The organism is Pedobacter sp. GW822-FHT03F06 (assembly GCF_058801365.1).
In genome coordinates, this window is record NZ_JBXANE010000002.1 from 508698 (window position 1) to 624040 (window position 115343).

The 115343-nt window shown below is 38.4% G+C and carries 109 protein-coding genes and 1 pseudogene (1 of these 110 only partly in view); 61 read left to right on the forward strand and 49 right to left on the reverse strand.

Features of this window, described 5'->3' with window-relative positions; translation table 11 throughout:
• Positions 1 to 1223, reverse strand: the 5' portion of a protein-coding gene (locus AC1RJ8_RS04730) for a protein O-mannosyl-transferase family (protein WP_492952751.1). 1804 nt of this gene lie to the left of the window's left edge; the window shows 1223 of its 3027 coding nt (coding positions 1–1223); the start codon lies at positions 1221 to 1223; its stop codon lies off the left edge, out of view.
• A 370-nt stretch (positions 1224 to 1593) separates the two neighbouring features.
• On the opposite strand from AC1RJ8_RS04730, the gene AC1RJ8_RS04735 reads away from it, so the two are divergent.
• The 3 genes from AC1RJ8_RS04735 to pth all read left to right on the forward strand — a co-directional run bounded on the left by AC1RJ8_RS04735 (position 1594) and on the right by pth (position 4215).
• Positions 1594 to 2535 carry a ribose-phosphate pyrophosphokinase gene (locus AC1RJ8_RS04735; RefSeq protein WP_029278327.1) on the forward strand — a complete coding sequence of 314 codons (942 nt, stop codon included), beginning with the start codon at positions 1594 to 1596 and terminating at the stop codon, positions 2533 to 2535.
• A gap of 303 nt (positions 2536 to 2838) precedes the next feature.
• Entirely contained in the window at positions 2839 to 3423 is a 585-nt protein-coding gene (locus AC1RJ8_RS04740; RefSeq protein ID WP_057931231.1) for a 50S ribosomal protein L25/general stress protein Ctc, read from the forward strand.
• A gap of 231 nt (positions 3424 to 3654) precedes the next feature.
• Positions 3655 to 4215, forward strand: a complete 561-nt coding sequence (pth, locus tag AC1RJ8_RS04745; RefSeq protein ID WP_492952752.1) for an aminoacyl-tRNA hydrolase — start codon at positions 3655 to 3657, stop codon at positions 4213 to 4215.
• Between the two features lie 777 nt (positions 4216 to 4992).
• Here the strand turns inward: pth and AC1RJ8_RS04750 are convergent.
• Both AC1RJ8_RS04750 and AC1RJ8_RS04755 read right to left on the reverse strand, forming a co-directional pair.
• Positions 4993 to 5658 carry a tetratricopeptide repeat protein gene (locus AC1RJ8_RS04750; protein ID WP_492952753.1) on the reverse strand — a complete coding sequence of 222 codons (666 nt, stop codon included), beginning with the start codon at positions 5656 to 5658 and terminating at the stop codon, positions 4993 to 4995.
• A 123-nt stretch (positions 5659 to 5781) separates the two neighbouring features.
• A complete protein-coding gene (locus AC1RJ8_RS04755; protein ID WP_492952754.1) occupies positions 5782 to 6189 on the reverse strand; it encodes a hypothetical protein in 408 nt (135 codons plus the stop codon).
• 105 nt (positions 6190 to 6294) lie between these two features.
• Here AC1RJ8_RS04755 and recF point away from each other — a divergent pair, with 105 nt between their 5' ends.
• Both recF and AC1RJ8_RS04765 read left to right on the forward strand, forming a co-directional pair.
• On the forward strand, positions 6295 to 7398 hold the full coding sequence (gene recF / locus AC1RJ8_RS04760) for a DNA replication/repair protein RecF (protein ID WP_492952755.1): 1104 nt from the start codon (positions 6295 to 6297) through the stop codon (positions 7396 to 7398).
• Positions 7391 to 7681, forward strand: a complete 291-nt coding sequence (locus tag AC1RJ8_RS04765) for a DciA family protein (protein WP_108197628.1) — start codon at positions 7391 to 7393, stop codon at positions 7679 to 7681. The genes recF and AC1RJ8_RS04765 overlap by 8 nt, the downstream gene beginning before the upstream one ends.
• 93 nt (positions 7682 to 7774) lie before the next feature.
• On the opposite strand, the gene AC1RJ8_RS04770 is transcribed toward AC1RJ8_RS04765, so the two are convergent.
• The 3 genes from AC1RJ8_RS04770 to AC1RJ8_RS04780 form a co-directional block, all read right to left on the reverse strand.
• Positions 7775 to 7948: a hypothetical protein gene (locus AC1RJ8_RS04770; RefSeq protein WP_205945168.1), complete on the reverse strand. Its 174-nt coding sequence runs from the start codon at positions 7946 to 7948 to the stop codon at positions 7775 to 7777.
• A 312-nt stretch (positions 7949 to 8260) separates the two neighbouring features.
• Positions 8261 to 9031, reverse strand: a complete 771-nt coding sequence (gene bamJ / locus AC1RJ8_RS04775; protein WP_492952756.1) for a BamJ family beta-barrel-assembly machinery protein — start codon at positions 9029 to 9031, stop codon at positions 8261 to 8263.
• A 135-nt stretch (positions 9032 to 9166) separates the two neighbouring features.
• Complete coding sequence (locus AC1RJ8_RS04780; RefSeq protein WP_025144153.1) at positions 9167 to 9586, reverse strand: nucleoside-diphosphate kinase; 420 nt, start codon at positions 9584 to 9586, stop codon at positions 9167 to 9169.
• 207 nt (positions 9587 to 9793) lie between these two features.
• On the opposite strand from AC1RJ8_RS04780, the gene AC1RJ8_RS04785 reads away from it, so the two are divergent.
• From AC1RJ8_RS04785 to AC1RJ8_RS04800, 4 genes are all read left to right on the forward strand, one after another.
• Positions 9794 to 10804, forward strand: coding sequence for a DHH family phosphoesterase (locus AC1RJ8_RS04785; RefSeq protein WP_492952757.1), 1011 nt, complete (start codon positions 9794 to 9796; stop codon positions 10802 to 10804).
• A gap of 45 nt (positions 10805 to 10849) precedes the next feature.
• Positions 10850 to 11845, forward strand: a complete 996-nt coding sequence (locus tag AC1RJ8_RS04790; protein ID WP_492952758.1) for an FKBP-type peptidyl-prolyl cis-trans isomerase — start codon at positions 10850 to 10852, stop codon at positions 11843 to 11845.
• Positions 11846 to 12045: 200 nt separating this feature from the next.
• Positions 12046 to 13014, forward strand: a complete 969-nt coding sequence (locus tag AC1RJ8_RS04795; protein WP_492952759.1) for an FKBP-type peptidyl-prolyl cis-trans isomerase — start codon at positions 12046 to 12048, stop codon at positions 13012 to 13014.
• Between the two features lie 520 nt (positions 13015 to 13534).
• Positions 13535 to 14170 (forward strand): response regulator, encoded by a 636-nt coding sequence (locus AC1RJ8_RS04800; RefSeq protein ID WP_492952760.1) that lies wholly within the window; start codon positions 13535 to 13537, stop codon positions 14168 to 14170.
• 179 nt (positions 14171 to 14349) lie between these two features.
• On the opposite strand, the gene AC1RJ8_RS04805 is transcribed toward AC1RJ8_RS04800, so the two are convergent.
• From AC1RJ8_RS04805 to yiaA, 9 genes are all read right to left on the reverse strand, one after another.
• Positions 14350 to 14745 (reverse strand): CYTH domain-containing protein, encoded by a 396-nt coding sequence (locus AC1RJ8_RS04805; RefSeq protein WP_492952761.1) that lies wholly within the window; start codon positions 14743 to 14745, stop codon positions 14350 to 14352.
• A gap of 11 nt (positions 14746 to 14756) precedes the next feature.
• Positions 14757 to 16706: a beta-N-acetylhexosaminidase gene (locus tag AC1RJ8_RS04810; RefSeq protein ID WP_492952762.1), complete on the reverse strand. Its 1950-nt coding sequence runs from the start codon at positions 16704 to 16706 to the stop codon at positions 14757 to 14759.
• A gap of 561 nt (positions 16707 to 17267) precedes the next feature.
• On the reverse strand, positions 17268 to 17657 hold the full coding sequence (locus tag AC1RJ8_RS04815) for a SpoIIAA family protein (protein ID WP_492952763.1): 390 nt from the start codon (positions 17655 to 17657) through the stop codon (positions 17268 to 17270).
• A gap of 3 nt (positions 17658 to 17660) precedes the next feature.
• Entirely contained in the window at positions 17661 to 19025 is a 1365-nt protein-coding gene (locus AC1RJ8_RS04820) for an aldehyde dehydrogenase family protein (RefSeq protein WP_492952764.1), read from the reverse strand.
• A 73-nt stretch (positions 19026 to 19098) separates the two neighbouring features.
• A complete protein-coding gene (locus tag AC1RJ8_RS04825) occupies positions 19099 to 19806 on the reverse strand; it encodes a gamma-glutamyl-gamma-aminobutyrate hydrolase family protein (RefSeq protein WP_492952765.1) in 708 nt (235 codons plus the stop codon).
• A 116-nt stretch (positions 19807 to 19922) separates the two neighbouring features.
• Positions 19923 to 21071, reverse strand: a complete 1149-nt coding sequence (locus tag AC1RJ8_RS04830; protein ID WP_492952766.1) for an iron-containing alcohol dehydrogenase — start codon at positions 21069 to 21071, stop codon at positions 19923 to 19925.
• A gap of 121 nt (positions 21072 to 21192) precedes the next feature.
• Positions 21193 to 22554 (reverse strand): glutamine synthetase family protein, encoded by a 1362-nt coding sequence (locus tag AC1RJ8_RS04835; protein ID WP_492952767.1) that lies wholly within the window; start codon positions 22552 to 22554, stop codon positions 21193 to 21195.
• On the reverse strand, positions 22554 to 23867 hold the full coding sequence (eat, locus tag AC1RJ8_RS04840) for an ethanolamine permease (RefSeq protein WP_492952768.1): 1314 nt from the start codon (positions 23865 to 23867) through the stop codon (positions 22554 to 22556). Before eat ends, AC1RJ8_RS04835 begins: the two co-directional genes overlap by 1 nt.
• 195 nt (positions 23868 to 24062) lie before the next feature.
• The gene (gene yiaA / locus AC1RJ8_RS04845) at positions 24063 to 24470 is read right to left on the reverse strand and encodes an inner membrane protein YiaA (RefSeq protein WP_029278495.1); all 408 of its coding nucleotides are present in this window, start codon (positions 24468 to 24470) and stop codon (positions 24063 to 24065) included.
• 170 nt (positions 24471 to 24640) lie between these two features.
• Between yiaA and AC1RJ8_RS04850 the strand changes: the two genes are divergently transcribed.
• Entirely contained in the window at positions 24641 to 26137 is a 1497-nt protein-coding gene (locus AC1RJ8_RS04850; RefSeq protein ID WP_492952769.1) for an NAD(P)H-hydrate dehydratase, read from the forward strand.
• 132 nt (positions 26138 to 26269) lie between these two features.
• Positions 26270 to 26971 (forward strand): AIM24 family protein, encoded by a 702-nt coding sequence (locus AC1RJ8_RS04855; protein ID WP_492952770.1) that lies wholly within the window; start codon positions 26270 to 26272, stop codon positions 26969 to 26971.
• Between the two features lie 528 nt (positions 26972 to 27499).
• Here the strand turns inward: AC1RJ8_RS04855 and AC1RJ8_RS04860 are convergent.
• The 4 genes from AC1RJ8_RS04860 to AC1RJ8_RS04875 all read right to left on the reverse strand — a co-directional run bounded on the left by AC1RJ8_RS04860 (position 27500) and on the right by AC1RJ8_RS04875 (position 30572).
• A complete protein-coding gene (locus tag AC1RJ8_RS04860) occupies positions 27500 to 28357 on the reverse strand; it encodes an anti-sigma factor (protein ID WP_492952771.1) in 858 nt (285 codons plus the stop codon).
• A gap of 2 nt (positions 28358 to 28359) precedes the next feature.
• Entirely contained in the window at positions 28360 to 28911 is a 552-nt protein-coding gene (locus tag AC1RJ8_RS04865; RefSeq protein ID WP_190327446.1) for an RNA polymerase sigma factor, read from the reverse strand.
• A 113-nt stretch (positions 28912 to 29024) separates the two neighbouring features.
• Positions 29025 to 29918, reverse strand: a complete 894-nt coding sequence (gene lipA / locus AC1RJ8_RS04870) for a lipoyl synthase (RefSeq protein ID WP_029278501.1) — start codon at positions 29916 to 29918, stop codon at positions 29025 to 29027.
• 219 nt (positions 29919 to 30137) lie between these two features.
• Positions 30138 to 30572 (reverse strand): GNAT family N-acetyltransferase, encoded by a 435-nt coding sequence (locus AC1RJ8_RS04875; protein ID WP_492952772.1) that lies wholly within the window; start codon positions 30570 to 30572, stop codon positions 30138 to 30140.
• Positions 30573 to 31021: 449 nt separating this feature from the next.
• Here AC1RJ8_RS04875 and cysS point away from each other — a divergent pair, with 449 nt between their 5' ends.
• From cysS to AC1RJ8_RS04905, 6 genes are all read left to right on the forward strand, one after another.
• On the forward strand, positions 31022 to 32482 hold the full coding sequence (gene cysS, locus AC1RJ8_RS04880) for a cysteine--tRNA ligase (protein ID WP_492952773.1): 1461 nt from the start codon (positions 31022 to 31024) through the stop codon (positions 32480 to 32482).
• Between the two features lie 40 nt (positions 32483 to 32522).
• The gene (locus AC1RJ8_RS04885; RefSeq protein ID WP_492952774.1) at positions 32523 to 33203 is read left to right on the forward strand and encodes an aspartate/glutamate racemase family protein; all 681 of its coding nucleotides are present in this window, start codon (positions 32523 to 32525) and stop codon (positions 33201 to 33203) included.
• A 216-nt stretch (positions 33204 to 33419) separates the two neighbouring features.
• Positions 33420 to 33809, forward strand: coding sequence for an endonuclease domain-containing protein (locus tag AC1RJ8_RS04890; protein ID WP_492952775.1), 390 nt, complete (start codon positions 33420 to 33422; stop codon positions 33807 to 33809).
• 142 nt (positions 33810 to 33951) lie between these two features.
• Positions 33952 to 34932: a M28 family peptidase gene (locus AC1RJ8_RS04895; protein WP_492952776.1), complete on the forward strand. Its 981-nt coding sequence runs from the start codon at positions 33952 to 33954 to the stop codon at positions 34930 to 34932.
• Between the two features lie 89 nt (positions 34933 to 35021).
• A complete protein-coding gene (locus AC1RJ8_RS04900) occupies positions 35022 to 35879 on the forward strand; it encodes a nuclear transport factor 2 family protein (protein ID WP_492952777.1) in 858 nt (285 codons plus the stop codon).
• 196 nt (positions 35880 to 36075) lie between these two features.
• A complete protein-coding gene (locus tag AC1RJ8_RS04905; protein WP_492952778.1) occupies positions 36076 to 36960 on the forward strand; it encodes a glycerophosphodiester phosphodiesterase family protein in 885 nt (294 codons plus the stop codon).
• A gap of 79 nt (positions 36961 to 37039) precedes the next feature.
• Here the strand turns inward: AC1RJ8_RS04905 and AC1RJ8_RS04910 are convergent, their stop codons facing one another.
• The 9 genes from AC1RJ8_RS04910 to AC1RJ8_RS04950 form a co-directional block, all read right to left on the reverse strand.
• On the reverse strand, positions 37040 to 37228 hold the full coding sequence (locus AC1RJ8_RS04910; RefSeq protein ID WP_086549118.1) for a hypothetical protein: 189 nt from the start codon (positions 37226 to 37228) through the stop codon (positions 37040 to 37042).
• A gap of 140 nt (positions 37229 to 37368) precedes the next feature.
• Positions 37369 to 37890, reverse strand: a complete 522-nt coding sequence (locus AC1RJ8_RS04915; protein ID WP_492952779.1) for a hypothetical protein — start codon at positions 37888 to 37890, stop codon at positions 37369 to 37371.
• A 258-nt stretch (positions 37891 to 38148) separates the two neighbouring features.
• On the reverse strand, positions 38149 to 38652 hold the full coding sequence (locus AC1RJ8_RS04920) for a hypothetical protein (RefSeq protein ID WP_492952780.1): 504 nt from the start codon (positions 38650 to 38652) through the stop codon (positions 38149 to 38151).
• Positions 38649 to 39236, reverse strand: a complete 588-nt coding sequence (locus AC1RJ8_RS04925; RefSeq protein WP_492952781.1) for a class I SAM-dependent methyltransferase — start codon at positions 39234 to 39236, stop codon at positions 38649 to 38651. Before AC1RJ8_RS04925 ends, AC1RJ8_RS04920 begins: the two co-directional genes overlap by 4 nt.
• 50 nt (positions 39237 to 39286) lie before the next feature.
• A complete protein-coding gene (locus AC1RJ8_RS04930; RefSeq protein WP_492952782.1) occupies positions 39287 to 39730 on the reverse strand; it encodes a hypothetical protein in 444 nt (147 codons plus the stop codon).
• Positions 39717 to 40163 (reverse strand): DUF1801 domain-containing protein, encoded by a 447-nt coding sequence (locus tag AC1RJ8_RS04935; RefSeq protein ID WP_492952783.1) that lies wholly within the window; start codon positions 40161 to 40163, stop codon positions 39717 to 39719. The genes AC1RJ8_RS04930 and AC1RJ8_RS04935 overlap by 14 nt, the downstream gene beginning before the upstream one ends.
• Before the next feature lie 185 nt (positions 40164 to 40348).
• On the reverse strand, positions 40349 to 41311 hold the full coding sequence (locus tag AC1RJ8_RS04940) for an AAA family ATPase (RefSeq protein ID WP_029279992.1): 963 nt from the start codon (positions 41309 to 41311) through the stop codon (positions 40349 to 40351).
• 5 nt (positions 41312 to 41316) lie between these two features.
• A complete protein-coding gene (locus AC1RJ8_RS04945; protein WP_492952784.1) occupies positions 41317 to 42675 on the reverse strand; it encodes a peptidylprolyl isomerase in 1359 nt (452 codons plus the stop codon).
• Between the two features lie 54 nt (positions 42676 to 42729).
• Positions 42730 to 43254, reverse strand: a complete 525-nt coding sequence (locus AC1RJ8_RS04950; protein ID WP_492952785.1) for a hypothetical protein — start codon at positions 43252 to 43254, stop codon at positions 42730 to 42732.
• A 167-nt stretch (positions 43255 to 43421) separates the two neighbouring features.
• On the opposite strand from AC1RJ8_RS04950, the gene AC1RJ8_RS04955 reads away from it, so the two are divergent.
• Both AC1RJ8_RS04955 and AC1RJ8_RS04960 read left to right on the forward strand, forming a co-directional pair.
• Entirely contained in the window at positions 43422 to 44075 is a 654-nt protein-coding gene (locus tag AC1RJ8_RS04955) for a hypothetical protein (RefSeq protein ID WP_492952786.1), read from the forward strand.
• 102 nt (positions 44076 to 44177) lie between these two features.
• Positions 44178 to 44750, forward strand: a complete 573-nt coding sequence (locus AC1RJ8_RS04960; protein WP_492952787.1) for a non-canonical purine NTP diphosphatase — start codon at positions 44178 to 44180, stop codon at positions 44748 to 44750.
• Positions 44751 to 44902: 152 nt separating this feature from the next.
• Here AC1RJ8_RS04960 and AC1RJ8_RS04965 read toward each other — a convergent pair whose 3' ends face one another.
• On the reverse strand, positions 44903 to 47341 hold the full coding sequence (locus AC1RJ8_RS04965; protein ID WP_492952788.1) for an OstA-like protein: 2439 nt from the start codon (positions 47339 to 47341) through the stop codon (positions 44903 to 44905).
• Between the two features lie 65 nt (positions 47342 to 47406).
• Between AC1RJ8_RS04965 and tilS the strand changes: the two genes are divergently transcribed.
• The 5 genes and pseudogenes from tilS (at position 47407) to AC1RJ8_RS04990 (ending at position 51791) form a co-directional block, all read left to right on the forward strand.
• Entirely contained in the window at positions 47407 to 48738 is a 1332-nt protein-coding gene (gene tilS, locus AC1RJ8_RS04970; protein ID WP_492952789.1) for a tRNA lysidine(34) synthetase TilS, read from the forward strand.
• The gene (locus AC1RJ8_RS04975) at positions 48739 to 49227 is read left to right on the forward strand and encodes a hypothetical protein (RefSeq protein ID WP_029282618.1); all 489 of its coding nucleotides are present in this window, start codon (positions 48739 to 48741) and stop codon (positions 49225 to 49227) included.
• Between the two features lie 173 nt (positions 49228 to 49400).
• Positions 49401 to 49797: pseudogene (locus AC1RJ8_RS04980) on the forward strand (GxxExxY protein).
• A gap of 138 nt (positions 49798 to 49935) precedes the next feature.
• The gene (gene bshA, locus AC1RJ8_RS04985) at positions 49936 to 51078 is read left to right on the forward strand and encodes an N-acetyl-alpha-D-glucosaminyl L-malate synthase BshA (RefSeq protein ID WP_492952790.1); all 1143 of its coding nucleotides are present in this window, start codon (positions 49936 to 49938) and stop codon (positions 51076 to 51078) included.
• Positions 51079 to 51344: 266 nt separating this feature from the next.
• Positions 51345 to 51791 (forward strand): KTSC domain-containing protein, encoded by a 447-nt coding sequence (locus tag AC1RJ8_RS04990; protein WP_029279950.1) that lies wholly within the window; start codon positions 51345 to 51347, stop codon positions 51789 to 51791.
• Positions 51792 to 52136: 345 nt separating this feature from the next.
• Here AC1RJ8_RS04990 and AC1RJ8_RS04995 read toward each other — a convergent pair whose 3' ends face one another.
• From AC1RJ8_RS04995 to AC1RJ8_RS05015, 5 genes are all read right to left on the reverse strand, one after another.
• On the reverse strand, positions 52137 to 52430 hold the full coding sequence (locus tag AC1RJ8_RS04995; RefSeq protein WP_492952791.1) for a GIY-YIG nuclease family protein: 294 nt from the start codon (positions 52428 to 52430) through the stop codon (positions 52137 to 52139).
• Positions 52431 to 52644: 214 nt separating this feature from the next.
• Positions 52645 to 53364 carry a phytanoyl-CoA dioxygenase family protein gene (locus tag AC1RJ8_RS05000; RefSeq protein ID WP_492952792.1) on the reverse strand — a complete coding sequence of 240 codons (720 nt, stop codon included), beginning with the start codon at positions 53362 to 53364 and terminating at the stop codon, positions 52645 to 52647.
• 4 nt (positions 53365 to 53368) lie between these two features.
• On the reverse strand, positions 53369 to 53863 hold the full coding sequence (locus AC1RJ8_RS05005; protein ID WP_492952793.1) for an SRPBCC family protein: 495 nt from the start codon (positions 53861 to 53863) through the stop codon (positions 53369 to 53371).
• Positions 53864 to 53881: 18 nt separating this feature from the next.
• Entirely contained in the window at positions 53882 to 54991 is a 1110-nt protein-coding gene (locus tag AC1RJ8_RS05010; protein ID WP_492952794.1) for a lactonase family protein, read from the reverse strand.
• Positions 54992 to 55435: 444 nt separating this feature from the next.
• Positions 55436 to 57025, reverse strand: coding sequence for a pseudouridine synthase (locus AC1RJ8_RS05015; RefSeq protein ID WP_492952795.1), 1590 nt, complete (start codon positions 57023 to 57025; stop codon positions 55436 to 55438).
• A gap of 263 nt (positions 57026 to 57288) precedes the next feature.
• On the opposite strand from AC1RJ8_RS05015, the gene AC1RJ8_RS05020 reads away from it, so the two are divergent.
• Positions 57289 to 58071 carry a lytic transglycosylase domain-containing protein gene (locus AC1RJ8_RS05020; protein WP_492952796.1) on the forward strand — a complete coding sequence of 261 codons (783 nt, stop codon included), beginning with the start codon at positions 57289 to 57291 and terminating at the stop codon, positions 58069 to 58071.
• Between the two features lie 266 nt (positions 58072 to 58337).
• Entirely contained in the window at positions 58338 to 59384 is a 1047-nt protein-coding gene (locus AC1RJ8_RS05025; protein WP_492952797.1) for a 2Fe-2S iron-sulfur cluster-binding protein, read from the forward strand.
• A 162-nt stretch (positions 59385 to 59546) separates the two neighbouring features.
• Here AC1RJ8_RS05025 and AC1RJ8_RS05030 read toward each other — a convergent pair whose 3' ends face one another.
• Positions 59547 to 59945: a contact-dependent growth inhibition system immunity protein gene (locus tag AC1RJ8_RS05030; protein ID WP_492952798.1), complete on the reverse strand. Its 399-nt coding sequence runs from the start codon at positions 59943 to 59945 to the stop codon at positions 59547 to 59549.
• Between the two features lie 337 nt (positions 59946 to 60282).
• On the opposite strand from AC1RJ8_RS05030, the gene uvrA reads away from it, so the two are divergent.
• The 5 genes from uvrA to AC1RJ8_RS05055 all read left to right on the forward strand — a co-directional run bounded on the left by uvrA (position 60283) and on the right by AC1RJ8_RS05055 (position 68822).
• A complete protein-coding gene (gene uvrA, locus AC1RJ8_RS05035) occupies positions 60283 to 63180 on the forward strand; it encodes an excinuclease ABC subunit UvrA (protein WP_492952799.1) in 2898 nt (965 codons plus the stop codon).
• Positions 63181 to 63400: 220 nt separating this feature from the next.
• Positions 63401 to 64168, forward strand: a complete 768-nt coding sequence (locus AC1RJ8_RS05040; RefSeq protein ID WP_492952800.1) for a TatD family hydrolase — start codon at positions 63401 to 63403, stop codon at positions 64166 to 64168.
• A gap of 340 nt (positions 64169 to 64508) precedes the next feature.
• Positions 64509 to 65528 (forward strand): asparaginase, encoded by a 1020-nt coding sequence (locus tag AC1RJ8_RS05045; protein ID WP_492952801.1) that lies wholly within the window; start codon positions 64509 to 64511, stop codon positions 65526 to 65528.
• A gap of 749 nt (positions 65529 to 66277) precedes the next feature.
• Complete coding sequence (locus tag AC1RJ8_RS05050) at positions 66278 to 67690, forward strand: MBL fold metallo-hydrolase (RefSeq protein WP_492952802.1); 1413 nt, start codon at positions 66278 to 66280, stop codon at positions 67688 to 67690.
• A 163-nt stretch (positions 67691 to 67853) separates the two neighbouring features.
• Positions 67854 to 68822 (forward strand): YpdA family putative bacillithiol disulfide reductase, encoded by a 969-nt coding sequence (locus tag AC1RJ8_RS05055; RefSeq protein ID WP_492952803.1) that lies wholly within the window; start codon positions 67854 to 67856, stop codon positions 68820 to 68822.
• 171 nt (positions 68823 to 68993) lie between these two features.
• Here the strand turns inward: AC1RJ8_RS05055 and AC1RJ8_RS05060 are convergent, their stop codons facing one another.
• On the reverse strand, positions 68994 to 69986 hold the full coding sequence (locus AC1RJ8_RS05060; RefSeq protein ID WP_492952804.1) for an alpha/beta hydrolase: 993 nt from the start codon (positions 69984 to 69986) through the stop codon (positions 68994 to 68996).
• Between the two features lie 292 nt (positions 69987 to 70278).
• Here AC1RJ8_RS05060 and AC1RJ8_RS05065 point away from each other — a divergent pair, with 292 nt between their 5' ends.
• The 3 genes from AC1RJ8_RS05065 to AC1RJ8_RS05075 all read left to right on the forward strand — a co-directional run bounded on the left by AC1RJ8_RS05065 (position 70279) and on the right by AC1RJ8_RS05075 (position 74019).
• Positions 70279 to 71250: a polyprenyl synthetase family protein gene (locus tag AC1RJ8_RS05065; RefSeq protein ID WP_057931174.1), complete on the forward strand. Its 972-nt coding sequence runs from the start codon at positions 70279 to 70281 to the stop codon at positions 71248 to 71250.
• Positions 71250 to 72305, forward strand: a complete 1056-nt coding sequence (locus AC1RJ8_RS05070) for a TerC family protein (protein ID WP_492952805.1) — start codon at positions 71250 to 71252, stop codon at positions 72303 to 72305. Before AC1RJ8_RS05065 ends, AC1RJ8_RS05070 begins: the two co-directional genes overlap by 1 nt.
• A gap of 265 nt (positions 72306 to 72570) precedes the next feature.
• On the forward strand, positions 72571 to 74019 hold the full coding sequence (locus AC1RJ8_RS05075) for a M28 family peptidase (protein WP_492952806.1): 1449 nt from the start codon (positions 72571 to 72573) through the stop codon (positions 74017 to 74019).
• A gap of 273 nt (positions 74020 to 74292) precedes the next feature.
• Here AC1RJ8_RS05075 and AC1RJ8_RS05080 read toward each other — a convergent pair whose 3' ends face one another.
• A complete protein-coding gene (locus AC1RJ8_RS05080) occupies positions 74293 to 74721 on the reverse strand; it encodes a CBS domain-containing protein (protein ID WP_116252700.1) in 429 nt (142 codons plus the stop codon).
• 361 nt (positions 74722 to 75082) lie between these two features.
• Between AC1RJ8_RS05080 and ahcY the strand changes: the two genes are divergently transcribed.
• On the forward strand, positions 75083 to 76399 hold the full coding sequence (ahcY, locus tag AC1RJ8_RS05085) for an adenosylhomocysteinase (RefSeq protein ID WP_492952807.1): 1317 nt from the start codon (positions 75083 to 75085) through the stop codon (positions 76397 to 76399).
• Positions 76400 to 76697: 298 nt separating this feature from the next.
• Complete coding sequence (locus tag AC1RJ8_RS05090) at positions 76698 to 77039, forward strand: DUF6370 family protein (RefSeq protein ID WP_492952808.1); 342 nt, start codon at positions 76698 to 76700, stop codon at positions 77037 to 77039.
• A 222-nt stretch (positions 77040 to 77261) separates the two neighbouring features.
• Here the strand turns inward: AC1RJ8_RS05090 and AC1RJ8_RS05095 are convergent, their stop codons facing one another.
• Complete coding sequence (locus AC1RJ8_RS05095; RefSeq protein WP_492952809.1) at positions 77262 to 78317, reverse strand: polysaccharide deacetylase family protein; 1056 nt, start codon at positions 78315 to 78317, stop codon at positions 77262 to 77264.
• 60 nt (positions 78318 to 78377) lie between these two features.
• Between AC1RJ8_RS05095 and AC1RJ8_RS05100 the strand changes: the two genes are divergently transcribed.
• Positions 78378 to 78500 (forward strand): hypothetical protein, encoded by a 123-nt coding sequence (locus AC1RJ8_RS05100; RefSeq protein ID WP_262890336.1) that lies wholly within the window; start codon positions 78378 to 78380, stop codon positions 78498 to 78500.
• Between the two features lie 112 nt (positions 78501 to 78612).
• On the opposite strand, the gene AC1RJ8_RS05105 is transcribed toward AC1RJ8_RS05100, so the two are convergent.
• Both AC1RJ8_RS05105 and AC1RJ8_RS05110 read right to left on the reverse strand, forming a co-directional pair.
• A complete protein-coding gene (locus AC1RJ8_RS05105; RefSeq protein ID WP_057931162.1) occupies positions 78613 to 78993 on the reverse strand; it encodes a GtrA family protein in 381 nt (126 codons plus the stop codon).
• A gap of 1 nt (position 78994) precedes the next feature.
• Positions 78995 to 80635, reverse strand: coding sequence for an ArnT family glycosyltransferase (locus AC1RJ8_RS05110; RefSeq protein ID WP_492952810.1), 1641 nt, complete (start codon positions 80633 to 80635; stop codon positions 78995 to 78997).
• An 83-nt stretch (positions 80636 to 80718) separates the two neighbouring features.
• Between AC1RJ8_RS05110 and AC1RJ8_RS05115 the strand changes: the two genes are divergently transcribed.
• The 4 genes from AC1RJ8_RS05115 to AC1RJ8_RS05130 all read left to right on the forward strand — a co-directional run bounded on the left by AC1RJ8_RS05115 (position 80719) and on the right by AC1RJ8_RS05130 (position 86064).
• The gene (locus tag AC1RJ8_RS05115) at positions 80719 to 81435 is read left to right on the forward strand and encodes a pyridoxine 5'-phosphate synthase (RefSeq protein ID WP_492952811.1); all 717 of its coding nucleotides are present in this window, start codon (positions 80719 to 80721) and stop codon (positions 81433 to 81435) included.
• 126 nt (positions 81436 to 81561) lie between these two features.
• On the forward strand, positions 81562 to 82458 hold the full coding sequence (locus AC1RJ8_RS05120) for an EamA family transporter (RefSeq protein WP_492952812.1): 897 nt from the start codon (positions 81562 to 81564) through the stop codon (positions 82456 to 82458).
• Positions 82459 to 82573: 115 nt separating this feature from the next.
• Positions 82574 to 83137: a hypothetical protein gene (locus AC1RJ8_RS05125; protein WP_492952813.1), complete on the forward strand. Its 564-nt coding sequence runs from the start codon at positions 82574 to 82576 to the stop codon at positions 83135 to 83137.
• Positions 83138 to 83514: 377 nt separating this feature from the next.
• Complete coding sequence (locus AC1RJ8_RS05130; RefSeq protein ID WP_492952814.1) at positions 83515 to 86064, forward strand: thioredoxin-like domain-containing protein; 2550 nt, start codon at positions 83515 to 83517, stop codon at positions 86062 to 86064.
• A gap of 237 nt (positions 86065 to 86301) precedes the next feature.
• On the opposite strand, the gene AC1RJ8_RS05135 is transcribed toward AC1RJ8_RS05130, so the two are convergent.
• Positions 86302 to 87150, reverse strand: a complete 849-nt coding sequence (locus tag AC1RJ8_RS05135; RefSeq protein ID WP_492952815.1) for a hypothetical protein — start codon at positions 87148 to 87150, stop codon at positions 86302 to 86304.
• A gap of 347 nt (positions 87151 to 87497) precedes the next feature.
• On the opposite strand from AC1RJ8_RS05135, the gene gcvP reads away from it, so the two are divergent.
• Positions 87498 to 90374 (forward strand): aminomethyl-transferring glycine dehydrogenase, encoded by a 2877-nt coding sequence (gene gcvP / locus AC1RJ8_RS05140; RefSeq protein ID WP_492952816.1) that lies wholly within the window; start codon positions 87498 to 87500, stop codon positions 90372 to 90374.
• A gap of 439 nt (positions 90375 to 90813) precedes the next feature.
• On the opposite strand, the gene AC1RJ8_RS05145 is transcribed toward gcvP, so the two are convergent.
• Both AC1RJ8_RS05145 and AC1RJ8_RS05150 read right to left on the reverse strand, forming a co-directional pair.
• Positions 90814 to 91128, reverse strand: coding sequence for an eCIS core domain-containing protein (locus AC1RJ8_RS05145; protein WP_492952817.1), 315 nt, complete (start codon positions 91126 to 91128; stop codon positions 90814 to 90816).
• Between the two features lie 45 nt (positions 91129 to 91173).
• Positions 91174 to 91623, reverse strand: a complete 450-nt coding sequence (locus AC1RJ8_RS05150) for a hypothetical protein (protein WP_492952818.1) — start codon at positions 91621 to 91623, stop codon at positions 91174 to 91176.
• A 317-nt stretch (positions 91624 to 91940) separates the two neighbouring features.
• On the opposite strand from AC1RJ8_RS05150, the gene AC1RJ8_RS05155 reads away from it, so the two are divergent.
• The gene (locus AC1RJ8_RS05155) at positions 91941 to 92528 is read left to right on the forward strand and encodes a YceI family protein (protein WP_492952819.1); all 588 of its coding nucleotides are present in this window, start codon (positions 91941 to 91943) and stop codon (positions 92526 to 92528) included.
• Between the two features lie 245 nt (positions 92529 to 92773).
• On the opposite strand, the gene AC1RJ8_RS05160 is transcribed toward AC1RJ8_RS05155, so the two are convergent.
• Positions 92774 to 93541 carry an MBL fold metallo-hydrolase gene (locus AC1RJ8_RS05160; RefSeq protein WP_492952820.1) on the reverse strand — a complete coding sequence of 256 codons (768 nt, stop codon included), beginning with the start codon at positions 93539 to 93541 and terminating at the stop codon, positions 92774 to 92776.
• A gap of 112 nt (positions 93542 to 93653) precedes the next feature.
• On the opposite strand from AC1RJ8_RS05160, the gene AC1RJ8_RS05165 reads away from it, so the two are divergent.
• From AC1RJ8_RS05165 to AC1RJ8_RS05210, 10 genes are all read left to right on the forward strand, one after another.
• Positions 93654 to 94976 carry a sulfatase-like hydrolase/transferase gene (locus tag AC1RJ8_RS05165; protein WP_492952821.1) on the forward strand — a complete coding sequence of 441 codons (1323 nt, stop codon included), beginning with the start codon at positions 93654 to 93656 and terminating at the stop codon, positions 94974 to 94976.
• Between the two features lie 102 nt (positions 94977 to 95078).
• Positions 95079 to 96779 carry a single-stranded-DNA-specific exonuclease RecJ gene (gene recJ / locus AC1RJ8_RS05170; protein ID WP_492952822.1) on the forward strand — a complete coding sequence of 567 codons (1701 nt, stop codon included), beginning with the start codon at positions 95079 to 95081 and terminating at the stop codon, positions 96777 to 96779.
• 87 nt (positions 96780 to 96866) lie between these two features.
• On the forward strand, positions 96867 to 97607 hold the full coding sequence (gene lptB / locus AC1RJ8_RS05175) for an LPS export ABC transporter ATP-binding protein (protein ID WP_057931148.1): 741 nt from the start codon (positions 96867 to 96869) through the stop codon (positions 97605 to 97607).
• A gap of 173 nt (positions 97608 to 97780) precedes the next feature.
• Positions 97781 to 99304, forward strand: a complete 1524-nt coding sequence (locus AC1RJ8_RS05180; protein ID WP_492952823.1) for a GH3 auxin-responsive promoter family protein — start codon at positions 97781 to 97783, stop codon at positions 99302 to 99304.
• 358 nt (positions 99305 to 99662) lie between these two features.
• The gene (locus AC1RJ8_RS05185) at positions 99663 to 100289 is read left to right on the forward strand and encodes a DUF2306 domain-containing protein (protein ID WP_492952824.1); all 627 of its coding nucleotides are present in this window, start codon (positions 99663 to 99665) and stop codon (positions 100287 to 100289) included.
• Between the two features lie 17 nt (positions 100290 to 100306).
• Positions 100307 to 101191, forward strand: a complete 885-nt coding sequence (locus AC1RJ8_RS05190) for a YARHG domain-containing protein (RefSeq protein ID WP_492952825.1) — start codon at positions 100307 to 100309, stop codon at positions 101189 to 101191.
• 18 nt (positions 101192 to 101209) lie between these two features.
• Positions 101210 to 101644 carry a YkvA family protein gene (locus tag AC1RJ8_RS05195; protein ID WP_492952826.1) on the forward strand — a complete coding sequence of 145 codons (435 nt, stop codon included), beginning with the start codon at positions 101210 to 101212 and terminating at the stop codon, positions 101642 to 101644.
• The gene (locus tag AC1RJ8_RS05200; protein ID WP_492952827.1) at positions 101625 to 101945 is read left to right on the forward strand and encodes a DUF2752 domain-containing protein; all 321 of its coding nucleotides are present in this window, start codon (positions 101625 to 101627) and stop codon (positions 101943 to 101945) included. The genes AC1RJ8_RS05195 and AC1RJ8_RS05200 overlap by 20 nt, the downstream gene beginning before the upstream one ends.
• Before the next feature lie 8 nt (positions 101946 to 101953).
• Positions 101954 to 102433 carry a CCC motif membrane protein gene (locus AC1RJ8_RS05205; RefSeq protein WP_492952828.1) on the forward strand — a complete coding sequence of 160 codons (480 nt, stop codon included), beginning with the start codon at positions 101954 to 101956 and terminating at the stop codon, positions 102431 to 102433.
• Positions 102434 to 102533: 100 nt separating this feature from the next.
• Positions 102534 to 102944 (forward strand): BrxA/BrxB family bacilliredoxin, encoded by a 411-nt coding sequence (locus tag AC1RJ8_RS05210; RefSeq protein WP_492952829.1) that lies wholly within the window; start codon positions 102534 to 102536, stop codon positions 102942 to 102944.
• A 333-nt stretch (positions 102945 to 103277) separates the two neighbouring features.
• On the opposite strand, the gene cdaA is transcribed toward AC1RJ8_RS05210, so the two are convergent.
• Together cdaA and folP are read right to left on the reverse strand one after the other, a co-directional pair.
• Positions 103278 to 104069 carry a diadenylate cyclase CdaA gene (gene cdaA, locus AC1RJ8_RS05215; protein WP_086549174.1) on the reverse strand — a complete coding sequence of 264 codons (792 nt, stop codon included), beginning with the start codon at positions 104067 to 104069 and terminating at the stop codon, positions 103278 to 103280.
• A 278-nt stretch (positions 104070 to 104347) separates the two neighbouring features.
• The gene (folP, locus tag AC1RJ8_RS05220) at positions 104348 to 105199 is read right to left on the reverse strand and encodes a dihydropteroate synthase (RefSeq protein WP_492952830.1); all 852 of its coding nucleotides are present in this window, start codon (positions 105197 to 105199) and stop codon (positions 104348 to 104350) included.
• Positions 105200 to 105298: 99 nt separating this feature from the next.
• Between folP and AC1RJ8_RS05225 the strand changes: the two genes are divergently transcribed.
• The 5 genes from AC1RJ8_RS05225 to AC1RJ8_RS05245 are packed head-to-tail and all read left to right on the forward strand — an operon-like array spanning position 105299 to position 109066.
• Entirely contained in the window at positions 105299 to 105844 is a 546-nt protein-coding gene (locus AC1RJ8_RS05225; RefSeq protein ID WP_131032057.1) for a DUF1599 domain-containing protein, read from the forward strand.
• A gap of 35 nt (positions 105845 to 105879) precedes the next feature.
• The gene (locus AC1RJ8_RS05230) at positions 105880 to 107031 is read left to right on the forward strand and encodes a BT_3928 family protein (RefSeq protein ID WP_492952831.1); all 1152 of its coding nucleotides are present in this window, start codon (positions 105880 to 105882) and stop codon (positions 107029 to 107031) included.
• A gap of 2 nt (positions 107032 to 107033) precedes the next feature.
• Positions 107034 to 108089 (forward strand): ABC transporter permease, encoded by a 1056-nt coding sequence (locus AC1RJ8_RS05235; protein WP_492952832.1) that lies wholly within the window; start codon positions 107034 to 107036, stop codon positions 108087 to 108089.
• A 3-nt stretch (positions 108090 to 108092) separates the two neighbouring features.
• Positions 108093 to 108539, forward strand: a complete 447-nt coding sequence (locus AC1RJ8_RS05240; RefSeq protein ID WP_492952833.1) for a DinB family protein — start codon at positions 108093 to 108095, stop codon at positions 108537 to 108539.
• A gap of 23 nt (positions 108540 to 108562) precedes the next feature.
• Entirely contained in the window at positions 108563 to 109066 is a 504-nt protein-coding gene (locus AC1RJ8_RS05245) for a shikimate kinase (protein ID WP_492952834.1), read from the forward strand.
• Between the two features lie 71 nt (positions 109067 to 109137).
• Here AC1RJ8_RS05245 and crtD read toward each other — a convergent pair whose 3' ends face one another.
• Genes crtD through AC1RJ8_RS05260 form a run of 3 tightly spaced genes read right to left on the reverse strand, consistent with a single transcriptional unit; the run spans position 109138 to position 112836 of the window.
• The gene (gene crtD / locus AC1RJ8_RS05250; protein WP_492952835.1) at positions 109138 to 110625 is read right to left on the reverse strand and encodes a 1-hydroxycarotenoid 3,4-desaturase CrtD; all 1488 of its coding nucleotides are present in this window, start codon (positions 110623 to 110625) and stop codon (positions 109138 to 109140) included.
• 4 nt (positions 110626 to 110629) lie between these two features.
• The gene (locus AC1RJ8_RS05255) at positions 110630 to 112333 is read right to left on the reverse strand and encodes a M28 family peptidase (protein ID WP_492952836.1); all 1704 of its coding nucleotides are present in this window, start codon (positions 112331 to 112333) and stop codon (positions 110630 to 110632) included.
• A gap of 44 nt (positions 112334 to 112377) precedes the next feature.
• Positions 112378 to 112836 carry a DoxX family protein gene (locus tag AC1RJ8_RS05260; protein ID WP_492952837.1) on the reverse strand — a complete coding sequence of 153 codons (459 nt, stop codon included), beginning with the start codon at positions 112834 to 112836 and terminating at the stop codon, positions 112378 to 112380.
• A gap of 213 nt (positions 112837 to 113049) precedes the next feature.
• Here AC1RJ8_RS05260 and AC1RJ8_RS05265 point away from each other — a divergent pair, with 213 nt between their 5' ends.
• The 3 genes from AC1RJ8_RS05265 (at position 113050) to AC1RJ8_RS05275 (ending at position 115207) form a co-directional block, all read left to right on the forward strand.
• Positions 113050 to 113160, forward strand: a complete 111-nt coding sequence (locus AC1RJ8_RS05265) for a hypothetical protein (RefSeq protein ID WP_029275619.1) — start codon at positions 113050 to 113052, stop codon at positions 113158 to 113160.
• Positions 113161 to 113301: 141 nt separating this feature from the next.
• Complete coding sequence (rlmD, locus tag AC1RJ8_RS05270; protein WP_492952838.1) at positions 113302 to 114714, forward strand: 23S rRNA (uracil(1939)-C(5))-methyltransferase RlmD; 1413 nt, start codon at positions 113302 to 113304, stop codon at positions 114712 to 114714.
• Positions 114715 to 114799: 85 nt separating this feature from the next.
• Positions 114800 to 115207: a hypothetical protein gene (locus tag AC1RJ8_RS05275; RefSeq protein ID WP_492952839.1), complete on the forward strand. Its 408-nt coding sequence runs from the start codon at positions 114800 to 114802 to the stop codon at positions 115205 to 115207.
• Positions 115208 to 115343 lie beyond the last annotated feature (136 nt).

Genomic DNA, 115343 nt, shown 5'->3' on the forward strand with positions numbered 1-115343 from the left:
AAACCCATGTAACTTTTGTAAAACCTAATGTGCTCGGGTTTATCACTGTACATGCGTGGAGCTAAAGTTTTATCACCAAAAACATAATCAGACTTTGTTCCTGCTGATTCATATTTTGTTTCTCCTTTTCTGTAAAGTTTTCCGCTTTCTTTAATGTCGATCTTTTCCGAATTATAATTTTCGCCATATAACAAAGGCCTGTCTCCGTATTGCGAACGGTTTACATAACTCAGAAAATTAAAAGCATTCTCCGGATCGGTATTGTTTAAATTTGGTTTGGCCTGTGCCCTGATAATGAGTAAGGCGAAAGAACTGTATCCAAATAGCAATAAAACCGTAAATAGCATGGCCAGGTTTAATACCCTTTTGTTTTTGAGGATGGAATAGCGGATGCCGTAAACCAGGCCCCCAATCACTAAAACGGCAAAAAATAATACGCCCGTTCCAAAACCCAGGCCCATTGTATTCACAAAAAAGTAATCGAAATTTGCAGCAAAAGATACCACGTACTGGATAATGCCAAACTGTACCACTGCCAATACAGCGATTGAAATAAGAAATACTTTTAACACGCTTTGCCAATTGGGTGATGGGTTCTTTTTAAAATAATAAACGAATATTAAGGCAGGGATGGTAAGCAGGTTTAAGATGTGTACACCGATAGAAATACCCATAATGTAAGCCACAAAAAGTAACCATCGGTCTGATTTTGGTTCATTAGCCTGCGATTCCCATTTTAATATACCCCAAAATACAATAGCACTACAAAGCGACGACATGGCATAAACCTCTGCCTCTACAGCCGAAAACCAAAAGCTATCAGAAAAGGCATAAGCCAAAGCCCCAACAAAGCCTGCCCCCATAATCCCAATAATTTTTTGGTTGGAGATTTCCTCGCCTTTTTTAATTACCGTTTTCCTGGCCAGTGCAGTAATGGTCCAAAACAAAAAGAGGATGGTACCTGCACTTGCCAGAGCCGAAGCCACATTCATAAAATAAGCTACTTTGGTTTTATCGCCAAAAGCGAGTACCGAAAATAACCTTTGGATCATGGAAACTATTGGAGCGCCCGGTTGGTGAACGACCTCGATCCGGAAAGCCGAAGAAATAAATTCGCCACAATCCCAGAAACTTACAGATTGATCTAAAGTTAAGATATAGGTGAGCGCGGCAACGATAAAACAGAGCCAGCCTCCAATAGTGTTGATCCTTGAGTAATTCATAGTTTAATTTTAGTCTTTGATAATAAATGATTTAAGTGGTTCGTAGTAAAAAAAGTCGCATAAAAAAAGAAAATGTTGCACGCTATATGATGATTTTTTTATCTTTGCATCGCAAACAGGAATAGCGGGAAAGAAATTAAAAATATTTTAAAATCACTCTTGCATATTTAAAATAAGGTTCCTACATTTGCATTCCCTTTCGAGGAGAATATCCTTGATAAGTTTTTGTCCGATAGTATAAGGGTAGTACAACGGTTTTTGGTACCGTTTGTCTTGGTTCGAATCCAGGTCGGACAACTAAAATTTAATGTCGGATCATGTTTTAAATAGACATGATCCGATTTTTTTTAACCGTAAACTACACGAACCCATGCCATTGCAGTTTAACCCGGTAAAGCTTTTTTCCGGAACAGGTTCTAAGGGATTATCACTTAAGATTGCCGAACATTACGGCAAGCCACTTGGTAGCGTAACCATTCACAAATTCAGTGATGGGGAGTTCCAACCTTCTTTTGATGAGTCAATCCGTGGTAGTGATGTTTTTCTAATCCAATCTACTTATCAGCCCAGCGATAATTTAATGGAGCTTTTGTTAATGGTTGATGCTGCTAAAAGAGCATCGGCACATTATATTACAGCAGTTGTTCCTTATTATGGTCTGGCCCGTCAGGATAGAAAAGATAAACCACGTGTAGCAATCGGTGCCAAATTGGTGGCTAACTTATTAAAATCAGCAGGTATCCACCGCATCATGACGATGGATTTGCATGCTGCACAGATACAGGGTTTCTTCGATATTCCGGTTGATCACTTAGATGGATCGGTAATCTTTGTACCTTATATCAAAAGCTTAGGCTTAAAAAACTTAACTATCGCATCGCCAGATATGGGCGGTTCGTACAGGGCACGTACTTTTGCCAAGTTTTTTAATGCTGAAGTAATTATTTGCGATAAACGCCGTAAACGTGCCAACGAAATCGAATCGATGTCGATTATTGGTGATGTGACCGGACAGGATGTGGTATTGATCGATGATATTTGCGATACTGCCGGAACCCTATCAAAAGCTGCGGCTTTGATTATGGAAAACGGTGCCGCAAGTGTTAGAGCGGTTTGTACACACGCTGTATTATCAGGCAAAGCAATAGAAACGGTAGAAAATTCGGTATTAACTGAGTTAATCGTTACGGACACCATCCCATTAAAACAGGAAAGTCCGAAAATTAGGGTGCTAAGCACAGCCAGTTTATTTGCAAGGGCAATTGCCAATGTAAACGAGCACGGCTCAATTAGTGATCTGTTTAGAGTATAAATAAGGTTGAAGGTAGAGGGTTAAAGGCTTAAGGTCTTGATACTCGATACTTAATACTTGCTACTAATAAATAAGGTTGAAGGTAGAGGGTTGAAGGCTTAAGGCTTAAGGTCTTGATACTCGATACTTAATACTGACTACTAATAAATTAAGGTTGAAGGTAGAGGGTTAAAGGCTTAAGGTCTTAATACTCGATACTTAATACTTGCTACTAATAAATAAGGTTGAAGGTAGAGAGCTAAAGGCTTAAGGTCTTGATACTCGATACTTAATACTTGATACTAATAATTAAATAAAAATAAAATGAAAACAATCGCAATTAGCGGTTCTCCAAGAGAGAACGTAGGGAAACGCGATGCCAAGGAACTTCGTTACGAAGGTAAAGTTCCGGCGGTATTGTATGGTGGAAAAGAGCAACAACACTTCGCTGTAGTTATTGCTGACTTAAGAGATGTTATTTATACCCCGGATGTAAACTTTGTGGAAATTGATGTTAACGGTACTAAAACTAAAGCTATCGTAAAAGACACTCAGTTCCACCCACTTACCGACGTATTAATGCACATCGATTTTCTTCAGTTATTCGACGAGAAAGAAATCGTTATGGAGATCCCGGTTAAATTAACAGGAACTTCTCCAGGTGTTAAAATGGGGGGTAAATTAATCCAGAAATTACGTAAACTACGTGTTAAAGCATTACCAGCTAATATGCCACAAAACGTAGAAGTAAGCTTAGAGAAATTAGAAGTAGGTAGTTTATTCCGTGTTCGTGACCTTAAAGGTGATAAATACGTAATCACTAACACTCCTGAAGATACTATCGTTTCTGTTGCAATGTCTAGAGCATTAAAACAAGCAGAAACTGAAGCTGCTAAAGGTAAAAAATAATCAGGATTCTTAGAATCTCTTGATTTCAAGATGAAGCGTTTCGATTTAATTCGGAACGCTTTTTTTATTTACATCAAAGTTAATCCACTAAACGCCTCGCGCTATCCGCTACAACCTGTCTAGGAATGAATGAGTTAAATTTGTGGTATAGACTCCCGACTTCGGACTTTTTCATCTTCACCTTCAACCCGCTGCCTTCCCGCCCTCAACCTTTTTATTTATCTTTGCGCCATGAAATATCTTATAGTTGGCTTAGGAAATATCGGACCAGATTATGCACATACCAGACATAACATTGGCTTTGATATTGCCGATGAACTGGTTAAAAATTTAGATGGAAGTTTCGAGAATATCCGTTTGGCTTATTATTCGGAGGTAAGCTTTAAAGGGCGTAAACTCTATGTAATTAAACCAACTACCTTTATGAACCTAAGTGGTAAAGCCGTAAACTATTGGATGAAGGAGTTAAAAATAGCACCAGAAAATGTGCTGGTAATTGTTGACGATCTTGCATTGCCTCTCGGTAAGCTGAGGTTAAAGCTACAGGGCTCTAGCGCTGGCCATAATGGCTTAAAAAGCATTGAAGAGGTTTGTGGCGGACAAAACTACGCGCGCCTCCGTTTCGGTATTGGTAACGATTACCCCAAAGGTAGGCAAGTTGATTTTGTTTTGGGTTTGTTTGATAAGAATGAGCAATTAGAACTCCCTGCATTGATTGATAAAAGCGTAGAGCTGATTAAAAGTTATGTAACCGTTGGGCCTGCCCACACCATGACGGCTTTTAATAAGTAGATGTTTAATTGGTTATCTGTTCGTGCTGTCATCCTGAGTGCAGCGAAGGATCTTTTATGACGAAGGAATTCCCTGGAGAGATAAACAAATTTAACCTTATATGTTCCTCATTGCCTTATGTGGTAATAAATGGCAAGGTTCCGTTACAACTTCAATGATACTAATGGAATTTGACTATTGGAAAGCGATTGCAGAAGTTCTTTTTAATGTTCGTCCTGCTTTTCATTGCAAGTCCTCACCCGATAAAGGATCGGGTTCCGGGCTTTCCATTTCAATCAGGTTTAAAGCGTAGTGTCTTTGCCACTATTAAAGATCGAATTGCATAGTTTTATAGAGTTTCTTTTCGAGCCATGGTCTGTGTCCCCACAGACCATCTGATATGAAACAGGTCAATAAAGGCAATTTCCTTTTTCTGCACCGTGCAAGCCCAAATAGTATTGCTGGCTGCGCCACCTAAACCCGATCGCAGTGGTTCCGATGCTTTATCGATAAATTGGTTTTAAAACTAAATCAACATCGGAAGGAACGGAGAGCGGGGCTGTACCAACCTAAAGCCTCTGCACTGATTTCCAAAAAAAAGAAAATCAACAAGTCTTTTATGCGATTTGGTGAGCCACAGTATTAGATTGGTCGTCCTACGGCCGTAGTGGAGGAATCTAGCGACTGCTTTTCATAAATCTCTCCGTTGCGCTGCGCTTCAGCCGAGATGACGAAAAGTTACTAAACAAAAAAAGACCATCTTTCGATGATCTTTTCATAAATATGTTTAGTTAATGATTATTTAACTTTTTCTTGAGCTCTTGCAATGTAAGCATCAATTAATTGCGCTTCTGCACTTTCAGGGTATTGTGTTTTTACCTTAGTATAAGCTTCAACAGCACCTTTAAAATCATTTTGGCTTTCGTTAACCAATCCTAATTTCTTTAAAAACATTGGTGAAGTAAATTTACTTGCTTTATCAGCCGCTTTTTTATAGTAAGTAGCTGCTTGTTTAAAGTCTTTCAATTCGCTGTAAGCGTCACCTAATAAGCCTAAAGCCAATGGATCTGCAACCGGGCTACCAGTAGCGCTATATTTACTTAATGCCTCTATTGCTTGTTTGTATTCACCTTTACGTAAGTAGATACCGCCTAAATAAAGATTAGCTAAATTTGCCGATTTTGTGTTGTCGTATTCCTTGGCAATCTGCTCTAAGCCCGGGTAACCACCTTCGCCTTTAACAGCTTTGTTTGATAGTGAATCTACACCAACAAATTGCTCCGCTTTGTACATTTTGCTGGCGGCTTCTTCCGCACGACCTTTTAAATACACGCCTTGATACCAAAGATATATTAAAACTAATAAAACTACAGCCCCCGCAATAAACAGTAAGCTCTTATTATTCTCTTGTAAAAATGAACCTTTTTTAGTTGGTTGAATTGTCTGGTTATCTGTTGTAGACATGTTTGTTTAAAAAATTTAAGATTGCAAAAATACATTTTTCAATCAAAGTATCAATCTTTATTTTGAAGTATTTGATTAAACATTAGTTATTTAGGCATGCAGATTCTAAAATCGTCATGATAATTAGCGTAACAAGCTAATTAATGTGTTAAACCAGGTTTGGTTGTCGCTAAAAATACCTGTATGGTTAATCACCAGGTACACCGTTTGACTTTCGGAGCGGCTCACCGTAGATCTAATTCTGATGGGCTGCCAGAATGCGCCGAAGTTTTTTGCGGACGAAGCCGGGAATAAATCGTCGAAGCCCATGTAAACCTCTTCGATATGTGATAAAGGGAGTTCCAATTGTTCATCTCCTGTAATAAAAAGACCATTCGAGGCCAATAGGATATTGCCTTCGTGATTATGAATTGGCTTTAAAAACGAAAATAAACCTGCTATTTTTTTAATCCAGCCCGAGCTTTTCTCATTGGAGAGTTCATGATCGTAAGACCATAGAACATTCCCTTCTAACATTTTTTGTGCAACCATCTAATTTTCCTTGCTATGAAAGTACAATTATTTTAAGTGTTATTAACGTTTATTTTAAACAATGGGTGTTAAGAGGCTAAAAAACGGTAAATTTGTGACATATTTATGTGGTTAAAAAATATTACCCTTCTAAATTTCAAGAACTATACCGATGCAGATCTCCATTTCTCGGAAACGGTAAACGTTTTTACGGGTAATAATGGCTCAGGTAAAACGAATATGCTCGATGCTATTCACTATCTCTGCCTATGTAAAAGTTACTTTAATCCCATCGATAGCCAGCAGATTAAAACCAACGAAGAGGTCTTTATGATCCAGGGCGATTTTGACCGTAACGAAAAAAACGAAAAAATTTCCTGTGGGGTAAAACGCAACCAGAAAAAACAGTTCAAACGCAATAAAAAAGAATACGAGAAATTGGCTGATCATGTTGGCCTTTTTCCGGTAGTGATGGTTTCCCCCTATGATGTAAACCTGATTATGGAAGGCAGCGAGGAGCGGAGAAAATTTATTGATAATGTTATTTCGCAAACAGACGCACATTATCTGGATCAGCTGATTACCTATAACCGCATTCTGTTAAACCGGAATGCGCTGTTAAAACAAATTGCGATTACCAGAAAGTATGATCCTACACTGCTCGAAATTTTGGATGAGCAATTGATTATGGCCGGAAATAAAATATTCACTATCCGTAAAGCCTTTATGGATGAGTTTATTCCACTGTTTAACCAATATTATACCTACCTTACCGAAAACAGGGAAATTGTAGCGCTGAATTATCAATCGCAATTGAATGAGGCTACCTTCGAAGAACTGTTAAAGAAATCGGTAGAGAAAGACCGTGTGCTGGAGCGTACCACAACTGGTATCCATAAAGATGAACTGGCTTTTGTAATCAGTGGAATGCCTTTAAAAAAGTTTGGCTCCCAAGGTCAGCAAAAATCTTTCTTAATTGCTTTGAAGATTGCCCAATATGCTTACCTCGCCAAGAATAAAGGATTTAAGCCTTTGCTTTTGTTGGATGATATTTTTGATAAACTGGATGATAACCGTGTCCAAAAACTAATGCAAATGGTTTCCCATCATGATTTTGGGCAGATATTTATTACAGATACAGGAAGAGAAAGGGTGAAATCAATTTTTGAAAAAATAAAAGTTGATGTAACTTTGTTCGAAGTAGATAATGGAACTATACGAAATGCGTAAACCTAATGATGTTACAGTAAAAGATGCCATCAGCAAAATGCTCGATGTATACCGTTTGCGCCGTAAATTCGACGAAACTTCGATCTTATCTATCTGGCCGGAGATTATGGGCACCGCCATAGCCAACAGGACCAAACAGATCTACATCCACGATAAAAAACTATTTCTGCGCATCGAATCTTCGGTTATCAAAAATGAATTGGTTATGGTACGCCAGGGCATTATCCAGAAACTGAACGAACACGCCGGCACTGAAGTAATTACCGATATGATTTTTTTATAGGCATAATAAAAGGGCATAAGATTTTCACTTATACCCTTAATATTTTAATGAGGACTAAGACTCCCGACTAAGGACTATAGACTCAGGACTAAACTAACTCCTTCCTCCAAATATCTTCGATAAAATCCAGATCAGCAGCGCAACCACTACCACAACTACTATTACGCCCACCCAAACGCCGGCTTTAAATATACCTTCTACTAGTTCACAACTGCTTAAGGTAGTGCATAAAAATGCGATCAGTACTAAAGGAAATGCTTTTTTCATATTCATATTATTTGTAATAGCTAACATTGAATACTGAAGAAAGTTTTGGTAAATGACTCATTTGCCTGGAGTCGTCCTGGTCGTGGCGTTAGATGTTACCATCTTTTACTATAGCCAAAACTACTTTTTTGTGGTGTCAGATGTTACCATCTGACACGGTATTCAACATACTTTTTGAAGGAACTATATCAATGTCAGTTCAAAAAAAAACAGCCAGATGGTAACATCTGGCTGCACATTTATCTTTAAAAAATCGTTATTTAATTCCATTAACAGTCAGATGGTAACATCCGACTGCACGAATATAAATTTTTATTTCCCGTTTACTTTTAACAATTCAACCTCGAAGATTAAAGTGCTGTAAGGAGGGATATCCTGTCCGGCACCACGCGCTCCGTAAGCTAAATCATATGGAATGAAAAATTTGTATTTAGAACCAGCAGGCATTAATTGTACACCTTCTGTCCAGCCTTTAATTACCTGGTTTAAAGGGAATGAGATCGGTTCGCCTCTATCATAAGAGCTGTCAAATTGTTTTCCGTTCAATAATGTGCCTTTATAATGTACCAGTACCGAATCGGTAGCCAGTGGTTTAATGCCAGTACCGGCAGTTAAAACTTCGTATTGTAAACCACTTGCAGTTGTTTGTACACCCGCACGTTTTTTGTTCTGTTCTAAGAAATCTTGTCCTTCTTTCATAATTGGTGCATATTTAATTTTATTTGCTGCTTCTTCAGCTATGTTTTTTACTGATGATGCCTTGGCTAATGCCTCATTAATACATTGTTGTGCCTGCTGCTGAGTTAAAACAACCTTACCTCCGGTAAAAGCATCTTTTAGTCCTTTTAACAGTACTTCGTAATTTAAGGTAGAAAGACCGGTTGTTTTTAGGCCTGCACCGATAGAAGTACCAAAAGCGTAACTGGTAGAATCTAAAGTAGATTTTAACGCTGTAAAGGTTGATGTTTTACTTATGGCTGTAGTTGGTTTTTTGGCAACAGGTTTCTTTGCTGCTGTTTTGTTTTGTGCATAAGATGCAGCAGCGATACCAGATAGACATACCGCTAAAAAAATTCTCTTCATTGATTATTTTATGTGTAATTAATTCCAACAGGTTTAAGATGGTGGATTATATTTTAAGGCCGAAAGATACAAAATAGATAAAACAATAAAACCCCGAATGTTCGGGGTTTTATTGTAAATTTCTTGTGTTGCGAACTAGAAACGTTCGTCTGCTTTGAAGAAAAAGTTACCTTCAATTTCTGCATTCTCATCAGAATCTGAACCGTGAACCGCGTTAGCATCGATTGATTTTGCGTATTTCTGACGGATTGTACCTTCTGCAGCTTCAGCTGGGTTAGTAGCACCGATCAATTTTCTGAAATCTTCAATGGCGTTGTCTTTTTCTAAAATTGCAGCAACAATAGGTCCTGAAGACATAAAGCTAACTAAATCTTTGTAAAAAGGACGCTCAGCGTGAACAGCATAGAACTGACCGGCAGTTTCGTCTGTAAGTTTAGTATATTTTAATGCGATGATTTTGAAACCAGCATTTGTAATGTCGTTAATGATCGATCCGATATGGCCGTTTGCTACTGCATCAGGCTTGATCATGGTAAAAGTTCTGTTAGTGCTCATTGTGCTTTTAATATCAAATTTTTTGCAAAAATACGTTTTAATTGATGAATAATCAACAACCATTGCTTGAGATTATGATTGGCATCTAAATAGTGATATCGGGGCTTTAAATATTAAATAAAGCCTGTTTTTAATATAAGATCCGGCTAAGCTTAAAATCCTTTAATCCTAATCTAAATTTACTTAGCTTTGCAGCGCAAAAAATATATGCTTACACTAACTGAATTAAAAACATTATTGGCTACGCCACAACGAATTGTGATCACCACGCATCACAAACCCGATGGCGATGCAATGGGTTCATCTCTGGGGTTGTATGGATATTTAATTCAAAAAGGCCATCATGTTAAGGTAATTACACCAACAGATTATCCTACCTTTTTGCATTGGATGCCAAATAATGGCGACGTAATTATTTTTACAGAAGAGCAGGAAAAGGCGGCCAGCTTAGTGGATGAGGCTTCGCTGATATTTTGTCTTGATTTTAATACCCTAAGCCGGATTAATGAATTAGGCGAACTGGTTAGAGCAGCAGGAGCAAAAAAAATCATGATCGATCATCACCTCGAACCTGAGGATTTTGATGATTACCGCCACTGGGATATTAACGCCTGTGCTGCTGCGCAATTGGTTTACGATTTTATTGTTAACCAATTAGAAGATAAAGCTGGCATCAATAAAGATGTTGCCGCCTGTTTGTACACCGGTATCATGACCGATTCTGGATCCTTCCGTTTTCCGTCAGCTACAGCCGATGTATACCGTATTGCAGCTGATCTGATAGATCTTGGTGCAGAGCATTGGAAAATCCATCAACTGGTATACGATAACGCGAGCGAAAACCGTTTGCGCTTTTTAGGTTATTGCCTGTCAAACAAGTTAGAAGTTATAAGAGAATACAATACCGCCATTATTTCAGTTACAAAAGAAGAACTGGCACAATACCATAGCGCAACCGGTGATACGGAGGGTGTGGTAAATTACGCATTATCGATTAACGGTATCCGTTTAGCCGCATTAATTATCGAACGTCCGGATAAAGTTAAATTATCGGTGAGGTCTACAGGCGATTTTCCGGCCAACGAAATCTGTAAAAAATATTTTAATGGCGGTGGGCATAGAAATGCAGCTGGTGGTGCGGCAGAAAAGCCCTTAGCTGATGTAGTAAACGAATTTAAAGCGATATTAGCAGAATATAAAGAACAATTGATTGCTTAAACTCAAGAAATAAAACAATAAACTTAAAAAAGTCAAATTAAATAAATGAAAAAGGGAATTATTATTCTAGCAGCAGCCACCTTAGGTTTAGCGGCATGTAACAAAGAGAAAAAGGGAGCCGGTGGGTTATTGTATACCATTCACCACTCGGCTGGTAACGAGAAAATCAAAGAAGGCGATATCGTTAAAATGAACTTTATCCAGAAAAACGATAAAGATTCAGTTTTATCAAGCACTTTCGATAGCGAAACTCCTGCAGTATTTCCTGCACAGAAAAAAATGTATGCTGGTGATATGAACGATGTTTTAACATTGTTTGGAGAAGGCGATAGCGCTACTTTTAAAGTAAACTTAGATACTATGGCAGTTCATAGTAAACAACCTAAGCCAGAGCAGTTCAAAAATGATAAATACATCACTTTTACGGTGAAAATCGAAAAAGTGTTCAAGAAAAAAGCTGGCGAAGCTGATTCTACTTTTAACAAAAGAGCACAGGAGTTTTTCCAGGCCGATTACAAAGCTACTTCAGAGAAAAAGAAAGCTGCAGAACCTGCAAAACTTAAAGCGTATTTAGATGATACTAAATTAGAAACCAAAACTACTGCGAGTGGATTACACTACATCATAGAAAAACCAGGTAGTACTGAAAAACCAGCTTTAGGTGATACCGTATTGATTGATTATACTGGTAGAGTAACTAAAAAAGGTAAAGATGGTAAATACAAAATCTTCGATACAAGTGATGAGAAATTGGCTAAAGCAGAAAACGAATTTAAACCAGGAAAACCTTACGGTCCTCAAAAAATGCCAGTTGGCGGTACCATCCCAGGATTTACTGAAGCTTTACAGTTAATTGGTAAAGGTGGTAAAATTAAAGTGATTATCCCTTCTAACTTAGGTTATGGCGAGCAAGGTGCACCTCAGGTAGGCATCATGCCTTTCAGCCCAATTGCTTTCGATTTAGAAATCAAAGATATTATCAAAGGAAAACCAGCTGCAGCAGCTCCAGTTCAAATGCCTGCTCCGGTAGTTAAAAAATAATTTCTTGAAAATATTTTTAAATCCTGCTTATTATTTAAGCAGGATTTTTTTTGTTTATTATTTTTTAATACTGAGCCAAGAAATAAAACGTTTCAAAGATTTATAAAAACTTATTATAACCTATCTTTGTAGTGATCTAATAAAATAGTAGGCATTTTGAAAAAAAAGATACCTACTGTTTTTTAATAAATAAAATTTAAATGAGGAACGGAATTATTATTCTCTTGGCGGCGGCATTAGGCCTGTCTGCCTGTAACAAATTCGAAAAAGGTGAAGGAGATATGACTTACAAGATCTATAAAAGTGACGGTAAGCCGAAAATTCAGGATGGCGATTATGTAAAGTTAAATGGTGTTCAAACGGTAGAAACCAATACCAATCCGGATTCGGTAATGGTAAATACTTATGATAATGAGCGTCCTGCTTTCTTTGCCATTAGCAAATCGATGTTTAAAGGCGATCTAGCTTCTGGACTGAAACTGCTTGGTGAAGGAGACAGTGCTGTTTTTAAATTGAACCTGGATTCGATGGAGAAATATTCAGGCCAGCCTAAACCAAAAGGACTAAAATCAAACATTGCTTCTTTCACCATTAAAATTGAAAAAGTATTGCATAAAGGAAAAGATCCCGATTCTATTTTCGAAGCGAAGAAACGACTTTTCTTTGAATCAGAATACAAAGCGTTAAATGAAAAAAATAAAGTGGTAGAGCCTGCTAAAATTGCAAAATATGTAGCCGAGAATGATCTAAAGGTAACTACAGCGCCATCTGGACTGCAATATGTAATTTCTGCCCCAGGTAACTCAGAAAGAGCAGCTTTAACCGATACGGTATTAATGGACTACACAGGCCAGTTTACCAATAAAAAATCGAACGGAACATTAAATGTTTTTGATACTTCGAATGCTAAAATTGCAAAAGAAGCTGGGATTTTCTCTGAAAGCGTACAATATGTGCCGCGTAGCCTACCATTGGGGCAATTGCCGCAAGGCGTTATTCAGGGTATCCAACTTATTGGTGTTGGTGGTAAGATCAAAATGATTTTGCCATCGAGATTGGGTTTTGGTGAAAATGGTGGCGGACCAATTAATCCATTTACGCCATTGGTATTTGATGTAGAACTGAAAGGTATTATAAAGCCAAATGTGGCTGCACCACTAAGCAAGTAAAATACTTGCCATAATATAAAAGCGCAAGGATCAGTAAATTATAATACTGGGCTTGCGCTTTTTTGTGTTAAGAAATTAGTAATTATAGTAGCAAAATAAAATTTTTGTTTAAATTAGATTAACAAAACAATCTAACCATCCTTATTATCACTATGTGCTCAAGCAGTATTATTGTGTTTCTGGGCCTGAAATTGATGCTGTTTAGCATATTTTTCAATCTGTTTATAAAGAATGGATATTGCAGGCATGTAACGGCTTCTTATCGTTACCCAACATACAATAGAAATAAGCACAGTATTTCCGAATGGCTTCATGCAACCGTTATGCAAAAGCAGGGAGCTAATTTATTGGAATATGTCAAAAACATATTGCTACCTACCTTAGTTAAAAACATAAAATTTAAAGCTTTTGATAGAATATTGAATAGGTTTTGAATAGAGATTAACCTTTGTTTAAAAATCTCTTCAAAGTTTTTTGCCTGACGTTCTGGTGAAATGATTAACGTTTAAAACTAAATTTTATGGAGAAGATCAAGGTCTTTTTAATTCACGATTATGATGCATTAATGGATAGTATTGAATCTATTCTAAGTGATTCAGAAAGTATTGTTGTTGTTGGTAAGGCTAATTCTGCTGCACTTGCCGAACAATTGATCAGAACTAAAATGCCAGATATTGTGATTGCCGATGTTAGTGTTTGCGAAAAGGTTGGAGCTGATTTAACTAAATTGATTAAAAGAGAATTCCCAAAAATAAAAGTTATTGTGCTTTCTATGCAGGATGACTTTATCAATATTTCGAAAATGATTAAGTGTGGGGCAACGGGTTATCTTTTAAAAAATGTAAAGTTTCACGAACTGCATAAAGCCATTACTAAGGTTATGCGTGGAGAAACCTATATACAAAATTCCATTACGGCTAAATTTATTAATGGTTACCAGCGCGAAAATCATACAGAAGAAGTAAATATTTTATCACCCCGGGAAGTAGAAATTATTAGGTTGATTGCCAAAGAATATACTTCTGCAGATATAGGCAGGCTGCTATTTATTTCGGAGCATACAGTAGAAACCCACCGCAAAAATATATGGCGCAAAACTGGTGTTAAATCAATTGTTGGTCTGCTGAATTTTGCGCGCGAACATCAGCTGATTTAATAAAGGCCTTATGATTTTTAAAGTTACATGGCCTTTTTTTTGGACTTTAATAACTATGGATCTGCAAACTATTAGAAGAACCGAAACGATAGATCATTCTGGAAATTAAATCCAATCTTTAAAAGGACTAACTGTTAGATTGGAATTATAATATTTTTCTTCTTCGGTAACTTCTCTGCTTACCCAGTCTGGCAAGTCAATATTTCGTCTTCACTGTCAAGTTCAATTTCAGCCACGATCAGGCCTTTATTAGCGCCTAAAAATACGTCTACTTCCCAAAGCTTACCGCTAAACGGAATTTCGTAACGGGTTTTCGAAAGCTCAGCTAAAGAAAAATTATCCAATAATTCTGTGGCCTCCGCAACTGGGATTTCATATTCGTATTCCATTCGCGTGGCTCCTATGGTTTGACCCTTTATAGTTAAAAAGCCCTTGGTTTCTGTTGCCCTTACACGTATGGTTTTATCTTTATCTGTAAGCAGATAGCCTTGCCTAAAAAGTTTTCCCGCTGGTTTGCTCAGGTTAGCCCACTGCTGATGATCGATTAAAAATTTCCGTTCTATTTCTTTTCCCATACTGATCTTTATTATCTCGCTCTTTTCTGTAAATCAGCAATAGGCATACTGATCAGTCTTCCAATCGGTTGTTTGCCACGATAAGTAATTACACGTAACATACTGGCATCTTTTGGCACCTGTAATGCGGTTGTATATTTCGGATAAAAGCGATCGGGAGTAGAGTTGTCGAAACTATAGTAGATATCCAGACCATCTATTTCTGGGGTTAATTCGATTATTAACTGCTTATCCGCACTGCGCTTTACCGTAAAAATCGGATCGTAAATAGCAGGGGAGTATTTAATCTCTGCAAAATCTAATCGTTTGAAATGCTGTTGTGTACGATCAACAAAATTTGTCCAGTTTTTCTTCTCAATCGGGCTCCAGATCGATTCAGAAATGGCAAATGCACGTGGCCAAACCATATATTCTACCTGGCGGAAAGTAAATACCTGTTCCGTCCAAAGGTTTGCCTGTGCACCAATCACATACTGTGCATTTACACCCGCTGGAATAGGGTTAAACTGATAGGCTTTATTCAACCTTAACGAAGCGTATACTTTTGGTTCGGTAATAGGATCCGCCTGCATATAATCCAGATAGGCAAAATCAGTTGGACTCATTACCACATTGTGTTTTTCGTTCGCTGCCTGGATACCATATTTCATCCCTCTCCAGCTCATCACGGCTGCTGTTGGCGATACACCACCTTCAAGAATTTCATCCCAGCCCATAAACTTTTTGCCTTTTGCAATCACGATCTGTTCTACACGTTTTTCAAAATAAGCCTGCACCTGAGGAATGGTTTTTAGCCCTTCACGAAGCATTAAGGCCTTAACCTGGTCATTCTTCTCCCAGAAATTATGAGGGGCTTCGTCGCCACCCATATGGATATACTCGAAAGGAAAAAGTTTCGCTACCTGGGTAAGTACCGAATCTAAAAACACATAAACTTTTTCGTTTGCCGGGCAAAGCGTATTGTCAACCAAAGCTGTTGGAGGCGCACCACGGCTCCAATCCATTATTTTCTCGCCTGAGCGTACTTTATAATTAACCGCATCGGGTGTGCAGGATAATTCAGGGTAAGAAGCGATAATAGCTAAACTATGTCCCGGAACATCGATTTCTGGAAGAATATTTACAAAACGTTCTTGTGCATACTGAACAAGTTCTTTTATATCCTCTTGTGTATAAAAACCACCGTATGTACGGGGTTCATCAGCAGTAGGTGGGATGAAATCGCCGAAGGTACCGGTTTTTTTAACATTCCAGGCACCAACTTCGGTTAATTTAGGCAAGCCTTTAATTTCAATTCTCCAGCCTTCATCATCAGCTAGGTGTAAATGCAGGAGGTTAAATTTATAACGTACCATATCATCAATAAACTGTTTTACCTCTTGTTTGGTGAAAAAGTGACGGGCTACATCAAACATTAAACCTCTCCATCCTAATTTTGGATAATCTACCACATCAACACAAGGTGCTTTCCATTTAATGCCATTTACCTGTTCTTTACTTTCTATTTCGGCCGGGAAAAGTTGAAGCAATGACTGAACGCCATAAAAAATCCCTGCAGGCTGGTTAGCTGTGATGACCACCTGAGTAGGATTAACATTTAACCTGTAACCTTCTTTACCGAGTTGGACATCTTCTTGCGTATTTAAAATCAGTTTAATAGTTGGGTGACTTGAATTACTCACTGTGTTTACAAATTTCCCAGTAGCAGTAGTAATCCGGTCAGAAAGGTAAGCGATAGCTTGTTTTAATTCGCCACTCTTAACCGTCTGGATGGTTACATTTTCGGGTAAAGTAAAAGTACCTGCCTTTTTCATTAACGATACAGGTTCGGGAATGATGGCAATTGGTGTTTGCGCAACTGCGCTTTCGGAATCGCCGATTTCAGTTTCTGTAACAATAGACTGAGCGAAGGTATTGGCTGCAAAAAAACAGCTGGAGATAATCAGGAATAATTTTTTCATTAAAATAATTAAAACGGGTTAACCGAATAAGTATAATCCGCAATTTATTAAAAAAGATTTTAATCGGAGGTATTTATACAGAGGGAAATGTACAAGAAGCAAAGCACGGAGCGCATAGCGGTTGGTTTCGATCAAAATCGTGATTGAATTTATGGCATTATTAGAGATTTGTCAGTCTGAGCTGATTCGAAGACTTAACTGCAAAATCTGTCTACTCCGGATACTTCATTTCATTACCAATGACGATTCCTCGTAGCTTATTAATTCACTAAGTCCCATTTTTATTTGCATTGACTTTATGAAATCAATGAATTGCCATTGACAGATTTTAATAAAAAGGTCGTCATCTCGACTGTAGCGCAGCGAAATGGAGAGATCTATCTTGACAGATTTAGCTTCGCTGAGCACTTCGTGGTTCTCGACTTCGTTGCACCCGATAGCTATCGGGTCCGCTCGAAATGACGGTAACTTGAAGGAATTTTTACATATAGATTAATCGTTGTCACTTATTTCGGTTTTATACAATAGAATTGAACTTCAGGTTGACATTTTTTGATTAAACTACAAAAACTGCGTTAACCATTCCCTGGCTTTTTCATCATCTGTAAATGATTTTATTGGGATAGGTGGGTTTTGAAACTTAAAAAGAATTTTCATAATCAATTGCGCTAAACCGGGTTTCGAAACTATCGCCATAGCTGTATAAATTTGCGGCAATTGCTCCGTAGAAAACTTTCGTGTTTCTTTGTCCGGAACCGGAGAATTTTTTAAGTAAATTAACAGTGGAACCTTCTTGTTGTTGGTGATTTTCTTCACCAGCGCAACATTGGCCGCAATATTTTCTACGGTACGTAAAATGTTTTTACTGTACGAAATGAGTATTCCATCATCAGTTAATAAATAATCGGCAATTTCGCCTTCGATAAGTTTATTGTCGCTGTCGTTTTCCATTTGTTATCCCCTTAAATGGTAGCCTTTTGGTTTGGTAAAGGCCCTTAATCCCTGATGTGATAGGGTAGTGCCAATACCAGAATACTTTCTTCCGCTCCAGGGCAGTGCTGCGCTCACCCGATCGCAACAATTCCAATAACCCGAACCTGCATCAAGCTGAGATAGTATTTTTTCAGCCCTTGTCTGATCGGCTGTATAAACTGATGCCGTTAAGCCATAAACGGTATCTTTCATCATACTCAAAGCTTCTTCATCATCTTTCACCTTCATCATTCCGATAATCGGTCCGAAACTTTCCTCCTGCATCACCAGCATATCGTTGGTAACATCGGTTAACACTGTTGGTTCAAAATAATAGCCCTTTCCTACAATGGCCTTTCCGCCAGTTAATAATTTTGCACCTTTACTTAAGGCATCCTTAATTTGGTTTTCCAATACCAAAATCTGCTCTTTCCGTGTTAAGGCACCAATATATACACCATCAGCTGTGGGCAGGCCTGTTTTCCAGCTTTTAACTTCGGTAACAAAGGCATTTAAATAATCATCGTAGTTTTTCTCGTGTACATAAATACGTTCCACGGAACAGCAACTTTGTCCATTATTGTAAAAAGCACCATCTGCGGTACCAACTGCAGCAGAAGCAACATCGGTTACATCTTCGGCAATGTACAACGGATCTTTTCCGCCTAACTCCAATTGGCAGGGAACCATTTTTGCCGCTACTTTTTCGTATATAAATTTTCCCGTTTTATAAGAGCCGGTAAAGAAATAACCATTAAAATCCATTTCTAATAATGCTTTTCCCGTTTCTTTTGCACCAATAGCAATATGGAAGACATTATCAGGTACCCCTGCTTTTTTCAGCATTTTTTCAATCTCAATTCCGGTCAAGGTGGCATATTCTGAAGGTTTGTACATTACAGCATTGCCACTCAGTAAGGCTGGAATAAAAACATTTACACCAACCAGATAGGGATAATTCCAGGCAGAGATATTACAAACTACACCCAGCGGTTCGTATTTAATGATTTCCTTAAGTCCTGGCTCATCCGTCATTATTTCATCGGCCAGGTATTTTTCGGCATTGGCCAACATCCATTTGATGCGGGCTCTTGCGCCATTAATTTCGTTGCGCGATTGTTGGAGCGGCTTGCCTACTTCGCTGGTTAATACCAATGCCAATTCTTCTATACCAGTTTCTAGTAAATCACTAAACCGAGCAATAACCGAAGTCCTTTCGCTAAGGGTTTTGTTGGCCCATTGTGGCTGGGCTTTTTTTAAAGTATCAAATTTGATTTGAAGCGTAGATGAGTTATCTTCCGCTAAACTGGTAATAATTTCTGCTGTTGCTGGGTTAATGATCTGCATCTTTCCTATTGATTATTGCCACGGAAACACAGAAAATAATTATTACTCCGTGCTAGCCATTGTCTCCGAGTGATTATTTATTGTGGTTAACGATTGAATTTATAAATGCACTATGTATATTTTTGCTAAAAGCACCCTGCTGGTCTTTTAACCGTTCAGGGTGCCATTGTACAAATAACAGGAAGGATTTCCCTTCTGGTTCCATCCGCTCCATTGCTTCGGTAACACCATCTGGCGATATTGCGCTCACCACCAAACCTTTCCCTGTTTTATCTGTGCTCTGATGGTGATTGCTATTTACAAGGCCCTTATCGGTATTTACGATCTGGCTTAGCCAGGAGGAAGGATTGATAATGATTTCATGATAGCGGTCTGATTTATCGTGCATTTTTGAATGATCGAATTTTCCCCAGGTTGGGATATCAGGGATCAAAGTTCCGCCAAAAAACACGTTGCCCACCTGCATGCCCCTACAAATGCCCAAAACAGGAACCGAGTTGGCTTCGGTATAGGTTAAAACCTTAAATTCAAACTCGTCACGTTTTTCGTCAATATCATCATCATAACAATAAGGATAATATTCAGGCTGATTATAAAAACGGGGGTGAACATCTTCACCTCCTGTTAAAACGATGCCATTGCATTTTCTGATCTCATCGAAATTGTTGAGCTTGTACCCCAGCTGGATTACCTCCACACTTTTGTTGTAGGATAAAACCCAATCCCGGTAGATGTCGAATTTGCTACAGTCGGTAACACCAATTATTATTTTATCAGACATATTAATTAATTCCACTGATTTATCTTTTTTCCTTCGGCTTGATTACACCGATTTTTAGATTACACTGGTTTTAATGGTTTAGTAATCCTAAAATCCCGTAATCTTTTAATCCTATTTTAAAGTGCATTTAAGTACAATTGTTTAAAATCTGCTCTGCTTACCGGTTTAGGATTGTTTGGATGTGCAAAATCTGCAAAGGCTAAATCGGCAAGTGTTTCTATATGTTCATTTTTAACGCCAATATCACTCAATTTATGCGGAATATTCACCTTTGTGTTTAAATCGAACAGATATTTTACAACAGCCTCACCATTTTCATCTTTGAGATCCAGCGTACGGGCAATTTTTTTAAAACGATCTTCAAAACCAGCAACATTGAACTGCATACCATAAGGAATATTCACTGCATTAGCCAATCCGTGGTGGGTATCTAACAAAGACGAAAGCGGATGTGCCAGCGAGTGTACTACGCCTAAACCTTTTTGAAAGGCAATGGCGCCCATCATCGAAGCCATTAACATTTTACTGCGGCTCTCTAAATCGGGATTGTTGGTTGCGCGTTCCAAAGCATCCTTGATCAATGAAATTCCCTCCAGCGCAATCCCATCGCACATTGGGTGGAAATTTTTGGCCAGATAAGCTTCCATATTATGTGTCAATGCGTCCATACCTGTCGCAGCGGTGATAAATGGGGGTAAATCCATGGTAAGTTCAGGATCTGCAAATACGATCTGCGCCATTAATTTTGGCGAGAACAGGATTTTTTTCTGGTGGGTTTCATCGTCGGCAATAATGGCGCTGCGGCCTACCTCACTTCCGGTGCCGGATGTGGTTGGAATGGTAATAAAATGCGGAACATCGTTCGTTACGTAAATATCGCCGCCGATTAAATCATCATATTTGAATAAATCGTCGCGGTGATGAACACGGAGTACAATTGCACGGGCAACATCTAAAGCTGCACCACCGCCAATACCAATTATACTGTCGCGATTAGTGGCATCCCAAACATCAGTACCTTTATAAACATCACTTTTTACCGGGTTTTTATGGATGTCGCTAAAAACCTCAACAGCAATGCCCTTTGTCTTTAAATCTTCAATAATAGTTTTAAAAAAGGGAAGTTGCGCGATGGTGGGGTCGGTTACAATTAGCGGTGCCTTTAAATTATTCTTGCTTAGGTAGGCGGGCAACTCTTTTACTGCGCCAGCACCAAAACGGATGGTTGTAGGGAAATTAAACTGATGGATTTTATCAAATATCATGACAATTGTTTTTGTTACCTTTTGTTTTTTTAAGTTCGTGTTTTGCTGTCACATCTATTCAGCAAAAGATTCTGAATCAAGTTCAGAATGACGGCTATTAATGTTCAGAATGACGACTTTACTAAATAATTTCTAAATATCTTTTTAGCTCCCAATCGGTTACTACTTTAGCATATTGCTTGCATTCCCATTCGCGGGTCATGGTAAAATGATCAACGAAATCTTCGCCTAATAATGTTTTGGCCAGATCAGAATTTTTCATCTTTTGCGTCGCCTCGAATAAATTTCGCGATAACACGCCGTTCGATAAATCGGTATATCCGTTTCCTTTGGTGGCTGGTTGTTCGAGTTTTAATTTATTTTTAACACCATACATACCAGCAGCCAAACAGGCTGAAAGTGCTAAATAAGGGTTTGTATCTGAGCCCACTATGCGGGTTTCTAAACGCGAAGCCTTTTTGCTTCCTGGTAGCGCACGTAATGCTGTTGTACGGTTATCTATTCCCCAGGTTACCGTAGTTGGTGCCCAAGCGCTTTCAACTAACCGTTTGTAACTGTTTATGGTAGGGGCAATCATTGGTAAAAGGTATGGAAGGCAGTGCAACTGACCAGCGATATAACTTTTCATTATTTCACTCATTTTAGCTGCATCTTTTTCATCGTAGAACAAATTGATCTTCTTGTCCGCATCCCAGAGGCTTTGGTGCACATGGCCACTGCATCCAGGTAAGTTTTCGCTTATTTTAGCCATAAATGTAGCGAGGATACCGTGTTTATAGGCGATTTCTTTTACGGCTGTTTTAAATAATATGGCCTGGTCGGCAGCCTGCAAGGCAGGAGCATATTTTATGGCCGCTTCGTAAACCCCCGGCCCGGTTTCGGTATGCAAACCTTCAATCGGGATATCGAATTTATTTAGTAGTTCGAACAGGTCGCTCATAAACTCGTTTCGGTAAGTGCTTCTCAAAATGGAATAACCAAACATGCCCGGACTTAAAGGTTTTAAATTAACGAAACCTTTCTCGTGGATGCTTTCTGGTGTTTCCGAAAAATTAAACCATTCAAATTCCTGTGCAAAAAGCGGCGAAAATCCTTCACTTTCGCATTCTGAAATTACTTTCTTTAGCAACTGTCTCGGACAAACATCATTGACCTGATCCTGATCGTCAATAAAATCGCCCAAAAAGAAAGGAACTTCATTTTCCCATGGAATTTTCCGGAATGTTGCCAGATCGATTTTAACCTGTGCATCGGGATAGCCAGTATGCCAGCCTGTATATTTTCCGTTTTCGTAAGCCACATCACCCGCATCCCAACCAAAGGTAACATCACAGAAACCCAATCGGCCTTCAACCAGGGATGCAAATTTTTCGGCAGCTACATATTTCCCCCTTAAAATACCGTCGATATCGGCAACCGCTAATTTTACTTTTCCAGAGGGATGATTTTTAACGTAATCCAGAATTTCTTTGCTCGTACTCATTAATCTGCCTTTTTAAAGATTTTGTATAGAAGAAATATGCCTAAAACAATACCCGAATAAATTAAACCCAATTTAAGATTATAAATCAGCATTGCGATGAAAGAAACGCAGGAAATAATTAAGGCAATAATGGGGAATAAAGGATAAACCGGGGTTTTGAAAGGCCGTGCCATTTCGGGATTCTTTTTCCGCAGAACCATTACCGAAATCATCGAAATGATGTATAAAGTTAATGCGCCGAATACTGAAATGATAATAATTTCGGCCGTTTTGCCCGATAAAAGCGCGATGATACCAATCACCATATTGCCTATTAACGCATTGGCAGGCGTTTGAAATTTAGGGGAAATTTTTCCGAGGATAGCTGGGATACTATTTACACGACCCATCTCGTATGTGGAGCGACCAGCCGCTAAAACCAATCCGTGAAAAGAGGCCACCAGACCAAATAAGCCCACGGTAATAAGTAAATGATACATCAGGTGATTGTCGCCTGTAATCATCGACAGGGCAAGTGGTAAAGGCGAATCGGAGGTATCGCCCGATTTCCCGTTTTTATATACAATGGCTTCCCAACCGCCAATGCCAATGGTGGAGATAAAAACAAGTACACATAAAACAACCAATGTAAATATGCCCCAGCCAAAGCCCTTGCTGATATCGCGTTGTGGGTTCTTAGTTTCTTCGGCTACATTTGCAACGCCTTCAATACCCAGGAAAAACCAAATGGCAAATGGAATGGCAGCAAAAACACCGCTCCAGCCATTCGGGAAATTATTGTGGACCAGGTTTTCTGCATGGAATTTAGGTAATGTAATTCCAGAGAACAAGAGTAATTCGCCCACTGCCAAAACAGTAATAATCACTTCGAACGAAGCGGCAGCTTTTACGCCATATACATTTAGGGCAGTAAAGATAAAGTAGACCGCAATTGCACTGGTAAGAATGGGCACCTGAGGGAAAAAGGCATTAAAATAAGCACCGATGGCAAATGCAATAGCGGGGGGTGCAAATACAAATTCGACCATTTGGGCAATACCGGCGATAAAACCGATATTTTTGCCCAGTGCGGTATTGGCATAATCGAAAACGCCACCAGCTTTTGGTATAGCACAGGCCAGTTCGGCATAGCTAAAACTAAAGGTAACATACATCACCATAATGGCAACTGTAGCGATGGCCATACCCAGTGTGCCGCCTTTTTCAAGACCTAAGTTCCAACCGAAATACATCCCCGAAATCACATATCCAACGCCAAGCCCCCACAGCATAAAGGGTGTAAGGGTTTTCTTTAAGCTATCTTTTTGTTCCATTGACAGGATGATAAGATTTAAATAGGTTTATATTAATTGCTCGAAAATGATAAACTATTAGCCTCGGTATCTGATGTTTAAAGTAGTAATTATTTTTTAGTTAAGGAGATAATATATTTCGTTTTTGGTTAAAAATAAAAAACCAATGCCTGAGCATTGGTTTCAATAAAATTCGTTAAGAATAAGCTGTTTTGGCTATTCCGAATCGCGGTTTTTATTTACAATCTGGCTGTCTCTCGTATTTTTCTGCACCGTAATGGCGCCAAACAGCGAGAGTAAAAAGGCAAAGGCATAAAATCCTTTTTCGCTGGGTAGCAAAGTAGCATTCCACAAACCAATTACCAATAAAGTGATGGTTAAGAGCGTAGAAAACCAACTGATACCGTAATAAATTTCAGTAACCGGAATTCCTTCCAATTTATCGCGAACAGCTTTTTGTAAAGAAATTACGGCAAAAAGGCCAAACATCAATACGGTAAAATAATATCCTTTTTCATTGAGAAGCATATCAGAACGCCACAAGCCTACAATAAAGCCGATCATTCCGATACCTAATGCAATCCAGGCGGCTGCCACGAACGCATTCGATGGTTTTTGATTCATTGTTTTGAGATTTAATTTAATTCAATAGACAACGCTAAAGATTGGTAAAAGGTATAAAAATTAAAAGATAGTATTTTAAATTATTTTGGAAAACTAGCGCCTTTGAGTATAATGAACCAAACAAAACCCTACTCTTTTGCATTGTAGCTGTATAATCTTATCTTAGTTATATGCGAACATTGCTTACTTCTGCCCAAATGCGTAGTGCCGATCAGTTTACGATTGCTAATAAACCCATTGCTTCTATAGATCTGATGGAAAAAGCTGCGAGAGCCTTTGTTCAAACTTTTTTAAGAGATGAGTTCGATACCAATAAAAGTGTGGCTATATGCTGTGGGAAGGGAAATAACGGAGGAGATGGATTAGCCATTGCCCATTTGCTTATTGCTAACGGATACGAGAATATAAAAGTTTACATCATCAACTTCAGTAAAAAACAAAGCGACGATTTTGCCATTAACCTACAGCGGATTGAAGAAACGAGATGCAAAAAAACAATCATTAACCAGGTTTCTGACTTAAAAAACCTGAAAGCCGATTTAATTATCGACGCCATTTTAGGCTCTGGTTTAAATAAACCTTTAAGTGGAGAATATGAACAGCTGGTTCAGGCCATTAACAAGCTGAATAAAAAAGTGTATGCAGTTGATGTACCCACCGGTTTTTTTGCCGAAGGTAAACTGCCTAAAGATTATAATGGTATAAAAGCGTATAAAACAATTTGTTTTCAACGGCCGAAGATTAACTTTTTCTTCCCTGAGTCGGCCTTGGCGACAGAAAAGTTTGAGGTGGTTGATATTGATCTGGATGAGACTTTTATCCAAAAGCAAGATGCTGATTTCTATTTGGTGGAAGAAAATGATATAGAGAAGATCCTTCAGCCACGAAAATTGTTCAGCCATAAAGGTACTTACGGCCATGCCCTGATTATTGCGGGAAATACCAATACCATGGGGGCGGCCTTACTTTCTTCGATGGCCTGCTTACACACGGGAGCAGGATTAACCACGGCATGTATTCCACCGAGTGGATTATTCGCGTTAAATACCGCTTTACCAGAAGTAATGGCCCTACCGAGAAATGAATACACGAGGATAGAAAACCCAAAGAAATATCAGGCAATTGCTATTGGCCCAGGTTTAGGTACTGAAGCTGAAAATGAAAAACTGCTCGAAAGCTTAATTATGGCCAACCAAGCCATGATTATTGATGCAGATGCTTTAAATATTTTGGGCGAAAGGCCCGATCTGATCGATAAACTTGCTGCAAATACCATTCTTACTCCACATATGAAAGAGTTCGATCGCTTATTCGGTGAGCATGATAACTGGTGGGACAGGGTGCAAACGGCTACAGAACAGGCCAGAAAACAGAGGATCGTTATCGTGCTTAAAAACCAGTATACTTTTATCTGCCTGCCAACAGGTAAGGTGCTGATCAATCCTACAGGTAACCCGGCGATGGCGCAAGGTGGAATGGGCGATATCCTTACCGGCATTATTGCAGGCTTTGTAGCCCAGAAGTATTCCGCAACAGATGCCGCTATTTTGGCTTGCTATATTCATGGAAAGGCGGGCGATTATTTAGCGCACGAACAATTTGTGGTTACCGCCTCGCAGGTTGCAGCCCGGATATCGAAAGAAATTAAAGTGTTCATATCCAAATAGTTGTTTTATGGTTTGGTTAACCACAATTGTGGAAAAAAACAGGCGTTAATCTACTATACTTCTAGTTTATAATTTATAGTTTAAGGGAATATTTAAAATAACAGATATCTTAAAAACGGAAAACAAATTATTATGGCACAAAGGGAATACACGCTGAATGAATTAATTCAGGAGTCGGCAGAAAATCCAAATGAAAACGATTTTTTCGAATTAGAGAAACCAGCCATGTTGGAGGTGAATCTAAAAAATCAAAAAATATTGGCAAAAGCAGGTTCTATGGTTGCTTACATTGGAAATATCGATTTTAAAAGAGAAGGACTATTGAGCAAAGGTTTGGGCGGTTTGTTAAAGAAAGCCATATCTGGCGAAGGTACCTCATTGATGCATGCCACCGGAACGGGTAAGCTGTATCTGGCAGATGAGGGCAAAAAAGTAAAGATCATCAAACTCCAAAACGAAGCAGTTTTTGTAAACGGTAATGATGTTTTGGCCTTAGAAGAGAATATTAAAAACGAAATAAAAATGCTAAAAAGCATTGCCGGGATGATGAGCGGTGGTTTATTTCAGGTTAAATTATCGGGCAGTGGCTATATTGCCATTACCACACATGGCGAACCGATTTTATTAAGGGTTACCGGCAACCAGGCGGTTTATACCGATCCTAATGCTACAGTAGCCTGGTCTGAAAACTTAACACCAAACATTAAAACCAATTTAACTTTCGGTTCTTTTATCGGAAGAGGAAGTGGCGAATCGTTTCAACTAGAGTTTTTTGGCGAGGGGTGGGTGCTGGTACAGCCTTATGAAGAGGTGAAGTACGCAGCGAAATCTTAATTATCAAATCGTCATCTCGACCGCAGCGGAGAGATCTTTATGATAAGGTCTCTCTGCATGTGTTAATCAGGTATTGCGCTTCTTTCAGCAGAAATATTTATCCGCTTTTTTGGAAAGCAATTGCAGCAGCATTTGGGCTTAGGTAGTCCTGCCATTCGCTTTACCTCTCTGCGTTCGGTGTTCGCTAGTGTCAGGTTTAGGCGGCGCGGCCATTCATACTATTTAGGGTTGCAGGGCGCAAAACTATTGCCTACAAAGGGCAGTCGAAAGGTCAAAACCCCCATTGTTCCTAAACCCGGTAGTAACGGAAATCCTTTTTATTGCTTAAAATGGTTAGACTAAACTTATTGCCTTGCGTATTGAATTTGCAATAAAAAGATTGGAGTGTATAACGGGACTGTAGCACCTACGGAGCTGGAACTGTTCGTTTTCTAATATAAACATCAATGAGAAATTAATGTTGTAAAAACAAAAAATCCCAGCATTTCTCAATGTTGGGATTTAATGTATTGATTTAATATTTTTTGTTTAAACACCGCCCATTACGGTTAATTTATCCATTGTTGGATTAACACTTCCGCCCATAGGCTCTATAGTTACTGCAAAAGCCTGTGCTTCCTGAATGGTCTGCATTTTTACCAATGCCTCATTATTAGTCGAATCCGTTTTGCCGAATACACCTAAACTTACCGGTTTGCCATTTACCAAAGCCCATAGCTGATATTGATGTGCGGCATCTGTTTTAGGTAAATCCATTGCTACATAGTTAATCAACACACTTTTATCTTTCTTATTCCAGTAAACTTTCATTTTAGAGCTCGGGCTAAAAGCCTGGCCAGCCATTCTGATGGTTGCCCATTCTTTGCTGTCGGCCATGGCTGCCATATTATCCAAACCCTGGTTTTCGAACTCTAACTTGCTTACTACGCCAGCAAATTTTTGTTTATCCAGATTTAAACTCGCAATTTGGTCGTGTGCAGCATTTAGTTTGTTATAGGTAATAAACAATGCTGCGGTACTTACTACCAATAAAGCTATACAAGCAACTAAGGCGTAACGTAAAGTTCTTACTCTAGCATCACTTCCATCTAAACGTATTATTTTTGGTTCTTCCGTATAAATTGGTTCGGGCTGAACATTCACATGCTCTTCAACTTCACTTAACCCCAACTTTTCGAATAATCTTGTTTCTACATCTGCAGATGGCTCTACAGCATTTTGCATAGCATATTGCTCCATAGCTTGCTCAATGGCAGCTATTTCATCTCTTACCTCGGGGTATTGAGATGCCATTTCCTCAACCTGCAACGCTTCTTCAGGTGATAAATCACCTAAAACGTACAGCTCAAGTACTCCAGATTCGATATATGCTTTTAAATTTTCCACGCTCAATTAAAATTCCTTCTCAATTCAATAATAGCCAACCGGATCCGGGTTTTCACCGTACCTAATGGCAGATCTAACTTTTCTGCGGCTTCCACATGGGTGAAACCCTTGTAATAAACTAAATCAAGAACTGCTTGTAAATCCGGCTTAAGGTTATCTACAAGTTGCTTAACTCCAAGAATATCAGGATTAAACGTTACCTTGTTTTGTTCATCAACGAAACTTACGTTATTTTCTATATCTTGGTTTTTGAGTGAATTCTTAAAGTCTTTAGAACGTAGTTTGTCGATTGATAAATTGCGGGCAATGTTCATCATCCACGTAAACAAACGTCCTTTGGTATGGTCATAGTGTGCAGCAGATTGCCAGATTTTCACAAAAGTTTCTTGTAGTACATCTTCAGCAAGCTCTGTATGGGTGATAATGCGCGAAATAACGCCATAAAGTGCTGACGAATACATGCTGTACAGTGTTTTTAGAACCGCAGGATCTTTCGATTGCAGTGCTTGAACTAGTTCAGGCTCAGTTAGGGTTAATTTTTTTAATGCAGTCACTATTGGTTACTAAGATACAATACAGAACAGTAAAAGCAAAAAAATGTTTTGCAAAAGAATTCCGCAGAGGAGTACGATTAAAAATATTTTAAATCCTTTCTTGTAACAGTGAATTATGCAATTCCTTCAATAGGAAAAAGGTGTTTTTCTGCATGGTAAGATGAACGTACCAGCGGACCGCTTTCTACGTACTTCAAACCTTTTGCTAAACCGGCTTCTTTATACATTGCGAAAGTATCCGGATGGATCCAATCTACAACAGGGTGGTGGTTGCGCGTTGGTTGTAAGTATTGCCCTAAGGTTAAGATATGTACGCCATTGGCAACTAAATCGTCCATAGCTTCGAAAATATCTTCTTCAGTTTCGCCTAAGCCAAGCATAATGCCTGTTTTTGTTCTTAAACCAAATTCAGAAATTCTTTTTAAAGCCTCTAAACTTCTGTCGTATTTAGCCTGGATCCGCACTTGTTTGGTTAAACGCTTAACCGTTTCCATATTGTGCGAAACCACTTCCGGTCTTTCTTCTAATACGCGGTATAAATTATCCCACTGACCTTTGAAATCGGGGATTAGGGTTTCTAAAGTGGTAATTGGACTTTCTCTGCGGATAGCCTGCAGGGTTTCTGCCCAGATGATTGAGCCGCCGTCTTTTAAATCATCGCGATCTACCGAAGTAATTACGCAATGTTTAACGCCCATTAATCTTACCGAATCGGCAATGCGGTTAGGCTCGTCAACATCAACAGCCAAAGGGCGGCCTGTGGCTACAGCACAGAAAGAACAGCTACGGGTGCAGATGTTGCCCAAAATCATGAAGGTTGCCGTGCCTGCACCCCAACATTCGCCCATATTAGGACAATTTCCGCTTTCGCAGATGGTATGGAGCTTGTGCGTGTCTACTAAACTGCGAACTTGTGCATATTCTTTACCAACGGGTAATTTTACACGTAACCAATCTGGTTTACGTTTTACTTCAGTTACAGCAGGTACTACCGGTAAATCAATCATGGTACAAAGTTAATGAATAGGATTGAAATGTTACAATGCAGAAATGTTTGAAGGTTGTAATAATTGGGGGAGTTGGTTAATCGTTCGAATTGGTTAACTGGTTAATTGTTGGTTGGCTAACTTGCAAAGTCTGGCCGGGAAGGGCAGAGCTTGACTTCGCAAGTTTAGCGAGGGCCTGCCCTGTGATGTCAGATATTTCTATCTGACATCCATAAAAAATTAACGCAGATCTATTTCAAAAGCGACCTGACGTTTATTCTCCTTAAAGCCAATGCGTTCATAAAATTTGAGGCTTTCGGTGCGTTTGATGTTACACCTTACCTTTAGTTTTTTTACTTGATGCTTTTTAGCCCAAAGGTCTACATTTTCAATCAATTGCTTCCCGATTTTTAGGTTTCGGTAGTTTTCATCCACAATTAAGCCTCCAATTTCGATAAATGGATCAGATTCTATCCTTAAGGTATAAAAACCATGAATCCAGCCTACTACTTTGTCATCAATTAAAGCAACAAATGCACAGTTTGTACTGCTGTTATTCGTAATGAGTTTGATTCTGGCCGACGTTAGTCTGATGTTACTATCGTAACCCAGTTGTGTAGAAAGTTTGGCTACACCTTCGGTATCTTTTTCCGAAATTTCTCTGATCTGAACCATTTTTTCCTTGTGTTTTGATAGATGAATCTAAAATTAAAGATTAAATTTTGTTTTTACCGTCAGATGGTACCATCTGACGGTACACCGCTTGCCAGATCAACTTGCGAAGCCTCACAAGGCAGAGGTTGGCAGACTTCGCAAGTTAGCCCGTTTTTCAAGCCAAAAGCACAGGAATGTCCAATCTAAACCCTATTGAAGCGGCAGCCTGAGCCTCTTCGGCGAAGCTACAGCGGAAAGAGGGGCTGCCCTAACCGATAAGCAGTAATGCACCTTTTCTAATATTTGGGAAAAATTGATAGTACAATTTTAACGATTAAAATTTTGTTTACCGTCAGATGGTAACATCTGACAGCACGGATAAATGTTAAAGAAAAATCATAAGCGGGGCAACCGACAACATTCCATCATTAAATCATTTTAACTTTCTAACTTAATATTACATTTGCAATATGAATACTGGCTTACAGCTTTATAATACGCTTTCGCGCAAAAAAGAACTTTTCCAACCCTTAAATGCACCTAATGTTGGGATGTATGTCTGCGGTCCTACTGTTTATAGTGATGTGCACTTGGGCAATTGCCGCACATTTATATCTTTCGATTTAATTTTTAGATACCTTAAGTATGCCGGTTATAAAGTGCGTTATGTACGTAACATTACAGATGCAGGTCACTTAGAAGGCGATAGGGATGAGGGCGACGATAAGTTTGCAAAACGTGCAAAATTAGAGCAGCTTGAGCCGATGGAAATTGTGCAGAAGTACACTTTAGGTTTCCATGATGTAATGCGCATGTTCAACACGCTGCCGCCAAGTATCGAACCTACCGCTACAGGCCACATTATCGAACAGATCGAAATGATCAAGATCATAATTGCCAATGGTTACGGTTACGAGGTTGATGGCAATGTGTACTTTGATGTAGAAAAATATAGCAAGGAATACAATTATACCATTTTAACCAACCGCAATCTGGAAGACATGCTGAACAATACCCGCGAACTGGGTGGACAGGATGAGAAACGCGGCAGGCTGGATTTTGCCCTTTGGATAAAAGCAAAGCCAGAAACCCTGATGCAATGGCAATCGCCTTGGGGCATGGGGTTTCCGGGCTGGCATATTGAATGTTCGGCCATGAGCGCTAAATATTTGGGTGCCGAATTTGATATTCATGGTGGTGGAATGGATTTGGCGGCAACACACCATACCAACGAAATTGCACAGTCTGAGGCCTGCAGCCATAAACAGCCTGCACATTATTGGATGCATACCAATATGCTTACGGTAAATGGTACGCGGATGTCTAAATCGGCCGGCAACGGTTTTCTTCCTTTAGAGTTATTTACGGGCGATCACGCTTTATTGAAAAAAGGCTTCAGCCCGATGACGGTTAAGTTTTTCATGTTGCAGGCACACTACCGCAGTACATTGGATTTCTCGAATGAAGCTTTAGATGCTTCGGAAAAAGGATTCCGCCGCTTAATGGCCGCTATTGGTTTATTAGATAAATTAACGGTTTCTGAACAGAACGATTTCGATATTGATGCTTTGAAAGAAAAATGCATCCATGCGATGAATGATGATTTTAACAGTCCGATTCTGATTGCCGAACTGTTTGAAGCGGTAAGGATTATCAATACCGTTTACGATGGTAAAGGTAAAATCTCGGCAGAAGCATTAGAAAAGTTAAAGCAACTGGTTAACGATTTCGTATTTGATATATTAGGCCTGAAAGATGAAGATGCCGGAGGTAACGACTTAAATGGCGTTCTGGATATGGTGATTAACTTAAGGACTGAAGCGAAAGCGAATAAAGATTATGCCACTTCCGATCGTATCCGTATTGGCTTGCAAGAGTTGGGAATCCAGCTTAAAGACGGCAAAGAGGGAACTACCTGGAGTAAATCTTAATTAGTCGTCTCTAGTCCAAAGTCATAAGTCGATTTTAAGAATGAGAAAAATTGGTTTAGTAGGTGGCATTAGCTGGGTATCGACAATAGATTATTACCGTTTTATAAATGAGGGTGTAAATGAGCGTTTGGGCGGGTTAAATTTCGCTGAATGTTTAATTTACTCCCTTAATTTTGGTGATGTACAGGATAAAACCTGGGAAGGATCGTTTGATCTTTTACTCGCTGCTTGCGAGAGTTTAAAGCGCAGTGGTGTAGAAGCCATTGTATTATGTGCCAATACCGCCCATCTTTTTGCCGATCAGCTTCAGGAAAAGATTGCATTACCGATTATCCATATCGGTACAGAAACCGCTAAAGCCATAAATGCTGCAGGAATTAAAAATATTGGGCTCCTGGGGACCGTATTTACCATGGAAAAGGACTTTTATATTAAAAAGCTTGAAGACCATGGATTACGTGTTTTAGTGCCTTCAAAGAAAGAAACCCGCAATTATATACAGTTTACCCTTAAAGAAGAACTGGGTAGAGGGGTGATATCGGAAGAAACCAGGGCACAGTATATCCAGATAATTAATGATCTGATCAAGGAAGGAGCTGAGGGGATAATTTTGGGATGTACCGAAATTCCTATGCTCATTAGTCAAGCTGATTTTGATATTCCCGTATTTGATACCACTAAAATCCACTGCGAGGCGATTGTGGATTATATTCTTTCATAGACAACACTTTATTATACTATCCCCTGTCATTCATAGGAAGAGTTAGCTATTCGGAAATAAATCCTATGCATTTGAATTATCGGGGAATCTGTCCCCCTTTGAAGGGGGCAGGGGGATGAAGAAGATCACATTTAATTTTAAAGATGAATAAAACAGCAAATTGTTTGCTATATTCATTTTTCGACTTTTTACTTCTAAGAAAATATTTAAAACGCAATGGATAACAACAGCTACAATTCTAAATTAAAAACTTATGCTAGAGGCCATCGAAATGATAGTACAAAAGCAGAGATAAGAATGTGGTGTGAATTGTTGAGGAATAAAAAAATGCTGGGATATTCTTTCTTAAGACAGCGACCGATCGCAAATTATATTGCAGATTTTTTCTCAAAAGATTTAAAGTTGGTTATCGAGGTTGATGGACTTTCACATGAATGGGAAGGTCAATTTGAAAAAGATAAAGCTCGTGAACTTATTCTGAATGCATTGGGTTTTCATGTCCTGAGGTTTAGCGATGATGAGGTCATGAATGATATCGAGAATGTGGATAAAACAATTCAACAATATATTGTAGAATGGGAGCAAGATCATATTCGGGCTCGTTAAAAGGGAAGATTTTTTCATAGGGTCATCCCCCAGCCCCCTTCAAAGGGGGAATGGACTATTCTCTAGCAATTAATTTGTCAGTGGGTAAGGGGGATGAGAGATCAATCACACTACTTCAAACAATTTTCCGTTACATTAAACAATGAATAAAAAACTTTTAATATTGCCTTTATTTGCATTAATCGCATTTCAGGCATGTCAGAATAAAACAAACCAAAATGCCGATGAAAATGGCGAAAAGCCTCTGCGTTTAGTTTCTCCAGATTTTAATGCCGATAGTGCTTATGCCTACACCAAGGCTCAGGTAGATTTTGGGCCACGGATTCCTGGAACAGCAGCGCACCAAAAATGTGCAGATTATTTGGTGGCAAAATTAAAGTCGTTCGGTGCTGTTGTAAGTATCCAGGGCGAGAAAACGCAAACTTATGATGGGAAAAGTTTTCAGCTGAAAAATATTGCTGCGGCTTTTAACCCGGATAAAAAGAACAGGGTTTTAATTACTGCCCACTGGGATGCCCGTCCATTTTCTGATCAGGATACTGATCCTGCAAATCATGCGAAAGCTTTCGATGCGGCAAATGATGGTGCGAGTGGGGTGGCCGTGATTTTGGAAATGGCCCGTCAGATCCAGCAGAAACAGCCTAATGTTGGAGTTGATTTTGTGTTGTGGGATTTAGAAGATTATGGCAAGGCTAATGATGAAACACCCGATGAAACTACGTGGTGTTTAGGCTCTCAATACTGGGCTAAAAAAGCAACGGCAACAGGATATAAAGCTTTATATGGCATTAATCTCGATATGGTTGGTGGTGGTAGCGCACAGTTTACACAGGATGAAATCTCACGTCAGGCTGCTCCAAACGTCGTAAACCAGGTTTGGGACATTGGTAATGAAATTGGCTATGCTTCTTACTTTACGAAAATTCCGAGCGGAAAATTAGTTGATGATCATTTTTGGATGAACAAAGCAGGTGTTCCTTCTATCGATATTATCCATTACAATGATAACAGTGGTTTTTATATCAATTGGCACACGCAATTGGATAACTTGGCCAATATTGATAAAAATACGTTGAAGGCCACTGGGCAAACTGTTTTAGAAACCATTTATAGAGAAAAATAAGTGGCCTTAATGTGTAATTGTTAATTACTTTTAAGGCCATACATCAAAGAAAATTTTATATTCGCCAAACAATATTATATTAATTAATAATGAAACAATTATTTTCAACTGCAATAGCTTCGCTTTTAGCCCTAGGTGCTTTTGCCCAAAAAAGCGATGGAACAACCAAATCTCTAGTAAATGCTGAGAAGGATTTTGCTAAGTCAATTGCCAAAAATGGAGATAAAGAAGCTTTTATAGACTATTCATCAACGAGCACTTTAGTGTTCAGGCCAAACCCGGTTAATGCTAAAACTTTTTACGCGGCTAAGGCAAACGCTGAGAACGATGTAACATGGACGCCAAACCTGGCGAAAGTATCGCGTAGTGGCGATTTAGGTTTCACTACTGGCCCATATGAAGTTGGTACTTCAGAGAAAAAATACGGTCAATACCTATCGATCTGGAAACCAGAAAACGGCAGATGGAAATTAGCCATTGATTTAGGAACAGAGAGTAATAAACCTTTGGCTAAAGTTAGCCCACAGTTTATTGAACCTAAAGATCATGTTGCACCAAAGTTCTTAAATGAAAAAGAAATTAAGGCTGGGAAAGAAATTATCTTAACTACTGAGAAAACTTTAAATACTTTGTTAAAAACGCATGGAATTGCGGCATTTGGAGGGTTTTTGACCAACGATGCACGTTTGCTTTTTCCAGGTAACGAGGCCATTGATGGAAAAGGAAAGATTATTGCATTTTATAATGGAATGATCAGCAAAATTAATTTGAAAACAACAGGTGTTGATAAGGCAATCGGCAGCGATTTGGCTTATACCTATGGTGTTGCTACTATTGATTACAAGGCCGATTTACGCGAAAGTTTTAATTATGTTTTCGTTTATGAAAAGGGAGCTGACGCAAGCTGGAACTTAATTGTACAAGCCTTTGTACCAGCAGAAAGATAAATAACAAATGTGAATTAAAGAGGGCTCTCCATAAAAAGAAGCCCTTTTTTTATTTCCAAACGCTTGAAACGGCATCCTTGTAGCACAGCGGAAAGGATATAGTGGAAAGCGGGAACGATCATTAAATAAAAGCACTTTTTTTGCGCTCTAAAAATTATTACCACAAATAAAACTATACATTTTACGTTTAAAATTCATGCATAAAAAGTTACTTATCCTCTCTACGCTCATTTTACTTTTCTTAAACGTTTCTGCCCAAAAAAAGAAATTCGATGTACAGGGTAAAGCTGGTGCACGCGGCATTATGCCCGAGAATACCATCGAAGGAATGTTAAAAGCTATCGATTTAGGCGTAACCACTTTAGAAATGGATGCCGTGATTTCGAAAGACAAACAAGTGGTGCTTTCGCAAGAACCCTATTTCAATAACGAGATTTCCTTACTTCCCAACGGAAAGCCGATTACGCTAAAAGACCAAAAGAATTATAACATCTACAAGATGGATTATGAGGAAATTAAAAAGTTTGATGTAGGCAGCAAAGTCCATAACCGCTTTCCCGGGCAGATGAAGTTTAAAGCTTACAAACCGCTCCTTTCTGAAACAATAGATGCGGTTGAGGCTTATGTTAAAGAACATAAACTCGCCAAGCCAGTATATAGTATCGAAACGAAAACGATTAAAAATGGTGATAATGAATTTCATCCGGAGCCTGCAGAGTTTGTAGAGCTGATTATGGATGTAATTAATTCGAAAAAACTTGCCAAAAGAGTGATTATCGAATCGTTTGATATGCATACGCTGCAATACCTGCACGAGAAATATCCCAAAATACAAACCTCATTATTAATTGATGAAAAAGAACCTTTTGAAGATTATATTGAGAAATTAGGTTTTAAACCGACTATTTACAGTCCTTATTCGGTTTTGGTTGGTAAGGGTTTGGTAGACCGCTGCCACGAAATGGGTATTAAAATTATCCCATGGACGGTTAATACGGTAAAGGAAGTAAATTATTTTATGAGCCTTGGGGTAGACGGCATCATTACCGATTTTCCGAACATCATGGGGCAACTTAAATAGTAAGAAATAAGGGGATACAAAAAAAGCGTTCAGATTTAAAATTGGAACGCTTTTTTTATGCTTTTATAACTCGAAAATCCTAGTGGTGTGCTTCTGGTTTTTCGTGCGCTGCTTCAGTTTTTTCATGATGAGCAGATGCTTCTTCATGGTTGAAGATTGGTCTGGTGAAATAAACAACCAACAATAAAACCAGAATCCATGCCGTTAATGGCAAAGCCCAAATGCCTTTTGTTTGCTGAACCGGTGCGTGTGAATCGTGAGCTGACATATCGAATATTTTTGATTTAAAAATTTATACTTTGTAATTGTGCGGTAAAGATAGTAACAAAATTAAAATAACAAGGGCAATCCGATGAATTGTATTTTAAGATTAACCCGCCAGTTAAAAAGGATAAAAGGCATTGCCTTTTATCCCTGTAAATCGTAAATCATTGCTTTTGTGCTGTTCATTTTGCTTTTAATACGGTTTTGGTGCTCCTGTAAAGTGCTTTGCTCATCTTGAACGGCATTAAACAGTTCTGCTTTTTTGAAATAGTTTGCCGCTTCTGCAAAATTTTGCTGTTGCTCAGCATGCAGCCCCAAACATTCGTAAATATGTGCTTCGCAAACGCCAGGTACAAGCAAAGCCTTTTCTGCAACCTGTTTCACCAGTTTATGCATTTTAAGCGTAATCACAAGTTCCAGGTAGGGTTTGTATACCTCGGGGAAATCATGATCCAGCTCAATGCAGCGTTTGTAATAATAACCCGCGGTTTTATAATCTTTAAAATGGTTCTGATAAATATCGCCCAACTGAAAATAAGCTCTTGCATAATCAGGGTCGAAAACAATAATTTCGTTAAAATACTGAAGTGCTTTGGGTAATTCGCCCCAGTGCAACTCTTCAATGGCCTGTAGATACTTTTCTTCTACAGTGGTATAAATGTCCATAACGGATATGATTAATTTTGATAAGCGGTTAAATGCTTAGCAAATGCGTAATAAATTGATTTTTAATTTGGGTTTTGTTTGTTAAAACTTAGAACCGCGCTAAGGGTTGGGAAGGAAATTTAAGTCAGTACCCAAGCCCTTTATGCCACAAGACGGGCTAAAGTTTAATTGCTGGATATGTAGTTGACGTAGCATTTCTGTAAATTTTGATGCAAAGATATTTATTTCCAGTGAATTGCAAATTTTAAAATAAAATTTTTAATGGGTTACGTGTGCGAGATAAATGATGCCATAACTCAGCAAACAAAATGCACTATTATAATTTAACGAATGGAACAGATTTTCTAAACGTTGCTGCGTATCAATAATTTTGGCCGCTATAAACCAAAAAAACAAGGAGATGCCAATATCGAAAAAGTCGAAACGGCCATTGGTGATGTGGAATAATTGAAACAATTCGAGCGCTACAACGAATAAAAGTGGAATGAAAACACAATTGATGCGTTTTTTGAAAAGATCAAAATAAAATTCCTTCGAGGTTAGGGTGATGCAGAAAACCCATAAACCTTCAGGAAGTGAATAAATCAGGTGCCCGTTTAATGGCAAGCTTGCTGTGATCGTCTGTTTCAAGCTTTGGTAGGTTTTGAAAGAGATCAGCTGAATGATCAGCTGGTTTACCAAGGTTTTATCAGTCCTGTAAAACACATATATGAACAGGCTGATCATCAAGGCAAAGAAAATATACCAATAGTGCTTCTTCAAGGTTTGGTGAAAATTAAAATTTTAAAATAAGAGAATGGTTTTAAAGCAATTTCTTTTTCAAGTTCAAACTGATTAATCGCTTTAATATTCTCTATGTAAAATAAAGATTTTAAATGGAACCATCCAGAACAAAAATTAAATAGCCGATCCAAGTATTTTAGCCAATTATTTGGCGTAAAGTGATTTAGAATTAAGAGTTTTCCACCTGATTTTAAAACATGGTGGCATTGCATGAGTAATTTTTCAGGCTGATCTGCAACCGCAATTATATGCGATAATACCACATAGTCGAAACTATTTTCTGCAAACTCGAGTTGTTCGCCATTCATTTGGAATAACTCAATTTCGCCGATTGAATTCTTTTTAGCGGCGTTGAGCATTGATGTAGAAATTTCTATCCCTGTAATTTTGTGGCTTTTATAAAGTGAGAAATGAGATCCGTTACCAACACCGATTTCGAGCAGGTTTCCATAGGGCAGTTGATTAATCTCATCGAAAAATTTTTTCTTTTGCGGTTTAAGAAAAACATCAACCAGTGGATATAAAAATGAAAACCGGTTATAGAAATTGGTTTGAGCGCTCAACTTTTTAGTTTTAAGAATTAAATTGAGTTAATGCATTTTTAATCTGCCGCCTATGCCTTAAAATATGAACGATGGCATGCTCTAACATTTGTTCTACATCGTATTGCTGTCCCCACCTTGTGTTTATCTTTTTGGATTGATCGAACTCTTCCATGGTGATGTCGGGATTTCTGGTGAAAAAGTCCGTTATATTTAAGCGCTTCCCGGAGCCTTGTGATATAAGGTGTGATGTGGTCAAACTGCAATCGTTCCGGCCTGAATGTTTTCAATCCAATAGAATTTTCGATATAAACTGCATAACTGAACATCGAAGCAGTAACATGCGTTAAGATTGTTTGAATGGAAATGCAATCTGGATTTGAACTTTCTGGCTCGATGATGCGGAGCAATTGTTGCTGACTGATTGGCTCAATTACCGCAATCAGTTCATCAACTGCTTTTTTATATTCCTCCATCAGCGCAGCTATAGCGCCGGTAAGATTACGAGTCTCCATTGCTTATTTTTGAAATGGTTTTTCCTGATGATTTGCTTGGTTTATCCATATCCTGGATAGCAAACGCAACAGCAGCTTTTATCAATGTTTTTACTTTATCGTTTCTATAGTCGGATACTTTTTCGATGGGAATATGCCTGATTAACTTCCCTGTTCCCTGTAGCAAAGCATCAGGATCGTTAATTAATGTACCCTTGTTAAAACCAAGATTGAGGTGATTGGTATAAATTAGAATCATGCAAAATGCATCGCTTAATTTCTCAGAAATGGAATATACTGAAGTTAAGGCATGTGTGTGGTAAAGCAATTCATTACTTTCTGAATGGATGTCGAGAATAAATGTTCTCAAATCTTCATAAAGCTCAATAAGGGGAGGCGTTTTAAATTTTAAGAAATTTAAAAAATCTGGATGTATATCGCGACTCGTGTCCATTCGTTTTTGAAAATTTAAATACGAATATACTTTCTAGAGTTGATAACTTTAATAGCAAGCAGGCAAGAATTTGTTAACTCTTGACATTAATCCTTTCTGTTGGTCGAGATGGCAATATCAACCTGTTGCACTGTGAATTAGCAATCTTGAGCTCTTGAGACGGGATTTCAAATCCCCACTAACAATTACAATAAATCTTTAATAATTTTTTCGATCGATAAACCTTCGGCTTCAGCGCGATAGTTACGCACAATGCGGTGACGTAAAATAGGCTCAGCAACAGCTTTAACATCTTCAATATCCGGTGAATATTTTCCGGTTACAGCTGCATGGCATTTTGCGCCCAACACTAAAAACTGCGAAGCACGTGGGCCAGCACCCCAGCTGATGTATTTGTTAACGGCATCAGTAGCAAACTCGCTATTGGGACGGGTTTTAGCAGCCAGTTTTACGGCATATTCCAAAACATTATCGGTAATGGGAATATCGCGGATCAGTTTCTGGAAATATTGGATATCATCTGCATGGATAATTTTCTGCAGTTGAACGGTTTTATTGCTGGTGGTGTTTTTTACAATGTTCAATTCATCTGCAAAGGCAGGGTAATTTAACTGAATATTGAACATGAAACGATCTAACTGAGCTTCGGGTAGGGGATAAGTTCCTTCCTGCTCAATAGGGTTTTGAGTGGCCAAAACGAAAAACGGTTTTGGTAAAATATGGGTTTGCCCGGCAGCGGTTACCGATTTCTCCTGCATAGCTTCTAATAAAGCTGCCTGAGTTTTTGGTGGCGTACGGTTAATCTCATCAGCGAGGATAATATTAGAAAAAACAGGCCCTTTTATAAATTTAAAGTGCCTGTCTTCCCCTAAAATCTCTGCGCCAATGATATCGCTTGGCATTAAATCGGGTGTAAACTGGATACGGTTAAAATCGAGGTCTAAAACAGAAGCTACCGTTTGTACAAGTAAAGTTTTGGCTAATCCAGGTACACCAACCAACAGACAGTGTCCGTTACTAAAAATGGCGATTAAAACAGATTTTATGATGTCATCTTGTCCAACTACTACTTTGCTTATTTCAGCTTTAATGTTGTTGAAAGATTGATGAAGTGCATCAACAGCTTCTACTTCGTTCTTATACTGCATTGGTGTTATTTTGCGGCTGTGGTTTTGGTCCAGATTTTTAATTCATCACAGGTATTAAATTCGTCGTCGATTTTAATGTAAGTGTTTTCGCGACGTTTTTCAAACCATTCGCTTAAAGTACGATTAATTTTATCACTTTGTGCGGCATCTCTGATTTTTGGAAAATCTTGCGCTAAATTTGCTTTATGAGGCGGAATTTTAGATTTTAAATATAGAATACGGTATCCTTGTTTTCCATCAGCTGCAGTAAATAAATCAGGTTTAGAAATACCGCCAATTTTCATGCTGTCGATTACCAAAAACACTGAAGGGTCTAATTTATCAACCGGAATAAAGGTACTTCTTGCCTGAACGTTTTCGGCATTAAGCATCATACCACCATTATATTTACTCTCTTTATTATCAGAATAAAGGTTTGCAGCAGCAGCGAAACTTAATTTTTTACCGATAATATTGTTGTAAATACTGTCAGCATGCAATTTTAAACGGGTTAAACTTTCTGGTGTAGTTTTAGGCATAATTAAAATATGTCTAACGTGTACCTGCTCGCCTCTTCGCTCTAAAACCTGTAAAAAGTGGAAGCCATAATCTGTTTCGAATACGGGCGAAATTTCTCCTGCTTTCAGTTTAAATGCCCAGGCCGTAAATTCTTTAACCATGGTGTTCCTGTCGATAAAACCATAGTCACCACCATCTGCAGCAGAACCTGGATCTTCAGAATAGGTTTTAGCTAAAACGCCCATATCTTCGCCACTTTTAACCCTTAAACGAAGGGCTTCAATTTTATCGCGGAATTTTTGTTTTTCTGCTCTGGTTAACTGAGGATTTAAAATCACTTCGCCAACTTCTACTTCAGTATTAAACTCTGGAATGCTATCGCCCAAAGATTTGAAATATTTTTCGACCTCCATTGGCGTAACATTAATGTTTTCGGTGATTTTTTGTTGCATTTTCTGTGCAATCAACTCATCTTTTACAGATGGTCTGATCTCGTCTTTGTACTGCAGAACAGATTTGTTTAAGAACTGTTCCAAGCGTTCCTGACCACCTGCGCGTTGCATACTATAACGCATACGCTTGTTTACTTCATCATCAACCGCACCATCTTCAACCATTACCGAATCGATTTCGGCCTGTTGTTTAAGCAGTTTTTGGGTTAAGGTTTGTTGTAAAATTTTACATTTAATCTCGTTGTTAGGCTGGTTGCCCTGATAAAGATATTGTGTATATTGTTGGTTTAAATCTGATAGCAGGATAATATTATTTCCTACAACAGCAGCAACTTTATCTACAGTGTGCTTTTGAGCGAAACTGTTTAAAAACAGGCAAATTAAAGCGGTTGCTACTAAAAAAACTTTCTTCATTCTATTTGTTATATTTTGCAAATTTAATACTTATAGTCAAAAAAATCAGGGTGGTTATAACTTGGCAAGCTTTTTTAGCTCGTTTTCATTAATTTTGATCTGATATTTTTGTTTCAGGCCTTTTAGCCATTTTTCTTCTAAACTCAGTTGGTAATCGGCAATTACCTCTCCTCTAACTTCGCTTAAAGGTTTATTGTAATTTTGTTGGTTTTTGGTGTAAAATTCATTTATCGCCTGTTCGTCTTCCTGTGCTTTGTTCCATATTTTTTGTTCCGAAACATTGAACATTAAAACCCCTTCACGGTATTCATTCAATAAAAAATCGCGGTCTTTATTGCTGACCCCAACTTTTTTATGGGTGGTTAATGCGTCTTCATAAGTTTTGATTTCTTCCAGATAACTGGCATTTTTATCCAATCCTATCTCGCGGGCATCTAAAACTTTAAGCTTAAAATTTATATACAAGTTTAAATAGGCTTGTAAAGTATCGTAGGCCGCACTAACGCTCCCGTTATGGCTTTTTTTGTATGCCCACATAAATTCTTTGGTACTTATTGATTTACCGTTTACCACAGCCACGTTTTGTGCAAACGAAATGCTATAAATAAAGCTGAAAACAAATAAGCAGTAAGCTTTCCTCACGCAGAGCACTCTATAAATTTTAAGGGATAAAAGTAACAATTAGCGACGCTATTATAAGATATTTAACTAATTTTAACAGAAATTATTATCCAACAAAAATACGAATGGAAAACCAGGTTACCAACAATGCGAATGCTTTACGTTTATTTTTTACCGAAGAGGTTTTTCTGGTAAAGGATGAAAGCGTAGAAATTCTGCCTTTACGTAATCCAGAGCCAGTTTTGGCTGTCGAAAATGTTTCGGTTGCTGAAGTGAAAGAACCAGTTTTAAAACCGGAAATAACACAAATTCCTGGGATTAATACTACAAATGTGCCTAAAGTTTATCCGCAAGCGCCTGAAATTCCGCATATTGTGGCCGAACCAACGCCCGAAAAAACGTTTAAATTTTTAGGAGGAAATAAAAAATCAGTACTGATTTTGGTTAACGATAATGAGCATGATGTAAGTACCGAACAGGGTAGGGAACTGCTGCGGAAAATTGTTAAAGCCGTAGATTTAGGCACACCTGATTTTGCTATTCTAAATTATTCAAATTATAAGGGAACCGATTTTGCAGAATTGCAGCGGTTTTTTAAACCCGCTATTATGTTATCTTTTGGGGTAGAGATTGCCGACTTGAGACTAAACCTTATCTGGCAGAATGAAATCATCGTTCACGAAACGACCAGGATTATCTTTGCTCCTAATCTCCATCATCTGGATAGCGATTTAACTGCTAAGAAAACACTTTGGGGCCACCTTCAGAAAATTAAATAGCGGCTTCACAAGCGTATCAAGTATTGAGAATTAAGTATCAAGTGCTGAGATATGGCATTTTAATTCGACTCCAAAAACCTTAAACCTTTTACCCTTTTTACAATGAAAAAACTTGTATTTGCTACTAATAACCAACATAAAACAGAAGAAATACGTGCGGCACTTGAAGGTAGATACGAGGTATTGAACCTGGAAGATATTGGCTGTTTGGTTGATATTCCTGAAACTGCAGATACCTTTGAAGGAAATGCTACCTTAAAAAGCAGCTACGTGGTTGAACATTTTGGTTTAGACTGTTTTGCAGATGATAGCGGTTTAGAGATAGACGCTTTGAATAACGAACCGGGCGTTTATTCTGCCCGATATTCGGGAAGCCGGGATAGCTTAGAAAATATTCAATTGGTTTTAACGAAGCTTAAGGGCAACTCCAACAGAAAAGCAAGGTTTAAAACAGTGATCTCCTTAATGCAAGGTGGTAAAAACCATATTTTTGACGGCATAATAGAAGGAACAATCAGAACAGAATTATCCGGTTCGAAGGGCTTCGGTTACGATCCTATTTTCCAGCCGGACGGCTATGATATCACTTTTGCTGAAATGGACATGGCAGAAAAGAATAAAATTAGCCACAGGGCTATTGCACTAAAAAAGATGTTGGAATTTTTGAAGGGATAGGGTATAGGCTTTACCAGATTATTAAATTTTGATGGATCGTCATTTCGGCCGTAGCGTTCCGAAGGAACTCCTTTGGAGGAGAAATCTTTGAATTTTTCATCAAAAGATTTCTCCATTCCGCTGCGCTCCAGTCGAAATGACGATCACACTTATTACATTTTACCAACCACCTTTTTCACCTGAACAGCATCTTTTTTCACCTGTACGGAGTCCTTTTTGGGTAAAATGGGTTTAATGCCAAAATTGGCCGTGTCTGCTGGTTTAGCTTGTGGCAATTTTTTATCCACATTTAAGCTGTCTTTCCCCAATGTGATTTTCGGTTTAACAGCAGGTGCCGCTGTTACTGGTTTATTTGTCGGGGCGGTGGTTTTAGCACCAGCTACAGTTTTGCCAGCAACTGTTTTAGCCTTTGCTTTGGGTTTAGGTTTTCCAGATGAGCCAATGGCATCTTTCTTTGATTTTGGGCGCTCGGTAGGTTTCCACGAAAATCCTTTTAATACATGATCTTTTGCAATCGTGTTTTCCGGATTCAAAGCTCCTTCTATTCCCTTGATGTAAACAATTTCCTCAATTGCATTTTCCTTATCCTTGAAGATGAATTTTATCCTGCTGCTTAGGGTTTGATTCATTTCTTTATACACCTTTGTACTGTCATCCTGAGTATAATAAATACTTTCGGCATTGCCATCCACATAGAGGTTCTTAAATTTACCATCCTTAAAGAAACCCGTCATCAATCGGCCTTTTATTTGGTTAAACCTTAACGAATCTTTTGGTGTATTTACTAAAAATGCATTTCTAAATGCCTGTAAATTGTTTAGTTTTTTATTCTTGAACTGAACAAATATCGTGTCGCCAACCTGCTGAGAACCTTCCGACCAGATAATCGGATTACTGTAGCAACGTAAAGTAGAATCGGCACTGGTGTAAAAAAGGCTGTCGGTTTTAGCCTGTATATTCGTTTTAAAAATCTTAACGCCATGGTAAGCCTTAATGATACGCGTTTGAACGGTATCAGCTGGATTAAATTTGGCTGTATCAGTCTTTAATGCGCCGGTTTTTAAGTTTCCTAGCGCTTTTGTTAAACTATCTTTAACGCCAGATTTTGTTATCTTTTTTTGCAGGCTATCGATTTTCGTTTTTGAAATATCCTTTACAATAGGAGAGGCTTTATCGGCGATCTTTTTTTGCAGGCTATCGATTTTTGTTTTCGATACATCTTTTACTATCGAATTGGTTTTATCAGCCAGCTTTTTCAGGCTATCGGTTTTAAGTTTAGGCAGGTTTTTGATAATGGAATCAGCCTTGTTCTTTAAAAGATTGTTTTTCTGTAAACTATCGAGGTTAAGCTTGGGCAGCCCCTTGCCAAGTGAGTCAACTTTCGATTTTAAACTATCAATGCTTTTATCCTTCAGGTTAAGCGGATCTTCCGTTACCGCCTCACCCTTATTCTTTTTCTTCCTATCAGCCCTGCTTATTTTTGCGATGTTGCGTTTATTTCGGTCTTCTTTTAGCGTACTTTGTGTTTCTGGTTTCTCCTTAGGCTCTGTAGTCCCCTTTTTCTCACCGGTATCTTCATCATCTTCTCCAACCTGATTGTCGGCTTTAATCGAAATTTTAGGGATTAGCTTTAAGGTTTTTTGTAGTACCATCTGCGTTTCTAAGGTATCGGCACCCATCCATAAACTATCTGGTCTTTTTTTATTCTTCACCATTATAGAATCTTCCGTGCCAATACCCAGATATGCATTTCGGGTAACCAGTGTTCGCTGATCTAGCTTATAGTAATAACCTAAGTCGCCAAACATTTTCATTTTATCTTTTGTATCAGAGAAAACAATGTTTTTAACAGCCTTACCAATGCCTTTCTTGCCATAATAATATAAACTATCGCCCTTTAAAGATCTTGTACCTTGGGTATAAAGGTTTTTCTTCCCAAAAAAGGCATCTTCGGTCATCGTATTATACTGGCCATTTTCGGTGTAAAGATTATCGTCTTTTCCTTTGATATTGGTGGGCCCGTAAAAGAAAGTCCATTTACTTTGTGTGTTATAACTCATCGTATCCGACTTTATCGTCGACTGCGGTGTAACTACAACTACATCATATTTAAAATAGGCATCGTTCGAGTTGCTGAAATAATAACCGTTTTTGCTGGTTAGCGTTACTTCCTTGTTTACAATTTTACCACCGCTGGTATAAGTCCCTATCTTGCTCAGGGTATTGTAGTCTAAAATATTGGTCGTTAAGATCGAGGTTGGATCGATCATCTTCACGTTTCCGGTTAAATGTGCATGTTTTTTATTTCCATCATACTCCAGTTGATCTGAATAAATATCGGTGGTAAGTTGGTTGATGTGTACATTTTTAAAAGCTTCGAAATAGTTTCGTTCGCTGTAAAATACGGCGCTATCGCAGGTTAATGTTGCGTTATCTTGTTGAAAAACAGGGTTTCGCAGGTAGCTTATTTTTTTCTTGGTATCGCCAGTTATCTTGGAAAATGAAACGATTTTAATCTTCGAAGCGGGTTGCTGACCGAATAAAAATACGGGACAGATTAGCAGGAATAAAAAGACAAATAGTTTTTGCACACTACAAAGTTAGTTTTTTGTTCCGAACGTTCGGAATACCAGTTAAAATTAAATATTTTTGATGGATGTTACCCCTAAAACAATTTCAGGATTTTATTGAACAGCAACAGCTGTTTGTTCGGGCTAACAAGATCCTTTTGGCCGTAAGTGGTGGAAAAGATTCGGTATTAATGTTGCATTTGTTTAAAGCAATAGGCGTTGATATTGGTGTGGCACATTGTAATTTTAATTTAAGGGCTGATGAAGCACAACGTGATGAAAGTTTTGTTGCGCTACTGGCCAAAAATTTAGGATTACCTTTTTATGTAACGCATTTTGATACCAAAAAATATGCGGCCGAAAATAAAATTTCTACCCAGATGGCAGCACGTGATCTGCGCTATAACTGGTTTGAAGAAATTAGGCATAAAGAAGGTTACGATTATATAGCCCTGGCCCAACACCAGAACGATGCAGTAGAAACCGTACTCATTAACCTTACCCGTGGCACAGGCATAAGCGGATTGCATGGCATCTTACCTAAACGTGATTTACTGATCAGGCCTTTGCTCTTTTTAAACCGACAGCAGATTGATGAAATTGTAAGGACTAATCACATCGATTTTGTAGAAGATAGCTCGAACGCAAGTACGAATTATACACGGAATAAAATCAGGCTACAGGTAGTGCCGCATTTGCAGGAAATAAACCCTAACCTCGAAAAAACATTTGCCGAAAATATCTCGCGCTTTGCTGAATTGGAGACTTTTTTAAATATCCAGGTTCAAAAACTTGCAAATAGAATCCTAAATAAAAGAAGTGATGGCATTTATATCCCTTTGGAAGAGGTTTCGAAATTAAACCCGCAAAAACTGTTGCTTTACGAGTTACTTAAGCCTTTTAATTTTGGTGAAAATGTTGTACTGGAAATTTTAGACAGTTTAAGGGCTTTAAGTGGTACACAATTTTTTAGCGCCACGCATCAGGCCATTATCAATAGAAGTGATCTGGTTATTGTTAAAAAAAATACATCGGTTACCGCTAATCAGTTTATCCACCCAACAACTGAAAACATTGCTTTTGCCAATGATGAAATTTCGTTGACGTTTACAGGTGAAGTTAAATTCGAAATTAATTCGAATAAAGCGTTTGTAAATGCCGATAAATTAATTTTCCCTTTGGTGTTGAGGAACTGGCAAAATGGAGATAAATTTATTCCGTTAGGTATGCGTAATCCCAAAAAAGTGAGCGATTATTTTATCGACGAGAAAGTTCCCCTACATTTGAAAAGCATTACGCCGATTTTGGTTAATGGCAATGGCGAAATTGTTTGGATTGCGGGTATGCGGCAGGATAACCGATATAAATTAACTACAGCAACAAAAAAAGTTGCTATATTCGAACTCAAAATTAAATAAGTGGAAAGCAAATACGCCTATATCGAAAAACAGTACATCGGCCGTGATTATGTTCGTATTTTCATTAGGCTTATTATGGCTGCGTTCTGTTTTGCAGCCTATGTTTATGAGCGCGATCGCGACAATACGCAAGATTTGTTCCTCGTTGTAGGCTTCGGGATCATCGGTGTTTCTATGCTTTTGCTTTTCCTGATCCAGTACAAAATTGTGGTAGATAATGGTAGCATGATTTTGGATGGTCTTTGGACAACCAAACGTGTTAAGATAGACCTTAACAGTATTGTTGATGTTCGTAAGGCGACTTATAGCCGTTATTTTTTCAATAATCCGGTTTATAACCTGCACACAAAAGGTACGATCCGTTTTTATTCATCGGGTAAAGATGCGGTTGTTTTAACCGATCGCGATGGCTTGGAATATTTTATTGGTACCCAAAGGCCTAACGAACTTTTCCTTGTAATAAAAGAGGAAATGAGAAACCTAAAATAATTATTTGAGGAGAAACCTCCTCAATTTTCCCCGTCTTACATTTTAGTGATTTCTATGTTGCCTGTTATTAAAGGTTACATAAGGTTTTTTGATTTGGCATTTTAATTGAAAGTTTGCTTATATAAGGGAGTATGTTTTAGCCGCAGATTCGCAGATTAAATAAACTTATATTTATGGGAAATTCATATAGTGATATTGATTATCCTTTTCAGGAAGAATTCTATTTGTTAATTGGAATTATGATGGAAATACATCGTATTTTGGGGAAAGGATTTTCAGAAATTGTCTACAAAGATGCGCTAGAATTCGAACTTAAGAATAGAAATATCAATTACGAAAGAGAGAGAATTTTCTGTAAATTACAAAGGGACTATACTTAAACATAAATTTTATGCTGATTTTGTTGTCGATGATAAGGTTATTATCGAGGTGAAATCTAAATCTGAGTTGATAAATGAACATTATGCACAAGTTTTGAATTATCTGGCTATATCAAAACTAGGAATAGGTTTGTTAATTAATTTTAATGAGAAATCTTTGCAGTACAAGAGAATCATTAGAAGCTATTAAGCTTCAATTTTCGAATTGAAATTAATCTGCGAATCTGCGGCAATTGTTCTCGAAAAGCTATCTGTTTTTATTGCAATAAGCCGACACGCATTATAGATTAAAATCGGGTACATTTGCGATAACAACAATACATGTACAATGAAGATAGGAATTGTTTGCTACCCCACTTTTGGCGGTAGTGGAGTAGTTGCAACAGAACTTGGTAAGGCACTTGCTAACGAGGGACATCAGGTTCACTTTATTACTTATAGTCAGCCTGCCAGGCTTGATTTCTTTTCTGCCAACCTGTTTTATCACGAGGTTTCCGTAAGAGATTACCCGCTTTTTGATTACGCGCCTTACGAATCGGCACTGGCCAGCAAACTGGTAGATGTTGTACGTTTTGAACAATTGGATGTATTACACGTTCATTATGCCATTCCACATGCTTCTGCTGCTTTTATGGCAAAACAGATTTTGGCAAGTTATGGCATTCATATTCCAGTGGTAACTACTTTGCACGGTACCGATATTACTTTGGTGGGTAAAGACCCAACTTATAAACCTGTGGTTACCTTTTCTATTAATCAAAGCGATGGTGTAACTACCGTTTCGGAAGATTTAAGAGAAGATACTTATAACCATTTCGAGATTACAAAGGAAATTAAGGTAATCCCCAATTTCATTGATTTTTCGCGCTTCAGTTTGCAGGCAAAAGGCCACTTCAAAAAAGCAATTGCACCAAATAACGAACGGATTTTAATCCACACCAGTAATTTCAGGAAAGTGAAACGTACGGCTGATGTGATTAGGATTTTCGAAAAAGTACAGGCGGTTATTCCATCAAAACTATTAATGGTAGGCGACGGACCCGAGCGTGCTTATGATGAGCAGCTTTGCAGATCGTTGAATATTTGTGAAAATGTAAGGTTTTTAGGTAAGCAAGATGCGGTAGAAGAAATCTTATCGGTTTCAGATCTTTTCTTAATGCCGTCAGAATCGGAGAGCTTCGGATTGGCTGCGTTAGAGGCAATGGCTTGTAAAGTGCCGGCTATTACAACGAATGCCGGTGGTTTGCCCGAGCTTAATATTGACGGATTTTGTGGCTACATGAGCAATGTTGGAGATGTAGATGCGATGGCCGCCCATGCTATTGAAATATTGAAAGATGATGAAACCCTAAATCGTTTCAAAGAAAATGCTTTTGCAAGGGCACAAGATTTTGACCTGAAAAAAATCCTCCCTGTTTATGTTAACTATTATAAGGAAGTAATCGAAAACTCATTACAGGCTAAATATTAACAAATTAAGGCTTACGTTACATTAACCACAGATAAAAAGAATGCACACAGATGAAATCCGTGTTTATCTGTGTGCATCAGTGGTTAAAAAACTTAAGTAAGGTACAGGAGAATTCATCAGTTGGTGATTCATATCAGCAATATTTAATAAAAGTAAACTTTCTCAAAATCAAATGATTATAAATCGTATCTTTGCGGCTTGAAACGGTTTTGCAGATAAAGATTCCTGAAATCATTTCGACAAAATTAAAAAAGAGGTTATTCCAAATGAAGAAAATAGTTGATTACAGAAAGCTTTTGAGCGTAGATAAAAATGCTGAGTTAAAAGAGCTTAAATCTGTGTACCGCACATTGATGAAAGATTGTCACCCTGATAAATTTCAGCAGGAAGAAGAGAAATTAGATGCAGAAGCTAGAAGTAAAGAAATTATCGAAGCTTACCATTTCCTGGTAAGTATTGCGCCAGAAACACGCGAACAGAATATCGAAACGTACACGCAAACGACAACATTATCGAATATTCAGGATTTCGAATACAAACAACAGGTTTTAAATATCCAGTTTTTTGATGGAAGTGCTTACGAATATTTCGATGTGCCGAAAGCAATTTACGTGAAATTGGTTAACGCCGATTCTCCGGGCCGTTTTGCCCGCAGACATATCTTTAATGAATTCCCCTATCGCAATGTAGCCAGAGTTGCAGAACCGGCATAATAAGCGACAGTATAATATTTGAATGGCCTCAATGAAAATCGGGGCCATTTTTTTGTTTTTTCGGGCCGTCATACTGAACTTGTTTCAGTATCTGTCATGCTATAAAGATCCTGAGCTGAACTCAGGATGACGATCTCTGGTACTTTAATCCGTGCATTCCTCACTCGGGTCGTCATACTGAACTTGTTTCAGTATCTATCATGCTATAAAGATCCTAAGCTGAACTCATGACGACGATCTCTGGTGCTTTAATCCGTGCATTCCTCACTCTGGCCGTCATGCTGAACTTGTTTCAGTATCCATCATGCATAAAGATCCTGAGATAAACTCAGGATGACGACCGCGTTAGCTGAGGCTTTCAAACAAATCATCCCAATTTGGGTTATTTTGATTAATCAGATTAATCTTCCATGCCCTCCGCCAGTTTTTCAACTGCTTTTCTTTAGCAATCGCTTCCTCGATCGAGTCGAACTGCTCATAATAAACTAGTTTATTACAATTGTATTTAGCTGTAAATGAGTCAAGGTATTTCTTCTCCTTATGTTCAACTATTCTAAAATATAAATCTGATGTTACACCAATGTATAAAACTGTATGGGTATGATTCGTTAATATGTAAACGCAGCCACCTCGTTCCATAACTTCTTTTGTTCTATTTCATTTAGTTTTCTTGCCATAAAGATGCTGAAATAAATTCAGCAGGACGCTCGAGTAAAGTAAAGGAGCTTAATTTATTTAGGTGTTCCGTCATACTGAACTTGTTTCAGTATCTATCATGCTATAAGATCCTGAGTTAAACTCAGGATGACGATCGCCGGGTGAGTTCCATTGTATTGAACTTGTTCAGTATCTATCACATTAAACTCAAATATTCAGACCATTTTAATTCCTTTGGCAATATTTTGTTGCTAAACTCTAGATGAATTACCCTTCTTTTTTTATTGTTGCTTGTTCTGCACGAACTATGGAGCAGCAGTGGTTTCATAATCATCACACCACCTCTTTCTACATTGCAACTCATTTCTTTTTCTATGTTCCAGTTTATGGTTTCGGGGCGGTAAATGCCTTTACTATGCGAATTGGCAATTACGTTTAATGCACCGTTCTCCTCGTTGGTATCGTCGAGATGAATGCGAATGGTGAAATTGCTTTCGAGGACATCAAGTGGGGGCTGTACGGCAAACTGCTTGTGTTTGTTGGTATACGGGCCAAATCCGGCTATTTCCACTTTCTGGTTAACTGAAATTGTTAAATCCTGGTGATAGGAAACAAACCAATTTGACGTTTCGGGTTTGTCGAAATAGATCGATTTGACAAGAAAATAATCTTCGCCAAAAAGCTCTTTTACGATGTGTTTGAGTTTGTGATTGAAAATAAGACCGATTGTTTCTGGAACTTCTTTTAAAAATTGACGTATCGCAAAAAGATCGTCCGATTTTCTAAAGGTTTCTTTTGTCGAATCTGTCCTGTTAATCGCTGCGAGGATATCTTCAACTTCCTGTTCTGTAAATACATGATCTACCACCGAAAATCCTAATTCCTGAATTTCTCTTACCTTAACTACTAAATCCATCACCTCAATTATTCAACATGGGTTTAAAGCGGTTATCCTTATTTCTTAAGTCCATGCCACCTTCGTAAACAGATTTTAGATTAACCAAATAGAAACTCCAGCCATTATGACAACCTAAACGAATGTTTCTTTTTGAATTATCGTCTAAAGGAATATTCTTTTGCGTCAACTCCACAATTACGTATTCAAACTCTTCTCTGAGTTTAATCTCGACCAAACATTCGCCTGCAAAAGTAAACTGAAGTTTATCTTTGCCATTGGCTTCAGTTATGTTTCCTTTTTCAATATCATCATAGAGATACCAGATCCATTTGTATTTATCGCCTTTCAATACGTTTTGGGTTTTGTTGAGTAATACTTTGTTCTCGTCAGAGAATTCCGCCTCACTTAAAAACCACTTTTCAATTTCGCTGGCTTTTGTCCAGGCATTGTAAATGTCCTGAAGTTTTGCTTTAACAGCAATCTTGATGGTGAATTTGGTCCAATCGAAGTTTTCCATTGGCTTAATTTTAGGTGATTAATTGAAAACCAAACAAACTGGCGCGCCAACATCCATGCGTTTACCGCTATCGGTTAATTTGCCAGTGGTTTTATTTCGGTTAAAAATAACGATGTTGTTGGTGTATTGATGGCCGATCAATAGAAATTTTCCAGTCGGATCGATGGTAAAGTTTCTTGGTCCTTTACCCAGCGTGCTTACCGTTTCGATGAATTTCAATTTTCCGGTAGGCAGAATTGAAAAGGCAGAAATGCTATTGGCATCTCCACGGTTGGTTTCATAAAGGAATTTTCCATCAGCCGAAACATGGATGTCGGCACCATCAATTTTTCCGCTAAAATCTTTCGGCGTAGTACCAATTTCCTGGATTTTGGTTAAACTTCCATTCGAATAAGCGAAAACCGTTATGCTGCCGTTAAATTCGTGCGCTAAATAGGCGAATTTTCCATTTGGACTAAAAGTGATGTGCCTCGGGCCAGTGCCTGCAGTGGTTTTAATTACCGACTTAACGGTTAGGATTTTTTCTTTAGCAGCAGGATTGTAGTTGTAGATATAAGTTTGATCTTCACCCAGATCGTTAACAATTAAATATTTATGGTCTGGCGTAAATTTAACCATGTGTACATGTGCGCTTTCTTGCCTGCCTTTAGGATCAATGCTTTTTCCAGTATGCTTGATCGTTTGTAAAGCTTCGGTTAAGGCGCCATCAGCCTTGCGTGCGAATACCGCTAAACTTCCCCCACTATAATTGGCTACAATTACATTTTTGGCATCAACGGTAATAAAACAAGGATCAGCACCGTGACTGTCAACTTTGTTTAAAAAAGTTAAATCGCCTGTTTTGGCATCATATTTAAATGCGCTTACCGTACTTGTTGCTCCGGTTTCATTAACCACATAAATAAATTTGTTATCAGGTGAAATGGCAACATAACTAGGATTCGAAGTATTTTTTGTAATGCTTTTTATGCTTGTTGAAGCGGTCGCAGCATCAAAGTTATAGGTATAAATTCCTTCACTTTTTCCTGGTACAGTGTAAGTACCTACAATCAGGTTATAGTTGGTTTTTTGAGCGAAGCTAATGGTCGAAAATATAGAAAGTATAAGCAATGAACTGAGTTTTTTCATGAAAATATGGTGTTGATTTTAGCAAATATGGGGAATTAAAATGTAATTAGCCACGGAGGCACGGAAGAGCACGGAAATTAATTTCCATTTGATAAATCGTCTTCGTCGTTCTTAATTTACTTTGGAATCGTAAAATGTAATTTGCAATTGAGATGCAATAATGTTGGGCTATCCTCAAATTGGACTATACTACCATTGACGGATTCCAAAGAACGGTCGTCTTTCCCGCGCAGGCGGGAATCTTAATGCAACCTATAAACCCTGCCAAGGCATTACGATTATCTTCGATGAGCACTTCGTGGTTCCCAATCAAGTTGGGAATGACGATACCTCGTCACTCTGTCATATCTACTCCTATTGTTTTTCTGAAAAAATTGATTGCTCAGGATAACATCTTTTTTAGTAAAGCAACAAAAAAGGCAACCACTGGTTGCCTTTTACATATTATTTTATCAGATGTTTAATCTGGATCAATTCATGATCTTCAAGATAGCGCCATCTGCCACGGGGTAAATCTTTCTTAGTCAGATTACCATATACTACACGGTCTAATTTTTCAACATTGTAACCCAGGTGTTCGAAAATACGACGAACAATTCTGTTTTTACCGCTATGGATCTGGATGCCGATTTCTTTTTTGGTTCCACCTGCAACATAAGAAATATTATCCGGTTTAATCAATCCGTCTTCCAGCTCTAAACCAAAAGCAATTTTGTTTAAATCGCCCTGTGATAAAGCTTTGTCCAACTCAATATTGTAAATTTTAGTGATACCGTTTTTAGGATGTGATAATTTATCTGCTAAATCACCATCGTTAGTCATCAGCAATAAACCTGTTGTATTACGGTCTAAACGGCCAACAGGGTAAATGCGCTCGCGGCTCGCTTTGTCAACCAATTGCATTACCGTACGGCGTTCTTGTGGATCGTCGGTGGTGGTGATGTAATCTTTTGGTTTGTTCAATAAAACGTAAACTTTTTTCTCGCGTTTCAATAGCTCGCCATTATAACGCACTAAATCTTTCGCTGGATCAACTTTATGGCCTAGTTCGGTAATGGCTTCTCCGTTTACGGTAATAATGCCGGCAGCAATTAGCTCATCAGCTTTACGGCGGGAGCAGATACCTGCATTTGAAATATATCTGTTAAGGCGAATTAAGCCTTTATCTTCATTTGTTTTGCGGCCTTGGGCAATTACAGTCCGCTCCGGGCGGTTAAATTCTGTATCTCTTGGCTGTGCATCCTCGCGTTTTCTAAACGGACGGGTATCGCCTTCCCTTGGCTCTCTAGGTTTTACATCTCTTGAACTTCCAGCACTTGGCTTGAATTCATCAGATTTGCCTCTTGATTTGTAATCTTTGTAGCCACCTTCTCTCGGTTTGAAATCTCTTGTTCCACCATCTTTCGATTTGAAATCACGGTCGCCCGTTCTTGGCTTGTAATCTCTTGATCCGCCTTCTTTTGATTTAAAGTCGCGGTCGCCAGTTCTCGGTTTAAAATCTCTCGAATCTCCATCCTTAGATTTGAAATCCCGTTCTCCTGTTCTTGGCTTATAATCTCTTGCACCACCTTCTCTTGGTTTAAAATCTCTATCTCCTGTTCTTGGTTTGTAATCTCTTGATCCTCCCTCTCTCGATTTGAAATCGCGGTCTCCTGTTCTTGGTTTGTAATCTCTCGATCCACCTTCTCTTGATTTAAAGCTGCGGTCTTCTGATTTTGAGTTGTTATCTTTTGATTTAAACTCGCGCTCTCCAAATTTGAAGCCTTTCGATTCTCCATCTTTCGATTTAAAATCACGGTCTCCAGTTCTTGGCCTGAAGTCTTTTTTGTCTCCGAAAGATTTTGATTTGAAATCTTTACCGTCTGAGCTTCTGGGTTTGAAGCCGTCTTTAGAATCGGATGATTTTTTGAATTTGCTGTCTTTGTCGTCTGATCTTCTTCTGTCAGACCCGGCCGAACTACTTCTGCCTTCTGTTTTCCGACTGCCTGGTTTGGACTTGTCATCCCGACTGTTCCTGTTGTTTTTATTTATCATGATACGCTTTTAGCCACATTAAAAATGCGGGTTGCAAATTTATGAAAAATTGATGAACATAACAATTTTAAGAGTGGAAAAATTAGATAAAAAAATAGCCTCTAAAATAGGAAAATTTGTCTGAAAATCAAAATTTAAAATCCACGTTTAAAGTGCTTTAAGGGCCGATTTTTGGGGTTAATTTTGTAACTATTTGATAATGTGCTTATTATTTTTTATCTTTGCCAACGTTTTTATATAAGTTCACCAAAAAAAGGAGGAAAATGTTAAAGAAACACATCGTACCATTTGCGGTAGTGGCAACACTATTTATCTTGGCAAAAGTGTTCGCTTACCAAATGCCCTTAGCACAAAAAAGTCTTTTAAAAGAAGAAAAATTAAACACTACAATACCCAAAACTGATAGCCTGGAAGTTGAAAATGCGGAAAAGCCGCTATCTTTAATGGCACAGTTAAATTTTGCAGAAGAAACCCTGCCATTAGGCGATAAAAAGGTAGAACGCAAAATGAAAAAAATCCTTGCAGCACACACTTACGGAAATACCCAAACCAATAAATTGCATGCAAAAGCAGCAAAATGGTTTCCGGTAATTGAGCCTATTCTTGCTGCCTACGGAATTCCCAACGATTTTAAGTATTTGGCCCTGGTCGAATCTGGAATGGCAGAAGGAGTTTCTCCAAAAGGTGCAGCCGGAATCTGGCAGTTTATGCCTGGCACAGCCCGTACCTATGGATTAAGAGTAAACGGAAATGTTGATGAACGCTATAATCTGCGTAAATCAACCATCGCTGCCTGCAAATACATTAAAGAAATGTATAAAGGTTTAGAAAGCTGGACATTGGTAGCTGCGGCTTACAATGTTGGCGACGGACGCCTGCGCAAGCAGATCAATAATCAAAATCAAGATAATTACTACAAAATGAAGCTGAACCGCGAAACCGGAGGCTATGTTTATAAAGTGATTTCTATGAAACAGATTATGGAGCACCCGAAACGTTACGGTTACGAAAAACCGAGAGTATTATTGGCCTACAACGCCGAATAATATAATAATTAAGATAAAGACAAGCATTTGGTAAGGCGTCCCGGTTGTAAATCGGGACGCTTTTTTTTGAGGGTGATTGCACAGATTGTTGGATTACACAGACTTGTTTTTTTACTAAACGCTAATCACTACACGTTTTTTTAGGAGTTATTCATTGATACGAGAATTTTCTAGGCATCATGCTAACTAATGAACCAATGGCCAATGAACGACAACTAATGACCAATGAACGATTGAACTAATAAATCAATTTCTTTTCTTTGTATATGTTCAAACTGCGCATTAATAAAATCATCAATCAACCAGGCGATAATATTACTTTTCAATTTGAGGAAGTAGATCAACCATACCCAAAGTATTTAGCCGGTCAGTTTATTTCGTTGATTTTTCAGGGTAAACATAAGGAGATAAGAAGGTCGTATTCTTTTAATAGCTCGCCCGATGTGGATGAGCCTTTGGCGATTACAGTGAAAAGGGTAGAGAATGGAGAGATTTCGAGATTTTTACACCATAAAACTTCTGTAAACGATATTCTTTTGGCGCAAGAGCCTCAGGGGATGTTCAGTTACTTGCCAGAAGAAAATCTGGAGCGTGATCTTTTTCTATTCGCTGCGGGGGTGGGGATTACGCCCTTATTCTCAATTTTGAAAACGGCCTTAGTGCGCGAGAAAAAATCGTTGGTTACGCTGGTCTATAGTAACCGATCAATGGAAGATGCCTTGTTTTATGATGAACTGAACGAATGGCAACAGAAATATCCGGATAGATTAAAGATTGTTTGGGTTTTTAGCAATAGCAAAAATCTAATGACTGCCCGCTTAAACAAATTCTATATCGAAAAACTCCTCAAAGAGCATTTGCATTTTGATCGGAATGATGCGCTTTTTTACAGCTGTGGCCCGATAATTTATATGGATTTATGCCGGATTACCTTGCTGGGCATGGGTTTCGATATCAAACAGATTAAAAGAGAAACCTTTGTATTGCCGGAAGATGAGGTAGATGAAGATGATGGCTCGGCAGAAAAGGTTGTCGATAAAAATACTTACTCGGTAATTTTAAATTTTAGAGGAGAAACTTATAACCTTGAAGTGCCCTGGCCACAAAGGATTTTGGATGTAGCGCTGGAAAATAAAATCAAACTGCCTTATAGTTGTCGCGGGGGCGTATGCAGTACCTGTGTAGCCAACTGTACCAAAGGTGGCGTAAGAATGGATTATAATGAAGTGCTTACGGATGATGAATTGGAAAGGGGAAGGGTTTTGGTTTGTACCGGGCATCCAACTGAGAATGGAACAACGATAGAGTGGTAGGTTAGTTCATTAGCCATTAGTTCATTGGTTAGCATGGTGCTCGTAGTTGCGTCGTCATCTCGGGCGGAGAGCAGCGGAGTCGAGAGATCTTTTAAGTTTGTTAGATTCCACTTTGAGCAAAGGGCTTAAAAAATCAAAGATAAAATTTATCTGCGTTATAGCTTATAAACCTCTAAGCTCAAGGTTTTCGCTTCTAATCTTATCAGAATTTAAGTCAATCAGAACAGAAAGCCGCTCTTTAAGATTTATGTTGTTTATCCAGAAAGCATTGTCAATTTTTAGTACTGATTCTAACAGATCGCCTGGATAGAGGTCTCCCTCGGCCAGAATGTCTTTGTTTAAGATTTCTATTGTTATTGGTATTAGATATTTTAAGCCTATATTTTGGCTAATTAATGTTCGCAATTGCTCTACAGTAAGCTCATTTATCGGTATTTTTCTATACTCATGGCATCTTTTGATAAGACTAGTTGGGTACTCGTTTTCGCCAGGCCACTTGAGGTTTTCTAAAATTTCAAGTGACTTTTGATTATAAGGTTTGTCTTTTTTGTTTTTTTTCATTCCTATCAAATTGCTCCAGATCCAACTTTAGTTGGTAGGCTAATATAAGTCTTTGATCTAATTAATGAATATGAAATTTGTTTCTTCAGTCTTTTCTAAAAATACAAAACAGTTACTTCATACTCCGCGTTTATCTGATATGATGAATTTTTTTTAACCTTTTAATCTGTCTCCTCTGTTTACCTCTGATTTTCTTAGAAATAGAAGTCGACATTATGACAATTAATCCTTAATCAAGATTGGTTTTGACTTTCATTTTGATAAAATTTTTAGCATTTTTGCGGATTGAATTTTGTCTTTTTAAAGACTCAATTTTGCCTCCAACTTTAAATAAAATATGAGCAATAAATCTATCGACCTCGGCGAGCAAAAAGATGTAGAAGTATATGGTGCGAGGGTACATAATTTAAAGAATATAGATGTAAGTTTTCCGCGCAATCAGCTTGTTGTTATAACAGGGTTAAGTGGTAGCGGTAAATCATCATTGGCTTTTGATACCATTTACGCGGAAGGACAGCGCCGGTATATGGAAACATTTAGCGCTTACAGCCGCCAGTTTATGGGCGGGATGGAACGCCCTGATGTGGATAAGGTTTCGGGACTGAGCCCAGTGATTGCCATTGAGCAAAAAACCACCAGCAAAAACCCGCGCTCTACCGTGGGTACCATTACTGAGATTTACGATTTCATGCGTTTGCTTTATGCACGTGTTGCTGATGCCTATTCGTACAATACTGGCGAGAAGATGGAGCGCATGAGCGAAGACCAGATCCTGCAGAATATCTTCAATAAATTTGATGGTGTTGCAGTAAATATTCTTGCGCCTGTTGTTAAAGGTAGAAAGGGGCATTACCGGGAACTTTTTGAGCAGATCCGTAAACAGGGTTATGTAAAAGTGCGTGTGGATGGAGAAATAAAGGATATTTCTGCTAAAATGCAGGTAGATCGTTATAAAATTCACGATATCGAAGTGGTGATTGATCGCTTGATTATTGATATAAAGGATAAGAAACGCCTGCTAGATTCACTGCAGATTGCGATGAAAATGGGTAAGGGCGTAATCAAAATCAGCGATAAGGACAATAATGTTGCGCATTTTAGTAAATTTTTAATGTGCCCAACCACTGGTATTTCTTACGATGAACCTCAACCAAATAGTTTTTCGTTCAACTCGCCATATGGTGCATGCGAACGTTGCGATGGTTTAGGTTATATCTTCGTGGTGGATAAAGAATCGGTAATTCCGAACCCAAAACTGAGTATTTTAAATGGTGGTTTAGCGCCATTGGGCGAATATAGAGACATTTGGATGTTCCAGGTATTAAAAGCCCTGGCCAAAAAATATAGTTTCTCACTTTCAACCCCGATCGAAAAGTTAAGCGATGAAGTCGTAAACATCATTTTAAACGGTACGCACGATCTGATCAAGGTTGAGGTAGAATACAATAAATGGAACGTTCAGAATTATAATATTACCTTCGATGGTATTATTAAAATGCTCGAAGAGCAGAATGAAAAGAGAAGCGAATCTGCATCAGATGATATGGATGAATTCAGGAAACTGAAAACCTGTCCGGAGTGTCATGGTGCCCGTTTGAAAAAAGAAAGTCTACACTTCAAAGTTGATGGCAAAAACATTTTCGAGCTGTCATCAATGGATATTTTCAACCTGAACATCTGGTTCGAAAAAGTAGATGAGCGTCTTAGCGAACGTCAGAATATTATTGCAAAAGAAATCTTAAAAGAGATTAAAGCCAGGATCGGTTTCTTAACAGATGTTGGTTTAACCTATTTAACGCTAGATAGGACTGCCCGTACACTTTCAGGTGGCGAGGCGCAACGGATCCGGTTGGCTACACAGATCGGTTCGCAATTGATGAACGTAATGTACATCCTCGATGAGCCAAGTATCGGTTTGCATCAGCGCGATAATGAACGTTTGATCAATGCGCTTAAGAATCTCCGTGATCTTGGAAATACCGTTTTGGTGGTAGAACACGATAAGGATATGATTCTGGAGGCCGATTGGGTAATTGATGTTGGCCCTGGAGCAGGTATTCACGGCGGAACGGTAGTTGCAGAAGGAACAGCTGCACAGATTCTGAAATCGAATACTTTAACTGCCGATTACCTCAATGGCAAAAAGAAAATTGAAACGCCAAAAAACCGCAGAAAAGGCAATGGACATAAATTATCGATTGTTAAAGCCACCGGACATAATTTAAAAGAGGTTTCAGTAGATTTTCCTTTAGGTAAATTTATTGCTGTAACCGGAGTTTCGGGCAGTGGTAAATCGAGTTTGATTACAGAAACCTTATATCCGATTTTAAATCATCATTTCTTTAGGGCGAAAAAACAACCTTTGCCTTACGAGAAAATTAACGGATTGAAAGAAATTGATAAGGTAATTGAAATCGATCAGGCACCTATCGGCAGAACACCCCGTTCTAATCCATCTACCTATACCGGAGTCTTCTCCGATATCAGAAATTTGTTTGTACAGTTGCCTGAGGCAAAAATTCGTGGTTACAAACCTGGCCGTTTCTCTTTTAACGTAAAAGGTGGTCGTTGCGAAACCTGCCAAGGTGCTGGTTTAAAGGTGATTGAAATGAATTTCTTACCTGATGTGCAGGTGCCTTGTGAAGAATGTGGGGGAAAAAGATATAATAGGGAAACCTTAGAAGTTCGTTTCCGAGGAAAATCGATCAGTGATGTTTTGGATATGAGTATCGAAGATGCCTGTAATTTCTTCGAAAATATCCCGATCATTTATAGAAAAATTAAAACTTTAAAAGATGTTGGTTTAGGTTATATCACTTTAGGGCAATCATCGGTTACTTTGTCGGGTGGAGAGGCCCAGCGGGTTAAACTGGCTACCGAGCTTTCTAAAAAAGATACCGGAAAAACCTTCTACATTTTAGATGAACCTACAACAGGGCTCCACTTCGAAGATATTAATGTGCTTTTAGGTGTATTGCAAGAGCTGGTTGATAAAGGAAATACGATTTTGGTAATTGAACACAATTTAGATGTAGTTAAAGTAGCCGATTGGGTGATCGATTTAGGTGAAGAGGGCGGTGCTGGTGGCGGAAGAATTTTATTCGAAGGTACGCCAGAAGGTTTGATCCAGAATCCGATCAGTTTAACAGGGAAGTTCTTGAAAAAGGAAATGGCTTTTGAGTCCGAGCTCGGCAGCCCGAAGTCCGAAGTCAAGGTGTCTAAGAAGAAGAAATAGTCTAAGGTTGGAGGTTCACGCATCGTTCGTCGCCCCGAACTTGTTTCAGAGGCTATTGCAATTGAATGGGTTTGTCATCCTGAGCCTGTCGAAGGACCTGCTTAAATTAGCGTTAAGTGTTTCGACAAGCTCAACATGACAAATTCGAGTTGAAATTACCCTTCGCAATACATTTATGAATTCATAACTTAACCGCTAACCCATTTTACATTTTAAAACAATGCTTTTTACCGATACCCATACCCATTTATATTACGAGCAGGATGCTGAAAAACAGGCAATGTTAATGGAGCGTTGTTTCGAAAACGACGTTAACCGTTTGTTTCTGCCCAATGTTGATGTAAAATCAATTGCAATGATTGATGATCTGGTGGCGAAATATCCGGCAAATTGTTTTGCAATGGCGGGTTTACATCCCTGTGATGTGAAAGAAGATTATCTTGCTCAATTGGATGAAATCTATCATAGTATTTCCGGTCGGAAAATTTATGCCATTGGTGAGATCGGGATCGATCTGTATTGGGATAAAACTACTTTGGCCATTCAGCAAGATGCTTTTCGCAAACAGATTGGCTGGGCAAAAAAATTAGGATTGCCGATTGTGATCCATTGTCGCGAGGCTTTTGATGAGGTTTTTGAGCTATTGGAAAGTGAAAGGGACGAAAAACTACGCGGAATATTCCATTGTTTTACGGGCAATTTAGCACAGGCTAAACAAGCCATCGATTTAAATTTCTATTTAGGCATTGGTGGTGTGGTTACCTATAAAAAAGCAGGATTGGATCTGGTATTATCAGAAATTCCTTTAGCTAACCTGGTTTTAGAAACAGATTCGCCTTATTTGGCTCCTGTTCCTTTCCGTGGGAAACCCAATGAAAGCAGTTATTTAATCTACATAGCGCAAAAACTGGCCGATATTTATGGTGTTTCTATTGAAGAAATTGCAAATGTAACCACAGAGAATTCGAAAAAGGTTTTTGGGGTTTAAACATCAATTTTTTGCTAGGCCGTCATGCTGAATTTATTTCAGCATCTTTCCTATCAGATCCTGAAACAAATTACTAATGACAGATTCTGACGGAAGATCGTCTTTCCCGCGCAGGCGGGAATCTTAGCAATCTACAAACCCGATCAAGGCATTACGATTCCCAATCAAGTTGGGAATGACGATTGTATTGAATTTCTTGTATTGTAAAATAGTGACTTAAAATTTATCATTTTGGCAATTTACTAACGTTTTTTAGCTTTTTTGTTACTAATTTAAAAATATTGTCCAATCATTTGTAATTTTTTAGTTTCTTTGCGGTGAGCAACCTTCACCCAACCAAATGACCAAAATACTTATAATTTATACCGGTGGTACCATCGGTATGGTTAACGATCCTACAAATGGGATGTTAATTCCATTTGATTTTCAGCAGATAAAAGAAAACGTTCCTGAATTAAGCCGTTTAGATTACGATTTAGATGTACATTCCTTCAATCCGGTATTGGATTCTTCAAACATGGATCCTGAAATTTGGAAAACGTTAGCCGAACTTGTTTATCATAAATACGATCAGTATGATGGTTTTGTGATCCTCCACGGATCTGATACGATGGCTTTTACCGCATCGGCATTGAGTTTTATGCTCGAAAACCTGGATAAACCAGTTGTTTTAACCGGATCTCAGCTTCCTATTGGCGAGATCAGGACGGATGCCAAAGAGAATTTAATTACCGCTCTAGAGATTGCGGCGACCAAAGAAGATGGAAAAGCACTTTTTCCAGAGGTTTGTATATATTTTGATGCGCAGTTATTTAGGGGAAACCGTTCTATAAAATATAACAGCGAAAAGTTTGAAGCTTTCCGTTCGCCAAATTATCCGATACTTGCAGAAGCAGGCGTTCACTTGCAATTTCATCGAAACTATATTCTAAAAGCTACCGAAGGAGAATTAAAATTGCATACTAATTTTAATTCAAATATCGGGGTGCTGAAATTATACCCCGGTATAACCCCGCAGGCGGTTCAGGCAATAACAGATTCTAAGGTAGATGCTATTATTTTAGAGACTTTTGGTTCAGGCAATACCACAACCGCACAATGGTTTTTAGATAGTTTGCGTCAGGCGATTCTGAATGGAAAGATTATAATCGACATTTCTCAATGTAAAAAAGGTTCAGTTCAGCTTGGTCGCTACGAAACCAGCAGAGAACTGCTGAAAATGGGCATTTTAAGTGGTTACGATTTAACTTTCGAAGCTACAGTTACAAAGCTAATGTTCGTTATGGGCTTAGGTTTGCCAATAGAAGAAAGCCGCAAGTTGATGGAAGATTCGCTGAGAGGTGAGCTGACTAAAGATTAATTAGAGATCATATTATAATAATATAGTACTGTCATTCTGAGGGGTAATTTATTTTATATAAATCAATATGAGTGACGTTTAATTGATTTCTTTTACCCTAAGGCGCTGTCTTGCCTCGGCTCGCCGCCGCCGAAGGGCTCTTTCTTTTTGGCATCAAAAAGAAACAAAAAAATGCCGGCTGAAAATTTTTCTTTCGAAGCTAGTGGGTTGGCTTGAGGAGTGCGGCCCGAAAAATTTGTTAGGCCGGGTTTAAGTAGAACGGGGGGTACTGTGCAGTGGCCTAGTTGGGCGGAAATACAAAATCCGTTAAATATTGATTAATAGTAGCTTGCAAAGTAATGTCAATGGTAGCCTGTCGAAAGCCTTGCTTAAATTTCTTGCGAAAAGTTTCGACATACTCAACATCACATTTGATAAAAACAACTTAAGGGCCTCTATCCCAACGGTGGGTTGCGTTAGGGATTGTAAGGGTTTCAGTACCGATCCTTTATAGGTACCGAAGCGAAGCGCAGCCCTGAAAGACCCGACCCTTGCGCAGCTTGGGTAACGCCCAATCAATTGCAGTTGACAATTTTCAGTTAGCAGTTTTGCACTACAGTAAGTAAAACTTCTGCAATTATGACCGACATCATTTCGGTTATAAGTATTTAGCGCTATTTTTGTTGTAATAGATCCGTCATGCTGAACTTGTTTCAGCATCTTTCTGGTAAGACCCTGAAATAAATTCAGGGTGACATTGCGAAGAAATCATGAAAATAGAACAAATATATACAGGTTGCCTGGCAGAAGCCGCTTATTACATCGAAAGTAACGGTGAGGCGGCAATTATTGATCCGCTAAGAGAGGTTGGAACGTATTTAAAGAAAGCTGAAAAAGCAGGGGCCACCATTAAATATATTTTTGAAACGCATTTTCATGCCGATTTTGTTTCCGGACACGTAGACCTGGCAGAAAAATCTGGTGCCGAAATCATCTATGGCCCAACCGCTAAAACCGAATTTAAATCGCACATTGCTAAAGATGGCGAGCAGTTTAAAATCGGCGATGTAACCATTACCGCTTTACATACGCCTGGGCATACTTTAGAATCGACTACTTATCTGTTAACTGATAAAGATGGAAAAGATCACTGCATTTTTAGTGGCGATACCTTGTTCATTGGCGATGTTGGTCGACCTGATTTAGCACAGAAGGGCCATTTAACCATGGAAGATTTAGCCGGAATGCTTTACGATTCTTTAAATGAGAAAATAAAGCCTTTAGCTGATGATGTAATTGTTTATCCGGCACATGGTGCAGGTTCTGCCTGTGGCAAAAGCATGAGTAAAGAAACTTTCGATACTTTGGGGCATCAGAAAGAAGTAAATTACGCTTTAAAAGCTACAACTAAAGAGCAGTTTATTGCGGAAGTAACAGATGGTATTTTGCCGCCACCACAATATTTTGCTAAAAATGCGGCCATTAATAAAGGTGGAGTAGAAAGTATTGATGAGGTTTATGAGAAAGGATTAAATGCTTTAACACCTCAGCAGTTTGAAGATACGGCAAACCAAACAGGGGCTATTATGCTCGATACCCGCGATCCACAGGTTTTTGCCAAAGGTTTTATTCCAAATTCGATCAACATAGGCCTTAACGGGCAGTTTGCGCCCTGGGTTGGTGCTTTAATTACCGATTTACAGCAGCCAATTTTATTGATTACCGATCAGGGTAAAGAAGAAGAAACCATTACCCGCTTAACCCGTGTGGGATACGATAGTACCATTGGTTATTTAGATGGCGGTTTCGAAAGGTGGACAGATGCTGGCAAGGAAATCGATACGATTGAATCAATCTCTGCCGAGGCATTTGAAACAGCTAGTCTTAACGGAGAAATTACAGCACTTGATGTACGCAAACCAGGTGAATATGAATCAGAACATCTGGAATTTACACTAAGCCGTCCCTTAGATTTTATTAACGACTGGACTGGCGAAATCAATCCAAAATCTACCTATTATATTCACTGTGCAGGTGGCTACCGCTCGATGATTGCCGCTTCCATCTTAAAATCGCGTGGGGTAGAAAATGTGATTGATGTTGCCGGCGGTTATGGCGCAATTAAAAATACCGGTTTAAAAAGAACCGATTTCGCCTGTCCAAGTAAAGCAATGAAAATTTAATAAATAAAGGAGATCGTCATTTCGAGCGGAACACATTGCAGTCGAGAACCACGAAGTGCTCAGCGAAGCTAAATCTGTTTAAATGGATCTCTCTCCCGACTTAACGTCGGGACGGTGCTCCAGTCGAGATGACGACTATTCTTTAAAGCGAAATAAAAACTGGATGTCTGAAAATCAAAATCATTACGACGTATTAATTATCGGTGCCGGTCCAATAGGGATGGCTTGCGCAATTGAAGCTCAAAAAGCAAACTTAAGCTATGTAATTGTAGAAAAAGGTGCTTTGGTGAACAGTTTGTTCAATTATCCTGTATTTATGACCTTCTTTTCTACTTCTCAGAAGTTAGAAATTGGAGGAGTTCCCTTCGTAACCATCAGTCCGAAACCCAACAGAAATGAAGCGGTTGAATATTACCGTCGTGTAGCTGAAAAATTTGATTTAAATATCCATCTTTTCGAAAGCGTAAAACAAGTTGTTAAAAACGATCACGATGTTTTCGAAATCAATACCTCCAAAACCAATTATTCGGCCAATAATGTAATTGTGGCTACCGGTTTTTATGATGTGCCTTTATTGATGAATGTTCCGGGAGAGGATTTGCCAAAAGTAACGCATTATTACAAAGATCCGCATTTATATGCTTTTCAGAATGTAGTTGTGGTTGGCGCCAATAACTCTGGTGTAGATGCTGCTTTGGAAACCTACCGAAAAGGCGCAAATGTGACGATGGTGGTGCGCAGTGGCGATCTTGGCCCTCATGTTAAATACTGGGTTAGGCCAGATATCCAGAACAGGATTAAAGAAGGCGAAGTTAAAGCACTTTTCAATTCTGAGCTTATCGAGATAAGAGATGGAGAGGTTGATATTAAAACACCTGAAGGAATCAAAACCATCCCAAACGATTTTGTAATTGCGATGACGGGCTATCAACCAGATTTTAGCATGCTGAGAAAATTCGGAATTGAGTTACCTGAAACACTTTGCCCCGCATACAATGATGAAACCATGGAAACCAATGTAAAAGGTTTGTATTTGGCGGGTGTAGTTTGCGGTGGGTTAGATACCCACAAACTTTTTATCGAAAACTCAAGGGTGCACGCTGAAATGATTGTGAAGAATATTCTGAGTTAATTTCTTATGAAGTTTAGCCAGAGGATAAGCGATGGAATAACTTCGGAAGTCTCTTAAGCCTATATCTCTAACCCGATCGTCATGCTGAACTTGTTTCAGCATCTTTCCTGTTATACAGACCCTGAAATAAATTCAGGGTGACGATCCCTCTTTGGAAATCATAATTTATAATCAATGTACGGGCACTTTCAGCGTACTTCCCACAAAACTTTCAATAGCCTTTTCTACACTCGGTAAATCCTTCGAAGTAATATACGATCCCATTACGTGATTCCCCGCGTTTGGTATGGCTTGCTTTCTTTTTAAATTATTGGGCGTGCCCAGTTCTTCGAACATTTTTAGCATGGCATCTACACGCACTACAGGATCTTGCTCTAGTTCATTTTTGTAATAATAGAGCATTAAAACAGGTTGTTTTACTTTTTGGAAAGTTGTTTTTACCATACTGCTCTCGATAAATTCTTCCAGTTCTACTAACGATTCGAGGCGGTAATTGGTGTACCAGTATTTTTTATACTCGTCAGTGCGATCGTCTACTTTACGTTCATCACCACCCACCACTTTTCTGGCAATCTGTAAACCCCATGGATTATTCAAAAGCCAGGCATTTTTATCGTTAATGGCCACATTTGGTGATAATAAAATTAAACTGTTAATTTCTGGATAAGTTGATGCTAATTTTAATGCGACAGTTCCACCGGTAGAAGTGCCCACTAAAATTACTTTTTTGCCCAATTTTTTACCGATGGCATAAGCCTGTTTGCTGGTTTCCCAAAGGCGGTCGGCGGTAAAATATTGCATGGGTGCAAGCGTATCAATGCCATGGTCGGCTAAACGCGCTAAATATAAATTGGCATTTAATTCTTTAGCCAGATTGAGGTAAACAGGGTTTCCTTCTGTTTTTGATGCCGAAAAGCCATGCAAATAAACAATGGCATACTCGGTTTGCCTGTGGAGAGGGTCGGCCCAGATAATTTCGGCCTCGTTACCCGGTTTTATTTTGTGCATAGATTCTATGCTGGCCACATAACGGTCTAAATCTTCCAGATCGGGCACCTGTGTGAGTTCTTTGTTATAAACCGGTTTTTTGGGTTTTGGCCCCAATAAGTAGCCTGCAACAATTATTGCCGAAAGGCCGATAAGTACTTTGTAGCGTTTTTTCATATGAGGCACCAAATATTAGTTTAAATGTAAAATTTGAAATTAAATAAAGCTAATCTTTTTGAGTAATTAGTTGTGGTTTTGGCTGGTTATTGCCTGCACTAACCCATGTTGTTAAACCTGATCGTGCTAAATGGCCCACAGCCCGAAGCACGAGGGCGACGACTATGGGCAATAACAGGAGCAAAAGATGTTAAAGATTAAGCTATTGCTTTTCAAATCCTTAATAATACGATTCCACATTACCTTTTTATGGGAAATTAGCTTAAGTTTGCAATCAAAATTTTTCGACTTAATGCCGGGAATCGAACAGATAAAAACACCTATTGCTGCTGATATTAAAGCGTTTGAAAAAACCTTTAAAGAATCTATGCATAGCGACGCACCGTTGCTGGATAGGATTACCCATTATATTGTAAAGCAGAAAGGCAAACAAATGCGGCCCATGTTCGTATTTTTTGCAGCTAAACTATGTGGTGGCATTACAGAATCAACCCATCGCGGAGCTGCTTTGGTAGAGCTTTTACATACGGCTACTTTGGTGCATGATGATGTGGTAGACAATGCCTACGAACGCCGCGGCTTTTTCTCTATCAATGCTTTATGGAAAAATAAGATTGCCGTTCTGGTTGGCGATTACCTGTTGGCCAAAGGATTGTTGCTTTCGGTAAACAATAACGAACACCGTTTGTTACAGATTGTATCGGAAGCTGTGAAACAGATGAGTGAGGGTGAACTGTTGCAGGTAGAAAAGGTGCGGAGGATGGATATTTCGGAAGATTTATATTTTGATGTGATCCGACAGAAAACCGCTTCCTTAATTGCTTCTTGTTGTGCTGCGGGTGCTGCTTCAGCAGGTGCTGATGATGAAACGATAGAAAAAATGCGCCTGTTTGGCGAAAAGGTAGGGATTGCCTTTCAGATTAAAGATGATACCTTCGATTTCGGGACGGATGATGTAGGCAAACCTTTGGGTATTGATATTAAAGAGAAGAAAGTAACGCTGCCTTTAATTTATGCACTGAATAAAGCCGAAAAAACTGAACGTAAAAAAATTATTAACCTGGTGAAAAACCACCAGGACGATCCGGTTAAAATTCAGCAGATTATAGATTTCGTAAATGCCCACGAAGGGGTGTATTACGCGAACCAGAAAATGCTGGAGTACCAGAAAGAAGCATTTGATATTTTGCACAGTTTTGAGGCAGGCGAAGCACGAACTGGTTTAGAACAACTTGTACTGTACACCACTGAACGTAAAAAATAATGGGTAACGAATTACTTTTTAGCTTAGGTTTTCTTCTTTTTATTGCATTAATTCTTGCTTTAGACCTTGGTCTTTTTAGCAGAAAAGAACATGTAGTGAGCTTAAAACAGGCTGGAGTAATGAGTTTGATTATGGTGGCTTTGGCTATCGGTTTTTACTTTATCCTGTTAACCGAAGGGCACCAGCTACATGGAATAAAGGATTTTGCACACCTGCAAGAAATTGTAACGCGACACCAGCACCACATTAAACTAATTCCTAATGATTTTGAAGGAAGTTTAGCGATTTATAGACAAAATCTCGGCTTAGAATTTTTAACCGGTTATGTAATTGAATATGCACTTTCGGTAGATAATATCTTTGTGATTGTACTCGTCTTTTCTGCCTTTGCCGTTGAAGAAAAATATTATCACCGTGTATTGTTCTGGGGTATTTTAGGTGCCATTATTATGCGCTTCATCTTCATTTTTGTTGGTGCAGCATTAATTGCAAAATTTGCCTGGATACTTTATTTGTTTGGCGCTTTCCTTGTTTTTACCGGGATAAAAATGTTCTTCAGCAAAGATGAAGATGATAAGATTGATCCAGAAAATCACCCTGTAGTAAAGTGGGCCTCGAAAATATTTTCTATTCATCCAAAATATGAGGGTAAAAAATTCTTCGTAAAAATTAACCATAAAACATTGGTAACACCTTTGTTTTTGGTGCTGCTGATTGTTGAGTTTACCGATCTTTTATTCGCTGTCGATTCTATTCCGGCTATTTTTGCGGTAACAAAAGACCCTTACATTGTATTTTTCTCTAATATTTTTGCCATCATGGGTTTACGTTCCATGTTCTTCCTGTTGGTGAATATCATCCACAAATTCCACTATTTAAAAACCGGATTAGCCGTATTATTGGCCTTTATCGGGATAAAAATGTTAGGGCATACCTATCTGGAGAAATGGGGTTTCACTACCGAACATTCGTTAATCGTGATTTTAAGTATCCTGGTGATCAGTATTGTGGCTTCGCTGGTGTTTCCTAAGAAAAAAGTGCATGTAAAGCCATAGTTTTATAGTTTTGTCATTCTGAGCCCATCGAAGAATCTTATTTTATTGCGATAAGCCGAGAAGATTCGTCATTGCGAGAAAGCTTTTTCAGCCGACGAAGCAATCTTTATAGCAGAATCACTAACAGGAAAGATTGCTTCGTCGTTCCTCCTCAGCAATGACGACCATTTCCATGGAAAAAGCCATTATCTAAAGCAAAATATACGTTACAGCTAGCAATCTCTGACTAAAATTTGTACTTTCAGCAACTAAACTATTATTCCTAATGAAATATTTTTTCGCTTCAGCGCTACTTTGTACCACTTTATTTGTAAATGCCCAGGATAAATTCGGTGATGTTTTTGCTAAGATCAATACCGATGTACAGCAAAATTCAAAAGCTTATCAAACACTTAAATATGAAACCGAAACCATCGGTCATCGTTTAACAGGCTCTACAAACGGCGCAAAAGCAGAGCAATATGCTTTTGATTTGTTAAAATCTTATGGTTGTGAAGTGAAGTTTCAACCTTTCGAAGTAGAAAGCTGGGCAAGAAAAACAATCAGTGTGGAAATTGGTACCGATAAAAACAGTTTGACCAAAATGAAGGCTGTTACCTTAGCACATTCACCGGTGAGTGCAGACGTTACTGGCGAAATTGTAGATGCGGGTAACGGGCTGGAAGCCGATTATCAGGCCAGTCCTGAAAAATTTAAAGGTAAAATTGCACTGATTTATCTTGGCGTATTGCCAGGCTCTCCGGCTGGAACAAAGTCATTACACCGTTCAGAAAAGACAGCCATTGCCACAAAATATGGGGCAATTGGAGTGATCATTATCAATACCGTAAAAGATGGTATACTTTTAACCGGAACCGCTTCGGTAACAGGTAAGTTAATCTCCATTCCCGCTATTTGTATTGGACTAGAAGATGGTACAGCTTTGAAGGAAAAAATTAAATCACAGCCACAGATCGCGCATATTGCCATGACTAATTTCTCGGGTATGATTAAAGCGAGAAACGTAGTGGCCACTTTTAAAGGAACCGAGTTCCCCAAGGATAAAATTGTTGTCGGCGGACATTTAGATAGCTGGGATTTATCAACCGGAGCGATAGACAATGGAATAGGTTCTTTCGCTATTATGGATATGGCACGTACCTTTAAAAAACTGAATTTAAAAACCAAACGTACCGTGGAGTTTGTACTGTTTATGGGCGAGGAGCAAGGTTTATTGGGCTCTAAAGCATACATCGATCAGGCTAAAAAAGACAAAACCTTAAACCAAGTGAAGTTTATGTTAAACTACGATATGACCAACGATCCGAAGGGTTTTTCTACCTCAAGAGCGGAAATGAAAGATCTGTTTACGGCCTGGGGAGCTGATATCGTAAAAATTGATACCGGTTTTAAAAATCTGTTTAATGCAGGTGCAGGTTTGCATAGCGATCATCAACCTTTTATGTTAGAAGGTATTCCCACCGGAGGTGGTTTTGGTGGTAAACTGCCAAACAACTCTGGTCCATTTTATCATTCAGATGGCGATAGCTTTAAACTGGTTGACGAGCAGGAACTTAAAAACACGGTGCGTTACAGCGCCATGTTAACTTATGCTTTAGCCAATACACCGAAAATTCCTGTCGGTGTGCAGGGCGAAGAAGAATTAAGGGCTTTCTTAGAATCGCAGAACCTAAAGGAACCTTTGAGTATTGCTGGCGAGTGGAGGTGGAAATAATTTCATAGATTTTCTTGCCTCTTTCCTTACGGATTGATTACACTGATGTTGCCTGCGGGTTGATTACACAGATGTAGGGATTACACAGATTTAAGATCAATCCGTAGTTCGGCGGGTCGTCATTTCGACCGTAGCGGAGAAATCTATTTGATTTAGTTCTGTTAGCTAAGGCTAATCTAATGTTAATAAACAAACCTTTCTATGAACAAGAACCCAAATGCCAACAAAATAAATTAAATAGCTAATTTAATAGGAGCGTGCATGGAACAACAATTACCCGCTAATATAGCTTTCCAATTGTGAAATGGTCTGTTTCTGATCTGCAATGATAAACTTCACCACATCGCCGATCGAAACCATTCCTTTTACTTCGTCGTTTTCTACTACTGGTAAATGGCGGATATGTTTATCGGTCATCAGCTCCATGCAGTAATCAATACTGTCGCTTAAATTAATGGTGATCGGACTGGCTGTCATTGCTTCTTTAATCAAGGTATCTTTTGATGATTTACCCTGAAGGATGATTTTTCGGGCATAATCGCGTTCCGTAAAAATGCCATGTAGCCGATCGTTTTCCATGACCAATACTGCGCTGATGTTCTTTTCTGTCATTACTTTTAAAGCATCTAAAACAGAAATATTTTCTGATACCGAGATAATCCGTACCTGTTTGGTATCTAACAAGTGTTTTACGCTTTTCATAAAACTTAATTTGGTTATAACAATTTAAGAAATAATTAGCTGTAAATCAAAGTTTTATTTTAGGTTGTTCTCCGCTTTACAAACGGAGCACAGTTTTATGTAATCTAAACCTGACAAGAACGTCAGCCTCCGATTCCTCATCCGAGCTATAGTGTATGGCAGGGCAGAACCTGACCTACGAATTGCTGGTTTTGCTTTTCAAATCAAGGGTTATCTCTTTAAGTATATTCCTGCTTGGTAATAAGATTCTAACTATAATCGTAAATAGATTTTACAATCCGTAAACCACCTTGTGCTTTTAATTATTTGGCTTTCACAAAGGGATGTGGTAACTTTGCATCACATTTAAAAACAAATAATTATGTCATCAGTAGAGACAACTTATATCCCTTACAAAGTTAAGGACATTTCACTGGCAGAATGGGGCCGTAAAGAAATCGAATTAGCCGAAGCAGAAATGCCAGGTTTAATGAGTTTACGTAAAGAATTCGGTCCAACACAACCGTTAAAAGGTGCGCGCATTGCAGGTTGTCTGCACATGACCATCCAAACGGCTGTATTAATCGAAACATTAACTGCACTGGGTGCTGAAGTTACCTGGTCATCTTGCAATATTTTTTCTACACAAGATCACGCTGCGGCTGCAATTGCTGCTGCTGGTATTCAGGTTTATGCCTGGAAAGGTTTAAACGAAGAAGAATTCGATTGGTGTATTGAGCAAACTTTACACTTCGGTCCGGAACAACAACCATTAAACATGATTTTGGATGATGGTGGCGATTTAACCAATATGGTTTTTGACAAATATCCTGAGCTAATTGCAGCTATTAAAGGTTTATCAGAAGAAACTACAACTGGTGTTCACCGTTTGTACGAAAGAATGAAAAACGGAACATTGCACTTACCTGCAATTAACGTTAACGATTCGGTTACTAAATCTAAATTCGATAACAAATACGGATGTCGTGAGTCATTGGTTGATGCGATCCGTCGTGCAACTGATGTAATGATGGCTGGTAAAGTTGCCGTTGTTTGCGGTTATGGCGATGTGGGTAAAGGTTCTGCAGAATCGTTAAGCTCGCAAGGTGTACGTGTTATTGTTACCGAAATTGATCCGATCTGTGCTTTACAGGCTGCAATGGAAGGTTATGAAGTTAAACGTTTAGATACTGCCATTAAAGAAGCCGATATCGTGGTAACGACTACTGGTAACTGTGATATTGTACGCGAAAAACATTTCCGTGCATTAAAAGATAAAGCAATTGTTTGTAACATTGGTCACTTCGATAACGAAATCGATATGGCTTGGTTAAACGGTGCTTATGGCGATACCAAAGTGGAAATTAAACCTCAGGTTGATAAATATACAATCGACGGTAAAGATGTAATCGTTCTTGCAGAAGGTCGTTTGGTTAATTTAGGTTGTGCAACTGGTCACCCAAGTTTTGTAATGAGTAACTCGTTTACGAACCAAACCTTAGCTCAATTAGAGCTTTGGACCAACAATGCTGCTTACGAAAACAAAGTTTATACTTTGCCTAAGCATTTAGACGAAAAAGTTGCCCGTTTACACTTAGAAAAAATCGGTGTAGAATTAGATGTTTTGGATCAACACCAGGCTGATTATATCGGCGTACCGGTAGAAGGTCCGTTTAAAGCAGATACATATAGGTATTAGTCCTTAGTCTTCAGTCGAGAGTCTGAAGTCGATATGATTTAAGAGGGATGTGCAATTTGCATATCCCTTTTTTATTCCTCCGATTTATCGGAGGTGCCTGCAAGGCGGGGTGTCACTAAAGTTAAGGCGAGTCTCCTATTTTTTGAAAACGTTGGTTCCTGTTCTTTTTGGAGGTTTTAGTCCTGCTGTATACTTTATCCCGATGGAAGAATCGGGATGTTCGTTCCCATCAGGTTTATTTTACAGCGGATCGTGGTTCTTTTGCTGCTGAAAACTTACATTTGAAAAAAGAAAAGAGATGAAAAAATTAATATTTGCACTAGTTCTTGGTGTATTTGTAGTTTCTGCAAATGCTCAAACTGCTCCTAAAAAAGCTGAAACAGCAAAAGTAATCACTAAACAAACAGTAGATATTGCCTGTGGCGAATGTCAGTTTAAAATGAAAGGTAAAGATTGCGAGTTAGCAGTGAAAATAGATGGTAAATCTTATTTTGTTGATGGAAAAGGGATTGATGATTTTGGCGATGCCCATGGCGAACATGGTTTTTGTAATGCCGTAAGCAAAGCAGAAGTTACTGGCGAAATTGTAAATAACCGTTTTAAGGCGAAAGAAATAAAGTTATTGCCGGTTAAGAAATAGTTGTCTTACCGCAAAAGGGCAAAGTTTTTCGCAAAGAGGCGCTAATTTTAGGCTTCAATAAAGTGATCGTCATCTCGACTGAAACGTAGTGAAATGGAGAGATCTGCCTAGCTAGATTTAGCTGCGCTGAGCACTTCGTGGTTCTCGACTACGTTGCACTTCGCTCGAGATGACGGTAATTTAGAGAAAAACAATCTCTGCAGTTAAAAATGCAATAACTTATCATTCAAATTCCTTTTCTAAACCTTGCCTTAAATCAAAAAGCAGCCATTGTTTGTTTTTTACATCTGCCTGTCTGGTTTTTAGCAACTGGATGAAATCTTTCACCCCGATTTCTTCATTGCCGTTGCCGTGGATCAATACGATGCTGCCCGCATTAGGCTGTTGTCCTTTGGCGAGCCAGGCATCACTGCCAACAGGAATTAATCCGTAGGCCTCGATCTTTTCTACAATGGTTTTATCCGATACCAAACCGGGGAAACGGAAAAATACCGATGGGATTAATCCATTTTTAAGTATCAACTTTTCATTCTCCAATACCTCCACATCTAAATTGGTTCCAGGTGACAATAAAAAGTTTTCAGCTAAGGGCAGCTTATTTACTTCGTGGTTGTAAGTATGGTTTATCCAGGTGATGTTCAGTTCTTTTTTCTCTATCAGACTTTTCAGCCAGTTCAAATCATCCTGATGTTTCAGCATCCATTTACCAGAAACAGAAATCGCGAGCGGCGCAGGCTGTTCTATTTTTTTAAATTCATTGAATACAGCCTGAAAAATAATCCTGTCTAAAGCCTTGTGTGATGGACAAAGATCGATCGTTAAAGTAATGCCCTTTTCGTTTGGTATGGCATGATCAATCCCCGCATTTTGAAGCTGTAAATCTTTAGCTGCTGCGGCTTCGATTGATTTAATGTAGGCCGTATTTTTAAAAATGGCTAATACATTCTGAAACTGTAAACTACTTGTAGTGTAATTACTAGCCAAGTCGATTTTTGTATCTAAAGTTTCTGGATTCACTAGCAATAAATATTTTTGATTATTTGCAGTGAAACTTCTTAATGCAAGTAAATCTATCGGGCCGTCAATTGTATTTTTATTTACACTGAAATTAGAGTTTTGGGGATCTTTTGGCTGGTTTCTTAAGCTTTTACTTTTTGTAATTGCGTGGGCAAAGTTGACCTTGTAACGCTTAATATCATCAAAATTCTGTGCAAAAACTTTAACACAAAAAAAGCAAATGGAAAAAATAATGAGGAGTAAAGATTTAGATAACTTCATATTTCCTTATTTAAAATCTTTCTAATTTAAGCCAAATCCATTATCTTTACAAACATCGCCATGAACAAAGAAAAAGTAAAATTATGGTTTAAGCGGGTGGGGCTGGTTGGGTTTTTATTCTTCCTGATTAAAGGATTAATATGGCTTGTTGTGTTCTATTTTATTGGCAAAAACGTTACCTAAATAGTTCATTCGTTCAGTAGTCATTAGCTCATTAGTCCGCGCAAGTTGCATATTAAGGCTTCTAAGTCAAGCGTCATCCTGAACTTGTTTCAGGATCTATTTCGAAAGTGTTTTACCTAAAAGTAAATAACATATTCGCGAGGAAATTCCACACAAAAACAATCACAATCGCAAAGAATTTGGCTACATAAAAATTGGTGCCATTTTTCCTTTGATGAAAAAGGTAAATGATAAAAGTATTTAACCCCAAGCCGATTAAACTCACTACCAAAAATTTACTAAATTCTGTACCCCAGTGGCTATTGGTACTCTGAAATGTCCATACCCGGTTAATCAGGTAATTATTGGTTACTGCCAAAGTAAAGCCAATGGCGTTAGAGATGTATTTGTTTATTTTGATTTTCTCCTTACACAACCAGGTTGCACCAAAATCTATCGCCATTCCAAGGAAACCCGTTAACCCAAATTTTAAGATGCGGAAGAATAAATCCATGTTAATGTATTTTAACCAAATAAAATCGCTCTAAAACCTGAGGGCGTGTTTTTACATTTAGAAATTTACCAGTCAGTTTAGTGGTATGAAAATATTCAAACGATTCTAGAATTTCAGCATGGTATTCGCTTTTTAGTTTTGCCAATTCCTGTTCTGGAATGTATATAACCAAGTCTTTTAGGTTCTTTGATTTGTCGAGATCACTATAACTATGCAGATATTTTACTTCTCCCGGGGCATAAAAATCAAAAGAAAATGCATCTATATAATTTAATACTGCAGGTTTAGCAGTGGGATAATTTTGCTTTAACCAATTACCGGCCTGCATACCTGATTGATATTTTAAAAGGGCCGGGTAGAAAAAAATGAAGAGAAATATCATTAATCCGACAGCTAAAAATGCACTTCTGGCAATGATGGTTTCCAATAAAATGCCTTTAAACAACAAGAATGCGATAACGAGAACAACGATCAGAATCCCGATAATTAAATATGGGTTTTCAAATCCAAAGAAAAAGGCTAAGACAGAAAGTAAGGCAATAACCAAAATGAAAATAATGTTCTGTATAATAAAGAAGGTTTTTAAACCTTTGCTGCCAAGCTTCCTTAAGTACAAGGCTGTGATGATCGAAAACTGAGGAAAGATGATCAGGATATAATGCGGCAACTGAAATTTAGAAAGTGAAAAGATCAGAAAAGTAACCGCTGCACTTGCCCAGATCATAATGCTTTCGGGCGCTAAAGCAATTCTGTTTTTTCTTTTAAACAGATTTACTACGGCTGTATAAAATAGTACCGACCAAGGAAGGAATGCCCAAAGGGTGGTGTGTAGAAAAAAGGAAATATCCCCTTTGCCTTTAATTGGGCCATTGTTAAAAAACCTTCCAAACTGACTGTCCCAAAAGAAAAATTTTAAACCCGAAACACCAGTCCTTTCAAAAACAACTTTTTCGGGATGCAGATCGAATTGCGTGTAAAGCGAATACAGCTCGGGCGTAATAAAAACAAAAATCAAAAGAATGGCGATATACCATTTTGCTTTTAAAAGCTGACGATACTGTTTTGTAAGCAACCAATAGATAATAAAACCGGCAAATACAGGAATCAACACAAAAATTCCCTTGATCAATATTGCGCAGGCAGCAAAAAATGAGCCTGCTATAATGTGCCAAAAAGAATTTTGGTGTGCTTTATAATAATGATAAATAGATGCTAATGTAAAGGTTGTAATATAAATTTCGGCCCTAACATCAAAAGTAGAGGTGATGATATGCAAGGCACTTAGAAAAATCACCGCACTGATTAAGCCGGTTTTTTCATCGTATATGTCTTTGGCTAATTTGTATAAATACCACGCGCCCAGTAAACCGAACAGAAATGATGGTAATTTATAGGCGAAGGATGAGATTCCGAAAATTTTAAAGGATGCTGCAGAAATCCAAAAAGTGAGGTGGGGTTTATCCAGCCAGTCGGCCCCACGGCCATAAAGGTTAAACCAATCTTTAAACAGGATGATGTTTTTAGACATGGACGCATACAATGCACCATCGGGCTCCATCACGCCGCCAAAAAGTGCTGGTATACTTGCAATTGCAAGTAAAGCAATCAGAAATTTATATAGGGTTGTATCTTTTAAGTTCATTTACAAGAAGCAAATATGAGCAAAAAAAAGTCAAATTTTTTTAAGGTTTAAGAATAACAAAGGCAAAGCCTTATCTTTGCTGCATGACAAAGTTATCGGTTAATATCAATAAAATTGCTACACTCCGCAACAGTCGTGGAGGTAATAATCCTGATCTGGTTAAGGTTGCATTAGATTGCGAGCGTTTCGGCGCGCAGGGAATTACCGTGCATCCACGGCCTGATGAACGTCATATCCGTTACCAGGATGTTTATGATTTAAAGGCTGTTATTGCGACAGAATTTAATATTGAAGGAAATTGCAGAGAAGATAAATTTGTTGATCTGGTTTTGGCGAACAAACCTGCCCAGGTTACGCTCGTACCTGATGCCGAAGGTCAGATTACTTCTAACCACGGTTGGGATACGGTTAAACATAAAGATTACCTGAAAGAAATGGTTGCAATTTTCCAAAAGGAAGGTATCCGTGTTTCTATTTTTGTAGATCCGGTTGTAGAGATGGTGGAAGGCGCGGTAGAAACCGGAACAGACCGGATTGAATTATATACCGAGGCTTATGCACATAATTATTTTGCCGATCGCGAAAAAGCTGTTATAAGTTATGTTGCTGCGGCACATCATGCCAACAAATTGGGCTTGGGAATTAACGCCGGGCATGATCTCGACTTACACAACCTTCATTATTTTGCTCAGAGCATCCCAGGTTTATTAGAAGTTTCAATCGGTCATGCACTCATTAGCGATGCACTTTATCTGGGACTGGAAACTACCATTCAGAAATATTTACAACAACTGGCGTAGTTTTTTACCGCAAAGACTATAAAGAAAAGGGGCACAAAGAACGCAAAGTTAGGTTCGTCGGTTTAATCAAGTGCTTCGCTTCTTTGCGAAATCCTTGGTGTCCTTTGCGGTTAAACAATAAAATATATGTTAAAAGGAATCCTCCTTGTTTTTTTCGGTGCCTGCAGTTTTGGTATCCTCTCTACTTTTGTTAAACTGGCTTATCACGAAGGTTATACCCTGGGCGATGTTACAGGTGCTCAGGCTTTCTTTGGTGCTGTAATTTTATGGGTGCTATTTTTCTTCCAAAGCAGAACAGTTGGTTATAAAGCTAAAGCGATTGTACCTAAAACCCCTTGGTGGAAAATGGTGTTGGCAGGAACATGTACTGGATTAGTGAGTGTGTTTTATTATCAATGCGTAAAGCTTGTGCCAAATTCGGTAGCCATCATTTTGTTAATGCAGTTTATATGGATGAGTATTTTAATGGAATACCTTGTTTTTAAAAAGAAGCCCACAGGCTTACAGTTCCTGGCAATCCTGCTGGTCTTAGCTGGAACCGTTTTGGCGAGCGGAATGGCGGAAACAAGTATTAAGAGCATGGATTTAAAAGGGATTGTTTTCGGTTTATTGGCTGCAATTTCTTATGCAGGCTTTTTGCTATTGAGTGGCCGGATTGGAAATGAATATGCCCCATTGCAAAAAAGTGCCTTGATGATTACCGGTGCCTGTATATTGATCTTCGTTATTTTTCCGCCAACATTCTTATTTAATGGCGCTTTAAATGGTAGTTTATTGAAATGGGGACTGATTATCTCCGTTTTTGGCACAGTTATTCCACCTTTATTTTACGCAGAAGGCGTGCCCAGAATCGGAACTGCCATAAGTTCGATATTAAGCGCTGCGGAGTTGCCCGTTGCTGTAATGATGGCGGGTTTTGTGCTGCAAGAGCAGGTATCGTTTTTAAGGTGGGTTGGTGTTGTGGTAATTTTATCGGCCATGGTTTTGCCAAATCTTAAATATTTGAAAAAAGGTGGAGGGTAGGAAGGTTGAGGGTGTAAGGTTAAAGTACGCGATAAATAATCTTCCGACTTTCGGACCTCGGATATCCGACTTATTGAAAAAATAAATATCTTTAAAAAGCATAAAGCATTTACACATGAAAAAACTTACTATTTATATTTTATCCTTTATCATCGTCGGATTAACCGCATGTAAAACCAAAACTACTATTAACCAGGATGAGGCCGGAGAAGTGATCACTGATTATTTAAAAGCTAATCCTGAATACAAAACTACACGTTTCAATTTTGGAGAAATAAAATTTAACAGTACAAACGATATGTTTGAGCTTGGTAAATATAAAACTTTAGCAAGCAAAGGTTTGGTGACATTAGACCTGAAAGCGGCAAAAAAGAAATTCCTTTCAAAAGATAGCAGTTTCGTTTACCAAATTACCTTAACCGACAAAGCAAGTCCATTGGTTTTAAAACAAGATGGCGATAAAGCAACCGTAAAAGTTGTAGAATATGTTTTAGCCGATGAAAAGCCTGTAGATTTTGCTCAGGTAAATTCCAGTACAGCCAAGGTTACGGTATCGCTTAAAATGACAACAACTGATTTTGAACCCTTTGATAAAGATGCCAATAAAAACAGCAACTTCATTACCAAAACGTATAAGTTAAAGCTGAGTAAAGATGAAGGTTGGAAAGTGCAGAAGTAGATTTAAAGACTAAAGCTGAAAGATAAAAGCCTAATCCCTATTGCACCCTGCAACTTCTGTTTCTTGTAGGCCCCCGACGTTTTTAAACCCGACAGAAGCGAAAATCCTTCTGTTTCCATGCTCGTTAAAAGATTGCTTCGTCGTTCCTCCTCGCAATGACGATAGTGTCGTGGAGTGCCGCAAAAAGATTGTAGCGGATGGCGGGAACGAATCTGAATTGTAGCACAGCCATTGCTTTTCAAAATCATCAGCTCATCAAATAAAATGAACAAACGTTTGTTTTGGCCTAAGAAATGCAACTATCTGTTTTTTAACATTTTTTAAGGAATTTAAGTTTAAAAACTTGATACCTTCATGGTCTAATCTAAATATTAACCATGAAAAATCTAGCTCACCTCCTCACCCTTATTTTCTTCTTTCATGTATTTCCTTTAGCAGCAAAACCTATTGTACCCAAAAATCTCCATGGTTTTTGGAGTTATAAAATAACAAAAGTAGGGAACTGGAACGGCACATTAATTAATGATAATTATGTCGAGTATAATTATCGGATGTATAAAGTTGACAGTCTAAAAAATAATAATGGGACCTACAAAATGTGGCTCAATACAGGAGATAAAAACCCTTTAACCTTAGAAATTAAAACACCAAATGAAGGTAAATCCTTATTGAAGTTTAATAAGTGGGAAAAAGAGATTTCTTGTACATGGAGTGCTTCTGATCCTGACATTAAAATTTATAACAAAAGCGAAATCCCATCATACTATTTTGGAAAATGGGTGAGTACACCATCTCATTCCGATTTTTACATCACTGCCAAACATAAAATGCTTTATCAAAATAAGGAATGGGACATTGAATGGGCTGGCAACTACATGGATAAGGAAGATCGGTTTTTGTTGAAAGATAAAGATAGCTGCAGAATGGTTTATGTACATAAATTGGTTAAAGCATTAAAGGTAAACAGCCTTGAGGGACCGAAAATTTATTCCCCTATTGCTAAGAATCCCTTAGTATACCAATTCTTGGGTAATTGGATAAACGATGAAACCAACGCATGGCAGTATGGTTTTTTTGAAGACTTTGCGATCTACAATCAGCAGGTTTATCCCTATAAAAGCATCAATAAAAATGGAAAAAGTTTAAAAATTACGCTTCTTAAAGATGGCAAGGAGAGAAATATTCAATTTACAGCGAAAAACGATAGCATTGCCCAATTGGTCGACGAGCAAGGTAAAAGCGATGTATACCTGCTGAAAAAAGAATTTAAAGCCAGCAGTACAAAAGATGCAACAGCATTTAAAGACAGTCATTTTGCCAAAGTTGACACCGCAGTTATTACCGGTTATTTAAGAAACCCAACAAGTAATAAACCTTTTTCAGTTGGTTTTACTGATCATTTAAAAGATGAGCAGGTGAATTACTATGGCGATTTAGATAACAATGGTTTTTTTACGGTCAAAATTCCTTTATTAAATACTACTCAGGTTTTTTTAGACTGGGATAGGAATGGAGTTATTGACGTGATCGAACCAGGTGAACATTATTTTTATTTTGAAGATTTTAATATACAGGTTAGGAGTGCTATGGGCGATAATGCCGGTTTTCATAATGAATTACTGAATTACAAGTATTATGGCCCTTACTCAAGAATCACAGAGCGTGATTATAATGCCAGAAGAAATGCTGATTTATTATCTTTTTTATCCATCAGTAAGAATGAACATCAAAAAGCAATTGAATACCTGAATAAACACTTGGCAAAGTACCAAAATGCAAGCAACCGCTTTAAATATTTTGTGTCAGAAGGTTACAAGTATAAAATGGGATTTGATTTAATGCAGAAAAAATTTACCCTAAATCAAGAGAAGTTTCCGGAACCGTTTATCAGTTTTGTTAGCGATAGTTTGTATAAAAACAACCCACCTAAACCTTTTACGCTGGTTAGGGATTTTTCAATGTTTAAAAGAGATTACTTTGCTTATTTGGCGTCGAATGAACGAAATTCTGTTAAATGGGACGATGTGCTTGCTGAAATGATTTATTTAAAACAGATTCATTTATCAGGTAAGGAAAAGGAGGCGATGCTCGCTGAGATCGAATTGAATAAAATTGGGTCAACTAAAGACTCACTAAAATATATAGGGCTTTTGAAGGACTTTTCTCCTGAAAAACGAAAATTGGCAGATAGTGTAAGGAGGGTTTATAAACAACAGATTATAGAGCGGGCAGATCAAAAACTGGCTTTTAAAGTTTTTGATAAAGAATTAAGGGTGGCAAAGGGTATTGAAAACGAAGATTTGAGCGCGGGTCTTATAGCACGTGGTTTTTATAAATATTTTGAGGGTAAACATACTGCAATGCCAGATACTGTATTTGCGCGGTTTATTGGCGACTTAAAAAATGATTTTTATCGAAATGAAATTGAGAAGCTCCAGCTTAGTTACCAAAACATGTCGAAGGTTGATGTGGAATACAAGGAAAGTTTAAAGAGAACGGATCATTTAAAAGATGCAAAAAATGCAGATTCGCTCTTTGCTGAGCTAATTAAACCTTATAAAGGAAAAGTAATTTATGTTGACTTTTGGGGTACATGGTGTGCCCCCTGCAAAGGCGAAATGCCTTTTGTGAAACCGGTTAAAGAAGCTTTAAAGGGAAAAGATGTTGTGTTTATGTATTTCGCCAATAATTCTCCGGAAGAAGGTTGGAAGAATATTATTAAAGAATACGAATTGTCTAGTGAAAATGCCGTTCATTACCGCTTGCCAGAAACCCAGCAAAATATTATCGAGACCAGATTCTCGATAAACAGTTTTCCTACCTATATTTTAATTGATAAAGAAGGAAATATAAACACGATGAAAGCCCCACGACCAAGTGACAAAGCACAACTTGTGGCTGCCGTAAATACTTTGCTAACGAAATAACAAGCTCCTTGCGGTTGGCTTTTGTTGGCCGCAAGTATTGATTGGCATTTGCACCATACAACCTTTGTTTCTTGCAGTTTCCATTGTTTTTAAACCCGACAGAAGCAAAAATCCTTTTTGTTTGCAGCAAGCTTCAGTATGACAGGGAAGTAGCAAAAAGATTGTAGCGGATGGCGGGAACAAACTTGAATTTTAGCACAGCCATTGCTTTTCAAACCGTATGCTATGCAAAAATTATTACGAATTCTTTTTCCACAGATAGGTTTTAAGCTTTTTAAACAAATCTTCTTTTTTAGGCCTTTCCTTTCCGTTATGGGTTAAATTGTTGTCGTAATGGTTTAGCAGTTCTGCAGCATAATCTTTTTGAGGCTGATTACCTGATTTTAATACCTCGATAAACCGAATGGCGTTATGATTTAAGGTGCTGTTAAACGAAACGGCATAATACTCGCTCCGTTCAGACGGCTTTTTATTTTTATTGTTTTCCTCCGCGCCGTTTTCTGCAAAGTAATCGACGTGAAGAATAATCGGGTTTAATTTTTTCAATCTCTTAGTACCTTTGCGCTCGTTCCTCCATGGATGTTCTTTTTTATAAAGTTGCGCAAGCAGAAAATCTTTTTTCCAAAGGGTAATCTGGTGCGACATTAAATAATTTGACGCCTCATTATCGATCTCCGCAATATTAAATCCTTCAATAAAATTAGCGGTTTCTTTAGTTTTGTAAACACCAGAACTATGGAGTTTAACCTGTTGCCAATTGTTTTCAATTGCCTGTTCGAACAGCACTGTAAAGAATTTAGGATTTACGGGTTTGCTTAACCACATATCTTCCTGGAAATAGAGCACATATTCTTCGTCTATATTACCTAACAACGTTGCCAGGCGATCGGACCATTCGCCTTTGCCCGATTTGATGTTTGTAAAACCATTCACATCAGCGTTTTTTATTTCTGTAGCGAAATAATAATTGCATTGTATTTTAAAATCCCAGTTTTTGGAGAAAGTGTAATCAAAACCTTTATAAAGAAATTCATAACTGTCGCAGGCATGAACTAAAAGTGCGACGTTATTTTTATAAGTTGACATAAAAGAACACAGGGTAAGTAGGTGCTTTCAAATTTACGAAAATGCTTTCCTCCTTTCCTTTGGTAGCTGATATTTTACGTTGCGGCTGCTTATCGATTCGGCTCAACAGGATGCTAAAAGATTGAAGTTGACCATGTCGACAAACTTAAATTTCGGAACGGCCATCACTTTCCCAATAATGAGTTAATCAAATAAAAATGAACAAACGTTTGTCTTCTTATTTGTGCACAAAATCTACCTATTTTGTCGCTTTTAACGGCAAATAATACACCTTTTTTACACTGATATATAGCAAAATACAGCTTCGTTTTTGCTACCTTTGCACGCAAATTTATTATTCATACCGCATGAGCTTAAATATCCATTACAAGGAAGATTTTCAAAATCGTCATATTGCACCAAATGAGGCAGATACAGTCGAAATGTTGCAAGCTGTTGGCGTAAATTCTATTGATGAGCTGATTGAACAAACTGTTCCGACGGCAATTAGGTTAAAACAGCCATTAAATTTGCCTGCAGCGAAATCAGAAACTGAATATCTTGGTGCTTTAAAACAAACTTCATTGTTGAATAAAGTTTTCAAAAGCTTTATCGGGCAGGGTTATTATGATACCATTACCCCGGGTGTAATTTTACGTAATGTATTCGAAAACCCAGGATGGTACACACAATATACACCATACCAGGCAGAAATTGCACAGGGCCGTTTGCAGGCTTTGTTAAATTTCCAAACGATGGTTATCGATTTAACCGGAATGGAAATTGCCAATGCATCTTTATTAGATGAAGGTACTGCTGCTGCTGAAGCGATGTTTATGCAATATAGCCTGCGTAAAAACCAGGCGGCTAAAAAGTTCTTCGTTTCGGAATTGCTTTTCCCTCAAACGATCGATATTTTAAAAACACGAGCTAATCCTTACGGCATTGAACTGGTTATTGGAAGTCATTTAGATTTCGTAGCTACTGAAGATTTCTTTGGTGCAATTGTTCAATACCCGGCAGGGAACGGTGAAGTTTTTGACTACAAAGACTTTGCATCGGAATTGCACAATCAAAATATTAAATTAACGGTAGTTGCCGATATTTTAAGCTTAACCTTGTTAACGCCTCCAGGCGAGTGGGGAGCTGATGTGGTAGTTGGAACTACACAGCGTTTAGGTATACCAATGGGTTTTGGCGGACCACATGCTGCATTTTTTGCCACTAAAGAAGAATATAAACGTAACATCCCGGGTCGTATTATCGGTGTAACGATTGATAGTCACGGCGATTATGCTTTACGTATGGCTTTGCAAACCCGCGAGCAGCACATCCGTAGAGATAAAGCAACATCAAACATCTGTACTGCGCAGGCATTGCTAGCTATTATGGCTGGCTTTTATGCAGCTTACCACGGTCCGAAAGGCTTAAAAGCAATAGCAGAGCGTACACACGGTTTGGCCATCAGTTTAGCTTCTACGTTAAAAGGTTTAGGCTTTGAGCAGTTAAACTCAGCTTATTTCGATACCACACGTTTCGATTTAGGCGATTTAAAAGGTGGTATCCATTCAGGATGTATCGATAATGAAATCAACTTAAATTATGATGGTAACGTTGTAACTATTTCTTTCGATGAAACCAGCACTTTCGAAGATGTAGCTTTAATTGCTAAAATCTTTGCTAAAGTTAAAGCCATTGCTGCCGATCAGGTTGAAGTGGTAGAAAATGTAGAAACCGTTATCCCTGCATCGTTACAACGTACTTCGGCTTATTTAACACACCCAATCTTTAATCTGCACCATTCAGAGCACGAAATGTTGCGTTATATCAAATCATTAGAAGCAAAAGATTTATCGCTTTGCCACTCGATGATTGCTTTGGGTAGCTGTACCATGAAATTAAATGCGACTGCAGAGATGATTCCGGTTACCTGGTCTCACTTTGGTCGCATCCACCCATTTGCACCTGCCGATCAGGTATTGGGGTATTATTCAGTTTTTAATGAACTGGATAAATGGTTAAGTGAAATTACCGGTTTTGCCGCAATGAGTTTACAGCCAAATGCTGGCGCTCAGGGCGAATATGCTGGTTTAATGGTTATCCGCGCTTATCACCACGATAGAGGCGATTTCCACCGTAATGTAGCGTTAATTCCTGCTTCGGCACACGGAACAAACCCTGCTTCTGCTGCTATGGCCGATATGAAAATTGTCGTAGTAAAATCTTTAGAAAACGGTAACATCGATGTTGAAGATTTAAAAGCGAAAGCAGAATTACACAAAGACAACTTATCGTGTTTGATGGTAACTTATCCATCTACTCACGGTGTGTTCGAAGAAAGCATTATCGAAATCTGCGAAACCATCCACGCTAATGGCGGACAGGTATATATGGATGGTGCTAATATGAATGCACAGGTTGGTTTAACAAGTCCGGCTAATATCGGTGCCGATGTTTGTCACTTAAACTTGCACAAAACTTTCTGTATCCCCCACGGTGGTGGCGGTCCGGGTATGGGCCCAATCGGTGTGGCAAAACACCTGGTTCCTTACCTTCCAGGTCATGCTGTGGTTGATATTGATAAAGGAAAATCTATTTCTGCAGTTTCATCTGCGCCATGGGGTTCGGCTTCGATTTTGATTATCTCTCATGCTTATATCGCTATGATGGGTGCTGAAGGTTTAACCAACGCCACAAAATATGCGATTCTAAACGCAAACTACATGAAAGCGCGTTTAGAGCAACACTATCCGGTGCTTTATTCAGGTGCTCAGGGTCGTTGTGCGCACGAAATGATTTTGGATTGCCGTGCTTTCAAAGCTTTCGGAATTGAAGTGACCGATATCGCAAAACGTTTAATGGATTATGGTTTCCACGCCCCAACAGTTTCGTTCCCAGTTGCGGGTACCTTGATGGTTGAGCCTACCGAATCGGAACCTAAACATGAGTTAGACCGTTTTTGTGACGCCTTAATTGCGATTAAAAACGAAATTACGGCTGTAGAAAACGGTACTTTAGATAAAACTGATAATCCATTAAAAAATGCACCTCATACGGTTTCGGTAATTACTGCAAACGAATGGGATCATGCTTATAGCCGTCAAACAGCTGCGTTCCCGCTTCCATATGTGTTAGAACGCAAGTTCTGGCCTTCAGTTGGTCGTGTTAACGATAGTCATGGCGATAGGGCGTTAATCTGTGCTTGTCCACCGATTGAGAGTTACTTAGAAGAGATCGTTCCTTAGTAAGGTAGAAGGCGGGAAGGTTGAGGGTTTAGGGTTTTCTTTTCCATCGCCTTAATTACTCCAGATCGTCATTGCGAGGAGGAACGACGTGGCAATCTATTTAGAAAAATTTTGAGCTCAGGCTCGTGCCCTCACGAACATATTGATCTGCAAGTTTTATGAAATCGTTTCATAAAACTTGCAGATTTTTTTTTTGGAAATGAATGCCAGTTTTTCATAGGAGGCTACAGTCCTGCCATTCGCTTCAATCTTTTTGTAGCACCTGCTCTTCATTATCGTCATTGTGAGGAGGTAAGACGAAGCAATCTTTTACTATAAGTGCAAACAAAAAGGATTTCGCTGCTGTCAGGTTTAGGATAAAAAGTTTGAAGTTCAAACCAATTAGGCGGGAGTAATATTTAATTTGGGTAGAAGTTATAAGCAACTCGGACACCTACGATTAAGTATTGGTTGCTTTTGCCCCCATTTCATCAGCTTCTTTTTCTAAACTATCATCACTAACATTTATGTTGGGTTTTAGTGGTGCTGTTGGTTTAACCCTACCTTGTTTTTGCTGCACTACATGCCATGCCTCATGCGGCAAATGTTTTTCCTGATCGGCAGCAAAATGAATATCAGCACCCTTGGCATAGGCTAAAGCATTTAATTGCGCAGGTTTATCTGAATTCGTGTGTACTTTCACTCCATCCATTGAAATACCTGAAAGTGCTTCAATGCCATTTTTTAAATTATCGGGTAAATTTTTCTTGGCCATGTTTTCTTTGCCGATTTTAATATCACTACAGATTCAGCGTTCTTCCTATTTGAATAAACCTTCAGAATTAACATTGTAGCCTAAAACTTTAATCTGGTCGTTTTCTGCGGTTAAGGTAAGGGTTTCTTTTGCCTGAAATTTTGTCCTTTCTACAACATAATATAGTACATAATTTGCAGATGGATTTGAGCCTCTGATCACTTTCGTTTCCCAATGATCTAATTTTTTGCTTTTTATCTCGCCCAGCTTATTAACAGTCCCGGTTAAATAGTCATTTAATTTTTGCATACTGGTTACTGCTTTAAATTGATTGCTAAGGATCGGACTTAATTTTTTCAAATCTTTTTGCTGAAGTAGCGCATAAAACTGATCGGCTACTTTCTCCCCTTCTTTTTTATCTTCTTCGCGGTTTAAATAAGCACTGTTGAAATTACAGCCTGTTGCAATAAATAATAAGCTGAATAAATATAATGAGGCGTAAATTTTATTTTTCATGAGCGTCTGATATTATTTTCTAAATATAGAAGATTATTTTTTCTATGAACAGTATAGAATAAAATTAAGCATGATAGGTAGGTAGCAAATGTTTGCATTTTTTAGGCGATGCCAAGGAAGCCCTCTACCTTAAACCTTCCGCCTTCTACCTTTGTATATCACATTAAAAAGTAAACAAATTAAACCATTGCTATAATTATGCAGTCAATAGAATGATTTTAAATAAATCCGATTATTTTTGAAAAAACTTAACATAGGTCAATAACAAGAGATCGGGAGTTAGTCTATATTTGTATCAAATTTTAAAAAACCAGAAAATGAAATTAAAAATTAGCTCAATTTTTTTATTAGTGGCAGTTGTAGCACTGTCAGCTTTTAAAAACCCAACTAAACCAGTAACTTATACTGTAGATGCAGCAAAATCGACCATTACTTGGGTTGGTAAAAAAGTAACAGGTTCTCACAATGGAACTGTAGCTTTACAATCAGGTACCTTAGCCGTTAACGGTAAAAGTGTAACTGGTGGTACATTTGTAATTGATATGACTTCAATTAAAGATGCTGATGGAAGCGCTAAATTAGAAGGTCACTTAAAAGCAGACGATTTCTTCGGTACAACTAAATTTCCAACTTCAACTTTCGTAATTACTAAAGTTGCTGGTTCAGGAGCAAACGTAACGGTATCAGGTAATTTAACCATCAAAGGCATCACTAAGCCATTAAGTTTCCCTGCAACAGTAACTGTAAATGCAGATGGTACAGCTTCGGCTTTAGCAGGTAAAATCGTTGTTGATAGAACTAAATATGACATCAAATACGGTTCTAAATCATTCTTCGATAGCATTGGAGACAAAGCAATTGACGATAACTTCGAATTAGCTGTTAAATTGGTAGCTAAAAAATAATTATTTCCGTCTCGGAAAAAGGAAAAGCCTCGGCATGTGTCGAGGCTTTTTTTGTGCCAGCTGAAGCAGGCAACAATAAATGATTGGTAAGTAAATCAGGTGATGATGAATTTCATTGTGGTTAGGCTTTAGCCAACCACAATTTAAGCAAAATAATAAATCGGATTTTTTAACTTATACTAAATCCACTATTGGTCTGTTTCCCCTAAAACCTAAAACCTAAACCCTAAACCCTAAACCCTAAACTACCTAATCTTAAATCCGCCTTCAATAGCATCAACAAAACCAGTTGCTGCGCTTTTACCATGGTAGAACAAACACTCCCAGTTTTCTTCGGCTGCTCTTTTACCAAATTCTTTGCGTAATTCCATCGCTTTGCGGCCATCGAAATCGTATTTGGCAATAAAATTTTTAACCAGTTCTTCAGGTTCAGGCAGTACATCGCCACCAAAAAATACCTTTTGTTTACCTTCTGTTAAAAGGAAAACCTGGTGGTTGGGACAGTGTGCACCTGTAAATTCGTAAGCAATGGTTTCATCCAATGCGCCATCGCCTTCTACAAATTTTAATTGTGCGTTACGCTGAACAAAATCGAAAATATCGGTATGGTAAGAAGATGAAGTGCTGCTAAATGCCGTTTCCCATTCGCCACGGTTAATCACATATTCCGCATCGGGGAAACTGAGTTCAACTTTATCATTTCCCTGTTTATGGATCATACCCCCAGAGTGGTCGTAATGTAAGTGCGACATTAATACCTTGGTTACATCGGTAGGATCGAAACCTGCATTGCGGATATTTTTATGCAGAATCAGTTCGCCATGGTCATCGCTAAATCCTAAACCAGTGTCGAAAAGAATCAGATCATTCTTCAGTTCAACTAAAAATGGCTGAACATTGATAAATAGTGATGCGGGTCTATCTTTAAAGTTATGTATAGTGGGGTCAAAAGGAACAAATTTCTTTGTCGCATCAACAGAATAGGTGCCTTCGAATAGGGTGTGGACTTGCAAAATGTAGATCTTTAATGTTTCTACAAAGGTAACAATCTAAACTTGAGTATTTGTTTTGGTAAAAGCTTGGATACTTCCTTTTTTTGTAAAATATGATACTTAAATTTCAGGCATGAATCTCCGAATCTTAATTTTTCTGCTGGCTTGTAGTTTTTCGATACAGTTAAAAGCACAGCAAAAACCAAACGTAATTATTGTACTGGCTGATGATATGGGTTATGCTGATATTTCTTGTTATGGAAGTCCGCTGATTAAAACACCATTTTTGGATGGAATGGCTGCTAAAGGAATAAAAGCTACAAACTTCGTAACCACTTCACCAACCTGTACACCGTCAAGGGCATCATTGCTCACTGGAAGATACTGTAGCAGGATGGATTTGCCATGGCCAATAGGTCCGGGCGATAAACGTGGTATGCCTGAAGATGAAATTACCATTGCACAAATGCTTAAACAATCAGGCTATGCCACCGCACTGGTGGGTAAATGGCATTTGGGTGATCATGGTGTTTCGCTGCCAAATAAAAAGGGATTTGATGAGTTCTATGGCCTTTTATATAGCCACGATTACAGAGCGCCTTATGTTAAAACCGATACGACAATCAAGATATTTAGGAATACCAAACCAGAGATCTATAAACCACATGATAGTATTTTAACAAGTTCTTACACCCGCGAATCGATCAAATTCATTAAACAAAGTGCTGCGGCTAAAAAACCGTTTTTTCTTTACCTGGCGCAAAATATGCCACACCTGCCTGTAGCTTTTGCAGCGCAAAAAAGTAGAAGAACACCTTCGGCAGGCGGTGAGCTGGGTGATGTGATCGAAGATATGGATGCCGGTTTGGCTGCAATCTGGAAACAGGTGGTCGCATCAGGGCAGGCAGACAATACCGTTTTTATCTTCACAAGCGATAACGGTCCGTGGATTAACGCACCACAGCGCATGTACGATGGTTTTACCAAGTTCTACCATGTGGGCTCAGCTGGGGTTTTTAGAGGATCGAAAGGAATGTCATACGAAGGTGGCCACCGTGTTCCTTTTATCGTGTACTGGAAAGGGCATACCCTTAGCGATACGCAATTAACTAAACCCATTTCAAATTTGGATGTTTTTCCTACGTTGGCCGAGTGGACCAAGAGCAAATTGCCTGCAAAAGTATACGACGGTGAATCTATTTCAGCCCTGCTAACCAGTAAAAACAATGCTAAACCTCACCGCCCGATCTATTACCACAACTATGTTTTGGAAGGTGTAAAAGATGGCGATTGGAAATTGAGGATTACCAAAAAGGATAATAAAGAACTTACTGAGCTTTATAATTTATCATGGGATCCGGCAGAGCGCGTAAATTTGGTTGATGATGCAAAATATGCTGACCAGAAAGCACACTTGATAAAACTTTATCAGGCCTATCCAGGAAATTCGAGGTAAAATTTAACTTTTTGTTTTTAAAGGTTTTGTTCGCCAACCCATTAGATATTGCCTCCATCATATCCAATTAAAATGTATATTTACTGTTCGGAGACAGAATAAATGGAAAAAAGATGGGTGCTGGCATCAGATTGCAATGATGCTACGGTAAATAAAATAGCAGAACAACTCAATATAGATCGCTCACTTGCACAGATACTTGTGCAACGGAATATCTGTGATTTCGATCAGGCAAAAGATTTTTTTAGACCCGATCTGGATCATCTTCACGATCCTTTTATCATGAAGGATATGGATGTTGCTATTGCCCGTATAGAAACCGCATTGGCCAACCATGAAAAAATACTGATCTATGGCGATTATGATGTAGATGGAACAACTTCGGTTGCACTGGCTTACAGTTTTTTTTCGCAGCTCACTAAAAACATCGAATATTATATTCCCGATCGCTACTTAGAAGGCTACGGCATTTCTACTGCAGGAATAGATTATGCTAACGAAAACGGTTTCTCTCTCATCATTGCATTAGATTGCGGAATAAAATCTATCGATAAAATTGATTACGCCAATACTTTAGGTGTCGATTTTATTATCTGCGATCACCATTTGCCAGGAGATGAATTGCCGCGGGCTATCGCCGTTTTAGATCCTAAACGTGCTGATTGCGCCTATCCTTTTAAAGAACTGGCCGGTTGCGGTATAGGCTTTAAACTTGCACAGGCATATGCGGAAAAACATCAGCTCCCTAAAGATATTTATCTGCAATATTTAGACCTGGTAATGGTAAGCATAGCTGCCGATATTGTTCCGGTAGTGGGCGAGAATAGAATTTTAGCCTATTATGGCTTAAAAAAGCTAAACTCAAATCCATGCGAAGGTTTACGTGCCCTGATGGAAGTTTCGGGCAAAACCGAAAACTATAGCATTACCGATGTGGTTTTTACTTTAGGTCCGCGGATTAATGCCGCCGGACGGATAGACCATGCTAAACATGCAGTTGCCATGCTGCTTTGCCAGGTAGATGGAAACGCATTGGAGCAGAGTGAACTGATTAACCTTAAAAATACTGAGCGCAAAACATACGATCAGGACATTACCCGCGAGGCTTTGGCTTTAATTGGCGAAAGTGATATTTTAATCAATAAAAAAACTACCGTCGTTTTCAACGAGAACTGGCATAAGGGGGTAATCGGAATCGTAGCTTCACGTTTAACTGAAAAATATTATCGCCCTACAATCGTATTAACAAAATCTAACGGACATGTAGCTGGTTCCTGCCGATCAGTAATTGGTTTTGATCTGTATGAGGCTTTAAGCGGTTGTGCCGATTTACTGGATCAATATGGCGGGCATAAATTTGCCGCAGGTTTAACCATGCAACAACATAATGTAGATGCCTTTGCTGATAAGTTTGAAGAAATTGTATCGGCCAGTATTACAGAGGAATTGCTTACACCGATGATCAGGATTGATGCCGAAATCGATCTGGCACAGATTGATGGTAAATTCTATCGCGTTTTATCACAAATGGGGCCATTCGGACCCGAAAATATGGCGCCTATTTTTGTTACCCACAATGTATATCTCGCACAGCACGCCATGGCTGTTGGTCAAAATCATTTAAAAATTAATATAAAACAACAAAATTCGCCTATTTTTGAAGGCATTGCATTCGGGTTGGCCGAATTTCAAAATCTTTTACAACCAAAGGTGCCGTTTTCGGTTTGTTATACGTTAGAGGAAAATGTGTGGCGTGATAAGAAACGTTTGCAATTAAATATTAAAGGAATAAAAGTTAATTAACTATAAAATAATCGTCATGCTGAACTTGTTTCAGCATCTAATTAGAAAGGTCCTGAAATGAATTCAGGGTGACGAATGAATCAATATATGATATTAAGAGCCGAAAATCTGGTTAAAAAATATAAGCAGCGTACTGTTGTAAACAATGTTTCTTTTAACGTAAGCCAGGGGGAAATTGTTGGTCTTTTAGGCCCGAACGGTGCCGGAAAAACAACTTCCTTTTACATGATTGTTGGTTTAATTAAACCAAACGAAGGCCGCATTTTCTTGGAAGAAGAAGATATTACAGAAGATCCGATGTACCGCAGGGCGCAAAAAGGAATCGGTTATTTAGCCCAGGAAGCATCTGTTTTTAGAAAACTTACCGTAGAAGATAATATCCTGGCCATTTTGGAAATGAGCAAATTGACCAAGGAAGAACAGCGTGATAAACTCGAAGAGCTCATCAATGAGTTCAGTTTACACAAAGTACGTAAAAACCGCGGCGATTTATTATCAGGTGGCGAGCGCCGCCGTACCGAAATTGCACGTGCCTTAGCCGCCAACCCTAATTTTATCTTATTGGATGAACCCTTTGCAGGGGTAGACCCCATTGCGGTAGAGGAAATTCAAAGTATTGTTGCCAAACTGAAACATAAAAACATAGGCATTTTAATTACCGATCACAACGTACAGGAAACGCTTTCCATTACCGATAGGGCATATCTGCTTTTTGAAGGAAAAATTTTAGAACAGGGTGTTCCGGAGGTGTTGGCTGAGAATGAAATGGTAAGAAAAGTTTATCTTGGATCGAACTTCGTACTGAAACGCAAGAAATTTGATGTTTAATAAATTAATCACCAACAAAAGTATTTCTGCCGACAAACAAATTCTAATTTGGTGTGTTGCCTAATCGCGATGTTAAAACAAACTGCTATAAAATTATTTACGCTGTATAAAAATCTGTGCTTATCTGTGAAAATCTGTGGTAAAATGAAGCTCATTAATTTTAACATTTAAAAATGGCATTTGTAAATTCAATTTTTACCTGGTTAATGAAAAAGCGGATCCACCAGATCGAGCTTTTTATGAAATATCCGTATGATGTTCAGGAAGAGTGGTTCCATAGCTTGATTGATAGTGCCGAAAATACCGAATGGGGCAAACTGTACGATTATAAATCAATCTTAACTCCACAACAATATCAGGAGCGTATTCCTATCCAAAACTACGATACGCTGAAGCCTTACATTGAGCGTATGCTTAATGGCGAACAGAATATTCTATGGCCATCCGATATCAAATGGTTTGCAAAATCATCAGGTACCACAAGTGATAGGAGTAAGTTTATTCCTGTTTCTCCGGAATCGTTAGAAGAGTGCCATTTTAAAGGAGGCAAGGATATGCTTTCTATTTACTGTAATAATCGTCCTGATAACCAGATGTTTACCGGAAAAGGTTTGGTGTTAGGTGGAAGCCATCAGGTTAATCAGTTAAACGAAGATTGTTTTTATGGTGATTTATCTGCCGTGCTGATCAAAAACCTGCCTATCTGGGCCGAATATTACCGCACGCCTGATATGTCTATCGCATTGATGGATAATTACGAAATCAAAATGGATAGAATGGCCGAGGCCACCATCAACGAAAATGTAACAAGCATTTCAGGTGTGCCAACATGGACTATTGTATTGGCCAAAAAGGTGCTCGAACTTACCGGAAAGCAGCATTTACTGGAAGTTTGGCCAAATCTCGAATTGTATATCCATGGTGCAGTAAATTTCGCGCCTTATCGTGAACAGTTTAAACAGCTGATTCCGTCCGATGGAATGTATTATCTGGAAACTTATAATGCATCGGAAGGATTTTTCGGTATTCAGGATCAGGATAATTCAGAAGAAATGTTGCTGATGCTGGATTATGGCATTTTCTATGAGTTTGTTCCGATGGAGAATATCTGTGAAGAAAATCCTAAAGCATTATTGCTGGGCGAAGTAGAGCTGCATAAAAATTACGCTATTGTTATTTCTACAAATGGTGGTTTATGGCGTTACATGATCGGCGATACCATTCAATTTACCTCACTTTCTCCTTATCGCATTAAAATTACCGGACGTACCAAACATTTCATCAATGCCTTTGGCGAAGAAGTGATTATCGACAATGCAGAACAGGCCTTAACCAAAGCTTGCCAGGAAACCGGTGCTGAAATTAAAGATTATACCGCCGGACCGATTTACTTTAAAGATGAAAAAGCTGGTGGGCACGAGTGGATCATAGAATTCGATAAACAACCTAACGATTTTGAAAAGTTTGTAGATATTATGGATCAGACTCTGCGTGAAGTTAATTCCGATTATGATGCCAAACGTTTTAAGGATATGGCTTTAGCCCGTCCTAAAGTACACAATGCACCTGCAAATACCTTTTATAATTGGTTAAAAGCGAAAGATAAACTTGGCGGGCAACATAAGGTGCCACGTTTAGCCAATGAGCGTAAATATGTTGATGATATTTTGGAGATGATGAAATCTTCTTCCATCTAATAAATCTCATTTAGGCATGTCAGTCTTAGGCATAATTTATTATATAAAAATCAATTTGAATGACAGATAGATAAAGAAAGTGAATGGGCTCGAAGTATCGTCATTTCGACCGCAGTGGAGAAATCTTTCAAAGTTGATTTCAATAATTTGGTACATAGATCTCTCCATTTCGCTGTGCTACAGTCGAGATGACGACTATTCTATTGAAATCTGTCAATGTTAACATGTCTAGAACTTTTAAGGCAATTTGCAAGCTCAGTTTGACATTTTTTTTATATTATTAATGTTATTCGCAATGAAAAACATCCTCATCTTTTTTACGCTTAGGATCATGAGTTATTACTGTTTAACAAAATAAATGAAAAGCATCAGCTATAAACGTGTAGCCTGGCTATTGTTTTTTGCCTATTTCTTTATGTTAATGGTGCAGATTACTTTACGGTATATCCCACTGAATAGTGAAGTGTCTTTTCTACAGATCAAACAGACTGAAGTATCAGGAATCAAAGCCTATCTTCCCATATTTTACATCCATGTCTATAGTGCCATATTTGTACTACTGGCTGGTTTTACACAGTTTAATCCTAAAATTTTAGCTAAATATCCCAAAATACATAAATGCTTGGGCTACTTGTATGCAGGCTCCGTATTGTTACTTGCCGCGCCGTCTGGTATTTTTATCGGCTGGTTTGCAAACGGAGGATTAATGGCTAAAACCTCATTTATCATTTTAGGCATTTTGTGGTTCTGGTTTACCCTAAAGGCGATTCTGGTTATTTTAAAAAGAGAAATAATAGCCCATAAAAAGTTTATGTACCGTAGTTTTGCTTTGGCAACCTCTGCGATAACTTTAAGGCTATGGAAAGTTATTTTAGTATATTTATTTCACCCGGCACCAATGGATGTTTACCAGATTATTGCCTGGTTGGGCTGGATACCCAATTTGTTAATCGCCGAATGGCTGATCAAAAAGAAATTTACTTGACCCTAACATATATACCGATGAAAAAAATCTTATTATTCGCGCTCATTCCCTTTTTGATGCTTTCATGCAGAGATACCAAAAAAACAAACAAAGAAAAAGCAACAAGCATTGCACAGCAGGAAATCCATAAGGAACTTTATGGTTTTTGGGTTGGCGATTTTTACACAACAGATGAGTTAGAATACGAAGGAGATATGTCTGATGCGGTTAAAAAACTGAATATCAACATAAAAAAAATAACTAAAGATACGGTGATTGCGCAAAGTGTGGTTTCTGGCAATAGCCGCCCACTATTGGGTAAAATATCAGAAGATGGTGGTAAAATTACCTTCGTTCTGGATGAACCTGGTACAGATAAATACGATGGGAAATTTGAAATCACCCTTGTTGGCGACACCTTAATTGGTAAATGGAATGCTTATAAAAAGGAACTGAAATGGCTGGAAAAAGAATTTAAATTATTAAAAAAGGCTTTCGAATATAATGCAAGCCGCATGTTGCCAACAGAAATGGAATATGTAGACTGGAGCGACCACAAAATGGTAGCGCAATTAGATACCCTTGAAGATGGAAGTGTAGATTCGTTAGGCGCAAATACTTTTTACAGAAGCGCATCTGAACAGATTTTTAAATTAAATGCATCAACAGCCCTGTTAAAGGAAGAAGATGTGAAGAATTTAAGAAAGCTTGATCTGCAGATTATAAAAAACACCATTTTCGCCAGACATGGTTATGCCTTTAAAAAACAAACTTTTAGAAATTTTTTCGATCCCGTAGAATGGTACGTGCCTGTTAAAAACAATGTGGATAACGATTTAACGGCTATCGAGAATAAAAATATTGTACTATTGGATCGCTTTACCAAATATGCCGAAGACAATTATGATGCTTTTGGCCGTTAATTTGTAATACAGTTAACTATGAAATTGAATAGGGAGAAAATACTAGGTTTCTTTAAAAAATCGCAAAGCAAAGCTTCGGTAATTCTAAGTGATAAAACAAAAGCCAGCAACACGATTAAAGATGCATTAGGAAAGGCAGTAACCAATAAAGGTGATCTGGAAGGTGTTTGGTCGAAACTGGTGCTGTTGTTTGCCGTATCAAAAGATTATGTGAACGGCGATTATACCGAAATTCCGAAAAGATCGATCGTTGCTATTTTGGGTGGTTTGGTCTACTTCTTGTCTCCGATAGATGTGATCCCTGATTTTGTACCTGTTTTAGGTTTTGTTGATGATATCTATATCTTAAACCTGGTGTATAGGCAAGTGCTTAAAGATCTGGAAAAATATAAAGTTTGGAAAGATGCACAGATCAAATTTATTGGCGATATAGATGGCTCAACCGCAACATAGTTTTCTCGATTGGATAGGGGAGCATCTTTTCAGTTGCCCCTTTAAGACGAATTTTGGATTCGATTGCCCAGGCTGTGGTTTACAACGGTCGGTTCTGGCGTTATTTCGGGGCGATTTAATCGCATCATTTAAGTTTTATCCCGCAACAATTCCACTCATTTTTGTGATGGTATTTACCATAGTTCACCTTAAGGTCGATTTTAAGTTTGGGGCACAGCTGATAAAAATCGTTTTTGCAAGTGTTGCAGTAATTATTTTAATCAATTACATTTACAAAATATACACTCACCAATTGATCTAAATATAGCCATGTCAGAAGAACAGGAAACTCCTCAAGAAAATAAACCGATTGATCTTTCAAAAGATAAAAATCCAGAACCTGCACCATTTGCGCCATTAGGCAATGGTCCGGTAACCCCACCACCATTTCAGCAACCACCACCATTTGGACAGTTTGGAGGAGGAGGTTTTGGTCAGCAGAACCTGCCAAACGCTACAGCTTCGCTAGTATTGGGTATTATAGCTATACCCGCATGTTGCTTTTATGGGATATTTGGGTTAATTTTTGGTGTAATTGCTTGGATATTAGGTGCAGGTGATATAAAAAAGTATGAGCTTAATCCAAGTTTGTACACTGAATCATCGTACAAAAATGCTAAAGCTGGTAAGATTTGTGGAATGATTGCTACAATTTTAAGTGCACTAATGGTGGTTATGTTTATACTTATCATTGTAGGTGTGGTTGCAAATCCACATATGTTCGAAGAGCTTTTAAGGGATGTGAAATAAGCTAAATTTAATTTTACCTTAAAAATATAAATCGAATGGTGCATGCCATTCGATTTTCTTATTTTTGTAGCATTGAAATTGTAAATAAAAAACTAAGATAATGTATCCAGAATATTTAGTAGAGCCAATGCGTAAGGAATTAACTAACGTAGGTTTTCAAGAATTAAAAAACGCAGAAGACGTAGATCAAGCGATTAAAGGCGAAGGAACTGTGTTGGTCGTGGTAAATTCGGTATGTGGTTGTGCGGCAGCAAATGCTCGCCCGGCCGCCAGAGCAGCAGCAGCACACGAGAAACACCCTGATAAATTGGTTACTGTTTTTGCAGGGATGGAAAAAGAAGCAGTAGATCAGGCTAGAAATTACATGATGCCCTTCCCTCCATCTTCTCCGGCAATGGCGTTATTTAAAGATGGTAAATTGGTTCACATGATCGAGCGTCACCAGATTGAAGGCCGTCCGGCACAAATGATCGCTGATAACCTGATCGGTGCTTTTGAAGAATACTGCTAAAAATTGATTACACGGATTATTGGATTATACCGATAAGAAGGTAATTTAAATGATAAAGAAATGGTGAGTGGAAACATTCACCATTTTTGCGTTTAATTGTGATTGCTGCTGGAATTGGAGTGTTTTTTGCCACGGAAACACAGAAAACGCGGAATATACCCCTCGGTTCGTCATATTGAGTGTAGTCGAAGGATTGTTTTCATAGGTTAGGGATTATTCATGATGTGTTTAAGATTTAAAAGGCATTCATGCTTGCTACGCAGGTTTTCACTGTACTCAGAATGACAACACTCTTATCTGTATAATCACCTGAAATCTCAAAATCTGTGATTACTAAAAATCCTTATTCAGCAATTTCTCTAATTCCCCAAACGAAACATTCATTCTTACCCTACCTTGTTTGGCATATGATATTTCTCCGGTTTCTTCTGATATAATTACTGCAACGGCATCGGTCGTTTCAGAAACACCAATACCAGCACGGTGCCTTAAGCCAAATTGCGAGGGTAACTGGTCGTTATCCGTTAAAGGTAAAATACAGCTTGCACTTTTAATTTTGTTCTCCGAAATAACTACGGCACCATCATGCAGCGGACTGTTTTTTTGAAAAATGCTCTCTAATAAACGTTTCGATATTTTGGCATCAACAAGTTCGCAGCTATTGGCGAAAAACTGTTCGTCGTAAAATTTAACAAATACCATTAATGCACCTGTGCGTGTTTTCTTCATACTTTTACAGGCATCAATAATTGGTTTTATACGGGTTAAATTATTCCTTTCAATTTCTTTTCTGCCAAATAAATATCCCCACCAGGCTTTGTTCTTTTGCAAAAAAGCATTTTTTCCGATCAGCAAGAGAAAACGCCTGATCTCTGGGTGGAAAATTACAATCAGCGCAATGATCCCCACACTCATAAACTTCTCGATGATGGCCGTAAGCAGTTTCATGTGCAAAGCATCAACAACGCGATAAAATATGGCAATGATCAGCATACCAACCAGCAAGTTAACAGCTAGCGTATTGCGGATTAGGGTATAAACGTAATAGATTAAAAGCGCCACAAGCACAATGTCTACCACGTCGGTAATGGTGAATTTTACGAAATCAAAATCTAATCCTTTCATCAATGGCAAGATAGCAAAACGGTTTTCAGTTTACAAGCAAGATAGGTTAACTGTTTAAATTGGTTAATTGTTTTTTTAGGATCGTCACCCTGAACTTGTTTCAGGGTCTTTACCCAAAAAAAGATGCTGACCACGAAGTAGCTATTAGGCCTTTAAAACAATAAAACTGCTAATAAAACAAGTTCAGCAGGACGAATCTAAGGAGAGGCGTTATCCTGAATTCATTTCAGCATCTAATAACAAATAATTATCCAATGGTGTTTTCTTACAGCAGCAGCTTAACGCAGCATCCCAACTAACTTCACACACTCCACTGCTTCCTTAACATCATGTACCCTTAAAATGCCCGCTCCTTTTTGTAGTGCAATGGTATTGAGTACAGAAGTTCCGTTCAGGGCCTCTGCTGCTGAAGTTCCGAGTGTTTTATAAATCATTCCTTTACGCGAGAATCCTACTAAAATGGGAAGTTTGAAAATTTTAAAGGCCTCCAGCTGCTTAAGCAGTTCGTAATTATGTTCGATTGTTTTCCCGAATCCAAAACCAGGGTCAATAATTAAATCGTGAACATGAAGCGCCTTAAGCGCTGCAACTTTTTTAGCCAGGTAATCAATTACTTCCAATAATACATTGGCATAAACAGGGTTTTGCTGCATATTTTGTGGTGTGCCCTGCATGTGCATCATCATATAGGGTACCTGTAATTTAGCCACTGTTTCGAACATCTGTTCGTCCATATCTCCAGCGGCAATATCGTTAATGATATGCGCGCCGGCAGAAATCGTTTCTTCTGCTACTTTTGCCCTGAAGGTATCGATAGAAATAACCGCTTCGGGAAATGCCTTTACCAAACTTTCCACCACGGGCACCAAACGGTCAACCTCTTCACTGGTAGAAATGTCTTTAGCGCCAGGTCTTGATGAGTATCCGCCGATATCGATAAATGCAGCGCCTTCATCAAGGAACTGGGCTGTTTTGGTTAAAGCTTCGTCTATTGATTTTGTGCGGCTGTTGCTATAAAAAGAATCGGGGGTGATATTTAAAATACCCATCACTTTTGGACTGCTTAAATCGATAAGCTTACCTTTAATATTTAAGCTTTGTTTGGGCTCAAAAAAGTTTTTTTCTGCCATAATAAACCCTTTCGGGATTTGGGTTTCGCTTTAAAAATGTATCTTTAGCTTTTGTTTTTTCATGACAAAAATACACTAAAAACTAAATAATTATTGGCTTTGGCACAAACAAATACCTCTACCGAATTTGATGAAGTGATTGCAGTTTGCAGATCATTATTTTTAAAAAAGACTAAAGATTATGGCACTGCATGGCGGATTTTAAGACCAAGTTCGATAACCGATCAGATTTTTATCAAAGCACAGCGCATCCGTACCCTTGAAGAAAAAAAAGTAAGTAAAGTAGGAGAGGGGGTGATATCGGAGTATATCGGAATTGTAAACTATTGTATTATCGCCATGATGCAGCTCGAACTGACCGAAAGTGATCCGAATGAGATGCCCTATGCCGAAGTAGAAAAACGATTTGAAGAAAAGGTAACGGAAACTAAAGATTTAATGTTTGCCAAGAACCACGATTATGGCGAAGCTTGGCGCGATATGCGCATTAGCTCATTAACCGACCTGATTTTAATGAAAATTTTTAGGGTTAAACAGATAGAAGATAACGAAGGACAAACCCTGGCTTCAGAAGGTGTTAATGCGAATTATCAGGATATGTTGAACTATTCGGTTTTTGCACTGATCAAACTTGGGGTTAAGTAAATGCATAATAGCCTTTAAAAAACAGATACATACAGATGCGAAACATACTTTTACGATTTTCCAGGATTTTTGTCGGTGCTTTATTCATATTCTCAGGATTGATCAAAGCAAACGATCCGCTTGGCTTTGGCTATAAATTACAGGAGTATTTTGAAGTTTTTCACATGAATTTCCTGAGTGGAATGGCCACCGCTATTGCCATTTTACTTTGTACTTTAGAAATTGTTCTCGGTGCCTTATTGCTATTCGGTTTCTGGAGTAAAAAGGTGGCTTGGGGTTTATTGCTACTCATTATCTTTTTTACCCTACTCACATTTATATCTGCAGCATTCAAAGTAGTTACCAGTTGTGGCTGTTTTGGCGATGCCATTCCGCTCACCCCATGGCAGTCGTTTAGTAAAGATCTGATCCTTTTAGCGCTGATCATTGTTATTTTCCTAAACAAGAACCTGATCCAGCCATTATTTAAAAAAGAAGCCACTCAAAGAAATATTGCCATTGCAGTAACGGTTATATCTTTAGGTTTTGGTTTGTATACTTACAATGTTTTGCCGATTATCGATTTCCTGCCTTATAAAGTTGGTGCACATCTTCCATCACTAATGGTGATCCCTCCGGGAGAAAAACCAGATGAATTTGAGATCATGTATCACTTAAAGAACAAGAAAACCAATGAAGAGAAAGATATGAGCGATAAAGCCTATCTTAAAACGGAAATCTGGAAGGATAACAATTGGGAAATTATCGGTGAACCGGCAAAAAGACTGGTTAAAAAAGGTTTTGAACCTAAAATCAAAGATCTGAACATTACTGATGCGTCGGGCACCGATTATACCAAGGAACTGATCGAAAACCCTTATTATAATTTGATTTTCGTAGCTTATGATCTTCATGCTGCAAACGAGGGCGCCATCGGTAAACTAAACGCATTGGCTTTAAACGCTACGCAGCAGTTTAATATCCGCACGGTATTGCTTACGTCCAATTCGGCTCAGGATGCGCAGGCTTTTATCAAAAAGAACAACCTGTTTTCGGAGGTTTTTTATGCTGATGCTGTACCTTTAAAAAGTATGGTAAGGGCAAATCCTGGTGTTTTATTGATGAAAAACGGAGTGGTAATCAATAAATGGCATTTTCATAACGTACCCACTTTCGACCAACTCAGCCGGAAATATTTCGATAAATAAACATGATCGGATACGCATTAAAAAAACTGATGTATGGGCTGCTGGTAATGGGCGGTGTAATATTGGTTGTTTTTGTGCTGTTTAATATTTTACCTGGCGACCCTGCACGGATGACGATGGGGCAAAGGGCCGATGTACAATCGCTCGAAGCCGTTCGTAAAGAATTTGGCTTAGACCGATCCAAACCTGTTCAGTTCGTTTTATACATTAACGATTTATCGCCAATTAGCATTCTGGATAATGATAGTACCAATCAACAGAAATATCATTATGCAAAATTGATGGCTTTTGATAAAAAAGCCCTGGTGATAAAATGGCCTTATCTCCGCAGTTCTTACCAGACCAAGCGCGATGTAACAGCTATACTTTCCGAAACGGTACCAAATACTTTTATCCTGGCTTTAACAGCGATGATTTTTGCAACAATAATCGGCGTGTTTTTGGGTGTGCTTTCAGCGGTTTATAAAGATTCGTGGATTGATAAATCGGCCAATGCATTTGCCATTCTAGGCATATCAGCACCTTCTTTTTTTGCAGGGATTATTATTGCCTGGCTGTTCGGCTTTGTGCTGAGCAATTATACAGGTCTAAAAATGAGCGGAAGCTTATATTCTTACGATCCCTTTAATGGTGAAGTATTAACCTTAAGAAACCTATGGCTGCCGATGATTACCCTTGGTTTGAGACCTTTGGCGATTATTGTACAGTTAACCAGAAGCGCAATGCTGGATGTTTTGGCGCAGGATTATATCAGAACTGCCAGGGCTAAAGGCTTAAGTAGAAATGCCATAATTTATAAACACGCTTTAAAAAATGCCCTGAACCCGGTAATTACGGCCATTTCAGGGTGGTTTGCCTCTTTGCTGGCGGGTTCTTTCTTTGTAGAGTACATTTTCGGCTATAATGGATTGGGCAGAACAACAGTAACCGCTTTAGAAATGTCTGATTTTCCGGTGGTGATGGGATCTATTCTTTTTATTGCTTTCGTATTTGTAGTCATCAATATTCTGGTTGATATTTTATATGCTTATGTCGATCCAAGAGTTAAATTAAGTTAGGTTATGCGCGAAGAAGAAATTATAAACTATACTGAGCTTGCCGATCAACGCATCATTGAAATATTTAAGTTTGCAACAACTGAAATGCCCGATGCAGAGCGATTGTTTAGCCACGTACTTAATGCGCAGCATATTTGGGCGCAACGGATTTCGGGTAAGAAGCCACTTTATGGTGTTTGGGATATTCATCATAAGGAAAACTTTGAAAGTATTGCCGCTGAAAATTTTAAGTTGATTAGGACGGTATTGAAAGACAATACATTAGATAAAAAGATTTTGTACAGCAACACACAAGGTGCTCAGTACGAAAACCGATTAGACGAAATTTTATTTCATTTATTTAATCATTCTACTTATCATCGCGGACAGGTTGTAACTTTGTTGAAAAAAGAAGGTTTTACACCACCTGTAACCGATTATATTATGTTAAAACGCGACAATCTATTATAAGGTCTAAGCAAAAAGAGAGATACATGAAGATTTTCCTTATCGGATATATGGGCTGCGGCAAAAGTACAAAGGCAAAACAGTTGGCACATCGTTTAGAATGCCCTGTAATTGATCTTGACGCCGAAATTGTTTCAAAAACGGGTAAAAGCATTGCCGAATATTTTGCCGAATATGGAGAAAGTGGCTTTAGGGATTATGAAAGCGAAATGCTTAAAACCTTCGATTATCCAGAAACCTGTGTGGTAGCTACTGGAGGCGGATTGCCGTGTTTCTTCGATAACATGGAATGGATGAATGCAAATGGTGAAACGGTTTACCTGCAAATGGAGCCTGCTGCATTGGTATCACGTTTACATAACCGCCAAAAGCGTCCGTTGATTAAAGATCTGGATGATGAGCAGCTTTTAGAATTTATCAAAATAAAACTTCAGGAACGTGATCCTTTTTATACCAAAGCTAAATTAATTGTAGATGCATTTGATCTGGATGGCGAAAAGTTAGAAGAAGCCATTAAGAACAATCGATAGTCTGCAGTCCTTAGTCTCTAGTCTTTACTCGATTAATTAATAAGCAGATAGGTTTACCAATTAACCAATGGCTAATGAACTACTGAACTAATTTCATCATCAATTATCTTAGCCGATAATAATGCCAGCGGAATTCCTCCGCCCGGATGTACACTGCCTCCACAGAAGTATAGATTTTTAACTTTCGAACTGAAATTGGAATGCCTTAAAAAGGCAGAAAACTGATTGTTGGAACTGTTACCATATAGAGAACCTTGATAAGAACCGGTTTTGCTTTCAATGCTTCTGGGGTCTAAAATCTGCTCACAGGTAATGTCTTTTTCAATATTTCTGTTTAAAATACGACTGATTTTTTGGATAATATTTGCCCTGGCTTCTTTGATCAATACATCCCAGTTTTGACCGTTATTGGCAGGAACGTTTATCATTACAAACCAGTTTTCGCTGTCTGTTGGTGCATCACCCCTGATATGTTTACAGCTGATGTTCACGTACACCGTTGGATCGCTGCTGATGGTTTTATCTTTCCATATGGCATTAAACTCTTTTTGGTAATCCTCAGCGAAAAAGATGTTGTGCAAGCCCATATCGCTGTAATTTCCATCCATGCCCCAGTAAAAGATCAGAGCAGAGCTACTCCGTTCCTGGTTTAATAACTTTTTAGGTTGAGCTATGCCTTTAAGCAGGTTTTTATAAGTAAACCAGATATCGAGGTTCGAAACAACAACATCAGCCTTATAGGTTTTATCATTAACTTTTACGCCCTGTACTTCGGGTTTAGGATCATTAGCATATATAATTTCTTCTACCTTTTGATTGTAATGAAACCTTATTCCTAACTCTTCTGCCAACTTTACCAGGGCAGTAACAATACTGTACATCCCATTTTTTGGAAGGAAGGCTCCATAATGGTACTCGAAATGCGGAATCACATTCAATGTGGCCGGTGCCTGGTAGGGATCGGAACCATTATAGGTGGCATAACGGTTAAAAAGTTGTGCTATTCTATCGTCCTTAAAGAAAAATCGGTTTGCTTTTGCCTGTGTTCTAAAAGCATCAATCTGGCCAAAACGGAATATAGATTTTAAGGTATCCCAGTGCAGATAGCTTTTAATTTTATGTAAACTTCTTTCCAGAAATACACGGTGGGTAACATCGTAAATGGTTTTGCTTTTGTTTAAATAGCGCTCAACCTCTTTTGCAGTTGAAGCTGTCTTCTCTTCTATTTCCTTTGCAAATTCATCAAGATCTGCGCTTGCATTTAGCCTTAAACCATCCTCGTAGAAATAACGGCAAATTTCTTTTAGTTTGATGTATCCAAAATAATCTTCAGGGTTCTTACCTGCCAATTTAAAGAGCTCATCCACGTAGTGGGGCATGGTAAAGAGGCTGGGGCCGGCATCGAACCTGAAACCGTTCATTTTTATTTCTGCCAGCTTACCTCCAGGTTTTGAATTAGCTTCAAAAACATCAACCTCATAACCCTTTACGGAAAGACGGATAGCCGATGCAATTCCAGCAATTCCGGCACCGATAACTATTGCTTTTGGTTTAGGCATCAATCTATTTCAACTCCTCTAAATATACCTTCGTTTGTTTTTCGATCTCGTTAGTAGCAACCTTAATGGCCGAACCAACTCTGGTAGTTTCGGGTTTTACAGGCATTTTGTTTACCGTTGCCAAAGCATCTGTATACCATTTGGCCCACACTTCAATAATGTGTTTCTCATTAGCTGCGGCTTTTCCTTTTGCAATTTCTTTTTTGCTCAGTTCAAATTCGGTTTTTAAGCGCGTTAAAGCATCGTTTTTAATTTGCGAAACAGTGGCTATCGCAGTATTTTCGTCTGCAGAAATTAAAGTATAGGCGGTAGTTAAAGCGCTTATCCCTACATTTTTCATTTCGGTTGGCGAAACTTTATCAATCCTGTCATTATCCGTATGGTAGAACACATCGGTAAAGTGCCACATCAGTAATCCTGGGATTTTATTTTGCAAGAATGGTGTGTGGTCACTACCACCTTCGAACGGATTATAGTTAACCGTCCAATTGGCAAATTTGCCCTGAGCTTTGCAGATATCGAAGATGAAATCGTTAAAATAATGTGGGAAAAGATCTTTCTCCGTAACATCGCCTGCGCCCCATTCGGTATGTTTATCTGTTCCCCTTGTCCAGATGGCTGACGGATCAGGCATTTTTTCAATCAAAAAGGAGCCGCCAGTTTTTTTAGTGTCCTCGCCAACCATATCCAAACTCATTCCCCACATAATACCCTTGGCCCGGGCGGTATCTTCGGTAATATATCTCCTTGTTGATACAATTTCATCGCCCCATAAAAAAGTGAGGCTGCGCTTAGGGTCAATCTTTTTTGCCTGATATAATGCTGCTGTTAATCTTGCCATTTCAGCTAATGTGCCAACGCCGCTTGCATTATCGTTTGCCCCAGGTTCCTGAACATGGGCGCTGAATACAAAACGTTCATTAGGATTTGAACTGCCTCTAACGTTTGCTACTATCGTTAATTCTTCAGAGGGATAAATTTTAGTCTGAATATTTACTTTCAATTTAGTCTCGCCTTTTAAACAGGCCACTTTTAACTTTTCTTTGGCAGCATAAGATAAAAGCAATGTCCATACCTCACTATTGGCTTTCATGCTTCCAAACTGGATAGAAGTTTGATGTATATCTGGTTGAGTATACTTTGGCATCGAATAGCCCAACACGCCAATGGCTCCGGCTTTTGCGGCTATTTGAAGCAGGCGCGATGGACTGTTCTCAGAAAATAGGATTTTCCCTTTCAGATCCATTTTCTCTATTTCGGCAGGTAATACGTTGGTAATGTAAACTACACTAGCCGTAACACCTCCTGCAGGTGTTGATCTGCAATTGATTGGAATCATGTTGCGGTTAGTTTTGTAGGAAATGAGCGGTTTTGTTTCTCCAACAATATCAATATTGGCATCAACGGGCTCCCAGGTGCTATTTTTCATCGCTCTTTTTTCGATGCGATAAGTTAAAGGAGCTTCAAACTCATTCTGCTTCTGTTGTACAAAACCAGCCTTTTTAAGGATGTTCTCAACATAATGGATACTGGCATTAAAGCCTGTGTTGCCGGGTACACGGAAGTATTTTTCTACAAAAGCAGTGGTTTCGTAGGCGTTTTTTTCTAAGAAACCAGCCCGCGTTAGTTTGAAATATTCATCAGTCGAATTTTGTGCGTAACATCCCAATCCCGCAAAAAGCAGTGCAAAAAGTATCTTCGTTTTCATCATCGTTCGTAAAAGCGAAAGATACTAAGAATATTTAATGTTGTTTAGGCGTACCGCTTGCCTGTTTTGCGTTTCAATCCTTCATCAACCGATAAAAGGCCTGAACCTACTACCCAAAACATGATGAGCAGAAACAGTACCAATACCGAAAACCACAATTCCGAATTCGGTGTGGAGAAACCGGGTGTAAGGTTAACGAAAAATACGGCAAACAATAAGATTGGAATCTGAATGACAACGGCAAAGCGGGTAACTAAACCTAATGTAATTAAAACACCCCCAACCAAATGCGCAAATGCAACAACGTGAATGGCGACACTGATGAGCATGCCAGAAAAACCAAATACGTTGTTTTGTGTAATCATGTTTTGAAGAACCGAAGTGTCGCTAACAAAAGAAACACCTTTTCCAAAAATGATCAGGCCAAGTACGATCCGAAGATAATCTAGCCATTTTGAATGATGAACATCTCCCCAATGTTCAATTTTACGGATAACGTTCATAATGAACCTCCATTTTTATGTGAATGATACCTTAAGTTACGGATTTATATTTAGTTATCAAATAAGGAACTGAAAATCAATAGATCGTGATTCTGGTTGTTGTAAAAGGAGTGGTTTAACCTTTTGATGTAAAATTAACACAAAGTTAATTTATACCGTTTCGGTTTTTGGTATGAATTTCGTATTATTGCTTAAATAGATAGGTTTTTTATCATGAGCAAAGAAATATTAGAGTTTTCTGTACTGGTAGATGAAAAATTTGACCTAAAATTTAACTGGTTAGATGGCTTTTGGGGCGCGGCATTTAAATTTTTTGGAAAATAATTTTGAAATCTAATTTTTCTTAACGAACAATCCTCGTTCGAACAAGACAGTATTGCCTAATCTTTCTTGATTAACCGGGTTTTAAACCCTCCACCTTTCTGCCTTCTACCTTTAACCTCTTTTTTCTATCTTTGCAAAATAATGAGTAGAAGAAAACCCGGTACGGTAACTATTGTTCCAAACGTACATATAATCGATATTGCTGAAGAAGGAAAAGGTGTTGGCAAGGCTGACGAATTGGTTATTTTTGTTGATAAAGCCGTTCCTGGTGATGTGGTGGATGTTCGGTTGACCAAAAAGAAAAAGAATTTTGCTGAAGCAATAATCGATCAGCTTCATGAAAAATCAGCGTTGCGTACTGATCCTTTTTGCCCTCATTTCGGAACCTGTGGCGGTTGCAAATGGCAGCATATGGGTTACGATGCTCAATTAAAATTTAAGCAGAAAAATGTTGAGGCGGCTTTACAGCGTTTAGGTAAAATAGATACCTCGGGAACAGAACCGATTTTAGGCTCAGAAAAAAACAGATATTACCGTAATAAATTAGAATTTACTTTTTCGAACAAACGCTGGTTAGAAAAAACCGATGTAGAACGCGATGAAGATTTTGATATGAACGCACTGGGTTTTCACGTACCATTGCGATTCGATAAAATTTTAGATATCGAACATTGTTATCTACAGGATGAGCCTTCTAATTCGATCAGAAACGCTGTCCGTAAATATGCTTTAGAAAACGACCTGTCGTTTTACGACCTGCGTAACCATGAAGGCGTTTTGCGTAACCTGATTATCCGTACTTCTAGCACAGGAGAGGTGATGGTTGCAGTGGTATTTGCTTATCCCGAACAGATACAGGTTGATGGTTTGATGGGTTTCCTAAAAAATGAATTTCCACAGATTACCTCTTTGCTGTATATCGTTAACCAAAAGAAAAACGATACCATTTTTGATCAGGATGTGGTGGTTTTCTCAGGTCGCGATCATATTTTCGAAGAAATGGATGGCATCCGTTTTAAAATTGGAGTGAAATCTTTTTATCAGACCAATTCAGAACAAGCTTTCGAATTATATAAAATTACCAGGGATTTTGCCGGATTTAAAGGCGATGAACTGGTTTATGATTTATATACTGGCGCCGGGACGATTGCAAATTTTATTGCAAAAAACGTAAAACAGGTTGTAGGGGTAGAATATGTGCCAACCGCTATTGAAGATGCAAAATTTAACTCCGCATTAAATGGTATCGATAATACGATTTTCTATGCTGGAGATATGAAAGATATACTTACTTCAGAATTTATCCTGGCCCATGGTAAACCAGATGTGGTCATAACCGATCCGCCACGCGCTGGTATGCATGCAGATGTCGTACAGAGATTGTTGGAAATGGAGTCTGAAAAAATTGTTTATGTAAGCTGTAATGCGGCCACTCAGGCACGAGACCTAGAATTGTTGAAAGAGAAATATGACGTGGTGCGTATTAAACCTGTAGATATGTTTCCGCATACGCAGCACGTAGAGAACGTTGTATTATTAAGGTTTAAGGCGTAAGGCAAAAGGTTTAAGGCTATAACCTTAAAATCAAATGTTGTCATATTAAACCCTATACTTTAAACCATAAAACTTTTACCTTGAAATGGATAGAGAAGAATTATTAGGCGCAACGCCCGAAGATAACGGAACACCACAAAAAAAGCAGGAAAGTCCGCTGGTAAGTTTAGAAAAAGACCTGGAGTTCTATGCTGATGCGATTAAAGAAGTAGCAATCGAGATTATGGTTGAAGGCATTTCTGCCCATCCAATTTTTATTGCACACCAACACGAGGTGAACATTGGCGAACTTATCTTAAACAAAGAAGAACTTAATACCGATTGGACAATACAAGCCTCTACGTTAGAGGAGTTTGTAGAAAAAGGAATCATCAGCAAGGAAAAAAAAGAATCCTTCTTAAAAGTGTATAAAAAACCGGAAGATTTTATGTGCGTATTTGTGATTGTTCCTGAAGGGGCCAACTTTATTTACTATCCGTACAAAAAAAGATAGAGGATAGAAAGGCTGAAGGTTTCTTGCTTAGCCTTTAATGATCAGGATCTGTGTAATCTATTAATCTGTGCAATCACCGAATAAAAAACGCCGCTTTGTATCCACAAAGCAGCGCATTATCATTAACTAAACTAAA

Coding starts and splice junctions, on each gene's coding strand:
- AC1RJ8_RS04910 (WP_086549118.1), bottom strand. CDS start 37,228: ATGTCAGCTCACGATTCACACGCACCGGTTCAGCAAACAAAAGGCATT.
- AC1RJ8_RS04785 (WP_492952757.1), top strand. CDS start 9,794: ATGCTTACACTAACTGAATTAAAAACATTATTGGCTACGCCACAACGA.
- AC1RJ8_RS05090 (WP_492952808.1), top strand. CDS start 76,698: ATGAAAAAATTAATATTTGCACTAGTTCTTGGTGTATTTGTAGTTTCT.
- AC1RJ8_RS05040 (WP_492952800.1), top strand. CDS start 63,401: ATGCTTTTTACCGATACCCATACCCATTTATATTACGAGCAGGATGCT.
- AC1RJ8_RS04830 (WP_492952766.1), bottom strand. CDS start 21,071: ATGATATTTGATAAAATCCATCAGTTTAATTTCCCTACAACCATCCGT.
- AC1RJ8_RS04955 (WP_492952786.1), top strand. CDS start 43,422: ATGGAAAACCAGGTTACCAACAATGCGAATGCTTTACGTTTATTTTTT.
- AC1RJ8_RS04850 (WP_492952769.1), top strand. CDS start 24,641: ATGCGAACATTGCTTACTTCTGCCCAAATGCGTAGTGCCGATCAGTTT.
- bshA (WP_492952790.1), top strand. CDS start 49,936: ATGAAGATAGGAATTGTTTGCTACCCCACTTTTGGCGGTAGTGGAGTA.
- AC1RJ8_RS05015 (WP_492952795.1), bottom strand. CDS start 57,025: ATGATAAATAAAAACAACAGGAACAGTCGGGATGACAAGTCCAAACCA.
- AC1RJ8_RS04765 (WP_108197628.1), top strand. CDS start 7,391: ATGCGTAAACCTAATGATGTTACAGTAAAAGATGCCATCAGCAAAATG.
- AC1RJ8_RS04800 (WP_492952760.1), top strand. CDS start 13,535: ATGGAGAAGATCAAGGTCTTTTTAATTCACGATTATGATGCATTAATG.
- AC1RJ8_RS05260 (WP_492952837.1), bottom strand. CDS start 112,836: ATGAACGTTATCCGTAAAATTGAACATTGGGGAGATGTTCATCATTCA.
- yiaA (WP_029278495.1), bottom strand. CDS start 24,470: ATGAATCAAAAACCATCGAATGCGTTCGTGGCAGCCGCCTGGATTGCA.
- AC1RJ8_RS04790 (WP_492952758.1), top strand. CDS start 10,850: ATGAAAAAGGGAATTATTATTCTAGCAGCAGCCACCTTAGGTTTAGCG.
- AC1RJ8_RS04825 (WP_492952765.1), bottom strand. CDS start 19,806: ATGTCTGATAAAATAATAATTGGTGTTACCGACTGTAGCAAATTCGAC.
- AC1RJ8_RS05045 (WP_492952801.1), top strand. CDS start 64,509: ATGACCAAAATACTTATAATTTATACCGGTGGTACCATCGGTATGGTT.
- AC1RJ8_RS05055 (WP_492952803.1), top strand. CDS start 67,854: ATGTCTGAAAATCAAAATCATTACGACGTATTAATTATCGGTGCCGGT.
- AC1RJ8_RS05130 (WP_492952814.1), top strand. CDS start 83,515: ATGAAAAATCTAGCTCACCTCCTCACCCTTATTTTCTTCTTTCATGTA.
- AC1RJ8_RS05110 (WP_492952810.1), bottom strand. CDS start 80,635: ATGAACTTAAAAGATACAACCCTATATAAATTTCTGATTGCTTTACTT.
- AC1RJ8_RS05070 (WP_492952805.1), top strand. CDS start 71,250: ATGGGTAACGAATTACTTTTTAGCTTAGGTTTTCTTCTTTTTATTGCA.
- AC1RJ8_RS05150 (WP_492952818.1), bottom strand. CDS start 91,623: ATGAAAAATAAAATTTACGCCTCATTATATTTATTCAGCTTATTATTT.
- eat (WP_492952768.1), bottom strand. CDS start 23,867: ATGGAACAAAAAGATAGCTTAAAGAAAACCCTTACACCCTTTATGCTG.
- AC1RJ8_RS05000 (WP_492952792.1), bottom strand. CDS start 53,364: ATGGATTTAGTAGTTAAGGTAAGAGAAATTCAGGAATTAGGATTTTCG.
- pth (WP_492952752.1), top strand. CDS start 3,655: ATGAAATATCTTATAGTTGGCTTAGGAAATATCGGACCAGATTATGCA.
- AC1RJ8_RS04900 (WP_492952777.1), top strand. CDS start 35,022: ATGAAACAATTATTTTCAACTGCAATAGCTTCGCTTTTAGCCCTAGGT.
- AC1RJ8_RS05190 (WP_492952825.1), top strand. CDS start 100,307: ATGAAAAAAATCTTATTATTCGCGCTCATTCCCTTTTTGATGCTTTCA.
- uvrA (WP_492952799.1), top strand. CDS start 60,283: ATGAGCAATAAATCTATCGACCTCGGCGAGCAAAAAGATGTAGAAGTA.
- AC1RJ8_RS05005 (WP_492952793.1), bottom strand. CDS start 53,863: ATGGAAAACTTCGATTGGACCAAATTCACCATCAAGATTGCTGTTAAA.
- AC1RJ8_RS04755 (WP_492952754.1), bottom strand. CDS start 6,189: ATGGTTGCACAAAAAATGTTAGAAGGGAATGTTCTATGGTCTTACGAT.
- AC1RJ8_RS05020 (WP_492952796.1), top strand. CDS start 57,289: ATGTTAAAGAAACACATCGTACCATTTGCGGTAGTGGCAACACTATTT.
- AC1RJ8_RS05135 (WP_492952815.1), bottom strand. CDS start 87,150: ATGTCAACTTATAAAAATAACGTCGCACTTTTAGTTCATGCCTGCGAC.
- AC1RJ8_RS05230 (WP_492952831.1), top strand. CDS start 105,880: ATGCGAAACATACTTTTACGATTTTCCAGGATTTTTGTCGGTGCTTTA.
- cdaA (WP_086549174.1), bottom strand. CDS start 104,069: ATGAAAGGATTAGATTTTGATTTCGTAAAATTCACCATTACCGACGTG.
- AC1RJ8_RS04945 (WP_492952784.1), bottom strand. CDS start 42,675: ATGAAGAAAGTTTTTTTAGTAGCAACCGCTTTAATTTGCCTGTTTTTA.
- AC1RJ8_RS04885 (WP_492952774.1), top strand. CDS start 32,523: ATGAGAAAAATTGGTTTAGTAGGTGGCATTAGCTGGGTATCGACAATA.
- AC1RJ8_RS05275 (WP_492952839.1), top strand. CDS start 114,800: ATGGATAGAGAAGAATTATTAGGCGCAACGCCCGAAGATAACGGAACA.
- AC1RJ8_RS05265 (WP_029275619.1), top strand. CDS start 113,050: ATGAGCAAAGAAATATTAGAGTTTTCTGTACTGGTAGATGAAAAATTT.
- AC1RJ8_RS04835 (WP_492952767.1), bottom strand. CDS start 22,554: ATGAGTACGAGCAAAGAAATTCTGGATTACGTTAAAAATCATCCCTCT.
- recF (WP_492952755.1), top strand. CDS start 6,295: ATGTGGTTAAAAAATATTACCCTTCTAAATTTCAAGAACTATACCGAT.
- AC1RJ8_RS05200 (WP_492952827.1), top strand. CDS start 101,625: ATGGCTCAACCGCAACATAGTTTTCTCGATTGGATAGGGGAGCATCTT.
- AC1RJ8_RS04740 (WP_057931231.1), top strand. CDS start 2,839: ATGAAAACAATCGCAATTAGCGGTTCTCCAAGAGAGAACGTAGGGAAA.
- AC1RJ8_RS05210 (WP_492952829.1), top strand. CDS start 102,534: ATGTATCCAGAATATTTAGTAGAGCCAATGCGTAAGGAATTAACTAAC.
- crtD (WP_492952835.1), bottom strand. CDS start 110,625: ATGCCTAAACCAAAAGCAATAGTTATCGGTGCCGGAATTGCTGGAATT.
- recJ (WP_492952822.1), top strand. CDS start 95,079: ATGGAAAAAAGATGGGTGCTGGCATCAGATTGCAATGATGCTACGGTA.
- AC1RJ8_RS05115 (WP_492952811.1), top strand. CDS start 80,719: ATGACAAAGTTATCGGTTAATATCAATAAAATTGCTACACTCCGCAAC.
- AC1RJ8_RS05255 (WP_492952836.1), bottom strand. CDS start 112,333: ATGAAAACGAAGATACTTTTTGCACTGCTTTTTGCGGGATTGGGATGT.
- AC1RJ8_RS04935 (WP_492952783.1), bottom strand. CDS start 40,163: ATGGACACGAGTCGCGATATACATCCAGATTTTTTAAATTTCTTAAAA.
- AC1RJ8_RS05095 (WP_492952809.1), bottom strand. CDS start 78,317: ATGAAGTTATCTAAATCTTTACTCCTCATTATTTTTTCCATTTGCTTT.
- AC1RJ8_RS05050 (WP_492952802.1), top strand. CDS start 66,278: ATGAAAATAGAACAAATATATACAGGTTGCCTGGCAGAAGCCGCTTAT.
- AC1RJ8_RS04905 (WP_492952778.1), top strand. CDS start 36,076: ATGCATAAAAAGTTACTTATCCTCTCTACGCTCATTTTACTTTTCTTA.
- AC1RJ8_RS04855 (WP_492952770.1), top strand. CDS start 26,270: ATGGCACAAAGGGAATACACGCTGAATGAATTAATTCAGGAGTCGGCA.
- AC1RJ8_RS05025 (WP_492952797.1), top strand. CDS start 58,338: ATGTTCAAACTGCGCATTAATAAAATCATCAATCAACCAGGCGATAAT.
- AC1RJ8_RS05180 (WP_492952823.1), top strand. CDS start 97,781: ATGGCATTTGTAAATTCAATTTTTACCTGGTTAATGAAAAAGCGGATC.
- AC1RJ8_RS05185 (WP_492952824.1), top strand. CDS start 99,663: ATGAAAAGCATCAGCTATAAACGTGTAGCCTGGCTATTGTTTTTTGCC.
- AC1RJ8_RS04895 (WP_492952776.1), top strand. CDS start 33,952: ATGAATAAAAAACTTTTAATATTGCCTTTATTTGCATTAATCGCATTT.
- AC1RJ8_RS05155 (WP_492952819.1), top strand. CDS start 91,941: ATGAAATTAAAAATTAGCTCAATTTTTTTATTAGTGGCAGTTGTAGCA.
- AC1RJ8_RS05125 (WP_492952813.1), top strand. CDS start 82,574: ATGAAAAAACTTACTATTTATATTTTATCCTTTATCATCGTCGGATTA.
- ahcY (WP_492952807.1), top strand. CDS start 75,083: ATGTCATCAGTAGAGACAACTTATATCCCTTACAAAGTTAAGGACATT.
- AC1RJ8_RS04995 (WP_492952791.1), bottom strand. CDS start 52,430: ATGGAACGAGGTGGCTGCGTTTACATATTAACGAATCATACCCATACA.
- AC1RJ8_RS05060 (WP_492952804.1), bottom strand. CDS start 69,986: ATGAAAAAACGCTACAAAGTACTTATCGGCCTTTCGGCAATAATTGTT.
- AC1RJ8_RS04940 (WP_029279992.1), bottom strand. CDS start 41,311: ATGCAGTATAAGAACGAAGTAGAAGCTGTTGATGCACTTCATCAATCT.
- rlmD (WP_492952838.1), top strand. CDS start 113,302: ATGAGTAGAAGAAAACCCGGTACGGTAACTATTGTTCCAAACGTACAT.
- AC1RJ8_RS05205 (WP_492952828.1), top strand. CDS start 101,954: ATGTCAGAAGAACAGGAAACTCCTCAAGAAAATAAACCGATTGATCTT.
- bamJ (WP_492952756.1), bottom strand. CDS start 9,031: ATGAAGAGAATTTTTTTAGCGGTATGTCTATCTGGTATCGCTGCTGCA.
- cysS (WP_492952773.1), top strand. CDS start 31,022: ATGAATACTGGCTTACAGCTTTATAATACGCTTTCGCGCAAAAAAGAA.
- AC1RJ8_RS05145 (WP_492952817.1), bottom strand. CDS start 91,128: ATGGCCAAGAAAAATTTACCCGATAATTTAAAAAATGGCATTGAAGCA.
- AC1RJ8_RS05065 (WP_057931174.1), top strand. CDS start 70,279: ATGCCGGGAATCGAACAGATAAAAACACCTATTGCTGCTGATATTAAA.
- AC1RJ8_RS05080 (WP_116252700.1), bottom strand. CDS start 74,721: ATGAAAAGCGTAAAACACTTGTTAGATACCAAACAGGTACGGATTATC.
- AC1RJ8_RS05245 (WP_492952834.1), top strand. CDS start 108,563: ATGAAGATTTTCCTTATCGGATATATGGGCTGCGGCAAAAGTACAAAG.
- AC1RJ8_RS04930 (WP_492952782.1), bottom strand. CDS start 39,730: ATGGAGACTCGTAATCTTACCGGCGCTATAGCTGCGCTGATGGAGGAA.
- AC1RJ8_RS05010 (WP_492952794.1), bottom strand. CDS start 54,991: ATGAAAAAACTCAGTTCATTGCTTATACTTTCTATATTTTCGACCATT.
- AC1RJ8_RS04810 (WP_492952762.1), bottom strand. CDS start 16,706: ATGAAAAAATTATTCCTGATTATCTCCAGCTGTTTTTTTGCAGCCAAT.
- AC1RJ8_RS04890 (WP_492952775.1), top strand. CDS start 33,420: ATGGATAACAACAGCTACAATTCTAAATTAAAAACTTATGCTAGAGGC.
- AC1RJ8_RS05105 (WP_057931162.1), bottom strand. CDS start 78,993: ATGGATTTATTCTTCCGCATCTTAAAATTTGGGTTAACGGGTTTCCTT.
- folP (WP_492952830.1), bottom strand. CDS start 105,199: ATGGCAGAAAAAAACTTTTTTGAGCCCAAACAAAGCTTAAATATTAAA.
- AC1RJ8_RS04750 (WP_492952753.1), bottom strand. CDS start 5,658: ATGTCTACAACAGATAACCAGACAATTCAACCAACTAAAAAAGGTTCA.
- AC1RJ8_RS05235 (WP_492952832.1), top strand. CDS start 107,034: ATGATCGGATACGCATTAAAAAAACTGATGTATGGGCTGCTGGTAATG.
- AC1RJ8_RS04915 (WP_492952779.1), bottom strand. CDS start 37,890: ATGGACATTTATACCACTGTAGAAGAAAAGTATCTACAGGCCATTGAA.
- AC1RJ8_RS04795 (WP_492952759.1), top strand. CDS start 12,046: ATGAGGAACGGAATTATTATTCTCTTGGCGGCGGCATTAGGCCTGTCT.
- AC1RJ8_RS05120 (WP_492952812.1), top strand. CDS start 81,562: ATGTTAAAAGGAATCCTCCTTGTTTTTTTCGGTGCCTGCAGTTTTGGT.
- AC1RJ8_RS04960 (WP_492952787.1), top strand. CDS start 44,178: ATGAAAAAACTTGTATTTGCTACTAATAACCAACATAAAACAGAAGAA.
- AC1RJ8_RS04770 (WP_205945168.1), bottom strand. CDS start 7,948: ATGAAAAAAGCATTTCCTTTAGTACTGATCGCATTTTTATGCACTACC.
- AC1RJ8_RS04820 (WP_492952764.1), bottom strand. CDS start 19,025: ATGCAGATCATTAACCCAGCAACAGCAGAAATTATTACCAGTTTAGCG.
- tilS (WP_492952789.1), top strand. CDS start 47,407: ATGTTACCCCTAAAACAATTTCAGGATTTTATTGAACAGCAACAGCTG.
- AC1RJ8_RS04875 (WP_492952772.1), bottom strand. CDS start 30,572: ATGGTTCAGATCAGAGAAATTTCGGAAAAAGATACCGAAGGTGTAGCC.
- AC1RJ8_RS04990 (WP_029279950.1), top strand. CDS start 51,345: ATGAAGAAAATAGTTGATTACAGAAAGCTTTTGAGCGTAGATAAAAAT.
- AC1RJ8_RS05075 (WP_492952806.1), top strand. CDS start 72,571: ATGAAATATTTTTTCGCTTCAGCGCTACTTTGTACCACTTTATTTGTA.
- AC1RJ8_RS04780 (WP_025144153.1), bottom strand. CDS start 9,586: ATGAGCACTAACAGAACTTTTACCATGATCAAGCCTGATGCAGTAGCA.
- AC1RJ8_RS04735 (WP_029278327.1), top strand. CDS start 1,594: ATGCCATTGCAGTTTAACCCGGTAAAGCTTTTTTCCGGAACAGGTTCT.
- AC1RJ8_RS05165 (WP_492952821.1), top strand. CDS start 93,654: ATGAATCTCCGAATCTTAATTTTTCTGCTGGCTTGTAGTTTTTCGATA.
- gcvP (WP_492952816.1), top strand. CDS start 87,498: ATGAGCTTAAATATCCATTACAAGGAAGATTTTCAAAATCGTCATATT.
- AC1RJ8_RS05195 (WP_492952826.1), top strand. CDS start 101,210: ATGAAATTGAATAGGGAGAAAATACTAGGTTTCTTTAAAAAATCGCAA.
- AC1RJ8_RS05030 (WP_492952798.1), bottom strand. CDS start 59,945: ATGAAAAAAAACAAAAAAGACAAACCTTATAATCAAAAGTCACTTGAA.
- AC1RJ8_RS04805 (WP_492952761.1), bottom strand. CDS start 14,745: ATGGGAAAAGAAATAGAACGGAAATTTTTAATCGATCATCAGCAGTGG.
- AC1RJ8_RS05100 (WP_262890336.1), top strand. CDS start 78,378: ATGAACAAAGAAAAAGTAAAATTATGGTTTAAGCGGGTGGGGCTGGTT.
- AC1RJ8_RS05240 (WP_492952833.1), top strand. CDS start 108,093: ATGCGCGAAGAAGAAATTATAAACTATACTGAGCTTGCCGATCAACGC.
- AC1RJ8_RS04815 (WP_492952763.1), bottom strand. CDS start 17,657: ATGGAAAACGACAGCGACAATAAACTTATCGAAGGCGAAATTGCCGAT.
- lptB (WP_057931148.1), top strand. CDS start 96,867: ATGATATTAAGAGCCGAAAATCTGGTTAAAAAATATAAGCAGCGTACT.
- lipA (WP_029278501.1), bottom strand. CDS start 29,918: ATGATTGATTTACCGGTAGTACCTGCTGTAACTGAAGTAAAACGTAAA.